This is a genomic window from Aeromonas sp. DNP9 (genome assembly GCF_001728955.1).
Classification (GTDB): domain Bacteria; phylum Pseudomonadota; class Gammaproteobacteria; order Enterobacterales; family Aeromonadaceae; genus Aeromonas; species Aeromonas veronii.
In genome coordinates this window covers 1-112,543 of record NZ_LYSQ01000021.1, presented here as the reverse complement: position 1 = coordinate 112,543, position 112,543 = coordinate 1, and the positions used below count along the sequence as shown (strand labels likewise).

The 112,543-nt window shown below is 58.8% G+C and carries 107 protein-coding genes, 2 tRNA genes, 2 pseudogenes and 1 riboswitch; of the genes and pseudogenes, 65 read left to right on the top strand and 46 right to left on the bottom strand.

What is annotated here, in order from left to right:
• The 3 genes from A9G06_RS15415 to A9G06_RS15405 all read left to right on the top strand — a co-directional run.
• Positions 1 to 2,295, top strand: a 2,295-nt coding sequence (locus A9G06_RS15415) for a VWA domain-containing protein (RefSeq protein WP_139126255.1), incomplete at its 5' end; no start/stop codon positions are given.
• Between the two features lie 86 nt (positions 2,296 to 2,381).
• The gene (locus tag A9G06_RS15410) at positions 2,382 to 2,942 is read left to right on the top strand and encodes a hypothetical protein (RefSeq protein ID WP_069555776.1); all 561 of its coding nucleotides are present in this window, start codon (positions 2,382 to 2,384) and stop codon (positions 2,940 to 2,942) included.
• 55 nt (positions 2,943 to 2,997) lie between these two features.
• Positions 2,998 to 3,714: an SIMPL domain-containing protein gene (locus A9G06_RS15405; RefSeq protein WP_021229694.1), complete on the top strand. Its 717-nt coding sequence runs from the start codon at positions 2,998 to 3,000 to the stop codon at positions 3,712 to 3,714.
• A 136-nt stretch (positions 3,715 to 3,850) separates the two neighbouring features.
• On the opposite strand, the gene ahpF is transcribed toward A9G06_RS15405, so the two are convergent.
• Together ahpF and ahpC are read right to left on the bottom strand one after the other, a co-directional pair.
• Positions 3,851 to 5,431 (bottom strand): alkyl hydroperoxide reductase subunit F, encoded by a 1,581-nt coding sequence (gene ahpF, locus A9G06_RS15400; RefSeq protein ID WP_069555775.1) that lies wholly within the window; start codon positions 5,429 to 5,431, stop codon positions 3,851 to 3,853.
• Between the two features lie 123 nt (positions 5,432 to 5,554).
• Positions 5,555 to 6,121 (bottom strand): alkyl hydroperoxide reductase subunit C, encoded by a 567-nt coding sequence (gene ahpC, locus A9G06_RS15395; protein ID WP_005337335.1) that lies wholly within the window; start codon positions 6,119 to 6,121, stop codon positions 5,555 to 5,557.
• Positions 6,122 to 6,442: 321 nt separating this feature from the next.
• On the opposite strand from ahpC, the gene A9G06_RS22480 reads away from it, so the two are divergent.
• Positions 6,443 to 6,565: a hypothetical protein gene (locus A9G06_RS22480; protein WP_290439008.1), complete on the top strand. Its 123-nt coding sequence runs from the start codon at positions 6,443 to 6,445 to the stop codon at positions 6,563 to 6,565.
• Between the two features lie 248 nt (positions 6,566 to 6,813).
• On the opposite strand, the gene A9G06_RS15390 is transcribed toward A9G06_RS22480, so the two are convergent.
• On the bottom strand, positions 6,814 to 7,260 hold the full coding sequence (locus A9G06_RS15390; RefSeq protein ID WP_005337333.1) for a CBS domain-containing protein: 447 nt from the start codon (positions 7,258 to 7,260) through the stop codon (positions 6,814 to 6,816).
• A gap of 212 nt (positions 7,261 to 7,472) precedes the next feature.
• Between A9G06_RS15390 and queA the strand changes: the two genes are divergently transcribed.
• The 7 genes from queA (at position 7,473) to nlpI (ending at position 14,442) form a co-directional block, all read left to right on the top strand.
• On the top strand, positions 7,473 to 8,525 hold the full coding sequence (queA, locus tag A9G06_RS15385) for a tRNA preQ1(34) S-adenosylmethionine ribosyltransferase-isomerase QueA (protein ID WP_021229691.1): 1,053 nt from the start codon (positions 7,473 to 7,475) through the stop codon (positions 8,523 to 8,525).
• Positions 8,526 to 8,599: 74 nt separating this feature from the next.
• The gene (tgt, locus tag A9G06_RS15380) at positions 8,600 to 9,736 is read left to right on the top strand and encodes a tRNA guanosine(34) transglycosylase Tgt (protein WP_069555774.1); all 1,137 of its coding nucleotides are present in this window, start codon (positions 8,600 to 8,602) and stop codon (positions 9,734 to 9,736) included.
• Between the two features lie 52 nt (positions 9,737 to 9,788).
• Complete coding sequence (gene yajC, locus A9G06_RS15375; RefSeq protein ID WP_005337327.1) at positions 9,789 to 10,124, top strand: preprotein translocase subunit YajC; 336 nt, start codon at positions 9,789 to 9,791, stop codon at positions 10,122 to 10,124.
• Between the two features lie 18 nt (positions 10,125 to 10,142).
• The gene (secD, locus tag A9G06_RS15370; RefSeq protein WP_005337324.1) at positions 10,143 to 11,996 is read left to right on the top strand and encodes a protein translocase subunit SecD; all 1,854 of its coding nucleotides are present in this window, start codon (positions 10,143 to 10,145) and stop codon (positions 11,994 to 11,996) included.
• 10 nt (positions 11,997 to 12,006) lie between these two features.
• Positions 12,007 to 12,954: a protein translocase subunit SecF gene (secF, locus tag A9G06_RS15365; RefSeq protein WP_005337322.1), complete on the top strand. Its 948-nt coding sequence runs from the start codon at positions 12,007 to 12,009 to the stop codon at positions 12,952 to 12,954.
• A gap of 84 nt (positions 12,955 to 13,038) precedes the next feature.
• Positions 13,039 to 13,407 carry a rhodanese-like domain-containing protein gene (locus tag A9G06_RS15360; RefSeq protein ID WP_019446086.1) on the top strand — a complete coding sequence of 123 codons (369 nt, stop codon included), beginning with the start codon at positions 13,039 to 13,041 and terminating at the stop codon, positions 13,405 to 13,407.
• A 90-nt stretch (positions 13,408 to 13,497) separates the two neighbouring features.
• Entirely contained in the window at positions 13,498 to 14,442 is a 945-nt protein-coding gene (nlpI, locus tag A9G06_RS15355) for a lipoprotein NlpI (protein WP_290439007.1), read from the top strand.
• A gap of 65 nt (positions 14,443 to 14,507) precedes the next feature.
• On the opposite strand, the gene A9G06_RS15350 is transcribed toward nlpI, so the two are convergent.
• Positions 14,508 to 15,380: a U32 family peptidase gene (locus A9G06_RS15350; RefSeq protein ID WP_058059534.1), complete on the bottom strand. Its 873-nt coding sequence runs from the start codon at positions 15,378 to 15,380 to the stop codon at positions 14,508 to 14,510.
• An 11-nt stretch (positions 15,381 to 15,391) separates the two neighbouring features.
• Positions 15,392 to 16,387: a peptidase U32 family protein gene (locus tag A9G06_RS15345; RefSeq protein WP_005344835.1), complete on the bottom strand. Its 996-nt coding sequence runs from the start codon at positions 16,385 to 16,387 to the stop codon at positions 15,392 to 15,394.
• Positions 16,388 to 16,576: 189 nt separating this feature from the next.
• Between A9G06_RS15345 and A9G06_RS15340 the strand changes: the two genes are divergently transcribed.
• On the top strand, positions 16,577 to 17,110 hold the full coding sequence (locus A9G06_RS15340) for an SCP2 domain-containing protein (RefSeq protein ID WP_005344837.1): 534 nt from the start codon (positions 16,577 to 16,579) through the stop codon (positions 17,108 to 17,110).
• Here A9G06_RS15340 and A9G06_RS15335 read toward each other — a convergent pair.
• Positions 17,063 to 17,479 carry a hypothetical protein gene (locus A9G06_RS15335; RefSeq protein ID WP_005351023.1) on the bottom strand — a complete coding sequence of 139 codons (417 nt, stop codon included), beginning with the start codon at positions 17,477 to 17,479 and terminating at the stop codon, positions 17,063 to 17,065. The two genes, A9G06_RS15340 and A9G06_RS15335, sit on opposite strands and share 48 nt — an antisense overlap.
• A gap of 187 nt (positions 17,480 to 17,666) precedes the next feature.
• On the opposite strand from A9G06_RS15335, the gene trmJ reads away from it, so the two are divergent.
• The 20 genes from trmJ to A9G06_RS15235 all read left to right on the top strand — a co-directional run bounded on the left by trmJ (position 17,667) and on the right by A9G06_RS15235 (position 36,767).
• Complete coding sequence (trmJ, locus tag A9G06_RS15330) at positions 17,667 to 18,389, top strand: tRNA (cytosine(32)/uridine(32)-2'-O)-methyltransferase TrmJ (RefSeq protein WP_069555772.1); 723 nt, start codon at positions 17,667 to 17,669, stop codon at positions 18,387 to 18,389.
• A 92-nt stretch (positions 18,390 to 18,481) separates the two neighbouring features.
• Positions 18,482 to 18,985 (top strand): Fe-S cluster assembly transcriptional regulator IscR, encoded by a 504-nt coding sequence (gene iscR / locus A9G06_RS15325; protein WP_026035025.1) that lies wholly within the window; start codon positions 18,482 to 18,484, stop codon positions 18,983 to 18,985.
• A 53-nt stretch (positions 18,986 to 19,038) separates the two neighbouring features.
• Positions 19,039 to 20,253, top strand: coding sequence for an IscS subfamily cysteine desulfurase (locus A9G06_RS15320; RefSeq protein ID WP_021229687.1), 1,215 nt, complete (start codon positions 19,039 to 19,041; stop codon positions 20,251 to 20,253).
• 41 nt (positions 20,254 to 20,294) lie between these two features.
• Positions 20,295 to 20,678 (top strand): Fe-S cluster assembly scaffold IscU, encoded by a 384-nt coding sequence (iscU, locus tag A9G06_RS15315; protein ID WP_010675059.1) that lies wholly within the window; start codon positions 20,295 to 20,297, stop codon positions 20,676 to 20,678.
• A 15-nt stretch (positions 20,679 to 20,693) separates the two neighbouring features.
• Positions 20,694 to 21,017 carry an iron-sulfur cluster assembly protein IscA gene (gene iscA / locus A9G06_RS15310; RefSeq protein ID WP_005333812.1) on the top strand — a complete coding sequence of 108 codons (324 nt, stop codon included), beginning with the start codon at positions 20,694 to 20,696 and terminating at the stop codon, positions 21,015 to 21,017.
• A 236-nt stretch (positions 21,018 to 21,253) separates the two neighbouring features.
• Positions 21,254 to 21,772, top strand: coding sequence for a co-chaperone HscB (gene hscB, locus A9G06_RS15305; RefSeq protein ID WP_069555771.1), 519 nt, complete (start codon positions 21,254 to 21,256; stop codon positions 21,770 to 21,772).
• A gap of 28 nt (positions 21,773 to 21,800) precedes the next feature.
• Positions 21,801 to 23,648, top strand: coding sequence for a Fe-S protein assembly chaperone HscA (gene hscA / locus A9G06_RS15300; protein WP_069555770.1), 1,848 nt, complete (start codon positions 21,801 to 21,803; stop codon positions 23,646 to 23,648).
• Position 23,649: 1 nt separating this feature from the next.
• Positions 23,650 to 23,988, top strand: coding sequence for an ISC system 2Fe-2S type ferredoxin (gene fdx, locus A9G06_RS15295; protein WP_005333808.1), 339 nt, complete (start codon positions 23,650 to 23,652; stop codon positions 23,986 to 23,988).
• A gap of 173 nt (positions 23,989 to 24,161) precedes the next feature.
• Positions 24,162 to 25,466, top strand: a complete 1,305-nt coding sequence (pepB, locus tag A9G06_RS15290) for an aminopeptidase PepB (protein ID WP_069555769.1) — start codon at positions 24,162 to 24,164, stop codon at positions 25,464 to 25,466.
• Positions 25,463 to 26,746 (top strand): aminopeptidase PepB, encoded by a 1,284-nt coding sequence (gene pepB, locus A9G06_RS15285; protein WP_005359802.1) that lies wholly within the window; start codon positions 25,463 to 25,465, stop codon positions 26,744 to 26,746. The genes pepB (A9G06_RS15290) and pepB (A9G06_RS15285) overlap by 4 nt, the downstream gene beginning before the upstream one ends.
• A gap of 267 nt (positions 26,747 to 27,013) precedes the next feature.
• The gene (gene ndk / locus A9G06_RS15280; RefSeq protein ID WP_005333805.1) at positions 27,014 to 27,442 is read left to right on the top strand and encodes a nucleoside-diphosphate kinase; all 429 of its coding nucleotides are present in this window, start codon (positions 27,014 to 27,016) and stop codon (positions 27,440 to 27,442) included.
• Positions 27,443 to 27,609: 167 nt separating this feature from the next.
• Positions 27,610 to 28,713, top strand: a complete 1,104-nt coding sequence (locus A9G06_RS15275) for a bifunctional tRNA (adenosine(37)-C2)-methyltransferase TrmG/ribosomal RNA large subunit methyltransferase RlmN (protein WP_005344856.1) — start codon at positions 27,610 to 27,612, stop codon at positions 28,711 to 28,713.
• A gap of 11 nt (positions 28,714 to 28,724) precedes the next feature.
• A complete protein-coding gene (gene tapF, locus A9G06_RS15270) occupies positions 28,725 to 29,516 on the top strand; it encodes a PilW family type IVa pilus biogenesis/stability lipoprotein TapF (protein WP_085943024.1) in 792 nt (263 codons plus the stop codon).
• Positions 29,506 to 30,474, top strand: a complete 969-nt coding sequence (gene rodZ / locus A9G06_RS15265; RefSeq protein WP_058059872.1) for a cytoskeleton protein RodZ — start codon at positions 29,506 to 29,508, stop codon at positions 30,472 to 30,474. The genes tapF and rodZ overlap by 11 nt, the downstream gene beginning before the upstream one ends.
• A gap of 10 nt (positions 30,475 to 30,484) precedes the next feature.
• Positions 30,485 to 31,600 carry a flavodoxin-dependent (E)-4-hydroxy-3-methylbut-2-enyl-diphosphate synthase gene (gene ispG, locus A9G06_RS15260; protein WP_005333801.1) on the top strand — a complete coding sequence of 372 codons (1,116 nt, stop codon included), beginning with the start codon at positions 30,485 to 30,487 and terminating at the stop codon, positions 31,598 to 31,600.
• Between the two features lie 138 nt (positions 31,601 to 31,738).
• Positions 31,739 to 33,016, top strand: a complete 1,278-nt coding sequence (gene hisS / locus A9G06_RS15255) for a histidine--tRNA ligase (RefSeq protein ID WP_005351051.1) — start codon at positions 31,739 to 31,741, stop codon at positions 33,014 to 33,016.
• Between the two features lie 3 nt (positions 33,017 to 33,019).
• On the top strand, positions 33,020 to 33,670 hold the full coding sequence (locus A9G06_RS15250; protein WP_021229680.1) for a tetratricopeptide repeat protein: 651 nt from the start codon (positions 33,020 to 33,022) through the stop codon (positions 33,668 to 33,670).
• A complete protein-coding gene (gene bamB, locus A9G06_RS15245; protein WP_005333796.1) occupies positions 33,663 to 34,847 on the top strand; it encodes an outer membrane protein assembly factor BamB in 1,185 nt (394 codons plus the stop codon). Before A9G06_RS15250 ends, bamB begins: the two co-directional genes overlap by 8 nt.
• Positions 34,848 to 34,921: 74 nt before the next feature.
• Positions 34,922 to 36,418 (top strand): ribosome biogenesis GTPase Der, encoded by a 1,497-nt coding sequence (gene der, locus A9G06_RS15240; RefSeq protein ID WP_005333794.1) that lies wholly within the window; start codon positions 34,922 to 34,924, stop codon positions 36,416 to 36,418.
• 124 nt (positions 36,419 to 36,542) lie between these two features.
• Positions 36,543 to 36,767 carry a zinc ribbon domain-containing protein gene (locus tag A9G06_RS15235; RefSeq protein ID WP_005333789.1) on the top strand — a complete coding sequence of 75 codons (225 nt, stop codon included), beginning with the start codon at positions 36,543 to 36,545 and terminating at the stop codon, positions 36,765 to 36,767.
• A 50-nt stretch (positions 36,768 to 36,817) separates the two neighbouring features.
• On the opposite strand, the gene A9G06_RS21600 is transcribed toward A9G06_RS15235, so the two are convergent.
• Positions 36,818 to 36,964 (bottom strand): hypothetical protein, encoded by a 147-nt coding sequence (locus tag A9G06_RS21600; RefSeq protein WP_227273859.1) that lies wholly within the window; start codon positions 36,962 to 36,964, stop codon positions 36,818 to 36,820.
• A gap of 176 nt (positions 36,965 to 37,140) precedes the next feature.
• Positions 37,141 to 38,625, bottom strand: a complete 1,485-nt coding sequence (gene mltF / locus A9G06_RS15230) for a membrane-bound lytic murein transglycosylase MltF (RefSeq protein ID WP_069555768.1) — start codon at positions 38,623 to 38,625, stop codon at positions 37,141 to 37,143.
• A gap of 150 nt (positions 38,626 to 38,775) precedes the next feature.
• On the opposite strand from mltF, the gene purL reads away from it, so the two are divergent.
• Positions 38,776 to 42,699: a phosphoribosylformylglycinamidine synthase gene (gene purL / locus A9G06_RS15225; RefSeq protein ID WP_069555767.1), complete on the top strand. Its 3,924-nt coding sequence runs from the start codon at positions 38,776 to 38,778 to the stop codon at positions 42,697 to 42,699.
• Positions 42,700 to 42,938: 239 nt separating this feature from the next.
• On the opposite strand, the gene nuoN is transcribed toward purL, so the two are convergent.
• The 29 genes from nuoN to A9G06_RS15080 all read right to left on the bottom strand — a co-directional run bounded on the left by nuoN (position 42,939) and on the right by A9G06_RS15080 (position 75,477).
• Positions 42,939 to 44,402, bottom strand: a complete 1,464-nt coding sequence (gene nuoN, locus A9G06_RS15220) for an NADH-quinone oxidoreductase subunit NuoN (protein WP_069555766.1) — start codon at positions 44,400 to 44,402, stop codon at positions 42,939 to 42,941.
• On the bottom strand, positions 44,399 to 45,943 hold the full coding sequence (nuoM, locus tag A9G06_RS15215; protein ID WP_069555765.1) for an NADH-quinone oxidoreductase subunit M: 1,545 nt from the start codon (positions 45,941 to 45,943) through the stop codon (positions 44,399 to 44,401). Before nuoM ends, nuoN begins: the two co-directional genes overlap by 4 nt.
• 98 nt (positions 45,944 to 46,041) lie before the next feature.
• Entirely contained in the window at positions 46,042 to 47,889 is a 1,848-nt protein-coding gene (gene nuoL / locus A9G06_RS15210) for an NADH-quinone oxidoreductase subunit L (protein ID WP_069555764.1), read from the bottom strand.
• The gene (gene nuoK, locus A9G06_RS15205; protein ID WP_005337247.1) at positions 47,886 to 48,194 is read right to left on the bottom strand and encodes an NADH-quinone oxidoreductase subunit NuoK; all 309 of its coding nucleotides are present in this window, start codon (positions 48,192 to 48,194) and stop codon (positions 47,886 to 47,888) included. The genes nuoL and nuoK overlap by 4 nt, the downstream gene beginning before the upstream one ends.
• Complete coding sequence (gene nuoJ, locus A9G06_RS15200; protein ID WP_069555763.1) at positions 48,191 to 48,730, bottom strand: NADH-quinone oxidoreductase subunit J; 540 nt, start codon at positions 48,728 to 48,730, stop codon at positions 48,191 to 48,193. Before nuoJ ends, nuoK begins: the two co-directional genes overlap by 4 nt.
• 10 nt (positions 48,731 to 48,740) lie before the next feature.
• The gene (nuoI, locus tag A9G06_RS15195; RefSeq protein WP_005337245.1) at positions 48,741 to 49,283 is read right to left on the bottom strand and encodes an NADH-quinone oxidoreductase subunit NuoI; all 543 of its coding nucleotides are present in this window, start codon (positions 49,281 to 49,283) and stop codon (positions 48,741 to 48,743) included.
• Between the two features lie 10 nt (positions 49,284 to 49,293).
• Complete coding sequence (nuoH, locus tag A9G06_RS15190; protein ID WP_005337244.1) at positions 49,294 to 50,262, bottom strand: NADH-quinone oxidoreductase subunit NuoH; 969 nt, start codon at positions 50,260 to 50,262, stop codon at positions 49,294 to 49,296.
• Positions 50,259 to 53,015: an NADH-quinone oxidoreductase subunit NuoG gene (gene nuoG, locus A9G06_RS15185; protein ID WP_069555762.1), complete on the bottom strand. Its 2,757-nt coding sequence runs from the start codon at positions 53,013 to 53,015 to the stop codon at positions 50,259 to 50,261. The genes nuoH and nuoG overlap by 4 nt, the downstream gene beginning before the upstream one ends.
• A gap of 41 nt (positions 53,016 to 53,056) precedes the next feature.
• On the bottom strand, positions 53,057 to 54,442 hold the full coding sequence (nuoF, locus tag A9G06_RS15180) for an NADH-quinone oxidoreductase subunit NuoF (protein WP_069555761.1): 1,386 nt from the start codon (positions 54,440 to 54,442) through the stop codon (positions 53,057 to 53,059).
• Positions 54,439 to 54,981 (bottom strand): NADH-quinone oxidoreductase subunit NuoE, encoded by a 543-nt coding sequence (gene nuoE, locus A9G06_RS15175; RefSeq protein ID WP_005337236.1) that lies wholly within the window; start codon positions 54,979 to 54,981, stop codon positions 54,439 to 54,441. Before nuoE ends, nuoF begins: the two co-directional genes overlap by 4 nt.
• Positions 54,982 to 55,061: 80 nt before the next feature.
• On the bottom strand, positions 55,062 to 56,867 hold the full coding sequence (gene nuoC / locus A9G06_RS15170) for an NADH-quinone oxidoreductase subunit C/D (protein ID WP_069555760.1): 1,806 nt from the start codon (positions 56,865 to 56,867) through the stop codon (positions 55,062 to 55,064).
• Positions 56,868 to 56,869: 2 nt separating this feature from the next.
• A complete protein-coding gene (locus A9G06_RS15165) occupies positions 56,870 to 57,544 on the bottom strand; it encodes an NADH-quinone oxidoreductase subunit B family protein (RefSeq protein ID WP_005344917.1) in 675 nt (224 codons plus the stop codon).
• A gap of 29 nt (positions 57,545 to 57,573) precedes the next feature.
• The gene (locus A9G06_RS15160; protein ID WP_069555759.1) at positions 57,574 to 57,978 is read right to left on the bottom strand and encodes an NADH-quinone oxidoreductase subunit A; all 405 of its coding nucleotides are present in this window, start codon (positions 57,976 to 57,978) and stop codon (positions 57,574 to 57,576) included.
• 378 nt (positions 57,979 to 58,356) lie between these two features.
• Complete coding sequence (locus A9G06_RS15155; RefSeq protein ID WP_021231425.1) at positions 58,357 to 58,926, bottom strand: DUF1566 domain-containing protein; 570 nt, start codon at positions 58,924 to 58,926, stop codon at positions 58,357 to 58,359.
• 13 nt (positions 58,927 to 58,939) lie between these two features.
• Positions 58,940 to 60,379 (bottom strand): DUF1566 domain-containing protein, encoded by a 1,440-nt coding sequence (locus tag A9G06_RS15150; RefSeq protein WP_069555758.1) that lies wholly within the window; start codon positions 60,377 to 60,379, stop codon positions 58,940 to 58,942.
• Positions 60,380 to 60,438: 59 nt separating this feature from the next.
• Positions 60,439 to 62,886: a proprotein convertase P-domain-containing protein gene (locus A9G06_RS15145; RefSeq protein ID WP_083243804.1), complete on the bottom strand. Its 2,448-nt coding sequence runs from the start codon at positions 62,884 to 62,886 to the stop codon at positions 60,439 to 60,441.
• Positions 62,883 to 64,889, bottom strand: a complete 2,007-nt coding sequence (locus A9G06_RS15140; protein WP_069555757.1) for a prolyl oligopeptidase family serine peptidase — start codon at positions 64,887 to 64,889, stop codon at positions 62,883 to 62,885. Before A9G06_RS15140 ends, A9G06_RS15145 begins: the two co-directional genes overlap by 4 nt.
• Positions 64,889 to 67,027: a TonB-dependent hemoglobin/transferrin/lactoferrin family receptor gene (locus A9G06_RS15135; RefSeq protein WP_069555756.1), complete on the bottom strand. Its 2,139-nt coding sequence runs from the start codon at positions 67,025 to 67,027 to the stop codon at positions 64,889 to 64,891. The genes A9G06_RS15140 and A9G06_RS15135 overlap by 1 nt, the downstream gene beginning before the upstream one ends.
• 162 nt (positions 67,028 to 67,189) lie before the next feature.
• Complete coding sequence (locus A9G06_RS15130) at positions 67,190 to 68,065, bottom strand: flagellar motor protein MotB (RefSeq protein WP_101529948.1); 876 nt, start codon at positions 68,063 to 68,065, stop codon at positions 67,190 to 67,192.
• A complete protein-coding gene (locus A9G06_RS15125; protein WP_005351127.1) occupies positions 68,043 to 68,801 on the bottom strand; it encodes a flagellar motor protein in 759 nt (252 codons plus the stop codon). Before A9G06_RS15125 ends, A9G06_RS15130 begins: the two co-directional genes overlap by 23 nt.
• A gap of 386 nt (positions 68,802 to 69,187) precedes the next feature.
• Positions 69,188 to 69,275: transfer RNA gene (locus A9G06_RS15120), tRNA-Ser, on the bottom strand.
• A gap of 145 nt (positions 69,276 to 69,420) precedes the next feature.
• Positions 69,421 to 70,038, bottom strand: a complete 618-nt coding sequence (locus tag A9G06_RS15115; protein ID WP_005337196.1) for a TPM domain-containing protein — start codon at positions 70,036 to 70,038, stop codon at positions 69,421 to 69,423.
• 20 nt (positions 70,039 to 70,058) lie between these two features.
• Complete coding sequence (locus tag A9G06_RS15110; protein WP_069555754.1) at positions 70,059 to 70,784, bottom strand: YgcG family protein; 726 nt, start codon at positions 70,782 to 70,784, stop codon at positions 70,059 to 70,061.
• A complete protein-coding gene (locus A9G06_RS15105) occupies positions 70,781 to 71,371 on the bottom strand; it encodes a LemA family protein (protein WP_069555753.1) in 591 nt (196 codons plus the stop codon). Before A9G06_RS15105 ends, A9G06_RS15110 begins: the two co-directional genes overlap by 4 nt.
• An 85-nt stretch (positions 71,372 to 71,456) precedes the next feature.
• Positions 71,457 to 72,194 (bottom strand): penicillin-insensitive murein endopeptidase, encoded by a 738-nt coding sequence (gene mepA, locus A9G06_RS15100; protein ID WP_069555752.1) that lies wholly within the window; start codon positions 72,192 to 72,194, stop codon positions 71,457 to 71,459.
• The gene (locus tag A9G06_RS15095; protein WP_069555751.1) at positions 72,188 to 73,093 is read right to left on the bottom strand and encodes an amino acid ABC transporter permease; all 906 of its coding nucleotides are present in this window, start codon (positions 73,091 to 73,093) and stop codon (positions 72,188 to 72,190) included. The genes mepA and A9G06_RS15095 overlap by 7 nt, the downstream gene beginning before the upstream one ends.
• Positions 73,093 to 73,914: a transporter substrate-binding domain-containing protein gene (locus A9G06_RS15090; RefSeq protein WP_069555750.1), complete on the bottom strand. Its 822-nt coding sequence runs from the start codon at positions 73,912 to 73,914 to the stop codon at positions 73,093 to 73,095. The genes A9G06_RS15095 and A9G06_RS15090 overlap by 1 nt, the downstream gene beginning before the upstream one ends.
• A 2-nt stretch (positions 73,915 to 73,916) precedes the next feature.
• Complete coding sequence (locus tag A9G06_RS15085) at positions 73,917 to 74,714, bottom strand: amino acid ABC transporter permease (RefSeq protein ID WP_069555749.1); 798 nt, start codon at positions 74,712 to 74,714, stop codon at positions 73,917 to 73,919.
• Positions 74,707 to 75,477, bottom strand: coding sequence for an amino acid ABC transporter ATP-binding protein (locus A9G06_RS15080; protein ID WP_069555748.1), 771 nt, complete (start codon positions 75,475 to 75,477; stop codon positions 74,707 to 74,709). Before A9G06_RS15080 ends, A9G06_RS15085 begins: the two co-directional genes overlap by 8 nt.
• Before the next feature lie 106 nt (positions 75,478 to 75,583).
• Between A9G06_RS15080 and A9G06_RS15075 the strand changes: the two genes are divergently transcribed.
• Entirely contained in the window at positions 75,584 to 76,126 is a 543-nt protein-coding gene (locus A9G06_RS15075; protein WP_058057416.1) for a hypothetical protein, read from the top strand.
• 216 nt (positions 76,127 to 76,342) lie between these two features.
• The gene (locus tag A9G06_RS15070) at positions 76,343 to 76,624 is read left to right on the top strand and encodes an RNA-binding protein (protein WP_005337180.1); all 282 of its coding nucleotides are present in this window, start codon (positions 76,343 to 76,345) and stop codon (positions 76,622 to 76,624) included.
• A 71-nt stretch (positions 76,625 to 76,695) separates the two neighbouring features.
• Here the strand turns inward: A9G06_RS15070 and A9G06_RS15065 are convergent, their stop codons facing one another.
• Positions 76,696 to 77,595, bottom strand: coding sequence for an aldo/keto reductase family oxidoreductase (locus A9G06_RS15065; RefSeq protein ID WP_069555747.1), 900 nt, complete (start codon positions 77,593 to 77,595; stop codon positions 76,696 to 76,698).
• 147 nt (positions 77,596 to 77,742) lie between these two features.
• Between A9G06_RS15065 and A9G06_RS15060 the strand changes: the two genes are divergently transcribed.
• The 3 genes from A9G06_RS15060 to ltaE all read left to right on the top strand — a co-directional run bounded on the left by A9G06_RS15060 (position 77,743) and on the right by ltaE (position 80,071).
• Positions 77,743 to 78,150: a helix-turn-helix transcriptional regulator gene (locus A9G06_RS15060; protein WP_005351138.1), complete on the top strand. Its 408-nt coding sequence runs from the start codon at positions 77,743 to 77,745 to the stop codon at positions 78,148 to 78,150.
• A gap of 87 nt (positions 78,151 to 78,237) precedes the next feature.
• Positions 78,238 to 78,939: an SDR family oxidoreductase gene (locus tag A9G06_RS15055; protein WP_069555746.1), complete on the top strand. Its 702-nt coding sequence runs from the start codon at positions 78,238 to 78,240 to the stop codon at positions 78,937 to 78,939.
• A gap of 112 nt (positions 78,940 to 79,051) precedes the next feature.
• Positions 79,052 to 80,071 (top strand): low-specificity L-threonine aldolase, encoded by a 1,020-nt coding sequence (gene ltaE / locus A9G06_RS15050; protein WP_069555745.1) that lies wholly within the window; start codon positions 79,052 to 79,054, stop codon positions 80,069 to 80,071.
• 89 nt (positions 80,072 to 80,160) lie between these two features.
• Here the strand turns inward: ltaE and A9G06_RS15045 are convergent, their stop codons facing one another.
• From A9G06_RS15045 to A9G06_RS15035, 3 genes are read right to left on the bottom strand one after another with little or no spacing between them, the layout of a single operon-like run.
• On the bottom strand, positions 80,161 to 80,592 hold the full coding sequence (locus tag A9G06_RS15045) for a PAS domain-containing protein (RefSeq protein ID WP_042081919.1): 432 nt from the start codon (positions 80,590 to 80,592) through the stop codon (positions 80,161 to 80,163).
• An 8-nt stretch (positions 80,593 to 80,600) separates the two neighbouring features.
• Positions 80,601 to 81,623: a response regulator gene (locus A9G06_RS15040; RefSeq protein WP_069555744.1), complete on the bottom strand. Its 1,023-nt coding sequence runs from the start codon at positions 81,621 to 81,623 to the stop codon at positions 80,601 to 80,603.
• Positions 81,624 to 81,677: 54 nt separating this feature from the next.
• Complete coding sequence (locus A9G06_RS15035) at positions 81,678 to 82,616, bottom strand: LysR family transcriptional regulator (protein WP_005337171.1); 939 nt, start codon at positions 82,614 to 82,616, stop codon at positions 81,678 to 81,680.
• A gap of 861 nt (positions 82,617 to 83,477) precedes the next feature.
• On the opposite strand from A9G06_RS15035, the gene A9G06_RS15030 reads away from it, so the two are divergent.
• The 5 genes from A9G06_RS15030 to A9G06_RS15010 all read left to right on the top strand — a co-directional run bounded on the left by A9G06_RS15030 (position 83,478) and on the right by A9G06_RS15010 (position 89,440).
• The gene (locus A9G06_RS15030) at positions 83,478 to 85,430 is read left to right on the top strand and encodes an EAL domain-containing protein (protein ID WP_013723827.1); all 1,953 of its coding nucleotides are present in this window, start codon (positions 83,478 to 83,480) and stop codon (positions 85,428 to 85,430) included.
• A 143-nt stretch (positions 85,431 to 85,573) separates the two neighbouring features.
• Complete coding sequence (locus tag A9G06_RS15025; protein ID WP_005346513.1) at positions 85,574 to 87,139, top strand: AbgT family transporter; 1,566 nt, start codon at positions 85,574 to 85,576, stop codon at positions 87,137 to 87,139.
• Positions 87,140 to 87,210: 71 nt separating this feature from the next.
• Positions 87,211 to 87,936 carry an oxygen-insensitive NADPH nitroreductase gene (gene nfsA / locus A9G06_RS15020; protein WP_069555743.1) on the top strand — a complete coding sequence of 242 codons (726 nt, stop codon included), beginning with the start codon at positions 87,211 to 87,213 and terminating at the stop codon, positions 87,934 to 87,936.
• A gap of 191 nt (positions 87,937 to 88,127) precedes the next feature.
• The gene (locus A9G06_RS15015; protein ID WP_005337161.1) at positions 88,128 to 88,892 is read left to right on the top strand and encodes a hypothetical protein; all 765 of its coding nucleotides are present in this window, start codon (positions 88,128 to 88,130) and stop codon (positions 88,890 to 88,892) included.
• Positions 88,886 to 89,440 (top strand): VOC family protein, encoded by a 555-nt coding sequence (locus A9G06_RS15010; RefSeq protein WP_069555742.1) that lies wholly within the window; start codon positions 88,886 to 88,888, stop codon positions 89,438 to 89,440. The genes A9G06_RS15015 and A9G06_RS15010 overlap by 7 nt, the downstream gene beginning before the upstream one ends.
• A 145-nt stretch (positions 89,441 to 89,585) precedes the next feature.
• Here A9G06_RS15010 and A9G06_RS15005 read toward each other — a convergent pair whose 3' ends face one another.
• Positions 89,586 to 90,809, bottom strand: coding sequence for an MFS transporter (locus A9G06_RS15005; protein WP_069555741.1), 1,224 nt, complete (start codon positions 90,807 to 90,809; stop codon positions 89,586 to 89,588).
• A gap of 95 nt (positions 90,810 to 90,904) precedes the next feature.
• Here A9G06_RS15005 and A9G06_RS15000 point away from each other — a divergent pair, with 95 nt between their 5' ends.
• Both A9G06_RS15000 and A9G06_RS14995 read left to right on the top strand, forming a co-directional pair.
• Positions 90,905 to 91,780, top strand: a complete 876-nt coding sequence (locus A9G06_RS15000; RefSeq protein WP_019444700.1) for a LysR substrate-binding domain-containing protein — start codon at positions 90,905 to 90,907, stop codon at positions 91,778 to 91,780.
• A gap of 63 nt (positions 91,781 to 91,843) precedes the next feature.
• Positions 91,844 to 92,800, top strand: a complete 957-nt coding sequence (locus A9G06_RS14995) for a LysR substrate-binding domain-containing protein (protein WP_069555740.1) — start codon at positions 91,844 to 91,846, stop codon at positions 92,798 to 92,800.
• A gap of 81 nt (positions 92,801 to 92,881) precedes the next feature.
• Here the strand turns inward: A9G06_RS14995 and ribA are convergent, their stop codons facing one another.
• Positions 92,882 to 93,475 (bottom strand): GTP cyclohydrolase II, encoded by a 594-nt coding sequence (ribA, locus tag A9G06_RS14990; RefSeq protein ID WP_005351157.1) that lies wholly within the window; start codon positions 93,473 to 93,475, stop codon positions 92,882 to 92,884.
• Between the two features lie 248 nt (positions 93,476 to 93,723).
• Here ribA and cmk point away from each other — a divergent pair, with 248 nt between their 5' ends.
• From cmk to pyrF, 6 genes are all read left to right on the top strand, one after another.
• Positions 93,724 to 94,416 carry a (d)CMP kinase gene (cmk, locus tag A9G06_RS14985; RefSeq protein ID WP_019444698.1) on the top strand — a complete coding sequence of 231 codons (693 nt, stop codon included), beginning with the start codon at positions 93,724 to 93,726 and terminating at the stop codon, positions 94,414 to 94,416.
• 94 nt (positions 94,417 to 94,510) lie between these two features.
• Entirely contained in the window at positions 94,511 to 96,181 is a 1,671-nt protein-coding gene (rpsA, locus tag A9G06_RS14980; protein WP_005337148.1) for a 30S ribosomal protein S1, read from the top strand.
• Between the two features lie 92 nt (positions 96,182 to 96,273).
• Positions 96,274 to 96,558 carry an integration host factor subunit beta gene (ihfB, locus tag A9G06_RS14975; protein WP_005299934.1) on the top strand — a complete coding sequence of 95 codons (285 nt, stop codon included), beginning with the start codon at positions 96,274 to 96,276 and terminating at the stop codon, positions 96,556 to 96,558.
• A 158-nt stretch (positions 96,559 to 96,716) separates the two neighbouring features.
• Positions 96,717 to 97,001: a LapA family protein gene (locus tag A9G06_RS14970; protein WP_005337143.1), complete on the top strand. Its 285-nt coding sequence runs from the start codon at positions 96,717 to 96,719 to the stop codon at positions 96,999 to 97,001.
• 9 nt (positions 97,002 to 97,010) lie between these two features.
• Positions 97,011 to 98,177, top strand: a complete 1,167-nt coding sequence (gene lapB / locus A9G06_RS14965; RefSeq protein WP_005346478.1) for a lipopolysaccharide assembly protein LapB — start codon at positions 97,011 to 97,013, stop codon at positions 98,175 to 98,177.
• Positions 98,178 to 98,195: 18 nt separating this feature from the next.
• Complete coding sequence (pyrF, locus tag A9G06_RS14960) at positions 98,196 to 98,897, top strand: orotidine-5'-phosphate decarboxylase (protein ID WP_069555739.1); 702 nt, start codon at positions 98,196 to 98,198, stop codon at positions 98,895 to 98,897.
• Here pyrF and rrtA read toward each other — a convergent pair.
• Positions 98,872 to 99,465, bottom strand: coding sequence for a rhombosortase (rrtA, locus tag A9G06_RS14955; protein WP_164537041.1), 594 nt, complete (start codon positions 99,463 to 99,465; stop codon positions 98,872 to 98,874). The genes pyrF and rrtA overlap by 26 nt on opposite strands.
• Here rrtA and A9G06_RS14950 point away from each other — a divergent pair.
• From A9G06_RS14950 to A9G06_RS14930, 5 genes are all read left to right on the top strand, one after another.
• Entirely contained in the window at positions 99,464 to 100,087 is a 624-nt protein-coding gene (locus A9G06_RS14950; RefSeq protein WP_069555738.1) for a tRNA-uridine aminocarboxypropyltransferase, read from the top strand. The genes rrtA and A9G06_RS14950 overlap by 2 nt on opposite strands.
• Before the next feature lie 20 nt (positions 100,088 to 100,107).
• Positions 100,108 to 100,815, top strand: coding sequence for a 7-cyano-7-deazaguanine synthase QueC (queC, locus tag A9G06_RS14945; protein ID WP_069555737.1), 708 nt, complete (start codon positions 100,108 to 100,110; stop codon positions 100,813 to 100,815).
• A gap of 61 nt (positions 100,816 to 100,876) precedes the next feature.
• Positions 100,877 to 101,548: a 7-carboxy-7-deazaguanine synthase QueE gene (gene queE, locus A9G06_RS14940; protein ID WP_069555736.1), complete on the top strand. Its 672-nt coding sequence runs from the start codon at positions 100,877 to 100,879 to the stop codon at positions 101,546 to 101,548.
• 1 nt (position 101,549) lies between these two features.
• Positions 101,550 to 101,780, top strand: coding sequence for a DUF3820 family protein (locus A9G06_RS14935; RefSeq protein WP_005337126.1), 231 nt, complete (start codon positions 101,550 to 101,552; stop codon positions 101,778 to 101,780).
• On the top strand, positions 101,777 to 102,352 hold the full coding sequence (locus A9G06_RS14930; protein WP_069555735.1) for a cob(I)yrinic acid a,c-diamide adenosyltransferase: 576 nt from the start codon (positions 101,777 to 101,779) through the stop codon (positions 102,350 to 102,352). Before A9G06_RS14935 ends, A9G06_RS14930 begins: the two co-directional genes overlap by 4 nt.
• Before the next feature lie 69 nt (positions 102,353 to 102,421).
• Here the strand turns inward: A9G06_RS14930 and A9G06_RS14925 are convergent, their stop codons facing one another.
• The gene (locus tag A9G06_RS14925; RefSeq protein ID WP_069555734.1) at positions 102,422 to 102,826 is read right to left on the bottom strand and encodes an H-NS family nucleoid-associated regulatory protein; all 405 of its coding nucleotides are present in this window, start codon (positions 102,824 to 102,826) and stop codon (positions 102,422 to 102,424) included.
• 302 nt (positions 102,827 to 103,128) lie between these two features.
• Positions 103,129 to 103,300, top strand: a riboswitch (Lysine riboswitch).
• An 88-nt stretch (positions 103,301 to 103,388) separates the two neighbouring features.
• Here A9G06_RS14925 and A9G06_RS14920 point away from each other — a divergent pair.
• Together A9G06_RS14920 and A9G06_RS14915 are read left to right on the top strand one after the other, a co-directional pair.
• Positions 103,389 to 104,969, top strand: coding sequence for a Na+/H+ antiporter NhaC family protein (locus tag A9G06_RS14920; protein WP_069555733.1), 1,581 nt, complete (start codon positions 103,389 to 103,391; stop codon positions 104,967 to 104,969).
• A 91-nt stretch (positions 104,970 to 105,060) separates the two neighbouring features.
• Positions 105,061 to 105,642, top strand: a complete 582-nt coding sequence (locus tag A9G06_RS14915; RefSeq protein ID WP_005337121.1) for a thymidine kinase — start codon at positions 105,061 to 105,063, stop codon at positions 105,640 to 105,642.
• 80 nt (positions 105,643 to 105,722) lie between these two features.
• Here A9G06_RS14915 and A9G06_RS14910 read toward each other — a convergent pair whose 3' ends face one another.
• On the bottom strand, positions 105,723 to 107,060 hold the full coding sequence (locus A9G06_RS14910; RefSeq protein ID WP_069555732.1) for a flavohemoglobin expression-modulating QEGLA motif protein: 1,338 nt from the start codon (positions 107,058 to 107,060) through the stop codon (positions 105,723 to 105,725).
• Positions 107,061 to 107,218: 158 nt separating this feature from the next.
• Here A9G06_RS14910 and A9G06_RS14905 point away from each other — a divergent pair, with 158 nt between their 5' ends.
• The 7 genes and pseudogenes from A9G06_RS14905 to A9G06_RS14880 form a co-directional block, all read left to right on the top strand.
• Positions 107,219 to 107,674 carry a YbjN domain-containing protein gene (locus A9G06_RS14905; RefSeq protein ID WP_005337119.1) on the top strand — a complete coding sequence of 152 codons (456 nt, stop codon included), beginning with the start codon at positions 107,219 to 107,221 and terminating at the stop codon, positions 107,672 to 107,674.
• A 134-nt stretch (positions 107,675 to 107,808) separates the two neighbouring features.
• Positions 107,809 to 107,896: transfer RNA gene (locus tag A9G06_RS14900), tRNA-Ser, on the top strand.
• A gap of 414 nt (positions 107,897 to 108,310) precedes the next feature.
• The gene (gene hcp1 / locus A9G06_RS14895) at positions 108,311 to 108,829 is read left to right on the top strand and encodes a type VI secretion system effector Hcp1 (protein ID WP_005332563.1); all 519 of its coding nucleotides are present in this window, start codon (positions 108,311 to 108,313) and stop codon (positions 108,827 to 108,829) included.
• Between the two features lie 197 nt (positions 108,830 to 109,026).
• Positions 109,027 to 109,314 carry a type VI secretion system PAAR protein gene (locus A9G06_RS21595; protein WP_083243803.1) on the top strand — a complete coding sequence of 96 codons (288 nt, stop codon included), beginning with the start codon at positions 109,027 to 109,029 and terminating at the stop codon, positions 109,312 to 109,314.
• Positions 109,315 to 109,325: 11 nt separating this feature from the next.
• Positions 109,326 to 111,254, top strand: a pseudogene (gene tssI / locus A9G06_RS14890) (type VI secretion system tip protein TssI/VgrG); the annotation flags it as partial.
• A 180-nt stretch (positions 111,255 to 111,434) separates the two neighbouring features.
• Positions 111,435 to 112,202, top strand: a complete 768-nt coding sequence (locus A9G06_RS14885) for a cytotoxic necrotizing factor Rho-activating domain-containing protein (protein ID WP_083243802.1) — start codon at positions 111,435 to 111,437, stop codon at positions 112,200 to 112,202.
• Between the two features lie 8 nt (positions 112,203 to 112,210).
• A pseudogene (locus tag A9G06_RS14880) lies at positions 112,211 to 112,543 on the top strand (transposase); the annotation flags it as partial.

Here is a 112,543-nt window from a genome sequence, read left to right as displayed (position 1 = left end):
AGCGGGCTTGCTATCACCTTTAAGGACGATGGTCCGAGTGCTGTAGCTGATACCATTACCAGTGGCACTAATGGCACTGTCAACCTAGTGCTGGTTCTCGATAGCTCAGGCAGTATTGGTAATACCAATATGCAGGTTATTAAGGATGCTGTAACGAATCTGATGAACAGCTATGGCAACTCGCTGGTCAAGGTGATGCTGGTTGATTTTGATAGTTCGGCCACTGTCAAGAGTGTCGGCAGTCAGGTATGGCTGACCAAGGATCAGGTAACTGGTCAGCTGACTAGCATCTCTTCTGGCGGTTCTACTGACTACGATGATGCTTTGCAAGCGGTTCGGGACAATTATGGGACACCGCCTTCCGCTGATAACACCTTTGTATTCTTCATTTCGGATGGAGTGCCCAGTTCGGCTGATGAGGCAATTAACGCCACAGAGCGCAATGACTGGACAAACTTCCTGACGCAAAAAGGCATTGATGGTGCATATGCCGTGGGGATTGGCTCAACCAGCGTACTTGATGCCGACCTGCAAAGTGTCGCGTGGTCACCGAGTGGCGCTCACAACAACAATGTGGTGGTGATCAATACCGCGGGTCAGCTGTCGGGAACACTGACCAACCTGACACAGGTAATTGATGGCAATGTGACAGCCAATGACAGTGCTGGTGCCGACGGTTTTGGTACGCCCAAACTGGTTTCTGTAGAGTACAACGGAACAACCTACACCTTTAATAACAGCAATACCTCTTTCTCTATCGCACTGGGTACCAATAAGGGCACCCTCTACATTGAAAATGATGGTGATTATCGATTCACACCACCATCAGGAGGAGCTGAGGGGGCACCTGTCGAGATCACTTACAAGATCAAGGATGGCGATGGAGATACCAGCAGTGCCAAGTTGACCATTATCAATCCGGTCCTGGTGGTTGGTAGCAATGCCAATGACACAGGTTCCGGAGCCAGCACAGCTATTGACGATCACGTTCGTCCCAACCCTCTTCTTGCTCCGGATGTGGATGGGGCAATAGTGGGTGGAGTTGGGGCAGATGTATTGATCGGTGATGTTGGGGGAGTGACTTCGGGTAGTTACAACCTGACGTTCATGATCGATATGTCGGGAAGTATTAGCGGCACTGAATTCCAGCTCATGAAAGATGCCATCAATAACTTGCTGGCCAAGTTCAGTGGCATATCACAGTTGCAAGTCGAGATTGGTACGTTTGCAGATAATAGCAACGTTGTGGGTACCTATTCCTCGGTTACCGCTGCTCAGCAGGCTGTCAGTAATCTAACTCGCTCAGGGGGGGGGACCAACTATCAGGCTGCGTTGACAACTCTTAATACCATGATGATCGGGGATCCTGTCGCAGATCATAAGTATGTCTACTTCCTTACGGACGGGGAGCCAACTGTTGGAAGCTGGACCAATTCAACCCAGATTGCTAACGGTATGACAGCCCTGAATGTGTTGACGGCTCCTGGGGTGGTGATTAATGCGGTCGGGATCGGGGTGCCATCCGGTGCATCATTTGGCAATAACCTCAATGCGATTGACAACACGCCAGATAACTACCTCGCCGTAGACAGCTTTGATGACCTGTCCAGTGGCTTGGGCTCGCTCTTTACCGCTGTTAGTGTCGGCTCAGACCTGTTGCAGGGCGGTGCAGGCAACGACGTGATTTTTGGTGACAGCATTCATGCAGACAATGTGGATGGTGGCTGGTTCGAGTTTGTGGCAGACAATCCGGGCAAGAGTGGTGGGCAACTGCTCAACGAACTTTACAGCCAGCATGCAGTGTATGGTAAGGAAGGGGCTGTCGGTGGCGATGATACCCTTGAAGGTGGCGACGGTAATGATGTGCTTTATGGCCAAAAAGGGAATGACATCCTGATTGGTGGTAATGGTATCGACATTCTGATTGGTGGAACAGGGTCTGACACCCTGACAGGTGGAGGCGGTAAAGACACCTTTAAGTGGGGGGCGGGTGATATCGGTGGTGTGGATGTCATCAAAGACTTCACCACCGGCACTGGCGGAGATGTACTGGATATCAGCGAGCTGCTCACTGGCGAACATGCCAACTCTGGTTCGCTTGATGCGTACCTCAATTTCAGTAGTGGTGGGCCAGGCACAAACAAATCAACATTGACTATTGATTTGGATGGTACGAATGGAGGAACCACCCACGTCATAAAATTTGACAGTATTGACTTGACGACCCTGGGTAACAGTGACTTGCAGATTATTCAGAAGTTGCTGGATGACGGTAACTTGAAGGTTGATCCGTAACCTTGTCTTGGGGCTGGGCTTGCCTGGCCCCTGTTTTTTCCTCAAGGGGATAGATAAGATAGCGGCAGTAGAGGAGAGGGGTAATCATGCAGTCATTCAACTGGGTCGACATTGATGGCATCCGTTATAGCTGGGATGGGCAGGGGAACATTACCTGCGCAGGCCAGTTTGGCTATCAGGCCTCGATCGCGGGGGATCGGCTGGATGGGATGGAGATTGAGAATGAGGCCGGTGATGTAGCGGGCTCGCTCTATGTTGATTTCGCTACGGCCTCTATCACTTATGTGCCGGTCATGGATACCGAGTCTGCCTATAACATGATTCTGGTTGGCCATTATCAGGGGCAGCAGGAGTATCCTCTGGCCAGTTTTCACTCTCCGTTGTTGCAAGATTTGCTAGGGCCATCTGATACCATCCCTTGGTCTGCGATGGAGGAGGATAGTGGTGGCACCAATATCGGACAGGCGGTGCAAGGACACGTTCTGTCGTGGGACTCGTTCCATTTCGATGATGAGGTGTTGGTCTGTGGCGCGGCTCCTGCGCTGGATATGGCAAACCAGAGCCAGGATCCCGGCAGCATGGTCACCATTAGTCTCGATCTGACCAATCAGATACTGGATCAGCTCCCCCCCTTGCACGATATATGAATCCCGTAGCTGCACGGGCATAATGACCTCAATCTTTCCGATTGAGGTTTTTTCTATGTGGCGTCCCCTTCTTACTCTTTCCGCTCTGGTTGTCAGTGCTCCGCTGCTGGCGATTGAAGTGCCGCAAGCGCCCCATCTGGTGGTGAGCGGTTATGCCGAGCAGAAGACCGAACCCGATATGCTGACCCTCAATGTGGCGGTGAGTGCACTGGATAAGCAGGGCCTCAAGGCCAAGCAGCAGGTCGATACCAAGGTTGCAGCCTTTTTCAGCCAACTGGAAGGGTTGGGGATCAAGCGCAGCGATGTTGAGGCTGGCAACCTGATGGTCTCGCCGGAATATCAGTATGGTGAAAACAAGAAGCCGGTATTGCTGGGATACCGTGCCCAGCGACAATTGGCGGTGAAGCTCTATCAGCTCGACAAGTTGAGCCCCCTGATGGATACCGCACTCAAAGCCGGGCTGGAGTCCGTATCCCAGATTGAGTACGGGTTGAAGTCGCCGCAGGTCATCAAGGAGCAGGCCCGTCTGAATGCAGTTGAGGATGCCAAAACCAAGGCTGAATCTCTGGCCAAGGCGTTCGGGATGAAGCTTGGCAAGGTTTACAGTGTGGAGTACCGCAATGCTTCGCCCATTACCGCCTACAGCCGCAACCTGAAGGTGGTGCAGGCCATGGCGATGGCTGCTCCCGCGCCGGATATGGCGGACAACAGCTATCAACAACAGCAGATCACGGTAAGTGATAATATCGAGGCTGTTTTCTTGCTGGAGTGATACCCGTCGTTGAAGTCCAGTCATGAACAACCCCGCTATTTGCTGCGGGGTTTTTATTGCGCATCGATGCAGATATAAAAAAGCCGACGCTCGTGTTTACTTAATCGAGCGTCGGCTTTTTGTTGCGCTGGTTTTATCAGGCGGTTACAGCATCAGCTTTGGTCGCTTCCGGCGCCGGGTTGCGGATGAGGTAATCAAACGCACCCAGTGCGGCGGTGGCGCCAGCACCCATGGAGATGATGATCTGCTTGAACGGTACCGTGGTGGCATCCCCTGCGGCGTAGACGCCGGGCAGGGAGGTCGCACCCTTGGTATCGATCTCGATCTCGCCAAAGCGGGTCAGGGCAATCTCGCTCCCTTTCAGGAACTCGGTGTTCGGTACCAGGCCGATCTGGACGAAGATACCCGCCACCGCCAGGTGTTTGATCTCACCTGTGGTGCGATCTTCGTAGTCCATACCGACCACCTTGCTGCCATCACCGATCACTTCGGTGGTGCGCGCGCTCATGATGATGTCGATATTGCCCATGGAGCGAGCCTTCTTCTGCAGCACTTCATCGGCACGCAGGGTGTCGGCGAACTCCACCACGGTGACGTGTTCGACGATGCCAGTCAGATCGATCGCTGCCTCGATGCCGGAGTTACCGCCACCGATCACAGCTACTCGCTTGCCCTTGAAGAAGGGACCATCGCAGTGCGGGCAGTAGGCCACGCCCTTGGTGCGGTACTCAAGCTCGCCCGGTACGTTCAGATCACGCCAGCGGGCACCGGTAGCCAGGATCACGGCGCGGCTCTTCAAGGTGGCGCCAGAGGCGAGATCCACGTTCACATACCCATCTTTGCTGATGGCGGCGGCACGCTGCTCGGTGATCACTTCCACGCCGTACTCTTTGACGTGCTGCTCCAGGCTGGCGGCCAGCTTGGGGCCTTCGGTGTAGGGCACTGAGATAAAGTTCTCGATGCCGACGGTGTCCATCACCTGACCACCGAAACGTTCGGCAACGATGGCGGTGCGAATGCCTTTACGAGCGGCATAGATGGCCGCTGCGGCGCCAGCCGGGCCACCGCCCACGACCAGCACATCGTAGGGATCTTTCTCATTCAGCTCGGCGGCCTTGCGCTCGGCGGCACCGGTGTCGAGTTTGGCGACGATCTCTTCGAGCGAGATACGGCCCTGGCTGAACGGTTGGCCGTTCAGGTAGACATTCGGTACCGCCATGATTTGACGCTCGGCAACTTCTTCCTGGAACAGGGCGCCGTCGATCATGGTGTGAGTGATGCCGGGGTTCAGGGTCGCCATCAGGTTGAGAGCCTGTACTACGTCCGGGCAGTTGTGGCAGGAGAGGGAGATATAGGTCTCGAAGTGGAACTCGCCCTTGAGATTGCGGATCTGCTCCTGCACGGCTGCATCGGCCTTGGAGGGGTGGCCGCCGCTTTGCAGCAGGGCGAGCACCAGAGAGGTAAATTCATGACCCATGGGGATGCCGGCAAAGTGAACGCGCGGGGCTTGGCCCTGCGGCGCGACACTCATGGAAGGCTTGCGAACGGCAGTGCCAGAGGTCTGGGTGATCTTGGGGGACATCTCGGCGATCTCGCTGGCCAGTGCCAGCAGCTCTGCAGATTTGTCGCTGTCGTTGCCGGACACGCTGATCTCGATGGGATTGACGATGTACTGCAGATAGGTGTTCAGCTGTTGTTTGAGGTTGGTATCCAACATGGTCGAATTCCTTCTTGTAATGGCGAGTTGGCATTAAATGTGAGTCGGTCTGCTTTCAGGCCTATTTGGCAATGCCGGAAAGCAGACCGGCCCTTATGCGGGCCGGTCTTGGAAGCGGGAGGCTTAGATCTTGCCTACCAAGTCCAGGGACGGGGCCAGAGTGGCTTCGCCTTCTTTCCATTTAGCCGGGCACACTTCACCCGGGTGGGAGGCAACGTACTGGGCCGCTTTAACTTTGCGCAGCAGTTCCAGTGCGTCACGGCCGATGCCGCCAGCGTTGATCTCGACGATCTGGATGATGCCCTGCGGGTCAATTACGAAGGTACCGCGGTCAGCCAGACCAGCTTCTTCGATCATCACGCCGAAGTTGCGGGTGATGGTACCAGTCGGGTCACCAATCATCGGGTACTGGATCTTCTGAATGGTGTCAGAAGTGTCGTGCCATGCTTTGTGAGTGAAGTGGGTATCGGTAGAGACAGAGTAGATCTCGACGCCCAGTTTCTGGAATTCAGCGTAGTTGTCAGCCAGGTCGCCCAGCTCGGTCGGGCAAACGAAGGTGAAGTCAGCCGGGTAGAAGAAGACCACGGACCACTTGCCTTTCAGGTCAGCGTCAGACACCTGAACGAATTTGCCATTGTGGTAGGCGGTAGCATTGAACGGCTTGATTTCAGTGTTGATGTAGGTAGACATGTAATTGCTCCTTGGTGATGTACATATGCCGGTCTGGTGTTGAAGAGTCTTGCCAGACGAGGCGCTTAACTTTCGATGGATTCATCATAGGGGCTTCCGCTAATCGATAAAAGCCGCAATTTTGAATCGCTTAAATCTACTTATTAGATAGCTCACTATGGCTGTACCTAACATGAATATCTCTGGCCTACTGAGATAACTCCTTGTCGTGGTTCAATATCTGTGCGCTACATCGCCTTTTCAAGGCATAAGAAGGGGTGTGCAGATCCACGATGACACGATGAGATAAACGGTGGTGCAAACAGGTGGCGCAGGAGGTTGATGCAGCTGCTTGCAGCGATGGGGGATGTGTTGGCAAGGGGGAGAGCAGAAAACGCGGATAAAAAAATCCCGGCGCTATCGCAACGACAGGGCCGGGTCATCAAACAAGGAATGGCTATATAAACAAATGCTTTACAGCAAAGACTAACTACGGGGTGTGCAAACTTGCAGACATATGAGAGGAAGATAATGGGTGCACAATCCCTCGTCTCCCCCTCGGCAACTATTGCATGAGAGGGATGATAGTGTGACGCAGATCACAAGGCAAGCATTTGGTGTAATTTTTCAATCAAAATGAAAGTGTTTCATCATTTCAGCTTATTTTGACGACTGAAAACGCTTTTATTGTAATTTAATTACATGGCGATCTATCAAAAGTCGGTAGGTGGTTCCTGCTCTTCCATCAATTCCAGCAGGTTGATGGCCACGGAAATAAAGTCCGACTCGGTGACAATGCCGATCAGCTTGCGTCCTTTGAGTACTGGCAGGCAGCCATATCTGTGCCGCTGCAGGTAAAGTGCCGCCTCCTTGATGCCGGCGTGAGGATCTACGCTCGCCACTTGCCGTGTCATGATCTCGTCGAGTTGCACGCTGTCGGTAAATTCTGCTTCCCGCTCCGGGCTGATGAGCAGCAGCTTGGATTCACGGGTGGCCAGGATATCGGTGAGGGTTACCAACCCCAGCAGGTGGTGCTGCTCGTCGACGATGGGAATGTGGCGGATCCGCTCCTGCTGCATCAGGTCCATCGCCTGTTTGACACTGTTTGACGGACCCAGAGTGAAGGGGTGTTCGGTCATGATTTCGGATAGGGTCATCATGGTGGGCCTCCTTGTGTATCTGCTTTCACCCTAGCCCAGCCCCAACTGGCAAAACATGATCAGGGTCAATACAGAACATTAAAGAATCATTAACCGGAGGTGTGTCTCAATATTGCTCGCTACCCCTTGTCTCTCTTGGGTTTTTGGTCTTTTGGGTTGCCTTGGAAGATGGGGATAACTAGACTAGCCGCCGATTCCCCCCGAGGTGAAAGATGCAAGTATCCGATTTTCATTTTGATCTGCCAGACGAGCTGATTGCCCGCTATCCGATGGCAGAGCGTACCGCCAGCCGCCTGTTGCAGCTCGATGGTCAGACTGGCGCCCTGCGCCACGGTCAATTTGTGGATGTGCTGGATCAGCTCAATCCGGGTGACCTGCTGGTATTCAATAACACCCGTGTCATTCCGGCGCGCATGTTTGGCCAGAAGGCCAGCGGCGGCAAGCTGGAGGTACTGGTCGAGCGCATTCTGGACGAGCACAGCGTGCTGGCCCATGTCCGTGCCTCCAAGGCGCCCAAGCCCGGCACCCGGATGATCATGGATGGTGGTGTGGAGGCAGAGATGCGCGCCCGCCACGACGCCCTGTTCGAGATCCACTTCCTCGACCCGCGTCCGGTGCTGGAGATTTTGGAGGCCATCGGCCACATGCCGCTGCCCCCCTATATCGACCGTCCCGACGAGGATGCCGACAAGGAGCGCTACCAGACCGTTTACAATCAAAAGCCGGGCGCCGTTGCCGCGCCGACCGCCGGCCTGCACTTTGATGAGCCGCTGCTTGAGAAAATTCGGGCCAAAGGGGTTGAAACGGCCTTCGTCACCCTGCATGTAGGGGCGGGGACCTTCCAGCCGGTGCGGGTTGAGAAGATTGAAGATCACCACATGCACTCCGAGTATGCGGAAGTGCCGCAAGAGGTGGTAGATGCCATCGCGGCCACCCGTGCCCGTGGTGGTCGGGTGATCGCGGTGGGGACCACATCGGTGCGTTCGCTGGAGAGCGCGGCCAAGGTCACCCTGGCGCAGGGCAAACCGCTAGCGCCCTTCTTTAGTGACACCGATATCTTCATCTTCCCTGGTTACAAGTTCCAGATTGTCGATGCCATGGTCACCAACTTCCATCTGCCGGAGTCGACCCTGATCATGCTGGTCAGCGCCTTTGCCGGTTATGACAACGTGATGGCGGCCTATCAGGCAGCCGTGGCCGGGCAGTACCGTTTCTTCAGCTACGGGGACGCCATGTTCGTCACCCGTCGCCAGGTTGAAGCATAAGCTTCAGCTTATTTACCGGGCCGTGAGCGGCCCTCCTATTGTCAGACTGTTTATCTGACGCAGCCGAGGTAGCAATGAAATTTGAACTGAAAACCACCGACGGCCGTGCCCGTCGCGGTCAACTGGTCTTCGAACGTGGTGTGGTACAAACGCCGGCCTTTATGCCGGTCGGGACTTACGGCACCGTCAAGGGGATGACCCCGGAAGAAGTGCGTGAAACCGGCGCCCAGATCCTGCTGGGTAACACCTTCCACCTCTGGCTGCGTCCGGGTCAGGAAGTGATGCGTGCCCACGGCGATCTGCATGACTTCATGAACTGGCAGGGCCCGATCCTGACCGACTCCGGTGGTTTCCAGGTTTTCAGCCTGGGCCATATTCGCAAGATCACCGAAGCGGGCGTCCACTTCCGTCACCCCATCAATGGCGAGAAGATCTTCCTCGACCCCGAGAAGTCCATGGAGATCCAGTACGATCTGGGCTCCGACATCGTGATGATCTTCGACGAGTGCACCCCGTACCCGGCCACTTATGAAGAAGCGCGCAAGTCCATGGAGATGTCCCTGCGCTGGGGCAAGCGCTCCCGTGAAAAGTTTGATGCGCTGGGCAACAAGAACGCCCTGTTCGGCATCATTCAGGGCTCGGTCTACGAAGATCTGCGTGATGTCTCCCTCAAGGGGCTGCTGGAGATCGGTTTCGACGGTTATGCGGTCGGCGGTCTGGCCGTGGGTGAGCCCAAAGAGGATATGCACCGCATCCTCGAGCACGTCTGTCCGAAAATTCCGGCCGACAAGCCGCGTTACCTGATGGGTGTCGGCAAGCCGGAAGATCTGGTGGAAGGGGTGCGCCGCGGTATCGACATGTTCGACTGCGTCATGCCGACCCGCAACGCCCGCAACGGCCACCTGTTCACCACTGATGGGGTAGTGAAGATCCGCAACGCCCAGCATCGCAACGACACCAGCACCCTGGATGCCGAATGCGATTGCTACACCTGCAAGAACTACAGCCGCAGCTACCTGCACCATCTGGACAAGTGCAACGAGATCCTCGGTGCCCGTCTGAATACGATTCATAACCTGCGTTATTACCAACGCGTGATGCAGGGTTTGCGGGACGCGATCGAGCAGGGTAAATTAGACGACTTTGTAACAGAGTTTTACCGTCGGCAAGGGAAGCCTGTGCCTCCGTTAGCTGAAAATGACGTTAAATAACAACAACATATAATTTTGTTTTTTTAAATCTACATCAATAAGAGGTTGTTAAATGAGCATTATCTCCAAGGCGTATGCAGAAGGCGCAGCACCGGGTGCACAGGGTGGTGGTATGGAAATGATCATCATGCTGGCCGTATTCGGCCTGATCTTCTACTTCATGATCTATCGTCCCCAGGCCAAGCGTGCCAAGGATCACCGCAATCTGATGAGCTCCTTGTCCAAGGGTGATGAAGTGCTCACTTCTGGTGGCCTGGTTGGCAAAATTGCCAAAGTGGCTGCAGACAGCGATTACCTGGTGATCGCCCTGAACGACCAGACTCAAGTCACCATCAAAAAGGACTTCGTCTCTGCCGTTCTGCCCAAGGGTTCTATCCAGTCCCTTTAATCTCCCAAGGAGCACAGCGTGTTGAATCGCTATCCGCTGTGGAAATACCTGATGGTGATCCTGGTGATCGCCATCGGTTTTCTATATGCAGCCCCCAATCTTTACGGCGAAGATCCGGCTTTGCAGGTTTCTGCCAGCCGTGGTGCCGAAGTCAAGCTAGATACTCTTGATCTGGTGAAAGAGACCCTTGAAGCGGCCAAGATCCCGGTCAAACATGCTGCATTCGAGCACGGTTTTATCCTGATCCGTTTCAAGAACACCGAAGACCAGCTGAAGGCGCGCGATATCGTTGCCAACAAGCTGGGCGACAACTTCATTACCGCACTCAACCTGGCACCTTCCACTCCCGCCTGGCTCGAAGCCATCGGTGCGGCGCCTCTGAAGCTGGGTCTTGATCTGCGCGGTGGTGTGCACTTCCTGATGGAAGTGGACATGGCCGAAGCACTGACCAAGCAGCAAGAGCAGATGGTGCAGGATTTCCGCTCCGAGCTGCGCACCCAGAAGATCCGTTACTCCGGCGTACGCCGGGTCGGAGATCAGGTGCAGGTGATCTTCCGTGACGAAGCCGATCAGGAACGCGCCGTTTCTCATCTGCGTCGTCAGAACCCTGATTTGACTTTCACGACCGAGCAGAAAGGGGATGAGTTCATCCTGCTGGCTGGTCTGAGCGAAGCCAAGATCAAGGAAGTGAAGAAGTACGCCCTCGAGCAGAACATCACCATCATCCGTAACCGGGTCAACGAACTGGGCGTGGCCGAGCCGCTGGTACAACAGCAAGGCGCCGAGCGCATTGTCGTTGAACTGCCCGGTATTCAGGATACCGCCCGCGCCAAGGAGATCCTGGGGGCAACCGCGACCCTGGAATTCCACATGGTCGATGAGACTGCCGACATCCAGGCTGCGGCAGACGGCCGTGTCCCGCCCAGCTCCAAGGTCTACAACGATCGCAACGGTCGTCCCGTGGTGCTGCAAAAGCGGGTGATCCTGACCGGTGACCACATCGTGGGTGCCCAGTCCGGTTTCGACGAGTACAGCCGTCCCCAGGTCAACATCAAGCTGGATGGCCAGGGTGGCAACAAGATGGCCAACTTTACCAAGGACAACGTCGGTAAAGGGATGGCGACCGTCTTCATCGAGTACAAGCCGGTCGGTCAACCGGGTCCGGATGGCAAGCGCAAGTTCCGCAAGCAGGAGGAGGTGATCAACGTCGCCACCATCCAGTCGCGTCTTGGCAGCCAGTTCCGTATCACAGGTATCGACAATGCCAACGAAGCCCACAACCTGGCGCTGCTGCTGCGTGCCGGTGCCCTGATCGCCCCGATCCAGATCGTGGAAGAGCGCACCATTGGCCCGAGCCTGGGTCAACAGAACATTGACAGCGGTATGGAAGCCATCGGCTGGGCCATGCTGGTGATCGTGCTGTTCATGGGGATCTACTACCGCGCGTTCGGCTGGGTTGCCAACCTGGCGCTCTGTATGAACCTTGTGTTGATTGTCGGCATCATGTCGATGATCCCTGGTGCCACCATGACCCTGCCGGGTATCGCCGGTATCGTCCTGACGCTGGGTATGGCGGTGGATGCCAACGTACTGATCTACGAGCGTATTCGTGAAGAGATCCGCAACGGTCGCGGTGTTCAGCAAGCCATCCATCTGGGCTTTGATCGGGCATTCTCCACCATCGCCGACTCCAACGTGACCTCGCTGATCACCTGTGTGATCCTGTTCGGAATCGGTACTGGCGCCATCAAGGGCTTTGCCCTGACGCTGGGCATTGGTCTGACCGCCTCCATGTTTACTGCCATCACAGTTTCCCGTGCCATTATCAACCTGGCTTGGGGTGGACGGCGTATCGACAAGCTGCCCATCTGAGGATAGAGAAATGTTTCAGATTCTACATTTTGAAAAACCGATCCCGTTTATGCGCTATGCCAAGCCGGGTGTGGTTTTCTCTTCCGTGCTGATGGTGGTAGCCCTGTTCTTCCTGTTTGATCGGGGGCTGAACTGGGGTCTGGACTTTACCGGTGGTACCACCATCGAGGTGGGGTTCCAGCAGTCGGTGAGCCTGGACAAGATCCACGACGCTCTGGAAGAGCAGAAGATTGAAGGGGCAACCCTGCAACACTTTGGCTCCAGCCGTGACGTGCTGTTCCGCCTGACCCCGAAAGAGGGGGTCAAGGTAGAACAACAGGGTAACGAAGTGCTGGCGGCGGCCAAGCAGCTCGACGAGGGCGCAGTGCTCAAACGCGTCGAGTTCGTCGGCCCTTCCGTGGGTGATGAACTGGCGACAGACGGTGCGCTGGCCATGCTGGCCTCCATCCTCTGTATCCTGGCCTACGTAGCAGTGCGTTTCGAATGGCGTCTGGCGCTGGGGGGCATTCTCTCCCTGGTGCACGACGTGGTGATCACGCTGGGTGTCTTTGCCTACTTCCAGTACGAGTTCGATCTGACCGTACTGGCGGCACTGATGACTCTGGTGGGTTACTCCCTGAACGATACTATCGTGGTGTTCGACCGCTTGCGGGAGAACTTCCGCAAGGTGCGTAAAGGGGATACCGAGTACATTCTGGATCTCTCCATGACCGAGACCCTGAGTCGTACCATCATCACCTCCGGCCTTACCTTTATCGTGGTGCTGGCGCTGCTGCTCAAGGGCGGTGCGCTGATCCACGGTTTTGCCGTGGCCATGGTGATCGGTGTGGCGTTCGGTACCTACTCCTCCATCTATGTGGCGAGTGCGTTTGCCATGTTCCTCGGCGTCAAGCGCGAGCACATGCTGCCAACCCAGGTAGAGAAAGAGGGTGCGGACCAACAGGAAATCCTGCCGTAACAGTGAAGAGCGCCTCATGGCGCTCTTTTCTTATCTCTGCGTGTCGTTTGCTGACGCACATGATTTAAACAACAGGAGTTTGTCATGCATCACAATCCCCGTTTTTTGGCGCTGGTTGACGGGATCCGCTCCCGCATCACCGAAACCGATGTTCACCAGATCAAGCGCTGGCAGGATGAAGGGCGCACGTTTCACCTGATCGACGTACGGGAAGAGAGCGAGTGGGCCAAAGGCCATCTGCCCGGTGCCCGATATCTGGGTCGTGGCGTGATTGAGCGGGATATCGAGACCCAGTTCCCGGATCTCGAGACCGAGCTCTACCTCTATTGTGGTGGTGGTTTTCGCTCCATTCTGGCTGCGGACAACCTGCAACAGATGGGTTATCGCAAGGTGATCAGCGTCGACGGCGGGTTTCGCGGTTGGTGCGATGCTGGATACCCTGTCGAATCCTGATTTATTTGAGGTAGAGGGGCACAGCTACATGACAAAGCGGCTGTTGACCTTTACCATATGCGGGGTCAAGCGTAAGCGTCGGAGTGTTCATTGAACGTCAGGAAAGGGATTGGATACCTCCTCGGTATCCTGTTGTTGCTTCCCATGTGGGGTTGCAGCAGTAGCAGTCAGGTTAACACCCCCAAGGTTCCCAAGCCGCAGCCTGCTTCACTGGTGTTGGCGACCCCCCTGCAGGTCTCCTACCAGAGTGAGCTGGCGCTCGCCCGACTCGGGCAGATGCTCAGTGAAATGGAACTGACCACCGAGCAACGGGCAGAGTTGTTCTATGAGCGTGCCGTGGTGTTTGATCGGGTTGGTCTGCGTTCCCTCGCGCGGCTCGATTTCAACCGTGCCCTGCGGGAGAAACCGGATTTCGCCGAAGCCTACAACTTCATCGGCGTCTATCTGGTACAGCAGCAGAATTACGACGAAGCCTATGATGCCTTCGATTCTGCCCTCGAGCTGGCGCCGGATTATGACTATGCCTATCTCAACCGTGGCATCGCCCTCTATTACGGTAACCGTCCCGAGCTGGCCGCGGCCGATATGAAGCGTTTCTACGAGGCGCAGCCGGAAGACCCCTATCGGGTGATCTGGCTCTATCTGGCTGAGCAGAAACTCGACTCGTCGGCCGCCATGAGCCGGATGCGCGAGCGTCTCAACAAGTACGATGACGACGCCTGGAACTGGGATCTGGTTCGCCTCTATACCGGCGAGATCAACGCTTCCCAGCTGATGGGCAACGTGGTGAAAGGGGTGAAGGATAACCGGGAGCTTGCCGAGCGCCTGTGTGAAACCTACTTCTATCTGGGCAAGTTCGAGTTGGGCAAAGGCAACCGCAAGGAAGCCATCAGCTACTTCAAGCTGGCCTTATCCAACAACGTCTATGACTTTATCGAGCACCGCTATGCGCTGCTGGAGCTGGAGTTGATGGCGCGCAAACCCTTGCCGCCAGGTGCCCAGAGCGCTCGTAACAAGGGGGATCAGCCCTCCTGATCCACTGCCAGATAGTGGTAAAAAAGGCCTCGCGATGAGGCCTTTTTGTTGGGCGAATGGCGGGTTTACTCCACCAGGCTCATACCGGGGATCTGGCGCCAGTAGCCGTTGCAGTCGCTTCCTTGCTGCAAGGGGAGGGGAGCCTGGCCCTGCCGGTTGGCTTTGAAGCGGGCCAGCATCTCCAGCGTCTCCATCCCTTGCGGCGAAAGCCTGACCACATCTACCAGACCTTCCATACCAGCCAGCTCGTTACCCAGGTTGTAGCAGTAACCGGACTGGGTCTGGATCCCGTTGAGATTGAACACCCGTTGCCCCTCGCGGCTGTTGGCCAGTCGTCCGGTGGGGTAGTTGATGCAGGCGAGCTCGCAGTTGTCCTTGGGCTTGTCGAGGGATCGGGCGGTGAAGCAGCGCGCCGAGTATGCGAGCGGCAGATGGCCGTAGGCAAACACCTCGACCTCAAATTGGTCGCGCAGGGTGCCCAGATCCTGATTGAGCTGGATCAGCCAGTCACGGGAGAGCTCCACCGGCATGACCCAGCGTTTCATCCCCTGTTTGAGCAACATGCGCAGCACATCGGCGTTATAGGCGTTGATGGCGGGGCCACAGACGAAGGGGATCCCAGCCTCCCAGGCGAGTTGCACCGTACCGAGATCGTTGGCTTCGACCATCAGATCACCATTGTCGACCAGCCGCTTCACCTCCTTGAGTTCGGAGGGGGCGGAGATAAGGGCGAGGGTCGAGAGCACCACCTGCTTGCCGGAGCTGGCCACCTGACGGGCCAGCGTAATCCAGTCATCGACTTTGAGTTCGCGCCGTTTGCTGCAAACGGTCTCTCCCAGATAGATGATGTCGGCCTGACTGTCGGCGGCGGCATGGTAAAAGGCTTCGGTATCGGCTTTGGGCCAGTAGAAGAGCAGAGGCCCGAGAGAAAATTGCATGGGTGGACTCCTTATTGCCACTGACGATGGTAGGCGCCGAGGGTAGTCTGGCTACCTTCGGAGACGCGGGCGAGCTGGGCATCCCACTCAGCTTTGACCTGATAGGCCTCGGGATTGGCCTGATAGGCATCGATGGCTGCACGCCAGACCCGGGTCACTTGCTCCACATAAGCGGGGCTGCGCTGGCGCCCTTCAATCTTGACCGACTGGATCCCGGTCTTGAAGAGCTCGGGCAGCAGACCCAGGGTATTGAGACTGGTGGGCTCTTCCAGCGCGTGGTAGGTCTGGCCATCCACGTCGAAACGCCCCTTGCAGAGGGTCGGATAACCGGCATTTTCGCCCGGGCCATAGCGGTCGATCAGCACCTCGTTGAGCCGCGACTCGAGACCATTCGGGGTCTCTTCCCAACGGACGAACTTGGCCGGTGAGCAGGCGCCGACGGTGTTGGGACTCTCGCCAGTCATGTAGGAGGAGAGATAGCAGCGCCCCTCGGCCATAATGCAGAGGCTGCCAAAGGCGAACACCTCTAGGCCAACATCGGTCTCGCGGGCCAGTTGCTTGACCTGATGCATGGAGAGCACCCGGGGCAGCACCACCCGTGTGACATTGAATTGCTGCTGATAGAAGCGAATGGCGGCGGCATTGGTGGCGCTGGCCTGCACCGAGACATGGAGTTCCATCTCGGGGTAGTGGCGGCTGGCATATTCCAGCACGGCGAGATCGGCGATGATTAACGCATCGGCGCCGAGGGCCACCCCGCGATCAACCGCCTGTTTCCAACGCGCATCGGCCCCAGGATGGGCAAAGGTATTGATGGCAATATGCAGCTTGCGACCATGTTGATGCACATAATCCACCGCCTTCTCCAGTTTGCTGTCGGTAAAGTTGAGACCGGCAAAGTGGCGGGCATTGGTGTCATCCTTGAAACCGATATAAACGGCATCGGCCCCGTTATCCACGGCGGTTTTCAGTGCCGGCAAACTGCCTGCCGGACAGAGTAATTCCATTGGTACGCTCCGAGAGTGCATATGAAGGGCAAACGAGCCCTGATTGTATGCAGCCATGCACTCCCGCTTTTTGACCTGAGGCAGCTTTGTGTGGCTTTACCCTTCTTGAGGTAACCCTGCACAAGTTTGATTTCCAACAGGATCTTGCCACTCTCCCTGTGTTTGAATGCGCAAAAAAGGGAGTCTATCGTGTTTCAACAACTGCAACGCCGCCTGGTCGAACAGGCTCCGCGCTTCTTGCGCCATCCCCTCAAGCTGGTTCCCTTCAATCTGCAAAAGCAGCTGATGGAGAGTTTGCTGGCCCGGGTTTTCAAAGAGGCTATCGAAGATGGCGATTTCGAGTTTTTGGCAGACAAGTGGCTGAAAGTCGAAGTCTCTGATCTGGAGTTGTGCTGGTTTATCAGTGAGCAGAATGGCCAGCTGGTGGTGGCTCGCGAGTGTGACAAGGCCGATGTCTGCTTCAGCGGTACTGCCAACGACCTGATCCTGATTGCCGGTCGCAAAGAGGATCCGGATTCGCTCTTTTTCCAGCGCAAGCTGAAGATAGAAGGGGATACCGAACTGGGTCTTGAGGTGAAAAACCTGATGGACAGTCTGGATCTCGATGGCTTGCCAAGCCTGATGAAGTATCCCCTGATGGATCTGGCGACGTTTATCGAACGCGCCCGCACCGAGTCAGCGCAGGCTCCGGTGCAGACGGCGCCGGGCGGGATCCCGTCTTAAGTGGACAATCACCCCATGGGCATGGCGACGATAATGGTGCCGTGCCCAGAGGCAGCGACAGGCCCACAGACAGGGCACCAAGGCGATGAGTGCCGCAGGGGCGGGCAGCTGTGACATGGCCAGCCCCGCAGCCAGCCAGATAAAGGGCTGCGCTTCATACAGCCACTCCGGCTGTAGCCAGCGTTTGCTCGGAAAGATAATCAGATCGGTACGCCGGTAGCTGGAGCGCATCATCCAGGTCACCGCTCCGGCGATAAACAGCAAGGCGCCTGCAAACCAGAGCAGGGGCTGTTCACTCAACGTAATAATGGCAATGGCTGCCAGCAGGTAGAGGCTGGGCAATCTCTCATAGATAAAGGGAGGAAGCATGGCGTGGTGTCTCCTGTGCCGTTTATCGGATATCCATCAAGTTTAGTCCCCCCCTCTCACTTCCCTCATGCTGGTTTGTTATACAAACGGGTGGTTTTGTTCTGAAATGGCTCGGCTTTTACGGTGCCAACATCGTGTTCTCTTATGTTACAATTGCGCGCCATTTTTGACTGAAGATTGACTGGGCATGTTGGATCAGATTCGTATCGTTTTGGTAAACACCTCTCATACCGGCAACATGGGGTCTGCGGCACGCGCCATGAAGACCATGGGGTTGACCCAGCTGGTATTGGTTGATCCGCAAGCCTTGCCGGATGACAATGCCTTCGCCCTGGCGGCTGGTGCCAGCGATGTGCTTGCCAATGCCCGTATCGTCCCGGCTCTGGACGACGCGATCGCCGATTGTGGTCTGGTGATTGGCACCAGCGCTCGTTCTCGAACCCTGAGCTGGCCCATGCTCGATCCCCGTGAGGCCGGCGAAAAGTCGGTGGTTGAGGGGATTCAGCACCCGGTCGCGCTGGTGTTTGGCCGTGAACGCACCGGTCTCACCAACGACGAATTGCAAAAGTGCCACTACCACGTGGCCATTCCGGCCAATCCCGATTACAGCTCCCTCAATCTGGCCATGGCGGTGCAGACCCTCTGTTACGAAGTGCGGATGCGCTGGCTGCAGGGGCAGGCCGCCGAGCCTGAAGATGAGATGGCCTATCCGAGTGCCGCCCAGCTGGAAGGGTTCTATCAGCACCTGGAACAAACCCTGATGAAGACCGGTTTTATTGCTGATGATCATCCGGGTCATGTGATGAGCAAGCTGCGTCGCTTGTTCAATCGGGCTCGGCCGGAAGCGGCGGAGCTCAACATTCTGCGCGGGATTCTGACCTCGGTGCAGAAAGCGCGCGTACCGGATTAATCCGACTGATTTACTCAACCATATACTTGACTGATTTGGTCGGGTATGTGACCATGTGCCCCATTAAATTGCTTCGCAAGACGGTAAGGCACATGAGACTGACTTCAAAAGGACGTTACGCTGTAACCGCCATGCTCGACGTGGCGCTGCATGCAGAGCAAGGGCCCGTCCCCCTTGCCGATATTTCCGAGCGCCAGGGCATCTCGTTGTCCTATCTCGAGCAGCTCTTTGCCCGCCTGCGCAAACATGGTCTGGTGAGCAGCGTGCGTGGCCCGGGCGGTGGTTATCGCCTCGGGTTGGCCCCAGGCGAGATTTCGGTTGGTCAGGTGATCACCGCGGTCGATGAGTCGGTCGATGCCACCAAGTGCCTCGGCAAGGGCGGTTGCCACGGCGGTACCCAGTGCCTGACTCACTCCCTGTGGCGCGACCTGAGTGAGCGGATCTCCAGCTTCCTCGGGGATATCACGCTGGCCGAGCTGGTACGCCAGGCCGATGTGCGCCGCATTGCTGGCAAGCAAGATGAACAAATGAAGACCGTGTTGTCCCTGGTTGATCGGGCAGAACACGGCGATGTGAGCTTGAAAGTCCAACTATAAACGTGCTTTCCACAGCGGGACTCTGTATGACCCGGACTGTGACGGAGAAAAACATGAAACTGCCTATTTACCTTGATTATTCGGCAACCTGTCCGGTGGACCCGCGTGTCGCAGAAAAAATGATGCAGTGTCTCACCATGGATGGCCTGTTCGGCAATCCGGCTTCCCGTTCTCACCGCTTTGGCTGGCAAGCCGAAGAGGCGGTGGATCTGGCCCGTAATCAAGTGGCAGATCTGATCGGTGCCGATCCCCGCGAGATCGTCTTCACTTCCGGTGCGACCGAATCCAATAACCTGGCCATCAAGGGTGTTGCCCACTTCTATGCCAGCAAGGGCAAGCACATCATCACCTCCAAGACCGAACACAAAGCGGTGCTCGATACCTGTCGCCAGCTGGAGCGTGAAGGGTTCGAGGTGACCTATCTTGAGCCGATGCCCAACGGCCTGTTCACTATCGAGATGATTGAGAATGCCATGCGTGATGACACCATCCTGGTCAGCATCATGCATGTGAACAACGAAATCGGCGTGGTTCAGAACATTGCCGCCATCGGCGAGTTGTGCCGTTCCCGCAAGATCCTGCTGCACGTGGATGCCGTTCAGAGCGTGGGCAAGATCCCGGTAGATGTAGAAGCACTGAAAGTGGACCTGCTCTCCGTCTCTGCGCACAAGGTGTATGGTCCGAAAGGGATCGGTGCACTGTTTGTTCGCCGCAAACCCCGCGTTCGTCTGGAAGCCCAGATGCACGGTGGCGGCCACGAGCGCGGCATGCGTTCCGGTACTCTGCCGACACACCAGATCGTCGGGATGGGCGAAGCTTTCCGCATCGCCAAAGAAGAGATGGTGAGTGAAGGTGAGCGCATCTTGGCTCTGCGCCAGCGTCTGTGGAATGGCATCAAGGATATTGAAGCCGTCTACATCAATGGCGACCTGGATCAGCGTGTTCCGGGCAACCTCAACGTCAGCTTTGCCTATGTGGAAGGGGAATCCCTCATCATGGCGCTGAAAGATTTGGCGGTCTCTTCCGGTTCGGCCTGTACCTCCGCCAGCCTGGAACCTTCCTATGTGCTGCGCGCACTGGGTCTGAACGACGAGTTGGCACACAGCTCCATCCGTTTCAGCATGGGTCGCTTCACCACCGAGGAAGAGATTGACTACGCAGTCAAGCTTATTCGTGACTCCATCGGTCGTCTGCGCGAGATGTCCCCTCTGTGGGAGATGTACAAAGACGGCGTCGATCTGAACACGGTCGAATGGGCTCATCACTGATCTATCTGGTCAGTGAGCAACAGAATTAGCAGGAGTGAGATATGGCTTACAGTGAAAAAGTAATCGACCACTACGAGAATCCTCGCAACGTCGGTGGTTTCGACAAGAATGATCCCAGCGTTGCAACCGGCATGGTCGGTGCGCCCGCTTGTGGCGACGTGATGAAGCTGCAATTGAAAATCAGCGACGACGGCATCATCGAAGATGCCAAGTTCAAAACCTATGGTTGCGGCTCTGCCATCGCCTCCAGCTCCCTGGTGACCGAGTGGGTCAAGGGCAAGACCCTGGATGAAGCAGCTGGCATCAAGAACACCGATATCGCCGAAGAGCTGGCGCTGCCACCGGTGAAGATCCACTGCTCCATTCTGGCCGAGGACGCCATCAAGGCAGCCATCGCCGATTACAAGCAGAAGAAAGGTCTCTAAGCGCCGGAGAGCAGTATGGCTATTACCATGACAGATGCCGCCGCGGCACGGGTTTCCTCTTTTCTGGCTAACCGGGGCAAGGGCATTGGCCTGCGCCTCGGCGTCAAAACCACCGGCTGCTCCGGTCTGGCCTACGTGCTTGAGTTCGTTGATGAACTGACCGATGAGGATCAGGTGTTCGAGCAGCAGGGCGTCAAGATTATTGTCGATGCCAAGAGCCTGATCCATCTGGATGGCACCGAGCTGGATTTCGTCAAGGAGGGCCTCAACGAGGGCTTCCAGTTCAACAATCCCAACGCCAAAGGCGAGTGTGGTTGCGGCGAAAGTTTCAGTGTCTGAGATGTTTGACGTGAATGATCTTTCGTCTGTTGTTGAACAGGTCAGATATGTTTAGTTCAACAATACCTTCTCATGCGCCAAAGGCGAGTGTGGTTGCGGCGAAAGCTTTAGTGTCTGAGTTGTTTGACGTCAATGATCCTTCGTCTGTGGTTGAGCGGGTTGTCCATGACCCGTTCAACCACATCTCATTTGCCAGGGGCGAGTGAGGTTGTGGCGAACGTTTCCAAGAGGTTTGCATGAATCATTTCGAGCTGTTTGGGCTGGTTGAAGGCTTCGAGCTCGATACCCGTCAGTTGGCTGATACCTACCGCCAGCTGCAAACCCAATTCCATCCTGATCGTTTTGCCATCGCCCCCGAACGGGAGCAGCTGGTTGCGGTGCAACGTGCCGCCCAGATCAACGAAGCATTCACCACCCTCAAGGCGCCGCTGCGCCGTGCCGAGTATCTGCTCTCCCTGCGTGGCACCGATATCCGTGGTGAACAGCAGACTCTGCAAGATACCGCGTTTCTGATGCAGCAGCTGGAGTGGCGCGAGCGTCTGGCCGATCTGAAAGATGACACCGACCCTGAGCGCGCCATCAAGGATTTTCGCAGCGAGATCAGGCATGATCACCAGATGTTGATGCAGCAGCTGACCGAGTCTCTTGCCGCCGGCAAAGATCTCGTTGCCGCTGATTGCGTTCGCAAACTCAAGTTTGTCGACAAGCTCCTTGAAGAGCTGGAACGATTCGAAGACTCGCTTCTCGAGTCTTGATCCTTTAACGCTGGAAGTTTCATTACCCATGGCATTACTGCAAATCGCCGAACCCGGCCAGAGCGCTGTTCCTCATCAGCACAAACGTGCCGTCGGCATCGATCTCGGCACCACCAACTCTCTCGTCGCTGCGGTTCGCAGCGGTCACGCCGATACCCTTTGCGATGAGCAAGGGCGCGACCTGCTCCCGTCAGTGGTGCACTATCAAAGCGATACCATTCGGGTGGGGATTGATGCCAAGCGCGAAGCGGCTCTCGATCCTCACAACACCATCGTCTCGGTCAAACGGATGATGGGCAAGGCGCTGGCCGATATCGATACCCGCCAGCAGCCTTACCAGTTTGTTGCCGCCGACAATGGCATGCCGCAACTGCAAACCCGTCAGGGGCTGGTCAATCCGGTGCAGGTATCGGCCGAAATTCTCAAAAAGCTGGCCGAGCGTGGCGCCCAGACCCTGGGTGGCGATCTCGATGGCGTGGTCATTACCGTGCCCGCCTATTTCGATGATGCCCAGCGTCAGGGGACCAAGGATGCGGCCCGTCTGGCCGGTCTGCACGTACTGCGTCTGCTCAACGAGCCGACCGCGGCCGCGATTGCCTATGGCCTTGACTCCGGTCAGGAAGGGGTGATCGCGGTTTACGATCTGGGGGGCGGCACCTTCGATATCTCCATCCTGCGTCTGCACCGCGGTGTGTTTGAAGTGATGGCGACCGGCGGCGATTCCGCCCTCGGCGGTGATGATTTTGATCACCTGCTGGCGGACTGGCTCAAGGAGCAAGCGGGCCTCTCCGGCGAGCTGGATGCCCATCTGCAGCGCGAGCTGCTGGATGTGGCCGCGGCCGTCAAACACGGTCTGACCGATGCCGAGCAGGTGGCGTGCACCTTTGCGGGCTGGCAGGGTTCAGTGAGCCGTAGCCAGTTTGATGAACTCATCACCCCGCTGGTGAAACGGACCTTGCTGGCTTGTCGCCGCGCCCTGCGCGATGCCGGTCTCGAGCAGGTGGAAGTGCTGGAAGTGGTGATGGTCGGTGGCTCCACCCGGGTGCCGCTGGTGCGTGAACTGGTGGGCGAGTTCTTCCAGCGTACGCCGCTGACCAGCATCGATCCGGACAAGGTGGTCGCCATTGGCGCCGCCATCCAGGCCGATATTCTGGTGGGCAACAAGCCCGATGCCGAGATGCTGCTGCTGGACGTTATCCCCTTGTCGCTGGGTCTGGAGACCATGGGGGGCCTCGCCGAGAAGGTGATCCCGCGCAACACCACCATTCCGGTGGCTCGCGCCCAGGAGTTCACCACCTTCAAGGATGGTCAGACCGCCATGGCCATTCACGTGGTACAGGGTGAACGCGAGTTGGTGGCTGATTGCCGCTCCCTGGCCCGCTTTACCCTGACCGGTATTCCGCCGATGGCAGCCGGCGCCGCCCATATTCGCGTCACCTTCCAGGTGGATGCGGATGGTCTGCTCTCGGTCAGCGCCATGGAGAAATCCTCCGGCGTGCAGGCCGAGATCCAGGTCAAGCCCTCTTACGGGCTGGCGGAGCAGGATATCCTCAACATGCTGAGTGCCTCCATCGAGAACGCCCAGCAGGATATGGATGCCCGCATGCTGGCCGAGCAGCAGGTTGAAGCCGACCGGGTGGTCGAGAGCCTCAATGCGGCGCTGGCCGCCGATGGCGATGCCCTGCTCAATGCTGCCGAGCGTGCCGAGATTGATGCCGCCATCGCCCATCTGCTGACCATGCGCAACAGCGGTGCAACCCATCAAATCAAAGAAGCCATTGAGGCAGCAGATGCTGTCAGTGGCGAGTTTGCAGCCCGCCGGATGGACGCCTCCATCCGCAAGGTGCTGACCGGACAAAACGTCAACAAGGTGTAATATGCCAAAACTGATCATTCTTCCTCATCCCGTACTCTGTCCGGATGGCGCCGCCCTCGAGGGGCAAAGCGGCGAGACCATTCTGGATGTGGCGCTGCGCAACGGTATCGAAATCGAGCATGCCTGCGAGAAATCCTGTGCCTGCACTACCTGCCACTGCGTGGTGCGCGAGGGCTTTGACTCGCTCGAGCCAAGTGACGAGCTGGAAGACGACATGCTGGACAAGGCGTGGGGGCTGGAGCCGGAATCGCGCCTCAGCTGCCAGGCAAAATTGGCGGACGAGGATCTGGTGGTGGAACTGCCCAAGTACACCCTGAACCTTGCCTCTGAACGCCATTAATTACACATGAGTGAATTGCACGTGCAGCATCCTGTGGTGCTTCAGTGATATGGTGGAAGGCCGTGACCCTCGGGGGCACGGCCTTTTTTGTATTCGTTATTCTCTCTTTGCCAATAAGCTCTTTCCCATAAAGAGTGCTTATACATAGTGCCAGTAAAAAGGAAGCAAACACGATGGCTGACATGATGAAGGTAGCGTTATCCACCCAGGCTGCGGCCGCCTATTGGGGCGAGGGCGCCCAGCTCAGTTTCAATGGCGATGAGGCACTGATCCATCTTGGTGCCGCCGGTCAGCAGAAGGATGTTCTGCGCACCGTTCAGCGCGCCGCCCGTCGCCTCGAATCGAGCGGGATCAAGCGGGTGACGCTGGTCGGTGAAGGCTGGGATCTGGAGCGTCGCTACGCGTTCGCCCAGGGTTTCTACGCCGCCAAGGGAGCCCGTGAACTGGATTTTGGCCAGCAGAGCGACGCGGAAGCCCGTGAACTGGATGCGCTGCTCAAGGCGGCTCGCTGGGTACGTGACATCACCAATGGCTGTCCGGAAGAGATCTACCCCATGAGTCTGGCGGAATCGGCCCTGTTGCTCATTCGTGGTCTGGCTGGGGATCAGGTTACTGCCCGCATCACCGCCGGTGAAGCGCTGCGCGAGTCCGGCCATATCGGGATCTGGTCGGTTGGCCGTGGCAGCGAGCGCGAGCCGGTGCTGCTGGAGCTCGACTACAACCCGACCGGTGATCGCAATGCACCCGTGGTGGCGGCGCTGGTGGGCAAGGGGATCACTTTTGATTCCGGTGGCTACTCCATGAAGTCCTCTGACAACATGCTGCCGATGAAGTCCGATATGGGCGGCGCGGCCATGGTGACCGGCGCGCTGGCGCTGGCTATCAGCCGCGGTCTGAACCAGCGGGTGAAGCTCATTCTCTGCTGCGCCGAGAACCTGGTCTCCGGCCACGCCTTCAAGCTGGGCGACATCCTCACTTACAAGAATGGGGTTTCGGTCGAGATCCAGAACACCGATGCGGAAGGTCGTCTGGTGCTGGCCGATGGCCTGATGGCGGCCTCCGACAGCGGTGCGGCTTATATCCTTGACGCAGCCACCCTGACCGGCGCCGCCAAGATGGCGCTGGGGCGTGACTACAATGCGGTGTTTGCCCTCGATGAGACCGAACAGCTGCGTGCGCTGGCCGCCGCCAAGGTGGAAAACGAACAGGCGTGGGCGCTGCCGCTGGAACCCTGGCATGCCAGCCAGCTCACCTCGGCCTTTGCCGATCTGGGCAACGTCGCCTCGGCAGAAGGCACGGCCGGTGCCACCACGGCTGCTGCGTTCCTTTCCCGTTTCGTACGTGATGAGGGCAAGGGTTGGGTGCACCTGGATCTGGCAGCCTCCTATCAGAAATCGGGCAATGATCTCTGGGCGACCGGCGCCAAGGGGCACGGTCTGCGTACCATCGCCCGCTGGCTGCAGGAGGTGACCGCATGAATGTCTGGTTAAGTCGTGAATTTGCACCGGCCGAGTGGGGGGAGGGGGCGCTGCTCTCTCACCGTGCCGACGGCATGGTGATCCATCTGGTGACGGCCAATCCGCTGCTCGATATCCAGCAGGCGGCCCGTCGCCTCTGCCAGCAGGGGATCCAGAAAGTGACCCTAGCTGGTCACTGGGAGCGTGAACAGCAGTGGGCTTTTGCCCAAGGGCTGCAAACCCCCAAGGCGGAGGTGCAACTGCAGTGGGCCATGTCCTCGGAAGAGGACAGAGAGGAGCTGGAAGCGCGTTGGCTCTGCGGCCGCTGGGTGCGTGAGATGACCAATGCCACCCCGGAGCAGTTGGGCCCGCTGGAGCTGGCGGTGGAAGCGGCCTCCTTTATTACCGAGCTGGCGCCGGACAAGGTGAGTCATCGCATTTTGAAAGGCGAAGCGCTGCAACAGGCGGGCTGGGTCGGCCTTTACCAAGTGGGCCGCGGCAGTGCGCGCGAACCGGTATTGCTGGAGCTCGACTTCAACCCGGGGCGTGACCCCAAGGCGCCGGTAGCGGCAGCGCTGGTGGGCAAGGGGATCACCTTTGACTCCGGCGGCTACTCCATGAAGAGCTCCGAGGGGATGCTCACCATGAAGTGCGACATGGGGGGCGCGGCGATTGTCACCGGTGCGCTGGCGCTGGCTATGCTGCGCGGGCTCGACAAGCGGGTGAAGCTGATCCTCTGCTGCGCCGAGAACCTGGTTTCCGGCCACGCCTACAAGCTGGGCGACATCCTCACCTACAAGAACGGCACCACGGTCGAGATTGTGAATACCGATGCCGAGGGGCGGCTGGTGCTGGCCGACGGCCTGCAACTGGCGAGCGAGTCCGGCGCACCGCTGATCATCGATGCCGCGACCCTGACCGGCGCTGCTGTGATGGCGCTGGGTGGGCGCTACAATGCCCTGTTTGGCCTCGATAAAGGGTTGGTAAGTCGGGCCATGACCTATGCCGATGCCGAGCATGAGCCTGCCTGGCCGCTGCCGCTGGAGCCTTGGCACCGCCAGCAGTGCCCCTCCCATTACGCCGACACGGCCAACAGCCGTCCGGTGAAGGGTGGCGGGCCGGGTGGCGCCTCCAACGCGGCGGGTTTCCTCTCCCGTTTCGTTGCCAACGAAGGGATGGGCTGGTTGCATATCGATCTGGCCGCTTGCTTCAGTGACAACGGCGATGCTCTCTGGGCGCCGGGGGCCAATACCCTGGGGATGCGCACCATAGCGCGGGCCTTGCTGGCGGAAGCCAAATAGGCGAGACAAGGCACCTTCGGGTGCCTTTTTCATGCTGTTCGAATTGTGAACAAAAGATGGGGTTTTGGCGGCTTAAGGTAACTATCGTGCGCAAGCGCACATATTTTCCGGCTCAGCTCGGTCAAGATGAGTGTGAATGTTGATTGCAAGGGAGTGATGTTTAATAAAAAGTTGCCTATTTGTGTGTTTTTCCGGTTTTTGTTTACGTATAATCGCCAGCGAACATGGATTCTAACAATAAAACTCTGTAGTTAAGGAAAGATATCAATGGCCATCGAACGTACCTTCTCTATCGTTAAACCGGATGCTGTCAGCAAGAACCTGATCGGTGCCATCTATAGCCGTTTCGAAAGCGCAGGCTTGAAAGTGGTGGCATCCAAAATGCTGCATATGAGCAGTGAACAGGCTGCCGGTTTCTATGCCGAGCATCAGGGCAAGCCTTTTTATGACAATCTGGTCAGCTTCATGACCTCTGGCCCTGTCATGGTGCAGGTGCTGGAAGGGGAAGACGCCATCCGTCGCAATCGCGAGATCATGGGTGCTACCAACCCGAAAGAGGCGCTGGCTGGTACCTTGCGTGCCTGTTATGCCGAGAGCATCGATCGCAACGCAGTGCATGGCTCCGATGCACCGGCATCCGCTGCCCGCGAAATTGCCTACTTCTTCTCTGACAACGAGATCTGCCCGCGCGGCTGATTTTTGTGGATGATGACCCAAGGGAGCCTCGGCTCCCTTTGTTGTTTTCGCCGTTTACGCAATATCCCTCTATTCTCCAGGTGGAAAGCCAGACCCATTATTTGTACAATGCCGCCCCCTGACGTCGTCAGCCAATAATTGATGAAGTGTTTGAACTGAGGCCATTGATGAGCGAAACAAAAATCAACCTGCTGGATCTTGATCGGGATGCCATGCGTGCCTTTTTCGTCGAACTGGGCGAGAAGCCATTCCGGGCAGATCAGGTCATGAAGTGGATCTATCACTTTGGGTGTGATGATTTCGATCAGATGACCAACGTCAACAAGGTGCTCAAAGAGCGCCTCAAGGCGATCGCCGAGATCAAGGCGCCCGAGATCAGCCGCGAGCAGCGCTCTGCCGATGGCACCATCAAGTGGGCCCTGCAGGTGGGTGATCAGGAGGTAGAGACCGTCTACATCCCGGAAGATGACCGCGCGACCCTCTGCGTCTCCTCTCAAGTTGGCTGTGCGCTGGAGTGCAAGTTCTGCTCCACGGCTCAACAAGGCTTCAATCGCAATCTGAAAGTCTCCGAGATCATTGGTCAGGTGTGGCGTGCGGCCCGCGTGGTCGGTGGCAAGCGTCCCATCACCAACGTGGTGATGATGGGGATGGGCGAGCCGCTGCTCAACCTCGCCAACGTGGTGCCCGCCATGCGTCTGATGATGGATGACTACGGCTTTGGCATCTCCAAGCGCCGGGTGACCATCTCCACCTCTGGCGTGGTACCTGCGCTGGACAAGCTGGGTGACCAGATCGACGTGGCGCTGGCTATCTCCCTGCACGCTCCGAACGACAAGTTGCGTTCAGAGATCATGCCGATCAACGACAAGTACAACATCGAGGAGTTCCTCGCAGGTGTCCGTCGTTACCTGGCCAAATCCAATGCCAACGGTGGTCGGGTGACCGTCGAGTATGTGCTGCTCGATCATATCAATGACGATATGCAGCATGCTCACGAGCTGGCCAAGGTGCTCAAGGACACTCCGAGCAAGATCAATCTGATCCCGTTCAACCCCTTCCCGGGCAACCCTTACGGCAAGCCGAGCAACAGCCGTATCGATCGCTTCTCCAAGGTGCTGATGGAGTACGGTTTCACCGTGATTGTCCGCAAGACCCGTGGTGATGACATCGATGCCGCCTGTGGTCAGCTGGTGGGTGACGTGATTGACCGTACCAAGCGAACTATCAAAAATCGGATGCAACAGGATGGGATTTCCGTCAAAATGGTTTAAATGCTAAGCCATTGTATAGACAGGGAATGGATACACGTACATTGATCGTAGTGGCAGCGCTCTGCGCGCTGCCAGGCTGTGTGACCGAGACCACTTACGCTGGCCAGAACTCGACCCAGCGTGAAGTGGGTCCTGACCTCAAGGCGGCTGCCCAAACCCGCCTCGACCTGGGTATCCAGTACCTGCGTCAGGGCAATGCCGAGCAGGCCAAGTTCAATCTTGACCGCGCCCTCCAGTATGACCCCTCCAACCCCCAGATCCAGATCGGTTTTGCCTACTTTTACCAGAAGGTAGGAGATTTCAAGGCAGCCGAGACCCATTACAAGAACGCCCTTGCCATGGATCCGTCCAATGCTGACGCAATGAACAACTATGGTGCCTTCCTCTGTGATCGCGGCAGGTATGCCGAGGCAGATCAGGCGTTCAACCAGGCTGTTATTCAGCCAGGTTACGTAAAAATTGCCGATACCTATGAAAATGCGGCACTTTGTGCGCTGCAAAATCGCAGAAATGATAAAGCAGGCGAGTACTATCGCCTGGCCTTGGGGTATAATCCCCGCAATCCAGGGTTATTGCTGGACTTGGCCGAGCTTTCCATGAAAGATGGCAAGCTGCCTGATGTGCAGTCCTACCTCGCCCGTTTTGCCGATGTGTCAGACGAGAACGAGGAGAGTCTCTGGTTGAGACTTCGGCTGGCACAGGCGATGGACAAGCCGGCATTACTTCACCAATTCGGGACTGAGCTGGTAAGGCAATATCCCACTTCGCAACAAGCCAAGCGTTATTTAGCCAATGACTATTGAACAGCAACACGATTTCCAAGACGACTCCCAGGCAGTAGGCCCAGGCCAATTGCTGCGCAACGCCCGTGAACAGCTTGGCTGGACACGAGAACAGGTTGCGTCTCGCATTCACCTTCGTCTGACCCTGATCGCCGCTATCGAATCGGATACCTACGACAAGCACACGTCCCACACCTTTATTCGGGGTTATTTGCGTACCTATGCCAAGCTGGTCGGGATCCCCGATGAGACCATTCTGGCTGCTTACGACAAGCTGGGTCTGACTCCTCCCGACAATATCGACATGCAGAGCTTCTCCCGTCGCTCCCGCCAGCAAGCCAACGACAGTCGGCTCAAGGTGGTGACCTGGCTGGTGATCCTGGTGTTGATTGCGCTCTCGGTCGCCTGGTGGTGGCAGAGTACTTCCCGTCGCTCCGCCGGTGATGAAGCGCTGGCAGCCACCGAGATGAGTGCAACCAGTTCGACTCCGGCTGAACCTGCTATCACGCCGCCCGATGCGATCAACACCGCCCCGGTGGAAGGCGCTACCATCGCACCGGCCGCCACTGACGTGGCTGCCCCTGCAGTGGTCTCCGATGCGTCTGCTACCCTGGCGCCTGCTTCTGCGGCTGTTGCCCCGACCGATGTCAGTGCGGCTGTTGGCACTGCAACCGATGCTGCAGTATCCGGTGCCAATGGCACTGAATCTGAAGAGGCTGTCGTTGATCCGGCGACTGCGCCGCAACTGAAGATGAGCTTCACCGCCGATTGCTGGCTGGATGTGAAGGATGCCAACGGCAAGACCCTGTTCAGTGGTCTGAAGAAGGCCAACGACGAGCTGGTGCTGGAAGGCGCCGAGCCCCTGAAGTTCATCATTGGCGCGCCCATGGCCGTCAAGCTTGACTACAAGGGGCAGTCGTTTGATATGAGCCGTTACAACAACGGTCGTACAGCCCGCTTCTCACTGCCGCAGGAGTAATCTGTTTCCCATGTCTTCTCACGAATCACCCATCATTCGTCGTAAATCCAGACAGATCATGGTTGGTAATGTACCGGTTGGGGGCGATGCCCCTATTACCGTGCAGACCATGACCAACACCAAGACCACAGATGTCGCCGCCACCATCGAGCAGATCCAGCGGATCGAGCGGGTCGGTGCCGATATCGTCCGTGTCTCCGTGCCCACCATGGAAGCGGCGGAAGCCTTCCGGCTCATCAAACAGCAAACCCGCATTCCCATCGTTGCCGATATCCACTTCGACTATCGCATCGCCCTGAAAGTGGCCGAGTACGGTGCCGATTGCCTGCGTATCAACCCGGGCAACATCGGCAACGAGCAGCGGGTGCGCTCGGTGGTCGATTGCGCGCGCGACCTCAATATCCCGATCCGTATCGGGGTCAATGGCGGGTCGCTGGAGAAAGATATCCAGGAGAAGTACGGCGAGCCGACCCCAGAGGCGCTGGTGGAGTCCGCCATGCGTCACGTGGACTATCTCGATCGTCTCGATTTCCAGGACTTCAAGGTGAGCGTCAAGGCCTCCGATGTGTTTCTGGCAGTCGGTGCCTATCGCCTGCTGGCCAAGCAGATTGAACAGCCGCTGCACCTTGGCATCACCGAAGCGGGCGGTTTCCGTGCTGGTGCGGTGAAGTCTGCCATCGGTCTGGGCATGCTGCTTACCGACGGCATCGGCGATACCCTGCGTATCTCGCTGGCGGCGGATCCGGTGGAGGAGGTAAAGGTCGGTTTCGATATCCTCAAATCTCTGCGTATTCGCTCCCGTGGCATCAACTTTATCGCTTGCCCATCCTGCTCACGGCAGGAGTTCGATGTGATCGCCACCGTCAATGCGCTGGAAGAACGGCTCGAAGACATCATCACCCCGATGGATGTCTCCATCATCGGTTGCGTGGTGAATGGCCCGGGCGAAGCACTGGTCTCCGATCTTGGTCTGGCGGGTGCCGCCAACAAGAGTGCCTTCTATGAAGGGGGCCAGCGGGTCGATCGGCTCGATAACAAGGATCTCATTCCAACTCTGGAGCGCCGCATTCGCGCCCGCGCCGCCATGCTGGATCCCGCTAACCGGATCCCGATGGACAAGGAGTGAGCGAAACAGGGCCACATTGGGTGGCCCTTTTTCCAGGTGACTGATTTTAAATCCCGCATCCGGATTCCCTGATTTTACCTTGGGGGGGAAAATCCCTATAATGCGGCCAAATTTTACCTCTTTTTCTCGAGTATCAACGTGGCAAAACAGATCCAAGCTATTCGCGGTATGAATGATTGCCTGCCGGAGCAGAGCCCGGTATGGCAGAAGGTTGAACAGATCCTGCGCCAGGTCGTTGCCAGCTATGGCTACAGCGAAGTGCGCATGCCGATTGTCGAGCAGACTCATCTGTTCAAGCGCGCTATCGGTGAAGTGACCGACGTGGTCGAAAAAGAGATGTACACCTTTGAAGACCGCAACGGCGACAGCCTGAGCCTGCGTCCGGAAGGGACCGCCAGCTGCGTCCGTGCCGGTATCGAACACGGTCTGCTCTACAACCAGGAACGCCGGATGTGGTACATGGGCCCCATGTTCCGTCACGAGCGTCCCCAGAAGGGCCGTTATCGCCAGTTCCACCAGTTCGGTGTCGAGCTGTTTGGCATCAACGGGCCGGACATCGACGCTGAGCTGATCATGCTGACCCACCGTCTGTGGCGTCTGTTTGGCATCAGCGAGCATGTCACCCTGCAGCTCAACACCCTGGGTCAGAGCGCCGAGCGTGCCGCTTACCGCGATGCGCTGGTGGCCTATCTGGAGCAGTACAAGGAGCAGCTGGACGAAGAGAGCCAGCGCCGCATGTACAGCAACCCGCTGCGGGTGCTCGACTCCAAGGATGAAAAGGTGCAGGCCATTTTGGCGGGTGCCCCGCGTCTGTTCGACCATCTGGGCGAAGAGAGCCTGGCTCACTTCGAGGGGCTCAAGCGCCTGCTCGAGTCTGCCGGTATCAAATACGAAGTGAACGAGCGTCTGGTGCGTGGTCTTGACTACTACAACCTGACCGTGTTCGAGTGGGTCACCAGCAGTCTGGGTGCCCAGGGCACCGTCTGTGCCGGTGGCCGCTACGATGGTCTGGTAGAGCAGCTGGGCGGTCAACCGACCCCGGCCGTGGGCTTTGCCATGGGCATGGAGCGTCTGGTGCTGATGCTGGAGACCCTCGAGCTCAACGCCGATATCCGCCCGGCGGTGGATGTCTATCTGGCGATGGTGGGCGAGGGGACCGAGCAGGCTGGCTTCCAGCTGGCCGAGCGTCTGCGCGATGCCCTGCCGGACCTGCGCCTCATGAGCCACTGCGGTGGTGGCAACTTCAAGAAACAACTCAAACGTGCCGACAAGAGCGGCGCGGCAATCGCCCTGATCCTTGGTGAGACCGAGGTGCAAAACGGGGAGATCACTATCAAATATCTGCGTGGTCAGGCCGAGCAACAGACCGTCAAGGTTGACGCCGCCATTGCCCTGCTGGCAGCCAAAGGAGAGTAAGCTGTGGAAGTCTATACCACCGAAGAACAACAGGTTGAGGTTATCAAGGAGTGGTGGAAAGAGAACGGAACCTCGGTGATTGCCGGGACCGTGATCGGTCTGGTCGGTCTGTTCGGCTGGCGCTATTACAACCAGCACCAGCAAGAGACCATGGAGGCCTCCTCCCACTCTTACAACCAGGTGATTGAGCAGCTGGCCAAGGGCGATGCCGCCGGTTTCGAGCAGGCACAGCAGTTTGTTACCGCCAACAAGGGTGACTCCTACGGTGAACTGGCCGCTTTGCAACTGGCTGCCGCTGCCGTCAAGGCGGGCAAGCTGGATCTGGCTGCCGAGCAGCTGGAGCTGGTGGCGACCACGGGTGACGAGAGCATTCGTCCCATCGCGGCGTTGCGTCTGGCCCGGGTGCTGAATGATCAGGGCAAGGCAGATGAAGCGCTGGCCAAGCTGGCGACCATCCAGAATGAGGCCTTCAAGGCGCAGGTAGCCGAAGCCCGTGGTGATGTGCTGCAAAAGCAGGGCAAGACCGAAGAGGCTCGTGATGCCTATCAGGCGGCGGCGGATGCCGGCGGCCTGCAGGGTAGCGCCGAGCTCAAGCTGAAAATGGACGATCTGGCCCTGCCGGCCGTTGCGACTGGTGAGGCACCGGATGCGTAATCTATTCAAGATGGTGGCGCTGGGGGCTGCGGTCTCCTTCGCTCTGCAGGGTTGCTCCCTGTTCAGTTCCGAAGAGGATCTCAACCCGATGGCGCCGCTGCCCAAGGTTGAATCTGCCTTCACTGCCGACACCGCATGGTCATCTACTGTGGGTGATGGTATCGGTGACTTCTACTCCCAGCTCAAGCCGGTGGTGGAAGAGGATCGCATCTACGCGGCGGCCCGCGACGGCGATGTCAGCGCCTTTGACCGTGCCAGTGGCGATCGCCTCTGGACCGTCGATCTGGCCGACCTGCCGGTCAACGCCGACAAGCGTAGCGCTCGTCTCTCCGGTGGCCTGGTTTCTCGTTACGGCAAGCTGTTCCTCGGCTCCGAGAACGGGGTGGTCTACGCCCTGAACGAAGAGAATGGCGAAGTGCTGTGGCAGACCAATGTGCCCGGTGAAGTGGTGGCAAGCCCCGCGGTGGAAGATGGCCGCGTGGTGGTGTTGACCACCTCCGGTCGCCTGATCGCCCTCGACACTGATGAAGGCAAGATGCAGTGGTCGCTCTCCGAAGAGCAGCCGCCGCTGACCCTGCGCAGTGCCGGTGCACCGGTGATCACCAATGGCGCCGTGATTTACGGTCGTGCCGATGGCAAGGTGGGCATCGCCCTGCTGAGCAATGGCCAGCCTGTGCGCCAGTCCAAGGTGGCTGATCCGCGCGGTGCCACCGAGCTGGACCGCATGGTTGACGTCGATGCCAGCCCGCTGATCGCCGGTGATGAGCTCTACGCCATCGCCTACAACGGTCAGTTGATGGCGCGCAAACTGATGACCGGCGATGAAGTGTGGAAGCGCAAGTATTCCGGCTATCGCGATCTGGCGATGACCGGAAATGCCATCGTGCTGACCGACAGTCGCAGCCACTTGTTTGCCATCGACCGTCGCAACGGTCTGGAGCTGTGGTCCAACACCCAGCTGGAAAATCGTACCGTCACTGCACCTGTCATCTTCGGTGACTATGTGGTGGTGGGTGATGTGGAAGGATACCTGTATTGGCTTGATCGTACCGACGGTACCATCAAGGCTATGCAGCAGCTCGATAGCAGTGGTCTCTACGCCGCCCCGCTGGTGGATGGCGAGACCCTGTATGTGCAGAGCCGTGACGGCAAGCTGTACGCCCTCAAGCGTCCTTGATCGTCCGATAATGTGAATATCCGGCTCCTGGTCTTCGGACCCGGAGCCTTTGTCGTCTTGAGAATGAGGCTTTTATGACTCCTGTAGTAGCCCTGGTGGGCCGCCCCAACGTGGGGAAATCCACCCTGTTTAACCGCTTGACCCGTACACGGGATGCCCTGGTTGCCGATTTTCCCGGTCTGACCCGGGACCGTAAATACGGTCAGGCGAAGTTGGGCGAGCTGGAATTTATCGTGGTCGATACCGGCGGTATCGATGGCACCGAAGAGGGGATCGAGCTGAAGATGGCCGAGCAATCCCTGCTGGCCATCGAAGAAGCGGACGTCGTGCTGTTCATGGTGGATGCCCGTGCCGGTCTGACCGCAGCGGATCAAGCCATCGCCGAGCACCTGCGCAAGGCCCACAAGAAGGTATTTCTGGTGGCCAACAAGACCGACGGTATCGACGGTGATTCCGCGGTCTCCGAGTTTTACGGTCTGGCGCTGGGCGAGGTTTACCAGATCGCGGCCGCCCACGGTCGTGGCGTGCTGAGCCTGCTGGAACTGGCCCTGGCTCCCCATCTGGAGACCCTGGTCGACTCCGCTACTGATGAAGATGCGCAGGATGAGGAAGAGGAGGACTTCGACGAAGAAGCCCTGCTGCGCATGGTGGCTGCCGGTGAACTCGATACCAAAGAGGACACCAAGGAGACCCCGTTCGCCGACCTGCCCATCAAGTTCGCCATCGTTGGTCGTCCCAACGTCGGTAAATCTACCCTGACCAACCGTATGCTGGGTGAAGATCGGGTCATCGTCTATGACATGCCCGGCACCACCCGTGACTCCGTTTACATTCCGATGGAGCGTGACGAGCAGAAGTATGTGGTCATCGACACCGCCGGTGTGCGTCGTCGTGGCAAGGTTCACGAGACGGTGGAGAAGTTCTCCGTTATCAAGACCCTGAAAGCCATCGAAGATGCCAACGTTTGCCTGCTGGTGATCGACGCCCAGGAGACCATCACCGATCAGGACTTGAGCATCCTTGGCTATGTGCTCCACGCCGGTCGCTCCGTGGTGCTGGTGGTGAACAAGTGGGATGGTCTGGATCAGAAGGTGAAAGAGGATGTGAAGAACGAGCTGGATCGTCGCTTGGGCTTCATCGACTTCGCCCGCGTTCACTTCATCTCCGCCCTGCACGGCAGCGGTGTCGGCCATCTGTTTGAATCCATTCAGGAGGCTTACCAGTCCGCCACCCGTCGTACCAGCACGGCCATGCTGACCCGCATCATGCAGATGGCGCAGGAAGATCACCAGCCGCCGATGGTCAATGGTCGCCGCGTCAAGCTCAAGTATGCCCACGCCGGTGGCTACAACCCCCCGCGTATCGTGATCCACGGCAACCAGCTGAACGACTTGCCGGACTCCTACAAGCGGTATCTGATTAACTACTTCCGCAAGTCCCTCAAGATCATGGGCTCGCCGATCCGGGTCGAGTTCCAGGAGTCGGTCAACCCGTTTGAAGGGAAGAAGAACACCATGACCCTGAGTCAGGAACGTCAGCGCAAACGCCTGCTGAAAATGAAGAAGAAATAAGTCCTTGCGGCTGCCCTCACCGGCAGCCGCTTTGTTATCCTCGCCATGTTAAGGTGAGGAATAAGGTGAGGGGGATCTGCCATGGAACAAGACCATGGCAGATCCACTTTTCGAGGAGTTGATTATGGAAGCCCTGCTTTGTCCATCATGCCAGGCTGAACTGGATACCCGCAGCAAGGAGCAAACCTGTGGCCAGTGCCAGGCCCCTGTTCGCGTCACGGCCATCTGCCCCACCTGCCAGCAGGAGCTGGAACGTCTCAAGGCGTGCGGCGCGGTGGATTACTTCTGCAACCACTGCAACTCGCTGATCTCCAAGCGGTCGGTACAGTTCAAGGCGGCGCTGGTGTAAGACGATAATCAGGTGAGAAAGAAGATAAAAAAACCCGGCGAATGCCGGGTTTATGCTGTGTGCTCTGCAATAAGCAGGGTATAGGATCGATTTCTGCGCCACAGGTTGCGCTTGATGTCATTAAGCTTGAGTTTGCGTCTGGGGCTCCAGCTGCACTTCGCTTTTCTGACCAGACTGATTTTTCTACGTTTTTGCATCTTGGTCTCCTCCCAACTCAGGTGGCCATCCCGGCCTTGGGTCATTGATGGAGCCCATCCGAAATTGCTGTTATTTAATCTCTCAACATAATGAAAACAATGCGATTTCGGATAGGCTCCGATGTGAATCGATGGTAACAGAGAAGTTTGTGTGAAAACAGCCGAATAATGGCTGGTTAGCGCATGGTGATCTGATTGACCACTTCGGCGATGGCGGTGGGGCGCTCGGCCAGCTCGGGCTCGCTGTCGTTGTCGAGACTCTCCCGCTGATGTGCCTTCTGCTGCTCGTTGTCGAGCCAGAGCAGACTCTGGTAATACTGGCGCACGTTGTTGACATAGTTGCGCGCCTCGCTGCCACGGGCATAGCCATAACGCACCTTGCGGTGCCAGCGCGCTTGCTGCAGCAGCGGCAGCACCTCTTTCACATCGCTCCAGGCGTCAGGATTCTTGCCGAGCTCTTTGGTCAGGCGGCGGGCGTCCATCATGTGGCCGTAACCTATGTTGTAGGCGGTGAGGGCAAACCACACCTTCTCGTCATCGGGCACCGAATCCGGCACCTTCTCCATCATCTGTTGCAGATAGAGGGAGCCACCCTTGATGCTCTCTTCCGGATGAAGCCGGTCGTTGACTCCCATCGCCTTGGCGGTGGGCTCGGTCAGCATCATCATGCCGCGCACGCCGGTGTAGGAGCGGGCCAGCGGGTCCCAGTGAGACTCCTGATAGCTGATGGCGGCGAGCAGACGCCAGTCGATATTCTTGGCGTGAGTCTGGAACAGCAGCTGGTACTTGGGCAGCAGGCTCTTGGCGCGCTTGAGGAAGGTGCGGGTATCGACAAAGTCGAAGTTCTGCACGTGGCCGAAGTACTTCTCGTCCAGCTTGGCGATGGCACCATCCATAAAGCGCTGACCGAAGAAGTCGATCACGCTGGCATAGAGGCTGTCATCGGGCAGCTTGCTCATGGCCCAGGCAACGGTCTGCTTCTGGGCCAGAGTCAGCCCCTCGGTGAGCTCCGGGTAGTAGCGCTGGGTACGGGCCAGCACGGTATCCTGCACCACCGTGTAGTCAATCTTGCCATCCACCACCTGTTTGAGCAGCTCCTCCACATCGGCGTTGTCGCTGGTGCTCCAGGCTAGTTTCGGATTCTCTTTGCTCATCTCTTTGAGCAGATCTTCCCCGGTGGAGCCGGCGGCCACCACCAGCTTGCCCTTGATATCGTTTAACGAGGCAGGCTTGGGTTTGCCGTTGCGGTAGACCAGTTTGGGGGAGACCTGGTAGAAGCCCGGGCCGAAGCGAAACAGCTCGCGCCGTTCGGGGGTGACCATGATGGCGGCAGCCGCCAGATCGAGTTTGCCCTTTTTCAGCAGGGTGACCAGTTGGTCAGTGGTGTCGACCGGGATGATGGTGAGTTTCACCCCCAACCAGTCGGCATAATTTTGCGCCAGCTCGTAATCGAACCCCTGGGCGAGGTCGTCACGCTGGTAATAGGAGGTGGGACCATAGATGGTGCCAACCCGGATCTCGCCTCGCTGGCGGATCTGCTCCAGCTGGCTGGAGGGGCTATAGAAGTCGCAGCCAACCAGTGTCAGCGTCAACAACAGCCCGATAAACAGTCGAAAAATGCAGCGCAAGTAGGTGAGTACCTTTGTTGAAAAAATCGGCATTTGTCAAAAAAGAGGCACCTTTATACCAGAGAGTGTGCGCAGAGTCACACTGCACGAAGTGAGAAAAACGTTTGTCCGCTGTGAGCCAGATCCCTATAATACGCGCGTCTCAATTCCCCCCCCACTTTAAAACTTGGTGAGAAAGGTCATATGGATATCTTGCGTGGTGCCCCAGCACTGTCTGATTTTCGTGTCCAAAAACTGCTGCAACGCTTCGCACAGATGAGAAACGAGAGTGGAGTAGAGAGCGGAGTAGAGATAGAGGATGTCTATGCCGAGTATGTGCACTTTGCCGAGCTGACAAGCCCCCTCTCTCCCCCCGAGCGAGCGACCTTGGGCCAGCTCTTGCGCTACGGCCCGACTATCCCCGAACACACCCCCAGCGGTCAGCTGTTTCTTGTTACCCCCCGCCCCGGCACTATCTCCCCCTGGTCTTCCAAAGCAACTGACATCGCCCACAACTGCGGCCTGAAACAGGTCAAGCGGCTGGAGCGTGGTATTGCCTATTACCTGACCATCAAGGGGCAGGGTGAGCTGAGTGCCGCCCAGCGCAGCGCCATTGCCGCCGTGCTCCATGATCGGATGATGGAAGTGGTGTTTGCCGAGATGAGCGAAGCTGCCGCCCTGTTTGCTCACCACGAGCCGCGCCCCTTCACCCAGGTGGATGTTCTGGGCGGTGGTCGCGCAGCCCTGGCCGAAGCCAACGTGGCGCTCGGTCTGGCGCTGGCCGACGACGAAATCGACTATCTGGTGGAGAACTTCACCAAGTTGGGTCGCAACCCCAACGACATCGAGCTCTATATGTTCGCCCAGGCGAACTCCGAGCACTGCCGTCACAAGATCTTCAATGCCGACTGGACCATCGATGGCGAACAGCAGCCCAAGTCGCTGTTCAAGATGATCAAGAACACCTTCGAGCAGACGCCGGATCATGTCCTCTCTGCCTATAAAGACAACGCCGCCGTGATGGAAGGGAGCCAGGGGGGCCGCTTCTTCCCGAGCCCGGCCAACGGCGAATACCAGTATCACCAGGAACAGGTCGACATCCTGATGAAGGTGGAGACCCACAACCACCCGACCGCCATCTCCCCGTTCCCGGGGGCAGCCACCGGCTCCGGCGGCGAGATCCGCGACGAGGGAGCCACCGGTCGCGGTGCCAAGCCCAAGGCGGGTCTGGTCGGTTTCTCCGTCTCCAACCTGCGCATTCCCGGCTTCGAGCAGCCCTGGGAGCAGGATTTCGGCAAGCCGAGCCGCATCGTCAGTGCCTTCGACATCATGCAGGAGGGGCCGCTCGGTGGCGCCGCGTTTAACAACGAGTTCGGCCGTCCGGCCATTCTCGGCTACTTCCGTACCTTCGAAGAGGAGGTGCCGAGCCACAATGGCGTCGAGGTGCGTGGCTACCACAAGCCCATCATGCTGGCTGGCGGCATCGGCAACATCCGCACCGAACATGTCCAGAAAGGGGATATCCCGGTCGGCGCGGCGCTGATCGTGCTGGGCGGCCCGGCGATGAACATCGGTCTGGGCGGTGGTGCCGCATCCTCCATGGCCTCCGGCCAGTCAGCCGAAGATCTCGACTTTGCCTCGGTCCAGCGTGACAACCCCGAGATGGAGCGCCGTTGCCAGGAGGTGATCGATCGCTGCTGGCAGCTGGGTGACGACAACCCTATCGTCTTTATCCATGACGTGGGGGCGGGCGGTCTCTCCAACGCCATGCCGGAGCTGGTCAACGACGGGGAGCGCGGTGGTCGTTTCGATCTGCGCGCCATCCAGAGCGACGAGCCGGGCATGAGCCCGCTGGAGATCTGGTGCAACGAATCCCAGGAGCGTTACGTGCTGGCGGTAGCGCAGGACAAGCTGCCGCTGTTCAAGGCCCTGTGTGAGCGCGAGCGCGCACCCTATGCCGTGATCGGCACCGCGACCGAAGAGAAACATCTCACTCTCTCGGATGAGCACTTTGACAACCACCCCATCGACCTGCCGCTGGACGTGCTGCTGGGCAAGACCCCCAAGATGCACCGCGAGGTTGCAAGCCTGCCGGCGCAGGGCAAGCCGCTGGCGCTTGATGGCATCACCCTGGGCGAGGCTGCCGAGCGGGTGTTGCGTCTGCCCACCGTGGCGGAGAAGTCCTTCCTTATCACCATCGGCGATCGCAGCGTAACGGGCCTCGTCAACCGCGATCAGATGGTCGGCCCCTGGCAGATCCCGGTGGCCGATTGCGCCGTCACTGCCGCCACCTACGATAGCTACCACGGCGAAGCCATGTCGATGGGCGAGCGCACTCCGGTGGCGCTGCTCTCCCACGCTGCCTCTGCCCGCATGGCGGTAGCGGAAGCGCTCACCAACCTGGCGCCGGCCCACATCGGGTCGCTGAAGCGGGTCAAGCTCTCCGCCAACTGGATGGCCGCTGCCGGTCACCCTGGTGAAGATGCCGGTCTCTATGAGGCGGTCAAAGCTGTGGGCGAGGAGCTCTGCCCGGCCCTTGGCATCACCATTCCTGTGGGCAAGGACTCCATGTCCATGAAGACCCGCTGGCAGCAGGATGGCAAGGAGCAAAGCGTCACCTCGCCGCTCTCCCTGCTCATCTCCGCCTTTGCCCGGGTCGAAGATGTGCGCAACACCGTCACGCCACAACTGCGTACCGATCTCGGTGAAACCGACCTTATCCTCATCGACCTTGGCAATGGCAAGCAGCGCCTCGGCGCCTCGGCACTGGCGCAGGTCTATCGCCAGTTGGGTGACAAGGCGCCGGATCTCGACAATCCGGTCCAGCTCAAGGGCTTCTTCAACGCCATTCAGGCGCTGGTGGCTGATCGCAAACTGATCGCCTACCACGACCGCTCCGACGGCGGCCTGTTCGTCACCCTGACCGAAATGGCGTTTGCCGGCCACTGCGGCCTCGACATCCAGCTCGATCGCATCGGCGGCGAGCTGCTGCCTGCTCTGTTTAACGAAGAGCTGGGCGCCGTCATTCAGGTGCGTCGTGAAGATAAAGAGGCGGTGATGACCCTGCTGGCCGGTCACGGTCTGGCGGCCTGCTCCCATGTGCTCGGTACCGTGCGCGAAGGGGACCTCATCACCCTGCAGCGGGGCGGTCAGGAGGTCTATCGTGCCAGCCGTACCGCACTTCGCACCATCTGGGGTGAGACCAGCTGGCAGATGCAGCGCCTGCGCGACAACCCCGAGTGCGCCGACAGTGAGCACGCGGCCCGTCAGGACGCCACCGATCCGGGTCTGCATGCCAAGCTGACTTACAACCCGTCCGAGGATGTGGTTGCACCTTACATTGCCCGCGGGGTCTCCCCCCGTCTGGCCGTGCTGCGCGAGCAGGGGGTCAACTCCCATGTAGAGATGGCGGCGGCGTTCGATCGTGCCGGTTTCGCAGCGGTCGATGTCCATATGAGCGATATTCTCTCCGGTCGCATCAAGCTGGAGGAGTTCCAGACCCTGGTGGCCTGTGGCGGCTTCTCCTACGGTGACGTGTTGGGTGCCGGTGAAGGCTGGGCCAAGTCCATCCTGTTCAATGACAACGCCCGCGAGCAGTTCCAGCGCTTCTTCGAGCGTGGCGATACCCTCTCTCTGGGTGTCTGCAACGGTTGCCAGATGATGTCCAACCTGCGGGATCTCATCCCGGGTGCTGATCTCTGGCCACGCTTTGTGCGCAACCGCTCCGAGCGCTTCGAGGCCCGCTTCAGTCTGGTTGAGGTGCAGGAGTCCCCATCGGCCTTCTTCGCCGGCATGGCAGGCTCGGTGATGCCCATTGCCGTCTCCCACGGGGAAGGGCGTGTCGAGGTGCGTGATGCCGCTCACCTGAACGCACTGCAGCAGAGCGGTCTGGTAGGGCTGCGCTTTGTCGACAACCGCGGCAGCGTGACCGAGCAGTACCCGGCCAACCCGAACGGCTCGCCGGATGGTATCACCGCCGTGACCACCACCGACGGCCGCGCCACCATCATGATGCCGCACCCGGAGCGGGTGTTCCGCACAGTGGCCAACTCTTGGCACCCCGACAACTGGGGCGAGGACGGAGCCTGGATGCGGATGTTCCGCAACGCCCGGGTTCGTCTGGGTTAATAGAGAGAGCACCAGCGCATAAAAACAGAAACCGGCCAATTGGCCGGTTTTTTTATGGTTCAACTGAGTGAGTCAGACAGGCGAGATGCCCATTCAACCAATGGCTTCGTCGCCCAGTACGTTGATGAGGGGAGAATCGATTCAAGCCCTGTAAATGGTTTAAGGGGAAGGGTTCGATAAAAAAACCGGCAGCCAAGGCTGCCGATTTTGCGGGTAATGAGGGGTAGCGACGGTAAAGGTTACTGCAATACCACGTGCTGGAAACCCTGTACCAGAGAGATGACCGGCTGGGGATAGAGCCCCAGCAACACCACCAGCGCTGCAGAGAGCAGCACCACCAAACCACCGGAGGAGAGAGCCCAGTCGGCGCTGGCATCGCGCTGCTGCATGCCCGGTTCGCGCAGATAGAGGGTCACCATCACCTTGAGGTAGTAGTAGAGACCCAGTGCGCTGCCGAGCACGATGGCTCCGGAGAGCCACCAGAGCTGCGCCTCGACGGTGACGCCGATGAGGTAGAACTTGCCGATAAAGCCGAGGGTCATCGGGATGCCCGCGAGTGACAACATCATCACCGTCAGTACGGCAGTCAGATAGGGGCGCTTCCAGAACAGACCGCGATAGCTGTGCAGGGAGTCGGCATCCTTGCCGCGATAGGGGCTCGACATCATGCTCACCACCCCAAAGGCACCCAGGCTGGTGAAGAGATACATCAGCAGGTAGACCCCGGCTGCTTCCACCGGCATCTGGCCGAATCGGCTCGCCACGATTACCGCCAGCAGGTAGCCGAAGTGGGAGATGGAGGAGTAACCCAGCATCCGTTTGATGTTGGTTTGCACCAGGGCCAGCAGGTTGCCGACCAGGATGGAGATGACCGCCATGGCTGCCAGCAGCCAGTGGATCATGGGATCGCTTGCCGCCGGTACCGCCAGATAGAAGCGCAGCAGCACGGCAAACACGGCGACCTTGCTGACGGTGGCGAGGAAGGTGGCTACCGGTGCCGGGGCACCTTCGTAGACATCCGGGGTCCAGAGGTGGAAGGGGGCGAGCGACAATTTAAAGGCAAAGCCGACCAGCATTAACCCCAAACCCCCCATCAGCAGCGGGTGGTGAGCCGGGCTCTCGGCCAGGGACTGCCCCAGGGCAGCAAAGCTCAAGCTGCCTGCCTGTGCATAGAGCAGCGCCATGCCAAACAGCAGGAAGGCGGTGGCGGCGGCAGAGAGCACCATGTACTTCACCGCGGCTTCCAGCGAGTGGCGCTCGCGGTAGGCGTAACCCACCAGACCGAACATCGGCAGGGTCAGCATCTCGATCCCGATAAAGAGAGAGGCGAGGTGACGGGAGCAGGCCAGCACCAGACCACCGGCAGTGGCGATCAGCAGCAGCAGGAAGAACTCCTCCCGGTTGTCCGGGTAGGCTTTCAGCCACGATTGACCGAAGGTGCAGGTGGCCAGGGCGCCGATGAGCACCAGTCCGATGTAGAAGACGGCGTAACTGTCCACTTGCAGCAGCGGGGTGACCCCCTGATCCCCTTGCGCCATGACGATGGGCAGCGAGAACAGAGCAAGGTTAAGGCCAACAATGGTCACGGTAAAGGCGGTGGTGACACAGCGGCGCCAGGCGATGGCCAGCATCAGGGCCGCCATGGCCCCGGTGGTCAACAGCAGGGGAAGCAGTGCCAGCAGTTGGGAAGCGGAGAAAGTCATTGCAGGGCTCCAGCAGTCGGCAGCAGATACCAGTGCAGCACGTTGATGAGGCTGCTGCTGGCGGTGTCAATCACGGGTTGGGGATAGAGGCCAAGCAGAACCAGCAGGCCCGCGATCACCATCATCATGGTCAGCTCGCGGCGATCCAGCCCCTTGAGCATGCTCTCATCCTTGGCGGGGCCAAAGCAGGCGCGCTGCAACATGATGAGGGAGTAGACCGAGGCCAGCACCAGACCGAAGGTGGCGACCGCCGTGATGACAGGGGCAACCTGGAAGCTGCCGACCAGGATCAGGAACTCGCCGACAAAGTTGCCGGTGCCCGGCATGCCGAGCGACGCTACCGAGAAGAAGAGCATCACGCCGGGCAGATAGCGCAGGCGTCCCCACAGGCCGCCCATCTGGCGCAGATCCCGGGTGTGCAACCGCTCGTAGAGCTGACCGCAGAGGATAAAGAGGCCGGCAGCCGAGAGACCGTGGGCGATCATCTGCACCACGGCGCCCTGCAGGGCCAGCTCGCTCCCCGAGTAGATGGCGATCATCACAAAACCCATGTGGGAGATGCTGGTGTAGGCTACCAGCCGTTTGATGTCGGTCTGGGCAAAGGCCACGATGGCGCCGTAGACGATGCCGACAAGACCCAGCACCATGGCGTAGGGAGCAAACTCGGCGGATGCTTCGGGGAAGAGCGGCAAGGCAAAGCGCAGCAGACCGTAGGCGGCGGTTTTGAGCAAAATACCGGCGAGATCCACCGAACCTGCGGTCGGCGCCTGACTGTGGGCATCCGGCAGCCAGCCGTGCAGCGGCACCAGTGGCATCTTGACCGCGAAGGCGATAAAGAATCCCAGCATCAGCAGCCACTGAACGCCCTTGCTCATCGGTGTATTGAGCAGCTCCAGATAGTTGAAGGTGAAGACTCCGGTGGCATGCTGGTGGGTCAGCACCAGCCCGATGATGGCTACCAGCATGACAAGGCCGCTCACCTGGGTGTAGATGAAGAACTTGGTTGCGGCGTTGATCCGTGATTTGCCGTCAGTGACCGAATGGCCCCAGAGCGCAATCAGGAAGTACATGGGGACCAGCATCATCTCCCAGAAGAAGAAGAAGAGGAACAGGTCCAGCGCCATAAAGACCCCGAGCACGCCGCCCAGGATCCAGAGCAGGTTGAGGTGGAAGAAGCCGATGCGCTGCACGATCTCTTTCCACGAACAGAGAATGGCTAGCACCCCGATAAAGCAGGTGAGGATCACCATCAAGAGCGACAGGCCATCCACCGCCAGATGCAAAGAGATGCCGAAGCGGGGGATCCACGGCAGGCGCCACTCGGCGGCCCAGGCGGAGGCAGCACCGGAGACGCCCGCGCTGTCGAGACCCGTGGCGGCAAGGGAAAAATCACCACTTAGCCAGATGGCACAGGAGAGCAGCAGGCTGGCGCTCATGGAGAGCAGGGCAACCCAGCGGACAAACTGCCCGCCGAGACGCTCCATCTGCCAGCAGAGCAAGCCGCCGATAAAAGGAATTAGCAAGATCCAGAGTAAGGTCACGGTATCAGCTCTCGTTCAAGTTCATATGAGATTGCGCTCCCTGTTCCATCAGGGAGAGCAAACAGCCTGGCTGTATGATTGTCCGGTTGTTCATCGCGTTACCCCAGTAGCAACAGCGCCAGCACCAGCACGGCGCCGATCCCCATGGAGGCGGCATACCAGCGCAACTTGCCGGTCACGGTCCAGGCCAGCAGCTGGTTGCCACGCAGGGCAAGCCAGGCGGGCAGGCCCATCATCCAGTCCAGCGGGTCGCGGGCCAGCAGCCGGGTCGCCAGCAGATAGGGTTTGACCCACAGCTGGTCGTAGAGCCAGTCAAAGCCCCAGGCGTTGAACCAGAGTGCGCTGAGCAGGCGGCCCGGCGCGCTGTTGGCAATGGAGGTGGCCAGACGGCGCTCACCGAGGAACAGAAACGCGGCCAGCGCGATGCCAGCAATGGCGATGATGCCGGAGGCTACCTCCAGAGCATGGCGACCCTCTTCGATATTGTCCCCCGGGCCAGCGGGTAGTACACCTGCCAGTGGCGGGGTGATCAGCGCGCCTATGCCGGTGGAGAGCACCAGCAATACCAGCAGCGGCAGATGGTGAGCCAGACCGTGGCCCGCATGGGCTTTGGTCTGCTCTTTGCCATGGAAGGCGATAAAGATCAGCCGGAAGGTGTAGAGCGAGGTGAGGAATGCCCCTACCAGACCTGCCCACAGCAGCGCGCGTTGGCCAGAGGCTGCTACTTGCCACAGGATGGCGTCCTTACTGTAGAAACCGGAAGTGACCAGCGGCAACGCCGCCAGCGCCGAGCCCCCCACCAGGAAGCAGGCATAAACCAGCGGCAGGCTCTTGCGCAGCCCCCCCATCTTGAAGATGTTCTGCTCATGGTGGCAGGCAACGATAACGGCACCGGCGGAGAGGAACAGCAGCGCCTTGAAGAAGGCGTGGGTCATCAGGTGGAAGATGGCCCCTTCCCATGCGCCGACACCTAGTGCCAGAAACATGTAGCCAATCTGGCTCATGGTGGAGTAGGCAAGGATCCGCTTGATGTCGGTCTGAACCAGCGCGGCAAAGCCTGCCAGCACTAGCGTGATGGCGCCAACCAGCCCGACCAGATGGAGGATCTCTGGCGCCAGCAGGAACAGGCCGTGGGTACGGGCAATCAGGTAGACACCGGCGGTCACCATGGTGGCGGCGTGGATCAGCGCCGAGACAGGGGTCGGGCCTGCCATCGCATCCGCCAGCCAGGTTTGCAGCGGCAGCTGGGCCGATTTGCCGACCGCACCGCCCAAGAGCATCAGGCAGGCCAGCGACAGGGCAGGTGAGCCATCGGCAAACAGGGTGGGGGCGCGCACCAGCAGCTCGTGGATATTGAGGGTGCCCAGTTCGCGATAGAGGATAAACAGGCCGATGGCGAGGAAGACATCCCCCACCCGGGTCACGACAAATGCCTTGAGGGCCGCTGCGCCGTTGTTGCGATCCTTATAGTAGAAGCCGATCAGCAGGTAGCTGCACAGCCCCACCCCTTCCCAGCCGAGGTAGACAAACAGCAGGTCATCGGCCAGTACCAGAAACAGCATGCTGGCGATAAAGAGGTTGGTGTAGGTGAAGAAGCGGGAGTAACCCTCTTCCCCGCGCATATACCAGGAGGCGAACAGGTGGATAAAGAAGCCCACCCCGGTCACCACCCCCAGCATGGTCAGCGACAGGCCATCCAGTGCCAGCGAGAAGCTCGGGGTAAAGTTGCCCACCGCCATCCATTGCCACAGGCGCTGGACATAGACGCCCCCCTCGGGCGGGTTGCCCAGAAAGTCGATGCCCACCCACAGGGTAGTGAGGGCCGACAGGCCAATGGAGCCTACCCCGATCAGCGCCGAGGTACGCTCACCAAACCGGCCGAGGGAGAAAGCCAGCACCAGCCATCCCAGCAGCGGAAATAGAAAAGTCAGATATAAGAGGCTCATCCGCGCATCTCGCTCACAGTGTCCACGTTCAGGGTGTGGTAACGACGATAGAGCAGCAGTAACAGGGCGAGGCCGATACTGGCCTCCGCTGCCGCCAGAGAAATCACCAGGATATACATGATCTGGCCATCGGCCTGGGCCCAGCGGCTACCCGCCACCACAAACGCCAGTGCCGAGGCATTCATCATTATTTCGATACTCATCAGGATATAGAGCAGGTTGCGGCGGATCAGCAGACCGCACAAGCCGATGCAGAAGAGCACCGCGGCCAGCAGGAGGCCGTGCTCCATAGGGATTCCATTCATTGCTGACCTCCTTCTTGTGCAGAGCGCGGGACGGAGAGCACTTCACCGCTCTTCTCTTCCCGACCCAGGTGATAGGCGGTTACCAGACCCGCCAGCAGCAGGATGGAGGCAAGCTCCACCGCCAGCACATAGGGGCCAAAGAGTTCGACACCCACCTGCTTGGCGGTCACCTCGGTCACTCCGATCAGGCCCCCGGTCACCCCGAGAATGCCGTGGGCCAGAAAGCCCAGCAGGATCAGCGAGAGCAGGGCTGGGCCCCCCCAGGTCATGGGGGTGAGCCACTTTTTCTCCTGTGCCTGGGCACTCCCTAGGTTCAGCATCATCACCACGAACACGAACAGCACCATGATGGCGCCGGCGTAGACGATCACCTGCAGGGCGCCCGCAAAGGCGGCACCCAGGCAGAAGAAGATCATGGCCACGGCGATGAGGGAGATGATGAGATTGAGCAGCGCATGCATGGGATTGCTGGTGCTGATCACCCGCAGCGTGCTGTAAATGGCCACCAGGGCCGAGGCATAAAATGCCAGTTCCATGATTGACTCCTCAGGGCAGCAGGCTCTTGACATCGATGGGCTTGGCTTCGTTTTCGGCATCCCCTTTCGGCTTGCCGTCGATGGCCATCCCGCTCATGCGGTAGAAGTTGTAGTCCGGGTATTTGCCGGGCCCGCTGATCAGCAGATCTTCCTTCTCGTACACCAGATCCTGGCGGCGATACTCACCCATCTCGAAATCCGGTGTCAGCTGGATGGCAGTGGTGGGGCAGGCCTCTTCGCACAGGCCGCAGAAGATGCAGCGAGAGAAGTTGATGCGAAAGAACTCCGGATACCAGCGACCATCTTCCCGCTCGGATTTTTGCAGCGAGATGCAGCCGACCGGGCAGGCAACTGCGCAGAGGTTGCAGGCCACGCAACGCTCGTCCCCGTCGGGGTCACGGGTCAGCACGATGCGACCGCGGTAGCGGGGGGCGGCATAGACAGCCTGTTCCGGATAGTTGAGGGTTTCACGGGGCCGCCAGGCATGGGAGAAGACCATGGCCAGACTGCGTAACTGGGTGCCGACACCCTGAATAATGCTAACAATTTTCATATTGAGTGCCTCACTGCGTACTTATCAGTACAACTGCCGCGGTGACCAGCATATTGATCAGGGTCAGCGGCAAGCAGACTTTCCAGCCAAACGACATCACCTGGTCAAAGCGCGGGCGAGGCAGGGAGGCCCGCAGCAGGATGAAGAACACCATGAAACAGGCGGTCTTCAGGGCAAACCAGATGAAGGGGGGCAGCCAGGGGCCGTGCCAGCCACCGAAGAAGAGGGTCACGATGAGCGAGGAGATCAGCACGATGCCGATATATTCGCCCACGAAGAAGAGACCCCACTTCATCCCCGCATACTCGATGTGATAGCCGTCGGCGAGCTCCTGCTCGGCTTCCGGCTGATCGAACGGGTGACGGTGGGTGACGGCGACACCGGCAAACAGGAAGGTGACAAAACCCAGAATTTGGGGCACCACGTTCCACAAATCTGCCTGTGCCTCGACGATGTCGCGCAGGTTGAAACTGCCGGTCTGGATCACAATCCCCATCAGGGATAGCCCAAGAAACACCTCGTAGGAGAGGGTCTGGGCCGAGGCGCGCAAGCTGCCGAGCAATGAGTATTTGTTGTTGCTCGACCAGCCGGCGAACAGCACCGCATAGACCGCCAGCCCTGCGATGGCCAGGATGTAGAGCAGCCCCACGTTGAGATCCGCCACGCCCCAGGTGGGGGTGATGGGCACCACCGCAAACGCCAGAATAAAGGCAGTGAAGGCGATGATGGGGGCCAGGATAAAGATCCGCCGATCAGCGAACGGCGGGATCCAGTCCTCCTTGAAGAACATCTTGATCATGTCGGCGGCCAGCTGGAGCAGACCAAACGGCCCCACCCGGTTGGGGCCGTAGCGATCCTGCCACAGGGCCAGCAGACGGCGCTCGATGAAGCTCATGAAGGCGCCAGCCCCTACGATCCCCACCAGCACGATCAGTGCCTTGCCCACCTCCAGCAACAGATCGATCAGCGACTCGCTCATGCGATCACCTCCTGCAGGTTAGTGATTGAGGCTTGTTGCAGGGCCGTCGGCAGGCCGTTCACCCCAAGGGGGAGCCCCACCAGACCGGCGCTCAGCTGCTCGCTAAGCCGCAGACGCAGTTGCCAGTGGCTACCGCCCCAGGAGAAGGAGACCTGACTGCCCCCGTGGAGGGCCAGACGCTGCGCATCAAGGGGATTGAGCACCAGCTCGGGTTCGTTCATCCGGGCCTGAATAACCGGGCTGCGGGCCGACAGCTCCTCACCGCCAAACAGCTGGGCATAATTGACCACTTGCAGCGCCTCTGCGGCCTTGAAGGGGGCGGGGATGGTGGTGAACCAGCCGAGCAGCGCCTTGCCTTCTGCCTGCGGGTTTGTTGCTTCCAGCAGACGGCGACCCGGATCGCCGGCACGCAGTTTGCCACCCACTTCATCCTGGAACTTGTTCCAGGCGGAGGGAGAGTTCCAGCCCGGCGCCCAGGCGAACGGTACTTGCGGCAGCGGCTGACGGGCTCCGGCATACCCTTCCATGGAGAAGTTGAAGGGGGAGTCGGGATCTTGCGCTACCCGCGGTTCGCTGACATTCTGATCCGCCAGCATGGAGGTGCGACCACTGTAGCGGTGTGGCTCACGGGCCAGCCGCATGCCACGGATCCGCAAGCCTGCGTTGGGCGCCGCTTCCAGCATGGTAGCGAGCAGCGGATTGCTGGTGGCGCAGTCATGATTGACCTGGTCGAAGTTCTGCCAGCGCAGCGGCTTGCGTTCTATCGCCCCTTGCAGCGCTGCCAGCCAGCGCCACCCTTCACGCACCTGAATATCGGCGTTGTAGAAGGCGGGCGCATAGACCTGGAAGAAGCGCTGGGCGCGCCCTTCCATGTTCACCAGGGTGCCATCGGCCTCGGCAAAACTGGCCGCTGGCAGCACCAGATCTGCCTTGTTGGCGGTCGGGGTCGCCTGATGGTCGATGACCAGCAGGTGCTGCAGCCGTGCCAGCGCAGCATCCACCCGGTTGCGCGGCGCGCGGCGGTAGAGATCGTTCTCCAGAGTGACCAGCGCCAACCCCTCTTCGGCCTCGATACGCGCAAGGGCGGCTTCGAGCGGCTTGTCTGACAAGGTTTGAGCGCCCAGCATGGCCAGACCCAGCGAGTTGGCCTCCTGGCCAACCAGCGCGATGTTGGCTTCCTGTCCACGGCCTTTCAGGGCGCGGGCAATGTTGCTGGCCGCCTCAAGCAGCGCCACATCGCGGGCAGTGGAGCCTGCAATGATGAGCGGCTTCCTGGCGTTGCCGAGTAGCTCGGCCCAGCGAGCCGCTTGTACCTGCTGTTCGGGGCAGAGGTCGCTCACGGCCGGTGCGGCCGGGTCGAGCAGGTTAGCGATGGCAAAGCCAATGCGCGCCTGATCGGCATAGGGGGCGTGCAGCTTGTCGGCCGCCACATCGTCAAGACGGGTGGTGTCGAGGCTGGTAATGAGCAGGGGGTAGCGCTCGTTCTGACCCAGGGTCTGTACGGCGGCGACTTGCCACAGATCGACCTTCATCTTGCGGGCCAGCTCGCGGGCCTTGCCCTTGACGGCTTGGCGCAGCGCCAACGCGATACGGGCTGCGCTCATGGTGACATCTTCGCCGAGCAGCAGAATGGCGTCGGCCTCTTCCATGTCCCGCAGGCTCGGAGTCGGCACGCCGCCCTGTTGCAGGATCTGCAGCATCTTCAGCTGACAGGCCCACTCGGCCTGCTCGACGCCTGCGTAGAAGTTGGCTTCACCCACCAGCTCGCGCAGGGCAAAGTTGCTCTCCAGCGAGGCGCGGGGCGAGCCGATGCCGATGAGGCTGCTAGCGCTGCGCAGGGCATCGGCGGCTCGGTTGAGGGCGCCATCGACTGTGATGGTCAGCTGGTCGTCGCCATCTTTGAGCAGCGGTTGGCGCGGACGGTCCGCCAGATTGACGTAGCCATAGCCAAAGCGGCCACGGTCACAAAGGAAGTAGTGGTTGACGCTGCCGTGGAAGCGGTTTTCGATGCGGCGCAGCTCGCCATAACGCTCGCCCGGACTGATGTTGCAACCCACGGAGCATTGCTGGCAGATGCTGGGTGCAAACTGCATGTCCCACTTGCGGTTGTAACGTTCGGAGTGGGTCTTGTCGGTGAAGACGCCGGTGGGGCAGACCTCCACCAGGTTGCCGGAAAATTCACTCTCCAGGGTGCCATCCTCGACCCGTCCGAAATAGACGTTGTCGTGGGCACCATAGACCCCGAGATCCTCGCCACCGGCATAATCCTTGTAGTAACGGACGCAGCGGTAGCAGGCGATGCAGCGGTTCATCTCGTGACCGATGAAGGGGCCCAGCTCCTGATTCTGGTGGGTGCGTTTGGTGAAACGGTAGCGACGGCTGTTGTGGCCGGTCATCACCGTCATGTCCTGCAGGTGGCAGGCGCCGCCCTCTTCGCACACCGGGCAGTCGTGGGGGTGGTTGGTCATCAGCCACTCCACCACGCTCTTGCGAAATTCTTTAGCCTCTTCATCCTCGATGGCGATGTAGCTGCCATCGGTGGCCGGGGTCATGCAGGACATGACCAGACGACCGCGTTTGTCATCGGCATTCTGATACTGTTTGACCGCACACTGGCGGCAGGCGCCAACGCTACCCAGCGCCGGATGCCAGCAGAAATAGGGGACGTCCAGACCCAGCGACAGACAGGCTTGCAGCAGGTTATCTGCTCCGTCTACCTCGTACTCTTTGCCGTCTACATAAATGGTTGCCATACAACTTCCCTGAAACCTGTTTTGTGAAATCTGTGGTGTCGTTACCAGCGCTCGCCCAGCAGATTGGGCTGGATCCCTTTGACCGGCTTGCGGTTATCACCGCTGCCTTTGATCCCGGCCTCGAATTCGGAGCGGAAATATTTGATGGCGCTGGCCAGCGGCTCGACGGCGCCCGGTGCGTGGGCGCAGAATGTCTTGCCCGGGCCAAGGAAACCGCAGAGTTGCTCCAGGGTCGCCAGATCGCCGGATTGCCCTTCGCCACGTTCCAGTGCCCGCAGCAGCTTGACGCTCCAGGGCAGGCCGTCGCGGCAGGGCGTGCACCAGCCACACGACTCGCGGGCGAAGAACTCCTCCATGTTGCGCAGCAGGGAGACCATGCTGATGGAGTCATCCACCGCCATGGCGAGGCCGGTCCCCATCCGGGTACCTACCTTGCCGATACCGGCGGTATACATCTGGGCATCGAGGTGCTCCGGCAGCAGGAAGCCGGTGCCCGCGCCGCCCGGTTGCCAGGCTTTCAGGCGATAGCCGCTCTTCATCCCGCCGGCGTAATTTTCAAACAGCTCGCGGGCGGTGATGCCAAACGGCAGCTCCCAGACCCCGGGGTTGTTCACCTTGCCGGAGAAGCCCATCAGCTTGGTGCCGTGATCTTCCGAGCCCGGCAGCGCCAGCCCGTGATACCAGGCGACCCCGTTGCCGATAATGGCGGGGACGTTGCAGAGGGTTTCGACGTTGTTGACGCAGGTGGGTTTGCCCCAGACACCTGAGACGGCGGGGAAGGGGGGTTTGGCACGCGGGTTGGCGCGGCGCCCTTCCAGCGAATTGATCAACGCCGTCTCTTCACCACAGATGTAGCGGCCGGCGCCGGTGTGGACGAACAGCTCGAAGTCAAAACCGGATCCCAGAATGTTCTTGCCCAGTAGACCGGCGGCCTTGGCCTCTTCCACCGCACGGCGCAGGTGGATGGCAGCATCTACATACTCGCCGCGCAGGAAGATATAGCCGCGATAGGCTTTGAGCGCCCGGGCACTGATGATCATCCCCTCGATCAGCAGGTGGGGCAGTTGCTCCATCAGCAGGCGATCTTTCCAGGTGTTGGGCTCCATCTCGTCGGCGTTGCAGAGCAGGTAACGGATGTTCATGCTCTCGTCTTTGGGCATCAGCCCCCACTTCACACCAGTGGGGAAGCCCGCGCCGCCACGCCCCTTGAGACCGGCATCCTTGACGGTACTGACAATCTCGTCCGGGCTCATCTGGCCGAGCGCCTTGCGGGCGGCTTCATAGCCCTGTGTGGCCTGATACTCCTCCAGCCACACCGGCTGGCCGTCATCCCGCAGCCGCCAGGTGAGCGGGTGGGTCTCGGAGGCTCGCGGGGTGCGATTGGCGGTGCCAAGAGAGGCGAGGATCTTGTTTTGCGGCAGGCTCATGGGTAAGCCTCCAGCGTTTTCAGCAAGGTCACCGGATCGAGGCCGCCATAGGTGTCGTCATCGATCATGATGGCTGGCCCCTTGTCGCAGTTGCCAAGACAGCAGACCGGCAGCAGGGTGAAGCGGCCATCCGGGGTGGTTTGACCGGGGCCGAGGTTCATCACCTCCTTGAGACCGGCCAGCAGATCTTCATGGCCATTGATGTAGCAGACCATGCTGTCGCAGACGCGGATGATGTGACGGCCTACCGGCTGGCGGAAGATCTGGCTATAGAAGGTGGCAACCCCCTCCACGTCGCTGGCGGGAATGCCGAGCTCGGCCGCGATGGCGTGAATGGCGCCGTCAGGAACCCAGCCTCTGGCCTGTTGCACGATCTTGAGCGCTTCGATGCTGGCGGCGCGGGGATCTTCGTAGTGGTGCTTCTCGTGTTCGATGGCATCGCGTTCAGCCTGGCTCAGAACGAAGTCGTCCTGTTTGCTGCTGCATGCCCCTTGCCCCTGTGGGGTCTGATTATTGTGACACTGACATTGCTGGCTCATGACTTGACCTTTGGTGGCTTGTCCTTTTACTGCTCGTCCGGCGATCCCAATTCCCGGCCATGGCCGGGAGGGCGGATCACTTAACGGTCCACATCCGACATAACAAAATCGATACTGCCCAGATAGACGATGAGGTCCGACACCATGCTGCCCTTGATCACCGAGGGGATCTGCTGCAGGTGAGCAAAGCTCGGGGTGCGGATCCGGGTCCGGTAGCTCATGGTGGAGCCGTCACTGGTCAGGTAGTAACTGTTGACCCCCTTGGTCGCCTCAATCATCTGGAACGACTCGGCAGCGGGCATCACCGGGCCCCAAGACACTTGCAGGAAGTGGTTGATCAGGGTCTCGATGTGCTGCAGGGTGCGCTCTTTGGGCGGCGGGGTGGTGAGGGGGTGATCCGCCTTGAAGGGGCCCTCCGGCATGTTCTTCATGCACTGCTCGATGATCGACATGCTCTGGCGGATCTCCTCGATCCGCACGGTGGCTCTGTCGTAGGCATCGCCATTGCTGCCGACCGGCACTTCAAAGTCGAACTGATCGTAACCGGAGTAGGGACGCCACTTGCGCACGTCAAAGTTGAGGCCGGTGGCTCGCAATCCGGCCCCCGTGGTGCCCCAGGACAACGCCTGCTCGGTGGTGTAGGCAGAGACGCCTATGGTTCGACCGCGCAGAATGCTGTTGCGCATCGCCGCTTTTTCGTAATCCATCAAGCGCTTGGGCAACCAGCTCAGCAGGTTGTCCTGCACCAGCCGTTGCCATCCCTTCGGCAGGTCGTGAGCCACACCGCCGATACGGAACCAGGCCGGGTGCATACGGGCACCGGTGATCGCTTCGATGATGGTGTAGATCTTCTGCCGATCGGTGAAGGTGAAGAAAACCGGGGTCATGGCCCCCACGTCCTGGATATAGGTCCCGAGGAACAAGAGGTGGCTCTGGATGCGGAACAGCTCCGCCATCATTACCCGGATCATGTCGACCCGCTGCGGCACCTTGATGCCGGCCAGCTTCTCGACCGCCAGCACATAGGGGAGGTTGTTCATCACCCCGCCCAGATACTCGACCCGGTCGGTATAGGGGATGTAGCTGTGCCAGGACTGGCGCTCGCCCATCTTCTCGGCACCACGATGGTGGTAGCCGATGTCGGGCACGCAGTTGCGGATCTCCTCGCCATCGAGCTGCAACACCAACCGGAAGGCGCCGTGAGCAGAGGGGTGGTTGGGGCCGAGGTTCAAGAACATGTAGTCCTCATTCTCGTTGCCGCGGGCCAGCCCCCACTCTTCCGGTTTGAACAGCAGGTTCTCCTGCTCCATGTCCTGTTTGGCGGCATCGAGCATGAAGGGATCGAATTCGGTGGCGCGCGCCGGGTAATCCTTGCGCAGCGGGTGACCCTGCCAACTCTTGGGCATCATGATGCGAGTCAGGTGAGGGTGCCCATCAAAGGTGATGCCCAGCAGATCCCACACTTCCCGTTCATACCAGTTGGCATTGGGGAAGTGGTTGGTGATGGTGGGCAGATGCAGGTCACTCTCGGCCAGCGCCACTTTCAACATCACATCGGCGTTACGGTCGATGGAGATGAGGTGATAGAAGACGGTGAAATCGCTCTGGGGCAGGTCGTCGCGATGGCTGCGCAGCCGCTCGTCGGTGGCGCTGAGATCAAACAGCATCACGAACGGGGAGGGTACCTTGCGCAAAAAGCCCATCACATCCTGCAGCAGTTCGCGGGGGAGCCAGACCACCGGCACGCCGGTGCGCGTGGTCTGCACGGTGAAGTGCTCGGCCCCGAAATGAGCAAACAGTTCGCCAATGACTTTGGCATCCTGGTGGTCGCTGGGCTGCCACTGGGCCATGGCGTAATTGCTGGGAAAATCACGAGTCAGTTTCATGGTCAGATCTCATCCGGCGTGCGCAGGTTGGTCACATTGATCCGTTCGCCGCGCTTGCGCTCTTTTTCGGCCTGCATCTGGGGACGGTAGATCCCCTGATCGCCCACCACCCAGGAGAGGGGACGGCGTTCTTTGCCGATGGAGTCCTGCAGCAGCATCAGGGCTTGCAAAAAGGCTTCGGGACGGGGCGGACAACCCGGAATGTAGACGTCGACTGGCAGGAACTTGTCCACCCCCTGAACCACTGAGTAGATGTCATACATGCCCCCGGAGTTGGCACAGGCCCCCATGGAGATCACCCACTTGGGTTCGAGCAGCTGTTCATACAGGCGCTGGATGACCGGTGCCATCTTGATGAAGGGGGTCCCTGCAATCACCATGAAATCGGCCTGACGGGGCGAGGCACGGATAACTTCGGCGCCGAAGCGGGCCACATCGTGGGGGGAGGTGAAGGCGGTACACATCTCTACGTAACAGCAGGAGATGCCGAAGTTGTAAGGCCAGAGGGAGTTTTTGCGGCCCCAGTTGACTGTGTCTTGCAGCACCTCCTCGAGACGGCCCATCATGATGCCGCGCGTCGCTTCTTGCGCCAGTGGGTCATCGACGGTCTGGCGCTGCTCCTGGGGGTAGCGCTCAACGGGTGCATCCGGGTCAATCCGGGTCAGGGTGTACTTCATGGTGCAACCTCAAGGAAAGGGTCTGTGGTTCAATCACTGTTTTTGTTGTTCAGCTGCGGTCTGCGCGGCGACCAGTCCAGTGCGCCGATGCGCCAGAGGTAGATCAGGCCGATAAGCAGCAGTCCGATGAAAATGGTGGCTTCAATAAAGCCGACCCAGCCGCTCTCCCGCACGGAGACAGACCAGGCGAACAGGTAAAGGGCCTCGACGTCGAAGATGACGAAGAACATGGCGACCAGATAGAACTTGGCGGAAAAACGCAGGCGGGCACTGCCGACCGAGTCGACACCAGATTCAAATGGCTTGTTCTTGGTGCGGCCGTAGGCACGACCGCCCAGCAGGGCGGCGAGGCCTATCATTACCAGACAGAGGGTGATGGCACCGATGACATAAATGGCAAAAGCCCAATGTTGAGCAGAAATATCAGCAAACATAGAGGTTTTTCCTAACCAAATTAATCAAGCGACTTAACAATAATGTTACGCATTATGACACTTTCGCACTGATTTACATGTCATTTTTACGGGTTAATTATTAATCGGTTAACCGGTAATTAAATTTTGTTAAGAAGCGCGCTTTTTTGCTGGTTATGGCGGGTGGGAAAGGCCTGAAAAGCGCAGAGAGATGCTCCTCGTCATCACCTGAAAGGGGGATGTCGCGTGCGGAGCAGGATCAGATCGGTATCGCGGGCAAGGGGGCACAGCCGGGAGAAGAGCGTGATGGCGGGTGAGGTAGGGTGGCGGCAAGAGCAATAAAAAGAGAGGCTTTCAAGCCTCTCCCGTCATCGCGTTCCGGTTTCGAGCGTGGGGCGGTCAGGGTTTATTGGCGACCAGCAAGACCTGATCCGGGTAGGCGCCAATGGCGCGAAGACCGATATCTCCCGAGGTGATATCCAGATACGCCCGCTGACCATTGGCGGAGGTTACCGTGCTGCTCATCAGATAGACATAGCCCTCATTGACCTCTTTACCGCCCCCCGCCATGGCGCGCGGGAAAATGGCTTCATTGAGAGAGGGTTTGTAGCAGGCGTGCTCGACCAGGGTCGCCAGCTCCTTGATGTCGGGCAGGCGCCACTGGCTGATACCGCCGAAGTGATAGAGAGCATGGCTGCTGTCACTGCGGATCCGCTCCGCCACTTGCAGCCCCTGCTGCCAGTAGTAAACGGTCGGTTCACCCAGGCAACTGCTGCCACTCCATGTCTGCCCCAGTTTGCAGCGCATCCAGGTGAGGCCGGTGTGTTGATCCGTGACGGTGCCGTTGCCATGGTCAAGAAAACGGGCAGAGGGGGCGGTGCGATCCATGGTGTCATCACAAATGGCAGCACCGTGGGCCAGGGGGGCCAGCAGTGCCAGCATGGCGAACGAAAAGCGATAAAGGCTCATGATATTCCTCGGATTATTGGGGAGTGGCGACCAGTCGTACCTGCATCAGCTCGACATAGGTATCTTGCTGCACCAGCGCGGGATAGGTGGTGCCCGCATCTTCTCCCAGGAGCAGGACTGTGCGTTTGCTGATGGGGCCACCGGAGAAGCGCTGGGCTGTGTTGCTGGTGGCGCTCCAGTAGTAGCCATGGTAGGTGTCATCTTCCGAGGGGGCGATATCCGGGAAGTAACGGGTGTCCACGATGATGCGTTGACCCAGCGGGTCCTTGGCCAGGCTACCGTAGTGCATCAGTGACATCAGCTCACCCATGGTGGGCAGCCGCCACTGGCTGATGCCGCAGCGCTGCTCGCCATTGAGCCACTGCTGATACGCGCGGGTGGTCAGCATGGTGGTCAGCGCCTGTGCCCGGGCGAGGGCCGCCAGATCTCCTTCGGCGGTGAGCTGTTCGATCCTCTTATGAATATGCTGGTAGGCCTCTTGCTGCTCGCCTGCGGTCGCCTTGAATTGCTCATCCTCATAGGCAAAGGGTCTGCTTTTCCAGGCCGGGCTCAAGGGATCATCCGATTTGACCTCCCACACCAGACCGGTATTGAGATCCTTGACGCACTGCCAGCTCGGCGCGTTGTCGGGGAGCACCTGACCGCGATCATCGAGTTTGCGATAGGCAAGCTGGGGACGAGTGCGATTCCAGCTGGCATCTTGTCCCGGATAGTCGGCGGGTTCCTGTTCCAACAGCGGATCGTTGCCATCGCTGAAGGTGGTGACGCCGGTGACGGTCAGCAGGTTGCGTGGCTGCTGCTGTACCAACAGGGTCAGCAGCTCGCGTTGGGTCTCTTCAGCAAACTGGCCGTTGCGCTGCCACTCCTGAGCCAATTGCGCCAGCATCAGGCTGATGGCGCGATAGCTGGTGCTAAGCAACTGGGTCTCCTTGGCGGTGGCAAGGCGTGTGCGGGCCTGTTGCTGCAAGCTGATCGCCACCTGTTGCAGCGCCTGATCAAACTGGCCGAGACCTGCGAGGGCCGCGCGGTCGCTGCCCGGTTGCAGCGGCGCTAGATCGGCCAGCAGCAGCGTCAGTGCGCGATCAGCGGCCACCCCTTCGGCAATGCGGCTCTGCCACAGGGTGCTGAGCAGGGTCGGTTGTAGCCGTTGTGGATCCCCTTTGGCGGCCGGATGTGCCAGCAGCAGTCCTCCGCTCCTCGGTACGAACAGCAGGGGAGAGTTGACGATGTCGGCCGAGCGGCTGACCAGGGCCACAACTCCTTCGCCGCTGACGGCAGGGTCGGCAGGATCACATTGCCAGTTCTGATCCAGATCGGCGCACAGGGTACCGGCAGTCGGCAGGGCGACATCGACCCGGTAGTCCGGGATCGCCAGTGGTGCGTTATCTTCCCCGCCGCCACAGGCGCTGAGCAGGGCTGAGAGGGTTGCAATAACCAGTACGGATGGTTTCACTTCACATTCCTTGATTCGGTCACAGGTTCACGGGGGCGGTAACCCCCGTGGTGCAGGATTCAACGGCGCGGGGTGCTCCGGCGCCAGAGGCGGGGCCAGAGGGCCAGCAACAGCAGCAGGGGGGAAGCCGTGCCGCCCCCCCCTTCATCCTGCTCAAGGGGAATGATGCCGGTGTTGGGCAGGGCTTCATCCTTGTCGCAGCGGGCGCCGACTTGCTGGGCTACCCGCCAGTTGCGCAACTGACCGGTGTCACCGGCGCTGGTGTCGTTGATCTCCAGCAGCCAGCGGCCAGCGAGCGGTTCGCCGTGCAGCTTGTCCAGCGATTCGAACGGTACCAGTTCACGGGGAAACTCCCCCTTAAGCCGGGTATGGCTGGCGTAACCCTTGTTCCACAGGCTGATCCGGGTGCCGTAAGGGGAGGTGAGCCAGATCTCCAGCTGCTCCAGCTTGCTGTGCTCCAGATCGAGGGCGACCACGAATCCGCTGTCGATGCGGGCCTTGCTCTCGGGCAGGGTGAGAGTGAAGCGGGACAGGCCGTGCCGTTCATCGCTCACCGCATCCTTGATCTGGCCACCCTGGCCGATGGCCCGCTGCCAGAGCGGTTCACCGATCGGCAGTTGCAGGTCAAGGCGGGTCTGGCGCTCGGTGGGACTGGGCAGGGTGAGCTGGAACTGCAGCGGCAAGGTGACTGCCTCGCCACAGGTCAGGTTGCTCGCTGCTTCCAGCGGCATGGTCCAGCGGGCGGTGCCATCGGCGTTGAGCTCTCCCTGCCAGTGACCGTCACCCATGAGCCCCTTGGTCGGGAGCAGGCTGGCGTCAGCCACGGTCAGGGGGCGGCCGCTCTGGTTGGTCAATTCTATGGCGAGGCTTTTTTTCTCCCCGGGCAGCAGGTAGCTGTCATCGGCGAGGCGGGCCGCGATGGGAGTGGGCAGCAGGGCGTGGTGGCGGAAGGCCTGCTCCAGCAGCTTGCCATAACTGCGATCCGGATAGAGGCGGTTGGCGGTATCCACGGTGACCCGCGCCAGCTGGGGCATCCGCACCTGCGGGCCGAGGCCGAAGTGGGATTCAATCAGCAGGGTATCGAACTCGTCACGGGCTACCTCGCCATACTGTTCAACGGCCTGGCGCAGCGCGGTGAAGAGCGGAGTGCCCCACAGCTGGTCGCCGTTGCTACCGTTGATAGTGAGGTGAGCCGGATAGAGGAAGCCCGGATGATAGCGCGCCCGCAGATCATCGAGCTGACGGGGCGTCCGGCCGCTGATCCTGGCATCCCAGTTGAAGACCATGAAAGGCTCGAACTGGCGGGCTTCGTGACTGCGCTGGCGCCAGCTGGCGGCCAGATAGTCGCTAAAGCCCTCGCCGATGGCGCCCCAGTCCCCCTCTTCTCCCATGTCGGGCAGGATATGGTGCTGCACCGCATGGCCAAATTCGTGCCAGATCACCATGGGATCTTCCGCATCGGGTACCCCGATCCGGCCAATTTCCAACCGGCGCAGGAAGGGGTCATAGAGAGAGTTGTCCTGCTCCCCTGCATCGGTATCGATGGCCAGGGGGCCGCCCATCAGCGTCGGGTAGCCCAGGGATTCCACATGGCGCTGAGCCAGATCCAGATGGTAGTAGCCATTGATATCGAGGAAGGCGGGCTGCTGGTGATCCAGCTGGAAGCCATCGGCATCAGGGCTGCTAAAGGGGGCAGTTTCCGGCGCCGTGCCATCCACGACCCGGGCGCGTGGGCCACTCAGCTGGTAGGTGTCATCCACCTTTTGTACCGTGAGCGGCACGGTGCGATAGGCCCGGTTGTCCAGCACCAGATCGTGGCGCCACAGCAGGTTGCCATCTTGCAGCTGGGTGCGGGGATCGAGGGCAAAGATGCGGGCCTGCACCGTGGCCGCTTCCCCTGCCAGCGGCACCGCTTCGGCACGGGTGCTGGCCTCTTGCAGCGTGCGTCCCAGCAGGGCGCTGCCATCGCAGGTGACAAACAGCTGCCAGTGGCTGCTCTTGCTGTTGCCCGGCTGGCTTTCCACCGCCAGCAGACGCCAGGCGGGGGTCAGGGTGTCGCCATCCTGCCAGTACCAGGGCTGGGCCTCGTCACTGCTGGCGAATTGCCACACAGCGCCATCCAGCGTGGCGGTATAGGCATCCACCCCGGCGCGGCTTGCCTCATCACATGGCGTCGCCTGTGCCTGCATCAGCCGGGTATTGTGATAAAGGCGCCACGGACGACCCTGCTCATCGAGACTGACGGCGGCCATGAGACCGGCGATCGGTGCGCCATTGAGCTGCTGGCGATAGTGCAGATAGTGGCCCAGCTTGCCTTGACGCTGATAGGCCGGAGCATCACTCAGGGTGACGCCGAGCTGCTGTTCGAGCCAGAGGCGGGGATCGGTCGGGGCGTCCTGTTCGACAAAACGCAGTTCGGCGGCCTGAGTGGCAAAGCCAGCCAGCCCCAGCAAGAGGGCGGGCAACAGGGGTTTCATAGTGGTACTCCCAATCAGTGGCAGGGTCATTGATTGATCCCCGCCAGATGCAACAAGAAGGCAAATTCACGAGCCCGATCGCCACCACCGGCGCGGTGGCCTCCCTCCAGTTTGGTCAGCAGCAGGTAGGGGCCGGAGCCCGTACTGTGCTCCCGCAGGCGAGCCAGCCACTTGACCGGCTCCCAGTAGGGCACCTGGCTGTCGTGCAGGGCGGTAGTGACCAGCAGGGGCGGGTAGGGGGCGCGGTGCAGGTTGTCGTAGGGGCTGATGCGGCGCATCGCCTGATACTCTGCGGGCCTGGCCGGGTTGCCCCACTCCTGATACTCCTGACGGGTCAGGGGGAGGGCGGGATCACTCATGGTGCCGAGCAGATCGACGAAGGGAACCTGCAACACGGCGCCGCTAAAGAGTGTCGGTTGCTGGTTGAGGGCCGCAGCAACCAGTGTGCCACCCGCGCTGCCCCCCATGGCAAACAGGGGCAGGGGAGCAGAGTCGGGCGACCAGTGGCGCAGGGCGTGACCGGCTGCGATAAAGTCGCTGATGCCGTTCTGCTTGTTGATGCCCCGTCCGTCGCGGGTCCACTGCTCCCCCAGCATGCCGCCGCCGCGTACATGGGCGATGGCGTAGACAAAGCCCCGATCCAGCAGGCTCAACAGCTCTTTCTGGTAGTAGGGGCGCATCGGCGTGCCATAGGCGCCATAGCCGTAGAGCAGTACGGCGCGAGGGGCCAGATCCTTGCGCCACACCAGCGAGACAGGCACCCGGGTGCCATCGGCAGAGGTGATCCAGCGCCGCTCGCTCTGATAGGGCAATGCTTTATTGCCTGCGGTGTGCTGGTCGTTGATCCACTGGCCGCTGGTCAAATCCAGCCAGCGCTGGCCGGGGGGCTGACTCAAGCCCTGACTGCGCACCAGAATGCGGTCGCTGGCCGGGTCATGTTCTCCTTGCAGCCAGCCGGTTCCGGCGCCACTGGCCAGCGGCAGGCGCTGGCGTTCATGGCCGTTGCGATCGAGCAGGGCGAGCCAATCCTCCCCCTGCTGGCGAAACTGCACCACCAGATGGCGATCAAACAGTCGCCACTTCTCGGGATCGCCGAGATCCTCCTCTTTGGCGGGCCACAGGCGCTGCCACTCACCGAGCGGCGTGCTGGCTGAATAGAGGGCAAACGCCCCCTCCCGGTTGCTCTTGATCACCCAGCCGGATTGACTGTCCAGATAGTATTCCACCCCGCGCTGGCGGGGTTTGACCTGCTGCGGCTTGCCCGAGTCGAGCAGGTACTGCTCCGAGCTGTCGTGGTTGTTGCCCTGCAACACCAGATGTTGGCCATCCGTGGTGCGATAGAGGCTGAGCAGCCAGGCGGGATCCTGCTCCTCATAGAGAGTCTGCTCCTGGCCATCCTGCCAGCCGCGCAGTTGCCAGGGGCGCAGGGTGTAGCGCTCATTGGCGATGGTGTAGAGGGTGCGACCATCTTCTGACCAGGCGAGATCAGCGCTGCGCTGCGCCAAACTGGCCAGCGCCTTGCCGCTCTGGATATCGAGCAGGGTGACCTGATAGTCGAGATCGCCGCTCCTGTCTTCGGCGATGGCCAGTGTGCGGTTATCCGGGCTCAGGGTCCAGCCGCCCGCGTCGTAATAGCCCTCACCCGCTCTGGCGGGAAGCCGCTGCTGCACCTTGCCCCCGTGGCGTTGCCAGAGTGAGCCATCCGGGCGCAGCTGCCATGCCTGATCGCCGCGGACAAGCCAGTTGTCCGGTACGGGTTCACCCGCCGGATGGCGGGTAAATTCGGAGCGCAGGGTCGCTTCCAGCGGCTGCTGCGCGGCGAGTTGCTGCTCGCTCCAGCGATTTTGCTGCTTGAGCAGGGCGAGTATGGCCGGGTTGCTGCGGCTCTCGTCCCGCAACCAGAAGTAGGGATCCTGGCGTACGGGATTGCCTGAAATCAGGTGCGATTGGGACGGGATCGGCGGTGGCAGGGCCTCTTGCGCCCACGCCAACGGGGCGGCCAACAGGGCCGCCATGATTGCATGATGCTTCATCACATCCCCACGAAACGGTAGCTGAGGCTGGCTGACAGGTAGCGGCCGCTCTGGCTGTAGAGGGAGGTGTCGCTGCCAGCCGGGAGTCCGGCCACATCCTGATAGCGGACGTAGCGGGTATCGAGCAGGTTGCCAATGGTGGCATTGACCTTGAGCGCCTCGGTGATCTGCCAGTCGCCGGTGAGGTCCAGGCTGAACCAGCCGGCGCTGCTCTGGCAGGCACCGTTGTAGCCAGTCTGCGCATTGGCGCACTGGGGCACCTTGGTCATGGCTGCGGCATAGTTGCCACTGAGCTCAACCCCCCAGTCGAGCTGTTGCCAGCGCAGGGTGGTGTTGCCTTCCAGCGGTGTCTGGGTGCGCAGCGGCTCACCGCGGTGATCCTTGCCATCCATCCAGGCCAGATTGGTCGAAAGCTCCCACTCGTCGCTCAGCCAGAGGCTGGCGGCCAGCTCGGCGCCCCAGGTTTCTGCTTTGGCAACGTTGCGATATTGGCGCAGGAAGACACCGTCATCGAGGCGAAAACCGGTCTGGCGCCAGTCGATGAAGTTGTAGTAGCGGTTGTAGAAAACGGCCGGTTTGACGCTCCAGTCGTCGCTTTGGCCATTCACTCCCCACTCCAGACTGTGGCTGGTCTCCTCCTTGAGGTTGGGGTTGGCAATGATCTCGAATGGCGGCATGGCAAAGTAGTGGGGAATGTTGCCGTAAACCTGATCGTAAGCGGGGGCGCGGAAGCCGTTGGCATAGCTGAGCCAGCTGCGCCATGTTTCGTTGAAGCGGTAACTGGCCGCCACACTGGGGGAGATGTGGTCGCTGTGGTTCTCGGCCAGATTACTGTCCGGTGCGCGCAGGCGCTGGCGGTCAAAGCGCAGGGTCGGGGTAAACTGCCAGTTGCCCAGATCGATCACATCGCTCAGCCAGATGCCATCGCGGCGGGTCTCGGCCTTGCTGAAGGGGGCTTTCTGTCCCTGGGTGGTGATGCCATCTTCCAGGGTCAGATTGCTGACCGGTCGCTCGTGGTTGGCCTGCTCCAGCTCCACACCGTAGCTGAAGGTGTGATCCAGCGAGCCGGTGCTCAGCTTGCTCTGCAGCTCCAGCTCACTGCCAAGGCGCAGCTCCTCGAACGTGGAGAGGGTGCGCTGGCTGCGATATCTGGGATAGCCGCTCAGGGCATCGTTGCGCAGCAGCTGGCGCTGGTTGGCTTCGTTGCGTGACTGGTTGCCAAACATGCTCCAGTTGAGGGTATCGACCATGCCCAGATCGTTGGCTTCCCAGCTGAACTTGCCGCCCTGGGTGCGCTGATCGCCATCTTCCTGAAAACCGACCACATCCCAGCTGCCATCGGGTTGGGGCACCGCCTTTGGGCCCATCTGGCGTTTGGCGTGATCCTCGTAGTAGTCCAGCTCCAGCCGCAGAGCGTGATGGGCATTGAGGGGGAGGCGGCTGCTGGTGGAGGCACTCATGCCATCCAAATCAGCCGGAATGCGGTTCTCCTCAAAGTTGGCGGTTTCGTTGCCACGCCAGCCGGAGAGGCGCAACAGATGTTCGTTCTCCAGTGCCCGCACCGCGCCGGTCATGCTGAGCTTCTTCTTGTTGCTGTCGCCACCGTAGAGGGTTTTGGCCGCCAGATAGCTATCTTGCTGTTGCAGATAATCTTCCGGCTGCTTGGTATTCATCACCACGGTGCCGCCGATGGCATCGGAGCCATGCAGAGAGGAGCCGGCCCCCTTGGCCACCTCAATCTGCTTGATGTCATCAAGGTCGAAGTTGAAGCGACCCACCTTGTCATTGATGTTGTCGGCGCCAAAGCCGTCACTGACGCGCACCCCATCCTTGATCAGCAGGATACGGTTGCCACCGATGCCGCGCACGCTGATGTTTTGCGGTCGCCCGGCAGAGCCGGTGACCGAGACACCGGGGATCTTGCGAAACACATGAGTCAGCTCGCTGGCGACCTGACGGTCCAGCTCTTCCTGGGTGATGACGGTGATGGAGCCGGAGACATCGGAGAGTTTCTGTTGTACCCGTTGCCCGGTGACAATGATGGTGTCGTCGCTGCGAGCCTTCTCCACAGGGGGGAGATCGGCCGCGCCAGCGGAGGCACACAGGAGTGCCGGCCATGCCTGAAGCAGTTTGTTCATAATGATAATTGTTTTTATTTAAGCCTGAGGGGCGGCATTATTGCAGAGGCCTGACCACTTGACAATAAATGGCAATCATTATCATTAAGATCTTATGGTGTTGATATTATTGAGTTATTTGTTTTTAAAAAGAGGCTCCCGCGCGAAGCGGGAGCGGGGGGATCAGGGCTTGAGCAGTTGCAGCGACTCTTCTGCGGCCTTTCCTTGGGAGAGGGTGATATCGACCCGGCGGTTCGCTTGGCGATGTTCGGGGGTGTCATTGGCAAAGCGGGGTTGGGTGTCGGCCACACCCTGAGCGATGACTCGTCTGGCATCCAGCTGGGGGTTGGTCAGCATGGTCTGCACGATGGAAGAGGCCCGCAGCACCGAGAGCTCCCAGTTATTGCGATAGAGCTCCACCGGCGCTTGGGAGTTGTCGGTATGACCGGTGACCACTACCTGCCCCGGAATGTTGGCCAGAATGCCGGCGATCTTGTTGACCAGCGGGATGAACTGGGGCTGCAGGAACGCCGAATCGGCGGGAAACAGCGCCTTCTCGCCGATGCGTATCACCAACTGGCTGCCAAGCTGCTCGACCTCCAGATCCTTCGATTCGATCTGGGCCTTTAGCTGCTGCTCCAGTTTCTGCTTGGTCACCTGCACCCACTCCTGCTCCTTGGTCTTGTGGGGCCAAGCTTCGGTGGCGCTCGGTTTTTCCGAGGCACCTATGGTCTCGTTGAAGGGGTCCGATGCCGCCATGGGGGCATCTTTCTCCAGCACAGTCTCCTCTTTCGGGCTGCTCGGCGTAGTTTTTGATTCTGGCTCGAGAATCCCTGTGCCCCCCTGCATCAAAGGTGAGCCGGCAGGCGGGGAGATGAGGCCGATTTTACCCAGCGACTCGATAAAGCCCTGGATAAGCACCCGGGTTTCGGACTGCTTGGCCATGGCAAAGGAGTAGAGCACCACAAACAGGGCGAACAGCAGGGTCATGAAGTCGGCATAGGAGACCAGCCAGCGTTCGTGGTTCTCCGGTGCTTCAGCCTTTTTCTTTTTGGCCACCGTGACCTCCCAGATAAGGTTCGAGGGTAACTTGCAGGCGCGCTTGGGATTCGCCATCAACGATGCAGAGAATGCCGGTCAGGGTCATCTCCTTGTAGTGGCGGATCTGGTGGGCAAACCCTTTGTAGCGGTTGCCGAACGGCAAGAAGATCAGGTTGGCTGCGGATACCCCGTAGATGGTAGCGATAAAGGCCACCGCGATGGCGCCGCCCAGCTTGTCGGGGGCATCTAGCAGACCCATGGCATGGATCAGGCCAAACACCGCGCCGACGATCCCCATGGTCGGGCAGTAGCCGCCCATGGCTTCATAGAATTTGACCGTCTGTTCGAGATCTTCCTGCTCGAACTCGATCTCGTTCTCCAGCACCTCGTGGATTTTGGCCTTCTCGTAGCCATCGACCATCATCTGCACCCCTTTCTTCAGGAAGGGATCCTTGATCTCCTCGATCATCCCTTCCAGCGCCAGCATACCGCTGCGGCGGGCGTTGCCTGCCAGGGTCTCCAGCAACTGGGCCTGTTCCAGCAGGTCGAGTTTGAGGGGAGAGAGCAGCCATTTGAAACGCCTCATGGTGCTGCCGACGACGGAGAAAGGGAACTGGGTCAGCGCAGCACCTATGGTGCCACCTATCACGATAAGAAATGCGGGCAGATCGAGCAGTGCACTGGGATGACCACCCTCGATCATGTTGCCGCCAAGTATGGCGATCAACGCCAGTACCAAGCCAATCAAGCTCATCTTTTACACGTCCCTGCATGTTGATAATGGCTAGTGTAGCTACTTAAGTATCAGTTTTTCAGGATGAAATCCAATCGCTGAGCAATTAATAGGCGCTGGGTAACGTCCATAAAAGAAGGCGTGTTACGGTCATGAGATGGTCTTGCAATCACCAGGTTTCCCCAGTTGTGACAGGAGGGAACGCTTGTCGGGTGGGGCAATCACAAAGCAAGGCAGGGGGCGGGAGCTGAAAATACGAAACGCTGTGATGTTCCATCAGTGCTTTGCAGTCTGGGGTGAGAGCGTGGATGATCCGCCGCTGCGAGGCTCTGGCTCGCTTGTCGGTATAGGTGTTTGCGTTTGCCGGAAAACAAAAAAACCGACCCTGAGGTCGGTTTTTTTAAATTTGGCGGTGAGGGAGGGATTCGAACCCTCGATACGTTGCCGTATACACACTTTCCAGGCGTGCTCCTTCAGCCACTCGGACACCTCACCAAATTTTTGTTCGCTGCGCTGTTACGCTGGAACGGGGCGTAATTTAGGGGAAAGGGCTGTGTGGGTCAACCTCTTTTCCCCTTATTTTTCATAATCTTTTCCGAATGCCTAACCCTTGTGCAGAATGCCGGTTTTTTAAACCGGATCAGGGCTTGTCGAGGATGATCAGACTGTCCGGCAGCTCGTTTTGATCCCGGGTGGCCGGGAAGGCGTCGGTCAGAATGGCGCTAACGCGCTCCACGCACTCCAGAAACCCCTGTTCAATCTCCTTGTTGCGCACGCGCGCCACGAAGTCGTCGATGATCTCCTGCCACTGGCCGTTGTCGATATGCTGGGCGATGCCGTCATCCACCAGTATTTCTACATAGTGTTCGGCGGCAGAGACGAAGATCAGCACCCCAAGCCGGTCGCGGGTGCGGTGCAGCCCCTGCTCGACAAATTGCAGGCGAGCCATCAGGGCCGCCCGGTGTTGGCGAACCTTCTTCGGGATGAGCCGCATCTTGATGGGGGTCCAGTGGAACAGCAGGCTCAGCAGCAGCCAGACCGACCACTGCACCAGCAGGATCTCGTACCAGCCGAGCCAGAAGCCGAGCTGGAACACCAGCAGCGGGGTGAGCATGGCCAGCAGCGCCGCCCAGAGGGTGGGAATGTAGCGATAGCCATCGCTGGCCGGGGCCAGCACGGTGACCAGTTCAGCATCAGTCTCTAGCTCCGCTTCGCGCACCTTGGCCTGAAGCGTGTGGAAGAACTGTTTAGAAATCATGATTTGTCTCTTTACTCCTGTTACCAGCCACCGGAGGCTCCGCCACCGCCAAAACTGCCGCCGCCACCGCTGAATCCGCCGCCAGAGCGACCACCAAAGGAGCCGGCACCCAATCCACCGGCCATGTAGGCCGACCGACGTCGTCCTCCCGGACCACCGCCGCCACCCCCGCGCAGGTTGTGGAGCACGATCATCACAATCACCACCAGAATAAACAGCCAGGGGCCGCCACCGTTGTCACTCTTTGGCTGCTCGACCGGCTGATATTCTCCGGCGAGTGCCTTCATGATGCTCTGGCTGCCCGCCATGATCCCGGCCACCATATCGCCACGCTTGAAGGCGGGCAGAATGCGACCATGAATGATGTTGGCGGCGATGGCGTCGGGCAGGGCGCCTTCCAGCCCGTATCCCACCTCGATCCGCACCTTGCGCTCACCCTGGGCGATCAGCAACAGCACGCCGTTGTTCTTGCCCTTCTGGCCGATCCCCCAGTGGCGACCGAGCTGGTAGCCGTACTCCTCGATAGTCTCCCCATCGAGGCTGTCGACGGAGACCACCACCAGCTGGATACCGCTGCGTTTTTCAAAGGCGGCCAGCTGTTGGGTCAGTTGATGGGCCTGTTTGCGGGACATCAGCGCCTCCTCGTCCACCACCCGTCCGCTCAAGGCCGGAAAATTCGGCGCGGCCTGCAGCGCCGCCATCCAGAGCAGCAGAAAAGGGAGCAGTGCACGCAGCATCATCTTCATTGGAAGCTGACCTTGGGCGCCTCATCGGCACCGGGTTTGGCACTGAAACTGGGTTTGGCTTCCAGATCCGAGTAGAGCAACTTGGACCAGATGACGCCGGGGAAGGTGCGGATCTCGGTATTGAACTGGCGTACTGCCTCGATATAGTCGCGGCGAGCCACCGAGATGCGGTTCTCGGTTCCTTCCAGCTGTGCCTGCAGGGCAAGGAACTGCTGATCCGCTTTCAGCTCGGGGTAGCGCTCTACCACCACCATCAGGCGGGAGAGGGCGCTTGAGAGCTGGTTCTGCGCCGCTTCAAACTCCTTGAGCTGGGCAGGATCGCTCACCTGTACGCTGCCGACCCGGGCACGGGCATCGGTGACCGCCTTTAGGGTCTCCTGCTCATGGCTGGCGTAGCCCTTGACGGTGGCCACCAGATTGGGAATGAGATCAGCACGGCGCTGATACTGGTTCTCAACCTGCCCCCAGCTCGCCTTGACCTGCTCATCCAGGGTCGGAATGTTGTTCATGCCGCAGCCGGTCAGGCCGAGCAGCAGGGGCAGGGTCAACAGGCTCTGCGTGGTTCTGCGCCAGAGTGAGGTGGCCATCTTGTTGTTCTCCTTTGGTATTTCGAGTCGATAGTGCGCCATGGATGGTGTACGACCAAGAGTGCATCACCATACCAGCTTGGGGTCAGTTGCCACAACGCGCAGGTAGCTCAGGTCGCTTGTTGATGCCGGAGACCTTGGGCAACTGGGGCTTGTCTTCGAGCCAGGAGGCCAGCTCTTCCCCGCAGCCATTGCCGGGCGGAATGGGAGCCTGTGGTTCGCAATCGGGGCTGCCTGCCGGGCAGCGCAGCCGTACGTGGAAGTGGCTGAAGTGGCCCACCCAGGGGCGCAGCTTGGCGACCCAAGGTTCGTTACCAGCCTGTTGGCAGACCGCGGATTTGATCACCGGATTGACGAAGATGCGGGCCACCTCGGGTTTGCTGGCCGCAAGCCGCAGCAGGGTGAGCTGCTGGGGGCCAAAGCGGCCCGGTAACATCTTGTAGCTGGGTTCGTCGATCAGCGCCCACTCCTTGGGGGCATCCTGCTCCCATTTGCTGATGGGACGGTTGGCCATGCGAAACCAGATATCGGCATCAAGTCCGGTCTGATGGCTGCGATGGCCGGAGGTAAAGGGGCCGCCACGGGCCATCGCCAGATCAGCGATGTAGAGATCTGGCAGCCCGGCCATGCGGGTCTGGTTGGCCAGCGCTTGCAGATAGTGGATGAGGTCGGGGTGGCCGTAGTAGCGCAGCCGCTTGGTGCGGATCACCTGATAACCCGGCCCTTCGAGGGGCAGGGATACGCCGTTTTTCAGGCAACCGGCGGCATAACCGCCGATGGCTTCCGCTTGCAATACGGTCGCCAGCAACAGGGACGTCAGCATGTGCGTGCTCCTTGTCTTGCTTCGAGTCGGCTCAGCAATACGAACAGACTCAAACATATAAATAAATAGGCCGCGGCCACCAGCAGCCAGATCTCGTAGACCAGTCCGCTGGAGTTGGCCATCTCGGTACCGACGAAGGTGAGCTCCTGCACCGAGATAAGGGAAACGATGGCGGTATCCTTCACCAGCGCAATAAGCTGGCCGGTGAGGGGGGGGAGCATCAGCAGCATGGCCTGCGGCAGGATCACATGGCGCAGCCGCACCCAGGGGGAGAGCCCGAGGCTCTGCGCCGCCTCCCACTGGCCACGGGGGATGGCGGCAAGCCCGGCACGGACGATCTCGGCGACGAAGGCTGCGCTGATCATGCCAACGCAGAGGGTGCCTGAGATGAGGTTTTCCCAGCGGGCAGGTGGGCCAAACAGCGCCTCTTGCCACGGGGAGAGTGATACGGTGCCGAGCCAGCGAGAGAGGCCGCTCGCAGGCAGCAGCTGGTTGGCGATAAAGAAATAGAAGATGAAGATAAAAACCAGCGGCGGCAGATTGCGGATCAGCTGGATAAACAGGGTCGCGGGCATCACCAGCCAGGGGCGGCGGCTGAAGGCGGCTACCCCCAGCGCAGTGCCGAGCAGCAGCGCCAGCACCATGCCGAGCAGGGCGATGCGCAAGGTGGTGAGCAGACCGCTGAAAAAGTAGGGCAACTCGCCGTGAGGGCCAGGGGTGAACAGCAGATCGAAGGCCTCATGCCAGCGCCACTGATAGGCCACCCCGATGTGCAAGCGGCTGGCCAGCCAGAGGCCAGCCAGCAGCAGGATCAGGGCGATCGCCCCATCCAGCCAGTTGATGTTCCGACATGCCCCACGGACGATGCGCCGGATGGTCTCTTTTAGAGCAATCAGCATCAGGGGTTGGCGACCTGCGCTTCCCAGGCCAGCGACTTGAACCAGTAGTCATGGCGCGCCTTGAGCCAGCCATCGGCCTGACGGGCGGCGATCCACTCGTTGAACTGTTCAGCCAGGGCATCATCCCCCTTGCGCAGGGCAAAGCCTTCATCGCCTTGTGCCAACGGCTCGGCAAACGGCATAAAGAGGGCATCCGGGTGGCGCAGCGCCTCTTGCTCGGGTTTCGGGGAAGAGGAGAGGGCGCCGTGGGCGCGGCCGTTCAGCACCTCCTGAAATACCTGTGACTCGTCATCAAACTGGCGCAGGGTGGCCTTGGGGAAGTGTTCTTTTGCCACCTGTACCGGTGAGGCACCACGACGTACCGCCAGGATCACCCCGCGCTGGTTGAAGTCCGCCACGGTTTTCTTCTCTTTGGCCAGGGTGCTGGAGGCGGCCAGCTGCACCCCCGAATGGGAGTAGGCCTGGGTGAAGCGCACGCTCTTCTCCCGCTCGGGGGTGATGGTGAGGCCGCCGATGATGACGTCATATTTTTTCGCCAACAGGGAGGGGATGATGCCATCCCAGGCGGTAGGCACGAACTCTACCTGCCAGCCGTTATCTGTGGCGAGGCGACGGGCCACGTCAATCTCGAAACCGATCAGGGCCCCCTGCTTGTCGCGCATCGCCCAGGGGGCGAAGGTGGACATGCCGACCCGCAGGGTACCGCTCTGCTCGATCTGCGCCTGGGTGTCGGAGGGGGCAGTTTGTGCCAGTGCCGGAGTGAGCAGGCTTGTCAGTAGCAGGGCTGCGCCCGACAGGGTTGTCTTGAATGACAGATTCATGGTTAGCGTCCTTGTTGATCCGGATTCAGGTGACGGGCCAGCGCCCGCGAACAGGCTGACAGCGTCAGGGTTAACAGCAAATAGAGGGCAGCCACGGTAAACCACACCTCAAAGGTCAGAAACGTATCGGCAACCAGAGTACGCCCTTCGTTGGTCAGATCGAAGATGGCGATCACACTCACCAGCGCCGAATGTTTGATAAGGGAGACCAGCTCGTTGGTCAGCGGCGGCAAGGTGATGCGCACCAGCTGGGGCAGGATCACCTTGCGCAGGGTGATGGCACGTGACAAGCCAAGGGACTGGGCTGCCTCCCACTGTCCTTTGGGAATGGCCTGTACACCTGCACGCAGCACTTCGGCGGTGAAGGCCCCCTGATAGAGGGAGAGGCTCAACACGGCGCAGGCAAGGGGGGCCAATCCCAGCATGGGGCCCAGCAAGAAATAGAGAATATAGAGCTGCACCAACTGGGGCGTGGTGCGCACCAGCGCCAGATAGGCGATGGCGAGCCAGGGGCCGAGCCGGGAGGGAAGCAGCCGCAGGCTAACCACGCACACACCAACCGCCATCGTGCCCAACAGACTGAGCAGCGCCACCTGCAAAGTGACCAGCAGGCCGTTTAGCAGGGGGCCGGCATAAAAGGTTCCCTCATCCCACTCGCCGAGAAAGGGCAACACCCGCGGCCACTGCCACTCATAGCCCATCTGGCGAGCGCCGCTATAGAGCGCCCAGCCCAGTAGCGCACAGAGCATCACAGTGCCTGACAACCAGCCGAGCAGGGGGGAGCGATTGAGCCTAGCCATGATAGCTGAGCACCTGTTCGAGGAAGGCCCGGGTACGCGGGTGACGAGGGGCGTTGAACAGCTGGGCGGGCGGGGCCGACTCGATGATTTTCCCTTCGTCCATAAAGAGCACCCGATCCGCCACCTGACGGGCAAAGCCCATCTCGTGAGTGACGCAGATCAGGGTCATCCCCTCGTCAGCCAGCTCGCGGATCACATCGAGCACTTCGCGGATCATCTCGGGGTCGAGGGCGGAGGTGGGCTCGTCAAACAGCATCAGCTCGGGTTGCATGCAGAGGGAGCGGGCGATGGCGACCCGCTGCTGTTGGCCGCCGGAGAGCTGGTGGGGGTACTTGTCGGCCTGTGCCTGAATGCGCACCCGCTCGAGCAGCCCGAGCGCCCGGGCTTTGGCCTCCTGAGGGCGCAACCCCAGGGTATGCACCGGCGCCACCATCAGGTTTTCCAGCACCGTCATATGGGGGAAGAGGTTGAACTGCTGAAACACCATGCCGACCCGACCTTGCAGGCGACGCAAGTAGGCGGGGGTTACCGGCTCGCCAAACAGGAATAGCTGGCCGCCATCGATCCCCTCCAGCCCGTTGATGGTGCGGATCAGGGTCGATTTTCCCGAGCCTGACGGGCCACAGATGACCCACTTCTCTCCCCGTTCAATGGTGAGATCGATGTGATGAAGAGCCTGAAAGTCGCCATAGAATTTGTCGACGCCACAAAAGCGCACACAGGGTTGCGAGCTGGTCAAGAAGCGGGTTCCACTGAGAATCATTTACGCCATGGTATTGATTTTATAGGGGGATGACAAAGAAAACCCCCTTGTCAGCATGCTGATGCCTATTCACAATGGCGCCATTTCGTGATGACAGGAGCTTTTCATGCGTATTACATCCTTGCTTGCCGGTTCGCAGGTGCAGTTGTTGATGCCGCCAGCGGTGCGCTATCGCTGCGTCATTTTTCTGTTGTTGCTGGTGAGTTGGGGCGTGGTGGCGGCCTCTTTGTGGGATGGCTGGGGCGCCATGGCGCTGCTCAACTGGGTGGGCGTGGTCTTTGGTGGCATCACCGGGATCATGGTGTCGCTGCCCCGCAGCTGGCAGCCTTGGCGCCTAGCGGAGCTGGGGTGGGATGAACAGCATATCTATCTGCTCAATGGCAACAAGGATGAGGCGCTGGCGCTGCCCCGCAACCAGCTGGTGGCGCTTGAACGGGAGCGGCGAGTGGGCCACGACGGCCAGTGGCTCGACTTCAGCCTCGATCTGCAACTGAGTGAAGAGGAGCTGGCGGCGGCCATGGCCTTGCTGGATCTCAAGGCGGGGGAGCTGCATCTGGTGAGCCCGTCTGTCTATCGCTTCGGCTTTAAACGGGCCTGGCACGGTCGCCGGATGCTGGCGCAACGGTTGTCAGATCTGCAATCGGCCTGAGTCGACTATTTTCTCGACAATTCCCGGCAAAGCTCAGATACTGCCAGTGACTCGAATTGATCTTGTCTGCACTGTTAACCCAAGAGATCAATCACTTGACGACAGTGTGGAGAAGGCCACGGCATGAAGCCATGGCAGGTCCGGCATAGGGGTTGTGCCCTTACCGTTATGCTGGGAATTGCATAGAGAAGGCACCTTGAATCGAGAGTGGATGGCATGAAGATTTACGTAGGAAATCTGTCGTACCGGATGACGGCCGACGAACTGAAAACCCTGTTCAGCCAGTTTGGACAGGTCGACAAGGTTGATATCATCATCGACCGCGATACCGGCCAGTCAAAGGGGTTTGGTTTTATTGAAATGCCGGTCAATGGTGATGCCGAAAAGGCCATCGCTGGTCTGCATGGCACAGAAGTCGGTGGCCGCACCATCACCGTCAACCAGGCCAAACCGAAGACAGATGCTCCCCGTGGTCGCCCGCAACAGCGCCACCGCTAAGGTGCCTCGGCAATAAAAAAACGGCATGGGTTTCCCCCATGCCGTTTTTGTTTCTGGACGTTTTGCTGTGATCAGGGGACATCGTAACCGAGCGCCGCCTTGCGGATGCGGAACCACTGCTGGCGATTGAGGACGATGGATTCGGCGGCCACGGCGGCAGCAATCCGCTCCCGTTTGCCGGAGCCAATCAATGGCAGCGGCTGGCTTGGCAGCATCATTACCCAGGCGTAGACCACCTGCTCGATAGTCTGGGCGCCCACTTCCTGACGGATCTGCTCCAGTTCGGCACGCAGCGGGGCATAGGCGTCATCGCTGAACAGTCGGCCGCCGCCGAGACATGACCAGGCCATCGGCTTGATGCCAAGCTGCTGGCACTGATCCAGGGTACCATCGAGGGTCCCTTCCTGATGAAGCGGCGAGATCTCCAGCTGGTTGGTGACCAGCGGGAAGGGGAGGCGCGATTGCAGCAGCTCGAACTGACGGGCGGTGAAGTTGGATACCCCGGCGTGCTTGATTTTGCCCGCCTGTTTCAGGGTGATAAAGGCGTCTGCCACTTCATCGGCATTCATCAGGGGATCCGGGCGGTGGATCAGCAGCAGGTCCAGATGGTCGGTGCCGAGCTTGCGCAGCGAGGCCTCGGCGCTGGCGATGATATGGTCCTTGCCGGTGTTGTAGTGGTTGAGAGCATGCTCCGGCTTGGCGGTGAGGGCGATACCGCACTTGGTGACGATCTCCATCCGGCTGCGCAGGGAAGGTTCGAGGCGCAGGGCGTGACCAAAGGCCTCTTCGCACTGGTAGCCACCATAGATATCGGCGTGATCTATGGTGGTGACCCCCAGATCCAGATGATATTTCATCAGATCGAGCAGAGCGGCCGGAGAGAGCTGCCACTCCATCAGGCGCCAGTAACCCATGATGAGGCGAGAGAAGGTGGGGCCTTGCGGATGCAGGGCGACACGGGATACAGACATGGTTGACTCCTTGAAAAACACGATGCGAAAACGATGTGCAACATAGATGACTGCGGGCATCTTGGCCCCATGTGGCTGGCAAAGCAATAATGGGCAGTGGCATGATTCGAACTTTGGTTCTGACTGCAGAGTAGGGGAGAGAGTTGGATGGAAGGATTTGCCGAGCGCTTGCAGAGCCTGATCGGGGAGATGAGCGTGAGCGCCTTTGCCCGCAAGGTGGGGCTCAGTGAAGCGCTGATCCGCAAATATTTGAAGGGAGCCGAGCCTGGCCTGGCGCGGGCCAACCAGATCGCCATGGGGGCCAACTGTTCGCTGGAGTGGCTGGCAACCGGCTGCGGTTATCTCTACCGTCAGGCGGAAGTGGTCGACAGGGAGGCGCTGGCAGCGGCGCAGCTACTGCTGGGCGAGCAGCAACCCGGGGTGGGGCTGCCCGATGAGGAGGCGCTGGTCACCCTGCTCGCCTATTACCAGTTTTTGCGCACCCACAAGAAAGCGGACGGTTTTCTCGACTTGGCGCTGGCGCGGGAGTTTGGTCGCCATCTGGGGGAAGCGTGATGAGGGGCATATTACCCTTTGGTCGTGTCACGGCCGGTTGATTATTCTGATACGCTCTAAGCAAGATAACTCTCCATGGAATGGGCGATGAGCTACTTGATCCTCGGAAGTGGTGCGCTGGGCTCGGCGCTGGCAAGAGAGCTGATGGCAAGGGGGGAGTCCTTCCTGCTTGCCGGGCGCACCTATCCAAAAGGGATCGAGATGGGGGCCTTCTTCCCGCTGCAAGAGGTGGACGCCATCTCGTTCGACGCCCTGTTTACCCTCTACGACACCGATCCGCTTCCCACTGTGGTGATCAACACCATCGGCCTGTTGCACGATGTCAGCTTTATGCCAGAGCGACGGGTCGAAGAGGTGCACCCCAAGTGGCTGTGCGACAGCCTGCTGGCCAATGCCTGGCCAACACTGGCGCTGGCTGCCCGTTTCAGTCGGTTGATGGGCAATGACCATCCGCTGTGGCTCTGTGCCATCTCCGATCTGGCGGGCTCCATTGCCACCAATCAGGAGGGGGGGCGTTACAGCTACCGGATGAGCAAGGCGGCCCTCGACATGGGGGTGAAAACCCTGGCCCTCGAGTGGGCGCAGCGTTTCCCGCAAGCGGGGGTGGTGGCGGTGGCGCCCGGCTTGATGGACTCTCCGATGAACACCCCCTTTCTGAGCGAGTTGCCAGCGGGTCAGTTGCAGGACCCTGCCGAGGTGGCGGTGAAACTGCTCAATCTCATCAAGGGGTTATCGTTGACTCAATCGGGCCAGCTAGTGGATCTCAACGGTCAGCCGCTGCCTTGGTAAATCCCGCCTGCGGGTTCTATGGACGTCTATTGGCTTCACATTCTGCTCATGCGCCCCTTGCCAAGCGAGGGGCGCATGGCTAACGTCACTCTCCTGTTTCAGGAGGGATCTCATGCGCTATATCGATTTACGAAGTGACACCGTCACCCAGCCTACTGACGCCATGCGTCAGGCCATGCTCCACGCCGAAGTCGGTGACGATGTCTATGGTGAAGATCCGGGCGTCAACGCGCTGGAGGCCTTTGGGGCCAGATTGCTGGGCAAACAGGCGGCGCTGTTTGTGCCGTCCGGCACCATGTCCAATCTGCTGGCGGTGATGAGCCACTGTCAGCGCGGTGAGGGGGCCATCCTCGGCAACGCCGCTCACATCTATCGCTATGAAGCGCAGGGGAGTGCCGTGCTTGGCTCTGTGGCCCTGCAACCCTTGCCGATGCAGCGCGACGGCACGCTGGCATTCGATGATATCAAGGCCGCGCTGGCCCCTGATGATGCCCACTTCGTCCAGACTCGTCTGATCTGCCTTGAGAACACCCACAATGGCAAGGTGCTGCCGCTCTCCTATCTGCAAGAGATGGGCGCATTTGTTGCTGAACGTGGCTTGAAGCTTCATCTCGATGGCGCCCGGCTCTTTAACGCCGCCGTGGCCAGCGAGACCCCGGTCGAGGTGATCGCCGCGCCATTTGACAGCATCTCGATCTGCCTCTCAAAAGGGTTGGGGGCACCGGTGGGCTCGCTGCTAGTGGGCAGCCATGACTTCATCACCCGTGCGCGCCGCCTGCGCAAGATGCTGGGGGGCGGCATGCGTCAGGCGGGGATTCTGGCGCAAGCCGGTCTGTTTGCCCTCGAGCAGCATGTGACCCGCCTGGCCGATGATCACCGCCGTGCCAAACGGCTGGCCGAAGGGTTAGCTGCACTGCCGGGCATTGAGCTCGACCTCTCGCTGGTGCAGAGCAACATGGTGTTCCTGCGGCTGCGTGAGGGGGAGTCCGCCCCTCTGCTGGCCTTTATGAAGGAGCGGGGGATCCTCTTCTCCGGTTACGGCGAGCTGCGGCTGGTGACCCATCTGCAGATCAACGATGACGATATTGAAGAGGTGATCGACGCCTTCACCGAGTATCTCGGGGCGCGTTGAGACGGCTGGTGAGGTAGAGGTTATCCCGAGACCTGTTTATACCGAAATAACAGAGGGCGCTGCGGCGCCCTCTGTTATTTGCTGCAAGCTCAAGCCTGCCGCTGGCCGCTCATCAGCATGGCCTCATCGGTGGCATCGTAGATCATCACCGCAATGTGGGTCACCTGACCGCCGAAATCGGCCAGTGGTACCAGGGTCAGGTTCTGGAACATGTGGGGGGCCGAGCCGGTAATGGGGCGATAGTTGGAGAAACGCAGCAGATAGGGCTTCTGCTCCCAGGTGCTGAAGGCGCGGTTATTGAGCTTGAAGACCATGTTGGCCTTGCGCTCGAACCAGGCTTTGTCCACATCGGGGAAGAGCTCGAACAGTACGCCATCGCGCACGTCACTGGCCAGTCGGCCGCTGTGGCTCTCCATAAAGCCGTTCCACACCTGTACCTTGTACTCCTTGTCGAGCACTACCAGGCCTACGTCCAGGTTCTGGACTATGTTCATCAGCCAATGAAATTCACGGATTTCCATAGTCACTCCTAGAGCATGTGCATGATTTTGTTGTTCATGGTGGCGATGGAATCTTCGGTAAACAGCAGCAGCAGATCACACTGCACCGCGTAATCCTGGATCCGGTAGTTGATCTCGATGGCGAGCGTGCGGCGCCAGCGACTCTTGTTGGTGTTGATCAGCTCGTTGATGGGTCTGTGCTGGCCGAGCACCACCGGGTGTCCCTGACTGAAGGGGGTGTCGAGCTGGTTGGCGTAGCCGCGCAGGAAGGCGCCGATCAGCACGTTGGCAGTATCCATCAGCAGCTCCAGTTCGGCGGTGCGGTCCAGCGTCCCCTGATGGTTCATCAGCTTGGCCAAATCTTTGAAGCTGGAGTCATGGAACAGGATCAGCGCTTCACCGGCGATCCCCGCTCCGATAAACCCCTGACAGACGGCGGAGAGGGTATCTGAATCCGCAGCGGCCGAGAGGGCCATATGCAACTCTGATACTTCCAGCACGTTGACGTTGGGGATAGGCAGTACCACGAAGGCGTTGAGCAGACGAGCCAGCAAGTCAGCCGCCTGACCCATGGAGACGTTGGCCAGCTCCTGATAGACATCGCGGATTTCGGGGGTGATCTTGACGCCTGCATCGGCTACCACGCCGTTTGGCTGCAGCTCGGGGGCGCTTGCTTGACCGCTCGGGGCGGCACTCCAGAAATCATGCTTTTTGAGCAGGGCGAGCAGGGTCTCGGGGGCGGCGGGTTTCTTGATGAAATCGAGCGCCCCCAGTCCCATGACCCGTTGATAGGCCTCTGGTTGGATATCCCCGGAGACCACGATCACCTTGTTGCGCAGCCCCTCCCGTTGGAGGGTCTCCAGCACGCCGTAACCGTCCATTTCCGGCATGGTCAGATCGAGGAAGATGAGATCGCCATGACCCATCAGCACCTGTTCGATCCCTTCGAGACCATTGGCTGCGTAGTGCAAATCGACTTTCCAGTCGGCCGGGAGCGCCCGCGCCAGCTGTTTGCGGGCGAACCCGGAGTCATCACATATCAATACATTCATGGCGTTCGGCAGGCTCTGTTGGCAAGGGATGCTATAAGTGTGGCCCGCTAACGGTCAGATGCAATGGGTGAGGCTATCACCTTGTGAAAATTGGTTGTCCCACTGCCGATTGCGATAGCGTGCTGAGTATTTTTCAACAAATTCAACGAACATCTTAACACGCAACGGAGCGAACTGGTGCTGGCAACACAACATGTAGAAGGGACGATTGCCGGTTTGCCAGTCGGTCAGTACTGGCACCAGCTGCTCGTCATGGAGGAAGCTGCTCAGATAGTGCAGCGGGGCGTTGACGATCCCCAGATGACGTCGGGCTGCGCGTACCGCGGCCTGGGTCTGGTTGACGGTCAGTTTGGCGCTGCGTTTGATGCAGACGCTCTGGCCATCCTTGTCGGTCAGCTGCCAGTGCTGGTGAGGCCAGCAGTAGATGAGATCGTGCTCTTCCAGCTGGTTGGGGTGGGAGGGAGTGCCCTTCTTGGTCAAATAGAGTGGTGAGGCAAACAGGCCGTACTCGATATGGCCGAGACAGATCGCATTGGGCAGTGACTGGGGTAGCTCACCGTTGAAGAACACCAGATCCCGATCATTGTCGAACAGGTGCTGGTGATCATTGGTCTGGGTGATATCGAACTGTACCTCGGGATAGTGCAGCCCGAATTCGGCCAGCATATCGATGAGGATGGTGTTGGAGAGCGCGATCGGCGCAGCTATCCGGATAAGCCCGGTGATGTCGGCCTCTTGACCCTGGATCTCGCTGGTGGCCTGCTCGATTTGTGCGAGTGGCGTGCAGAGACGTTCGTAGTATCTGAGGCCATCATCGGTAAGGCGGAGCTTGCGGGTAGAGCGATGTAGCAGGGAGCAACCCAGTTGCTCTTCCAGCTGGGAAATGCGTCGACTGATGGTGCCTGTTGGCATGCCCAGTGCGGCTGCAGCGTGGGAGAATCCTCCCTCTTGCACCACCTTGACGAACAGGTAGAACTCTTCGATGTGCTTCATAAACGCTGTTCTGGGTGTAACAAGGGGGCAACCATAAAAAGAGCGTTCCGGGTTGGCAAGGGTAATTCGGCGTTTAATTGATCTGGATTCGATTTCTGTTGATACCAGTTCTCCATCTGCCCGTCATCTCAGTTTCCCCGAGCTGGTGATTATTCCGGCACGATGCCAAATGGTGCTGCGGCAGAGATGTTTGCCATATTCCCTGATTTGTTCCGCGATAACCGCGGGCGAAGGCCGATATTGCAACCTGATGGAAGGGCGCCGGGGTGCTCTGCGTACTCAGCCGGGGTGGTTTGCCATCCACAGCCAATGTGATGCAGATCATATATTCGGGTTTTGCTCATTGCCTGTTGAAAAATGAATTTGGGGTATATCAATTCCGCCTTAGTGAACTATTTTTGTCCGTTTTGGCGTTTTTTTGACTGTTTATCCATCCGCTTGGTTAATTAATGGAAGCTTTGTGACAGAGAGTGATGACTATTTCCACCATTGATTTAAATGTTAATAACAAATTTATCGCAGCAAGTATGCAATTGCTCTTTCAAGGTCTCGAGTGGATAGCTCTTAGTGCTTGTTTTTACTGGGGAAAAAAGTTAAAAATCGACTATATGATTTGCTTGGATTAACAGGGTCCTTGGCTGAGTCCTTTGTAGTATTGCCGTACAGGCTGCCCTGTTGTTGATATCTGAAATAGTTTTGTCCGCTCTTGGCTATGTGAAAAGGGATAATGGCCGAGAGGTATTTGCACCTTGCATTCTGCAGCTAGCGGTTTGCCAGATCTGTTTTCCGGTTAACCAGTGACCATCCAGCATGAATGACCTTGACCAGATGAATACGCTTGACGAACGGTTACTGAAGACGATGGATGTTCTGCATACCCCGATCTGGGTTTATGACATCGAGCATCACCATATTTTCTGGGCAAACAGCGCCGCGCTCTCCGTGTGGGAGGCGACGTCTCTCGACGAACTCTGCTCCCGCGACTTCTCTGCCGATATGGCAACCGCCATCGATCTGCTGCTACAGCGCTATCTGGGTGATTTTCAGCAGGGGCGCAGTTACAACGAGTGGTGGACCCTCTCCCCAAAGGGGGTCAAGAAGCAGATCTATCTGCGCCTCTCCGGTATTCAACTGGCTGGCCGGCTGATGATGATGACCGAAGCGGTGCTCGACTCCGATACCCTCTATCAGGAGTCCTCGCTGGCAACCGGCGATACCCTTGCCTGCCTGTTCGATAGCCATGGTGTGTTCGAGAGTGGCAACTATCACTTCGAAATGTGTTTCGGCCACCAGATCGCCAAGCTCTCCCAGGTTTTCTCCGGCAATGATGACAGCTTCTACCAGAAGCTCTCCCGTCTCGATGAAGTGGTGACCGAGGGGGAGTGCCGTACCCTCAAGGGGATGCGCTGGTTCCAGTATCAGTTCCGCTATATCCAGCAGGGGGCCCGCATTTTGCTCACCATGCGGGATATTACCGATCGCAAGCTCGAGGAGCTGGAGCATCGCCACCTCGCTTGGCACGACTCCCTGACCGGCCTGCTCAATCGGTATGGCTTGATGAAATCCCTCGAGGCCTATTGCGGGCTGGGGGAGCGTTTCGCGCTGGTGTTCATGGATCTGGACAACTTCAAGCTGGTCAACGACAACTACGGCCACAAGGCGGGAGATCGCCTGCTGGAGCGGGTCGCCGGTCGCCTCAAACAGATTTGCCCGCGGGATGTGGAGTTGGCTCGCCTCGGTGGCGATGAATTCACAGCACTGGTGCCGCTGGGCAATCAGGGGGATCGGGCGCAAGAGGTGGCCGATCAGATGCTCTCCCAGATGACCAAGCCGCTGCAACTGAGCGGGCTGCCGGAGGTGACCATCGGCGGCAGTATCGGTATCGCCATTTATCCCGATGATGCGGATGACGGGGACAACCTCATCACCCGTGCCGACATGGCCATGTATCAGGCAAAGCAGATGGGGCGGCTGCGCTGGCAGCGTTTCACCCCCAGCATGCAGCAGACCCTGCAGCGCAAGCTCAATCTCAAACAGTTTCTGGCCAAGGCCATCGGCCGCCAGGAGTTGAGCCTCTGTTATCAGCCGCAGGTCGATGCCGCCAAACGGCGTCTGATCGGTTACGAGGCGCTGCTGCGCTGGTACAACCCGGTGCTCGGCCATGTGTCGCCGGTGGAGTTTATCCCGCTGGCCGAAGAGATGGGGCTGATCCGCGAGATCGGCAGCTGGGTGCTCTCCACCGCGCTGGCACAGGTCGCCAGCTGGCAGAAGCGCTTCCATCAGCGGGTGCCGGTCTCCGTCAACCTCTCCGGTTTCCAGCTCTCGTCGGCGTTGCCCGGGCAAGTTCGCCAGCAGCTGGAGCTGCACGGGGTGGATGCCTCCCTGTTGACGCTGGAGCTGACCGAAACCGTGCTGATGCTCGATATGAAGGGGTGCCTCGGCATTCTCGACGATTTGAGCGAGCAGGGGATCAAGATTGCCATTGACGATTTCGGTACCGGCTACTCCTCGCTGGCCTATCTCAACCGGTTGCCGATCAACAACATCAAGCTGGATCGCTCCTTCGTGGTCGGTCTCAACTTGCCGGTGATCCGGGCGACTGCGGCCATGGCCACCAATCTGGGGTTGGGGATCATGGCGGAAGGGGTGGAGGAGCCTCACGAGCTGGCCGCCCTGCAGACCCAGGGGTGCCATGTGTTCCAGGGATATCTGTTCAGCAAGCCGCTGACTGTGGCGCAAGTCGAGGCGAGCGGCTTTGTGGTGGAGTGCCAGGTTGGGCGTTATCCACTGCTAGATGCCGTAATGGCAGAGTAACAAGTGTGCGTTAGACCACAACTTGGGATTTTATTCCGTAATATTTAATCAAAATTAATCATTCTTTTGCGATCGGTCATGAGACGGATTGGCTGGAGTTGCTAGCATGCGACCTCGTTTCTAGGGAAAGGAGTATCGCAATAATGAGTCATGCTGCTGTCAATGACCGTCCGGCCAGCCCTCCCAAGGGTTGGCTGAACCGTTTCCTCAATGGCGTCGAGAAAGCCGGGAACAAATTACCCGACCCCGCCATGCTGTTCCTCTACGCCTTGCTGATCGTCTGGGTCGGTTCCTGGGTGTTGTCACAATTCCAGTTTGATCTGGTCAACCCCCGTACCGGGGAAGCGGTAGTGGTCAACAACCTGCTGACCGGTGCCGGTCTGGCCGAGTTTCTCTCCACCATGGTGACCACTTTCACCGGCTTTGCCCCGCTGGGGATCGTGCTGGTGGCCATGCTGGGGGTCGGGGTGGCCGAGCAGTCCGGTTTTATCAATACCGGTCTGAAAAAGTTGCTGAAAGTGACGCCTGCCCGTTTTCTCACCCCCATGCTGATCTTGGTTGCGATCGTCAGCCACACCGCCGCAGATGCGGGTTATGTGCTGGTGATCCCCATCGGTGGCATCATCTTCCACGCTGCCGGACGCCATCCGCTGGCGGGGATCGCCGCTGCCTTTGCCGGTGTTTCCGGCGGTTTTGCCGCCAACTTCCTGCCCTCCGGCGGGGATGCGCTGCTGCAGGGCTTTACCCAGTCCGCCGCTCAGTTGCTCGATCCTGACTACATGGTCAACACCCTGTGCAACATCATCTTTACCGGTGCCTCTTCGTTGCTGATCATCTGCGTCGGCTGGTTCATCACCGAAAAGGTGGTGGAGCCGCGCCTCAAGCATGTGGCGCTCAACGAGGATCTGGAGAGTGCCGACGAGATGGGGCGCTACAGCGCGCAAGAGAGCCGTGCCTTCAACTGGGCCGGGTTTGCCATGCTGGCGGCAATAGTGCTGCTGGCGCTGGCGCTCTCCCCGAGCGATTCACCGCTACGTGCTGCCGATGGCTCCCTGACTACCTTCGCTGCCCCCGTGATGAAGTCCATTGTGCCGCTCATCTTCTTGCTCTTTATCCTGCCCGGGATTGTCTACGGCTTTGTCGCAGGCAGCTTCAAGAGTGGCAAGGATGTGATCGATGCCATGTCGGCCACCATGAACAAGATGGGCTCCTACATGGTGATGGCCTTCTTCTGCGCGCTCTTTATCAAGGCGTTTGGTGACTCCAATCTGGGCACCCTGCTGGCCCTCTCCGGTGCCGAAGTGCTCCATGCGCTGGCGCTGCCCGGTGAGGTGACTATCGTCGGGATGATCCTGCTCACCGCCACCGTCAATCTGGTAGTCGGCTCGGCCTCCGCCAAGTGGGCGCTGATCAGCCCGATCCTGGTACCCATGTTGATGGCGGTGGGGATCTCCCCCGAGCTGACCCAGGCGGCCTATCGGGTCGGGGATTCTGCTTCCAATATCATCACCCCGCTGATGGTCTTCTTCCCGCTGGTGGTGGTCTATTGCCAGCAGTATGTGAAGAGCACCGGGATCGGTACTCTGGTCTCCATGATGCTGCCCTACTCGCTGGCCTTCCTGGTGAGCTGGACGATTTTCCTGCTGCTCTACTGGGCGCTCGGCTTCCCGCTCGGGTTGCAAGCCCCTTACGTCTATCCGGCCCCTTAAGCTGGGTGTGCGAGGGAGCCTTGGGCTCCCTCGTTTTTTTCGCTATGGTGTTACCTCATTTTGGAGGTGCCATGAATCAGACCATCGATCTTATCCTTTCCCATCGCTCCATTCGTCAGTTCACTGCCGAGCCGATCGCCCCGCAGCAGCTGGATGCCATTCTGGCCGCCGCCCAGTCGGCATCGACTTCAAGTTTTCTGCAGGTGACCAGCATCATTCGGGTGACCGGGCCTGAAGCGCGCAAGCAGCTGGCACAGCTGGCGGGCAATCAACCCTATGTTGAACAAGCTGCAGAGTTTCTGGTGTTTTGCGCCGATTATCATCGCCACAGCCAGATAGTGCCCGATGCCCAGACCGGCTATGCGGAGCAGTTGCTGATCGGTGCCATCGACGGTGCCATCATGGGGCAAAATGCCCTGCTGGCGGCGCAGTCTCTGGGGCTGGGCGGGGTTTATATCGGTGGGCTTCGCAACCATCCGGCCGAGGTGAGCGAGCTGCTGGGCTTGCCTGATCGGGTGATCCCGCTGTTTGGCCTCTGCCTCGGTCATCCTGCCCAGCAGCCGGAGCAGAAACCCCGTCTGCCCAGGGGATTGGTGGTGCATCAGGAGCGCTACCAGCACGAGCTGGATCGCGACCTGCTGGCCCGGTACGATCAGCAGATCGCGGACTACTATCAGGCCCGTAGCAGCAACAACAAGCAGCAGACCTGGAGCGGCCAGATCCGCGCCATTCTGGGCAAGGAGTCCCGCCCTTTCATGCTGGGATTCCTGCAATCGCGGGGCTTTAACCTCAAGTAATGGCGCTGATGGGCGATACTATGGGGAGGTGACCGTCATGGTCATCATCCCCTGATCCTGCAATCTCTCCCTGAGACCGGGGGCACAGCTTGGTGACAAATCGTGGGCAAGGGGGGATCTGCAGGCTACCTTAAGTGGGTAAGCTGTTGTAGGATCACGCAATTGGATAGGAACAGGGGTTTGGACATCCTATGATTTTAACTTTGGTATTGCTGTCTATCGGCGCACTCCTGTTTTTGGTTATCGCCTATAACGTGGTGCAGCAATATAAGCAGAAGGCAGAGGCGGACAAGCGTCACGCCGTTGCCAGACACAAGACGGTGGCCGACGAGACCGAAGAGGTGCTGCTGAACGTCAATCTGGTGCCTTTCTCCAAGAACATGGTGTTGCTGTTGCAGCACCGGATCCTCGATGCCTATCGCGCCATCGCCCAGGTGATGCCGAACAATCAGATCAAGCAGCGCATCGTTGATGTGCAGACCCAGATCAAGAATGTGCAGGAGAACTACAGCGTGCAGGATGAGGGTCAGTTCAAGACCCCGGAGTCCGATCGTCAGGCGATCCAGATGCTGCAGCTGGTCAAGAAGATGCGGGCCGTGCTGCGGGTCGAGCACAACAAGGGCAAGATTGACCCTCAGGGGTTTGCCCAGGAAGAGCGCCGCCTCGAGCTGATGCAGCTCAAGATCAACATCTCCAATCTGGTCAAGCGGGCGATGGATGCCCGCATTCAGGGCCAATATGGTACATGTCGCCAGCTCTATACCAAGGGTCTGTCGGCCATGGCGAGCGTGGGCGACAAGGATCCCTATCTGCTGGCCCGTGAAGAAGATATGCGTCAGGGGCTCAAGGAGCTTGAAGAGCTGCAGCAGCAAAACAGCGCGCAGGATCTGCAAAACATCAAGGACAAGGAAGCCGACGAGCTCGATGTCCTGTTTCAACCCAAGAAGAAATGGTAAGCATGTCCCACCCACTCGATTCCACACTGGGGCCAATGGCCCCATTTGTTTCTCAGCTGTTGGCCGAACTGGCCGCCACTGGCGTCACAATTTCCCGGCCAATGGTCGATCACCTCTGTTATCGGGCGGCTACCCTGCAGGAGTACCGCGCGCTATGTGCTGTGCTGGCTGAGGCAGGTACCTTGCTGGTGGAGGGGATGATTGGCGGGCGCCCTATTGCGACTTATCAGTTGCATCAGCCGTTGTTGGCTGATGAGGTACAGGTACCCTGTATCGAGCTGGCTGCACCGAAACCGGGTCGCGTCCATCAGGCGGGGCTGGAACATATCGAGCTGGTGGTCACTTCACTGCAAGATCTGGTAGCGCGCTATCCCGAGCTGCCATTCAAAATCGGCAACATGCAGGATACCCGCAACCCCGATATTGGCCTGATGTTGCCCTCCGGACAGATCAAGTTTCATCTGCGCTCGCTGGCTGAGGTGATCGCCGAAGAGGTGGCGACCGGTGCTGTGGTCGCGGTGCCTGCGGATTATTTCGATCAGGAGTGATCCTGTTCTAAATGCGGTGCGAGCCTGACAGGCTCTTGAATAACGCAGCAAAAGGGGTCACCGGTGTGACCCCTTTTGCTATCTGGCAGTGCAGGGTTGCGAGAGCGCTATCTGCTCGTGGGTGACCCTGTTTGCGCTGAGCCCGTTACCCGTGTCGGTAGGGTTGCTGGGCGGGCAGTGGCGATTGGTTTCGCTGCTTGAGACGGCCGAGCCAGAGGCTCAAGCCCGCCGTCAGGATGAGGACCAGTTCAATTCCCATGACCAGACCGCCCAGCTCGCCTTGCTCCCAGAAGGGGTGCAGGTAAAGTCCCCCCAGACTGGCTCCCAGATAGTAGGCCACCAGATAGAGGGAGGAGGCGAGGGCGCGGTTGTGTTCGACATGATGACCGACCCAGGCACTGGCGCAGGCGTGTGCCAGGAAAAAGCCGAAGCTGGAGATCAGCAAGCCACTCAGGATCCCGAGCAGGCTAGCTTGCAGCAGCCACAGACTGCCGAGGGCCATCAGGGCGATCCCGACCAGCAGCATGCGTTGTGCCCCCCAGCGGTTGGCAAAGCGGCCGCTCAGTGAGGAGGCCACCGTCCCCGAGAGATAGGTGAGAAACAGCATGCCGAGCCACTGGGTGGGCAGGGAGAAAGGGGGCTTGGCCAGCAGGAAGGTGAGATAACTGAACTGGTTCAGAAACACCATAAAGTTGAGTCCCCCGATAAGGTAAGCCCCTACCAGCAAGGGATTGGTCAGGTGCAGCTGCAAGGCGCGAGCAAATTGACCGCGAACGGGGGCGCTTGCCACAAAGCGGGTCTGATGCGGCAGCAGCCAGAATACCAGCGGCAGCAGTGACAGGCTGATCACACCGATCCCCAGAAAGGTATGCTGCCAGTCGCCAAACCAGCCCGCCAACAGACCGCCGACCACCCGACCGGCAATGCCACCGAGGGAGTTGGCGGCAATATAAACCCCCACCGCCGAGAGGAGCGCCCGTTTACTGAACTCTTCCCCCATATAGGCAATCGCAGTGGCTGGTAACCCGGCCAGCAGCGCACCCTGCAGGATACGCAGCAGCAGCAGGGAGCCAAACTGCTCAACCAACGGGATCAACAGTGAGAGCAAGATCGCCAGGGTGAGGGTACCCAGCATGACCTGCCGACGGCCATGGCGATCCGCCAGTCTGGCGCAGATCAGCAGGGAGGCGGCGAGGCCAGCAGTGCATCCTGCCAGGGTCCAGCTGGCCGAGAGGGAGTTGACCGAGAAGACCTCGGCGATCAGGGGTAACAGGGGATGGGTCTGGTAGAGGTTCAGAAACACCAGAAAAGAGCCCAAGCTGAGGGCCAGGGTTGCACGTATCCACTCGCGACTTCCAACTTCAATCATTGCGTATTGTCCTGACTACTTTTGGTCAGGGTAGAGTCCTTGCAGTTATAAATATAATATATTTAAGTTATCCATTTCATAAGATAAATTGATACATGGATCTGAAACAGCTCACCTATCTGCTGGCGGTCAGGGATGCCGGCTCATTTACCAAGGCAGCCAACAGTCTGCATGTGGCACAACCGGCTATCAGCATGGCCATTGCTAAACTAGAGCAGCAGCTCGAATTGCGGCTGTTTGATCGACAGGATCGGGCGGTACGGCTCACCCCGGAGGGAGAGGTGCTCTGTCGCCATGCCGAGCGCTTGTTGTTGCAGATGCATCAGGCCGAGGCCGAGATGGCCGAGCTCAAGGGGCTGGAGCGGGGGGAAGTGCGGATCGGGATCCCCTACATGATGGGCTCCTACTATTTCCCCCCTCGTCTGATGGCCTTCAAGCATCGCTATCCCGGCCTCAAGATCCGGGTCGAAGAGGCCGGCACCCGTGAGCTGCTCAGCCGGATGGTGGATGGCTCCCTCGATCTGGCCATTCTCATCACCAGTGATCTCCCCCCCGCCATTGAGGGGGCACATCTGCTGAGCGAAGAGATGTTGATGGTGGTGGGGGACGATCACCCCTTGCGTGGCGCATCGGCCGTCACCCTCTCGCAGTTTTTCGCTCAGGAGCTGGCGCTGTTTCGCCGTGGCTTTTATCACCGGGAGCATATGGAGGCGCTGGCCCAGAGCCTGGGCGTTGAACCCGATATCGCCTTCGAGAGCAATCTTATCCCTCTGCTCAAGGCGGTGGTGCGGCAAGGCTTTGCGGTGACAACCTTCTTGCGGATGGTGCTGGAAGAGGAGCCGGATCTGAGTGGCGTGCCCTTCGACCCGCCTATCTATCTCGATCTCTGCGTGGCGTGGCGGCGTGGCGATCCGCTCTCCATGGCCAACCGTGCCTTGCGCGATTTTCTACTCAAGGATCGCCCGGCCTGATGGAGGCGGGCCATTGCTGAAAGTTTGTTACTATTAACGGTGGGTTCGCTTGAGGGCTACACCATGAAATTGCAGCAATTGCGCTATATCGTCGAGGTGGCTAACCACAGGCTGAATCTGTCGGCCACCGCCGAGAGCCTCTTTACCTCCCAGCCCGGGATCAGCAAACAGGTGCGGATGCTGGAGGATGAGCTGGGGATCCAGATCTTCGAGCGCAGCGGCAAACACCTGACCCAGATCACCCCCATCGGGCGGGATGTGATCAAAGTGGCCGCCGAGGTGTTGGACAAGGTCGCCACCATCAAAGTGATGGCCAGGCAGCATGTGCATCCGGAGCAGGGAACCCTCATCATTGCGGCTACTCATCTGCAAGCCCGTTATATTCTGCCCGCCATCCTCAAGGTTTTTATGGCCCGCTTTCCCAAAGTTGCCGTAACTGTGATGCAGGGGAGTGCGGCGCAGTGCCGCGCAGCCGTGCATGATGGCGCTGCCGATCTGCTGCTGGCGGATGAACCGGAGGAGGGGAGCGATCTGCTTGTGCTCCCCTCTTTTCAGTGGCAACGGGGCTTGGTGCTGCCAAAGGATCATCCGTTGGCCAAAGCAACATCGCTGACCCCGGCCGAGCTGGTGGAGTTTGCATTGGTGACCGATGGAAGGGCGCTCTCTGCTGCTCATGGCACTTATTGCGCTCATGCCGAGAGCAGGATCGCCTGCTGTGCGAGCGACAGCGATGTGCTCAAGACCTATGTCAGACAAGGAATGGGCATCGGGGTGATGGCAACTTTTGCCTGGGAGCCCCAGCGCGATGGCGATCTGGTGCTCAAAACGGCGCTCTGGCTACCAGGCGGTGTGGCCGCTATCGGGTTGCGCAGAGGGACATTTTTATGCGGCTATCTCTACGATCTGATAGAACGTCTCGCGCCGCAATTGACCCGCGAGCGGGTCGAACAATACTGTGCTGCCCGCACTGGCGAAGAGCTTGAAGCTCTGCTGGCCAATTTGACCGTACCACAGCGATAGCTAGGGTTGATGTGTAGTCGATCCAAGAAAAACGCCTCCGAATAGGAGGCGTTTGACTATCTGGTATTCGTCAATGCAGGCTCATTTTTTGAGCATGTGATCCAGCTTGTTGGCCTTGGTCGACAGATAGAATTCGTTGTGGGGATTGCGCCCTTCCTGCAACGGTACCCGTTCGGCCACCGGAATACCGAAGGATTCCATCGCTTTCATCTTGCGCGGGTTGTTGGTCATCAGTTTGAGAGACTTGACTTCAAGCTGCTTGAGCATGTCGGCGCAGATGGTGTAATCGCGCATGTCGGCGGCAAAACCAAGGGCCACGTTGGCCTCCACGGTATCGGCACCCTGATCCTGCAGGTGATAGGCGCGGATCTTGTTGAGCAAGCCGATGCCACGGCCCTCTTGACGCACATACAGCAACACGCCACGACCGGCTTTGGCGATATTCTCCATGGCCGCCTGCAACTGGAAACCGCAGTCACAACGCAGGCTGAACAGGGCGTCGCCGGTCAGGCACTCTGAGTGGATCCGGCCCAGCACGGGCTCGTCACCGGTAATGTCGCCCATCACCAGTGCGGCGTGGTCTTTGCCTGTGCCGGTTTCCTGAAAACCTACCAGCGTGAAGGTGCCCCAGGGGGTTGGCAATTTGGATTTGGCCACGAGGGTAACGCTGCTCATAGGTTGCTCCTTACTACTAACGGCTCAAAAAAGGGGGCCAGTTTAGCGCGCCTTGTCAGGAACGACCATAAGAACAAGTCCCTGCATTGCTTAATGAAATCTCCAAATGAGATACAAGCACAGCTGTCCGGCGGGGTTTTGGCCCTTTGTGCGGATTGATGACTGCCAGGCTCACCACATTCGGGTATAATCGGCGCCCATTAACCCACCCCTTCGGGATGGGAGCAACACAGTGCAGGAGAGAAGTTATGCCTCAGATGGCCCCCGTAATGACAATTGATGGCCCCAGTGGTGCAGGTAAAGGCACCTTGTGTCAGCTGCTTGCTGAGAAGCTGGGTTGGCACTTGCTGGACTCGGGCGCCATCTATCGGGTGTTGTCCCTGGCCGCCCTGCATCACGATGTAGAGCTGGACAGTGAAGCCTCACTGGTGCCGCTGGCTGCCAATCTGGATGTGCAATTTCAGGTTGAGGGCGATCTGGTCAAGGTGATCCTGGAAGGAGAAGATGTCTCGCGCACCATTCGCACCGAAGAAGTGGGTAATGCTGCCAGTAAAATCGCCGCCTTCCCCCGGGTGCGCGAAGCCTTGCTGCGCCGCCAGCGTGCATTTCGTCAGGCCCCGGGTCTGATTGCCGATGGTCGTGACATGGGGACCGTGGTTTTCCCTGAGGCCGAGGTGAAGATTTTCCTCGACGCCAGTGCCGAAGAACGGGCCCAGCGTCGCTATAAGCAGTTGCAAGATAAGGGCTTTGATGTTAACTTTGAGCGTCTTTTAACCGAGATTCGGGAACGTGACGATCGCGACAGAAATCGCGCTACTGCACCCCTGAAACCGGCAGAAGATGCTCTGGTGGTAGACTCTACCGCCATGACCATAGATGAAGTGCTGGCAACAGTGCTCGCCTATGCAGAGCAACAACTTGGTGATGCCAGCGCAAGCTGACATCCGGTCGTCTGCACCAAGGATGGCGCAGATTATTTAAAACAGCCCCGCTTGTGCCGGATTGCAAGTGGATGTTTCATTTGTGACATAAACAATGATCGAATCTTTTGCTCAACTCTTTGAAGAGTCCCTGAACGCCGTTGAAACCCGTCAAGGTTCCATCGTCAAGGGTACTGTCGTTGCTATCGAGAACGGTTTCGTACTGGTTGACGCCGGTCTGAAATCCGAGTCCGCTATCCCGGCTGAAGAATTCAAGAACGCCATGGGCGAGCTGGAAATCAACGTCGGCGACACCGTTGACGTGGCTCTGGACTCTATCGAAGATGGTTTCGGCGAAACCAAGCTGTCCCGCGAAAAAGCCAAGCGCCACGAAGCCTGGCTGCAGCTTGAGAAGGCTTACGAAGAGCAAGCTACCGTTATCGGTATCATCAACGGCAAGGTCAAGGGTGGTTTCACCGTTGAACTGAACGGCATCCGTGCCTTCCTGCCGGGTTCTCTGGTTGACGTGCGTCCGATCCGTGACACCGCTCACCTGGAAAACAAAGAACTCGAGTTCAAAGTCATCAAGCTGGACCAGAAGCGCAACAACGTTGTTGTTTCCCGTCGTGCCGTGATCGAGACCGAGAACACCTCCGAGCGCGAAAGCCTGCTGGCTAACCTGCAAGAAGGTCAAGAAGTTAAGGGTATCGTCAAGAACCTGACCGACTACGGTGCATTCGTAGATCTGGGCGGTGTTGACGGCCTGCTGCACATCACCGACATGGCGTGGAAGCGCGTTAAGCATCCTTCCGAAATCGTCAACGTTGGCGACGAGATCGCTGTCAAGGTTCTGAAGTTCGACCGCGAGCGTACCCGTGTATCCCTGGGTCTGAAGCAGCTGGGCGAAGATCCCTGGGTTGCTATCGCCAAGCGTTACCCGGAGACCACCCGTCTGTCTGGCCGCGTGACCAACCTGACCGACTACGGCTGCTTCGTTGAAATCGAAGAAGGCGTTGAAGGCCTGGTACACGTATCCGAGATGGATTGGACCAACAAGAACATCCACCCGTCCAAAGTTGTTAACGTTGGCGACGTGGTTGACGTGATGGTTCTGGACATCGACGAAGAGCGTCGTCGTATCTCCCTGGGTCTGAAGCAGTGCAAATCCAACCCGTGGCAGCTGTTTGCCGAAACTCACGCCAAAGGCGACCGTGTTTCCGGCAAGATCAAGTCCATCACTGACTTCGGTATCTTCATCGGTCTGGATGGCGGCATCGACGGCCTGGTTCACCTGTCTGACATCTCCTGGAACAACCAGGGCGAAGAAGCCGTGCGTGAATTCAAGAAAGGCGACGAGATCGAAGCCGTTGTTCTGCAAGTGGATCCGGAGCGTGAGCGCATCTCCCTGGGTGTCAAGCAGATCGAAGAAGACCCGTTCAACAAGTACCTGGCTGACAACAAGAAAGGTGCTATCGTGAAGGGTAAGGTTACCGAGGTTGATGCCAAAGGTGCCGTTATCGAACTGGCTGATGGCGTAGAAGGCTACCTGCGTGCCTCCGACGCTGCTCGTGACCGCGTAGAAGACGCCACTCTGGTGCTGTCTGTTGGTGACGAAGTTGAAGCTAAATTCATGGGCGTTGATCGTAAGAACCGCACCGTAAGCCTGTCTGTCCGTGCTAAGGACGAGGCTGATGAGCGTGTTGCTATCGATAACCTGAACCAGCAAGAAGAAGTTGTGTTCAGCAATGCTATGATGGAAGCGTTCAAAGCCGCCAAGGGTGAGTAATCCTTGATGCAAGAAAAGGGCGGCATTGCGCCGCCCTTTTTTATCCTGGCAAAATGAATATTGCATGTGATCGGGGAAGGAGATTTAACGTTATGACCAAATCAGATCTCATCGAACAACTGGCAGCCAGCCGCATGCATATGCCGGCCAAGGATGTCGAAGCCGCCATCAAGGAGATCCTTGAGCAGATGGCGTCGACCTTGCAAAACGGCGACCGGATTGAAATCCGCGGATTTGGCAGTTTTTCACTGCACTATCGTGCGCCCCGTGTGGGCCGCAACCCCAAGACTGGGGACAAGGTTGAACTGACCGGGAAATATGTCCCGCACTTCAAACCTGGCAAAGAGTTGCGCGAGCGCGTCAACATCATTGAATAATGCAGAAATGGGCATACCTCGGGTATGCCTTTTTTCTTTTTGGCACCGATTCCTGTGCCAATCGTCTTGTTTCTTAAACTCTTTTCCCATTCACTCTAGAGTCTGCCTGCGATTTTAAGGATAATCAGCCTCTCATTAGATACTGACAGGGAGCTCTTATGAAGCGTATTTTGGCCCTCATTCCGCTGGTGCTGGTGTTTGTTCTGACCCTGGCGCTGGGCTCACAAAATGGCCAGCTGGTTCAGTTCAATTACCTGATCGCTCAGGGTGAGTTTTCGCTTGCCATGCTGTTGGGCTTCTTCTTCGCTGGCGGTTTTTTGCTGGGCTGGCTGGTATTCGGCCTGCTGTTCCTGCGCCTGAAAATGCAAAACCGCACCCTCAACCGCACCATGCGTCGTCAATCCCGCGAGTTGGAGCTGGCCCGGTCACCGGGTAAGGAATAATGTTCCTCAATGCTTGAACTGCTTTTCCTGCTGTTGCCCATCGCCGCCGGTTATGGCTGGTACATGGGTCGCAGGAGTGTTCGCCAGGACACCCAAAAACAGAGTAACCAGTTTTCCCGCCAGTATGTGGCGGGCCTCAACTATTTGCTGTCCGATGAATCCGACAAGGCGGTGGATCTCTTTATCCAGCTGCTTGAGGTGGACAGTGAAACCATTGAAACACACCTCTCCCTCGGCAACCTGTTTCGCCAGCGTGGGGAGGTCGATCGTGCCATCAAGATCCACCAGAACCTGGTAACCCGCCAACTGACCCGGGAGCAGCGACAGCTTGCCCTGCAGGAGCTTGCGCGCGACTTTCTTGCTGCCGGTCTGCTCGACCGTGCTGAAGCACTCTGGAATGAGCTGTGTGACGACAGCGACTATGAAGAGACGGCGCTGGCACAGCTGTTGATCATCCATCAGCAGTTGCGGGATTGGGATAAGGCCATCGATGTGGCGGTTCGTCTGCAAAAATTCCAGGGCAAGAAGCTGGCCGACCCCATCTCCCATTTCTATTGCGAACAGGCCGAAATCGCGCTGCGTGAGGGCAATAAAGGGGAGGGGCTGGCCAAGCTCAAACGGGCGCTCAGTATCAATCCGGCATGTGCCCGGGCCAGTTTGCGCCTCGCTGAGCTTGCCATGGCGGAAGGGGAGTATGAGCAGGCCAGCAAGGAGCTGCTGCGGGTGTTCGAGCAGGATATCGACTTTGCCTCCGAGGCGATGCCCAAATTGCTCGAGTGCTATCAGCAGTTGGGGCGCACGCCTGCGTTGATCCCGCTGCTTGAGAAGGCAGTGGAAGATCACGCCGGTGTCAGCGTGACCCTGGCCCTTGCCAAGCTGGTTGAAGAGCGTGATGGCCTGAGCCAGGCCCGTTCACTGGTGCTGCGTCAGCTGCGTCGTCATCCCTCGATGAAAGGTTTTTACCAGTTGGTGGGTTTTCAACTGGCCAGTGCGGAGGAGGGGCCTGCCAAGGAGAGCCTCGAGCTTCTGCAACAGTTGGTCGGCGAGCAGATAAAAATCAAGTCAACCCACAAGTGTCGGCAGTGCGGCTTTGCCACTCACTCGTTGTTCTGGCAGTGCCCGTCTTGTCGCCAGTGGGGTTCCATCAAGCCGATCCGCGGTCTGGACGGTGAATAACAAGCAATAGGATGTGAGATGCAAGATCCCAAAGTACTGGTAGCGCTGGATTATCAGCACGAGGCAGATGCCTTAGCGTTCGTTGAACGTATCTCTCCGGCCCAGTGCCGTCTCAAGGTAGGCAAGGAGATGTTTACCCTGTTTGGCCCGCAGTTTGTACGCCAGCTGGTGGCCAAGGGATTCGATGTCTTTCTGGATCTGAAGTTTCACGATATTCCCAATACCGTTGCCAAAGCCGTGGCAGCCAGTGCCGAGCTCGGTGTCTGGATGGTCAACGTGCATGCCAGTGGTGGTGAGCGGATGATGCGAGCTGCCAAAGAGGCCTTGTTGCCTTATGGCGACAAAGCGCCCCTGCTTATCGGCGTGACCGTGCTGACCAGCATGGAGCAGTCCGACATGCTCCCTCTTGGTCTGGATGTAAGTCCCGCCGAGCAGGTGATCCGGCTGGCTACCCTGACCAAAGCATCCGGTCTGGATGGGGTGGTCTGCTCTGCCAACGAGGCCCATGAGCTGAAAGCCTTGTTGGGCGCCGATTTCAAGCTGGTGACCCCGGGTATTCGCCCGACCGGTTCAGCGGCTGGGGATCAGCGCCGGGTGATGACACCGAAAGCGGCGGTCGAGGCGGGGTCCGATTATCTGGTTATCGGTCGCCCCATTACGCAGGCTGCCGATCCGGCCGCCATGCTGGCCAGCATCAATGCCGAGCTGGTTGGTGCGTAACAGGCTCACTCAGTGATACACGGTGCAGGCCGAGCAACAGGCCTGCACCTGCCCCGATAAGATGAGAGCCGATGTGTACCTTGGCATTGATCAGGGTGGATATCGGGCTCTCTCCTGCGTTGTAGAAGTCCATCGCCAGCTTGAGCCCCATCCCTGCCAACAGTAGCCAGCCCGACGTGCGGCGTCCGTGGCGGATATCCTGCATTGCCCCCCAGACAAACAGACCATGCAGCGAGCCGGATAGTCCCATGTACCACTGGGTCTGCGGGCACCACCACCAGATCCCCAAGCCCACTGCCAGCCAGAGCAGCAACATCAGCAGCGGCAGGCGAGCCCCACCCAGATAGTCGCGAAACAGGCTATAGAGGATGGCGAGGCCGCCCAGATTGAGCAGCAGGTGCCACAGATTGGTATGAGCCAGATTGCCTGTTATGATCCGCCACCCTTCGCCCCCGGCGATCAAGGGCCGATCGAAGGAGAGCTGAAGATTGGGAACGGTAAAGAAGAGTAGCAAGCTGGTGAGAGAGAGCGTGATAACCCAGAGCAATCCAGATTTGTCTGACAACATGAAGCAGTCCAACGACAAGAACAGTCGATACTGTACACGTTGCACCCGTGCCCTCAAAGCCTGCCTGTGCGATTATATTGTGCCGGTTGACAATCACACGCCCCTCTACATCTTGCAGCACCCCAACGAGGTGGCACATCCCAAGGGGACTGCGGCGCTGCTGGCGGCCTCTTTGCAACAGTGCGAGATCCATGTGGGGGAGGACTTTTCCCGCGATGAGTGGCTCAATGTGCTGCTGGCTGACCAATCCCGTCGTTATTATTTGCTCTGGCCGGATGAGGATGCCATTTCGCTGACCGATCTTCGCCAGCAGTGGGAGAGTGAATCCTCTGGCTCCGCATCCGTCGCCTTTATCTTGTTAGACGGCACCTGGCGCAAAGCCTATCGCATGTTGCAGAGCAACCCGGCACTGGCCTGCTTGCCCCGCATCGGCATTGGTGCCATTGCCGGTCAATATGCCATTCGCAAGAAACCCTTTCCCGATGCCCTCTCTACCATAGAGGCGGGTTATCACCTCTTGTCCCGGTGGGAGGGGAGGCCGGAGCACTATGCGCCCTTGCTGACCCTGTTTAACCGGTTGAATACCCAGTGGCAGGACTTTGCCGAAGGCCGCCGCGCGTGACATTTGAAGGAGTTATCAAGATGAAAAAAGCAGTCGTGGTTTTCAGTGGCGGTCAGGACAGCACCACCTGTCTGGTACAGGCATTGGCTCAGTATGATGAAGTGCACGCCATCACCTTCGACTATGGCCAGCGCCATCGGGAAGAGATCGACACCGCGCGTCGTCTGGGCAGTGCTCTGGGGATCGCCGCCCACAAGGTGATGGATGTGACGCTGCTCAATGAGCTGGCGGTCTCTGCCCTGACCCGTGACGACATTCCTGTCAGCTGCGAGCTGCAGGATAATGGCCTGCCCAACACCTTCGTGCCGGGCCGCAATATCCTGTTCCTGACCCTGGCTTCCATCTATGCCTATCAGGTGGGCGCCGAAGCGGTGATCACCGGTGTCTGCGAGACCGATTTCTCCGGCTATCCCGATTGCCGTGACGAGTTCGTCAAGGCCCTCAATCAGGCGGTGTCGCTGGGGCTGGATCGCGGCATCCGCTTTGAAACTCCCTTGATGTGGCTCGACAAGGCCGAGACCTGGGCACTGGCGGATCACTATGGTCACCTCGACACGGTGCGCCAGCATACCCTGACCTGCTACAACGGCATTGCCGGTGACGGCTGTGGCACGTGTCCTGCGTGTGAACTGCGCAGTCGCGGTCTGAACAACTATCTGGCCGACAAGGCGGGCATCATGGCCAGGTTGTTTGAGAAAACCGGGCTGGGCGAGAAAAGCGCAGAGTGAGCCTGCGTCTTGCCGTGGCTTGGGGTATAATCCGCGACTTTTGCAACAAGCCGTGATCGAGATGCACTACCCAATCAACGAGATTTTCCAGACCATCCAGGGGGAGGGCATCTTTACCGGCCTGCCCGCCATCTTTGTTCGCCTGCAGGGTTGCCCGGTGGGCTGCCCCTGGTGCGATACCCGTCATACCTGGGTTGTTGATCCGGCTCGTGAAGTGGGCAAGGCGGCAGTGCTGGATCGCTCCAACGAATCCGATTGCTGGAGCCAACTCAGCACCGCGCAGATTATCAAGAGCTTTGGCGATCTGGGTTATCAGGCGCGCCATGTGGTGATCACCGGTGGCGAGCCCTGCCTCTACGATCTGCACGAACTCTCGTCAGCCCTGCTGGCGGCGGGTTATCAGGTGCAAATTGAAACCAGTGGCACCAGCGAGATCAAGACCCATGAGCAGACCTGGGTGACCGTCTCCCCCAAAATTGGCATGAAAGGGGGGCTGCCTGTGCTGGTCTCGGCGCTGGAGCGGGCCAACGAGATCAAGCATCCGGTGGCCACCGAGCACCATATTGAAGAGCTGGATGCGCTGCTCGCTACCGCTACCCTGCGCCCTGATGTGGTTATTGCCTTGCAGCCGATTAGCCAGAAACCACGGGCTACCCAATTGGCGATGGATACCTGTATCGCGCGTAACTGGCGACTCTCAATCCAGACTCATAAATATCTGGATATCGATTAATATGGATTGGCTATCCGACGAACAGGTGCTGCTGACCCTGACCAATAAGATGCCTTACGGTAAATATCAGGGGCGGCGTATCATCGATATTCCCGAGCCCTATCTGGTGTGGATGGCGCGCAGCGGTTTTCCGGCGGGTAAATTGGGCCAGACGCTGGCGTTGGCTTACGAAATCAAACTCAATGGACTTGAGTCCATGATTATTCCCATTATTAACAGGATGTCGGTATGAGAATATATACGAGGCAGGGCGACAAGGGCATGACCCGGCTGGCCGATGGTATCCAGTTGCCAAAGGATCATTTGCGGGTCGAGACCTACGGTTATATCGATGAGCTCAACTCCCATATTGGCTTGCTGATTTGTGATGTGCCGTTGCAAGAGGTCAGCTTATTGGCTGATTTACAGCTGCTGCAACAAGAGTTGTTTGATCTGGGGGGGGAGTTGGCATTCTCCAGCGACGCCCAGAATGAATCAATTTGGCAAGTTAATGCCGCCTGGACCACTCGCCTTGAACAGCAGATAGATCGTTATAGTGAGCCATTGCCACCGCTGCGCCAATTTATATTGCCGGGTGGTTCCCGTGCCGCGGCGCAAGCGCATGTGGTGCGTACTCTGGTGCGTCATTGCGAGCGCTTGCTGCTGACATTGAGCCGGGAAGAGCGGGTCAATCCCGAGGTGCTGCCCTATCTGAACCGGATGAGTGACTGGTTCTTTACCGTTGCCCGCTATCTCATCTGCGTGGCAGGGGATCGTGAAGTGCTGTGGGTCAAGGCAGCAGATCGCCCGCAATCGGCTATCTGATATGTCACATTTAAGCGGCAATAAAAAACCTCGCCTTGGCGAGGTTTTTTATTAGCAACGAGATTGAGATCAGATAGCAAAGTCTTCCAGTGATTTGCCTGCTGCCACTGCGCTGGCAATGGCCGAAGGCATACGGCCCTGGCCGGTCCAGGTTTTCTCTACGCCATTATCCTGATAGCGATATTTGGCAGGACGTGGCGCCCGCTTGGCTTTTTCTGATTTGCCGGGGTTGGTGGCGACAACGCTCACCAATTCTGCCGGGTCAATACCGGCGGCTTTCAGCATTTCGCTATATTCGTTAATTTTCCGCAGATGCTCTTCACGGGCCTGACGCTCGGCAGCTTCATCCTGCTGACGTTCAGCAACGATAGTAGAGAGTTTTTCCAGTGCCTCTTCCAGTTGTTCCAGAGAAAGCTCGCGGCAGGTCGCACGCAGACTGCGGATATTAAGCAGTACCTTTAAAAATTCATTCATAGGAGTTACCACGTCGAGTCAGAGAAAAATATTATGTTCCAGCTGATTCTTGCTTGGCGATTTAAATAAGTCAAGCCGGGTTAAATATAATATCCGTGGGGAACATCAATACAGATATTTAATATGGCCTGCAATAGGCTTGGAGATTGGATGCCAATGAAACCGCAGTAGGTGAAAATAGCGTCAAAACAGGCGTTGTTGCATCATTTGACTACCATTTTTCGACCTTGATATGTTTATTATGATTATTTAATCAAAAAACTTGCTATAAGCTGCCATCTCGATAAAATGTGCGGCGAATACCTTTAAGTAGAGGCGCGCTGCCTATGAGTATTTGTGCGGAGGGTGATGCCTGTGATGCACAAGGAAAGGAGTCAGCGCCGAAGTGGCCAGGCCATCATACCGGGCTGCTGGTTCTGCATCTAATAGGTGCAGGACTGCCATAGTCATCCACTATGGAGCGCTACCTGAAGGGGCTGAGGAGTATGACCTCCCCATAGGTTTTGTTTCTTTAGATCCTCTCGGTAGATCTCCACCTGTAATCTTTAGGTGCAAAGAGATCATGGACATTAGTCATTTCGCCGACTCCGGTTGGTCCGTTCTTCCCCCCCTGTTGGCTGTCGCGTTGGCGATCCTGACCCGCCGCGTGCTGCTGTCCCTTGGTGTGGGCATCGTCACCGGCAGTTTGCTGCTCAATCAGTTTTCACCCCTCGAATCCCTGCATTACATGTTGAATACCGTGCTCAAGATCTTCTGGGTCGATGGCGCGCTCAATCGTGACAACGTCAACATGATCCTGTTTATGCTGCTGCTGGGTGGCCTCATCAGCCTGATGAGCGTCTCCGGGGCGACCCGTGCCTTTGCCGAGTGGGCCGAGCGTCGTGCCAAGACCCGCAAGGGCGCCAAAGCCCTGACTGGCATGATGGTGTTTGCCTTCTTTATCGATGACTTCTTCCACAGCCTGTCGGTGGGGGCCATCTGCCGTCCGGTGACCGACCGCTTCCAGATCTCCCGTGCCAAACTGGCCTATCTGCTGGACTCCACCGCGGCGCCGGTCTGCGTGCTGATGCCCATCTCCTCTTGGGGCGCCTATATCATCGCCCTGGTGGGCGGCATCATGGCGGCCCACGGTCTGACCGAACAGAGCCCCATCGCGGCATTTGTCGAGATGATCCCGATGAACCTCTACGCCGTCTTCACCCTGATCATGGTGCTGGTGGTGATTGCATTCCAACTCGATATCGGCCCGATGCGTCAACACGAAGCGTGGGCGCTGGAAGGCAAGCTGTGGGATGAATCCAAGGGCCGCCCCATCGGTCTGGATATGGAGAGCCCGGAGGAGAGCAACGGCGGCATGATCGACATGGTACTGCCGATCCTGACCCTGACCGCCGCCACCATCTATTTCATGATTGATTCCGGTGCTGCGGTGCTGAGCGAGAAAGGGCTGCCATTCAGCGTGCTCGGCTCGTTCGAAAATACCAACGTCGGCTCTTCGCTGGTCTACGGTGCCCTGTGCAGTCTGGTCGTCTCCATCGGTCTGGCGATGCGCCTGAAGCTGGGAGCCAAGAACTGGATCAAGGCCGCGCCGCAAGGCGTCATGGCCATGCTGCCAGCCATCAACATCCTGCTGTTTGCCTGGACCATAGGTGCCGTGGTGCGCGACGTGGAGACCGGCAAGTACCTGGCTTCGCTGGCTAACGGCAACCTGCCGATCGAAGTGCTGCCTGCAGTGGTCTTTATCCTCTCCTGTGCCATGGCGTTTGCTACCGGTACCAGCTGGGGTACCTTCGGCATCATGCTGCCGCTGGCCGGTGACATGGCCGCCGCCAGCGACATCAGCCTGATGCTGCCGATGCTAGCTGCGGTACTGGCTGGCTCGGTGTTCGGGGATCACAGCTCACCCATCTCCAGCACCAGCATCCTCTCTGCTACCGGTGCCGGTTGCCATCACATCGATCACGTGATGACCCAGCTGCCCTATGCACTGGCCATCGCCTTCGGTGCGGCCATCGGTTACCTGGCGATGGGCTTGATGCACTCCAGCCTGGCCGGTTTCAGCGTCAGCGCCCTCTGGTTTGTGCTCTTTACCAGCTATCACCTGAAAAAGGCCAAAGCGCGGCCAGAGCTGGCCACCGCGTAACATTTATAGAGCAAGGGGCCCGCGGGCCCCTTGGTTTTGTCAGGGGCTTTGGTTAGCATGCGCCCCATAAATTCAGTTTCGGAACAGTATCATGGCTTCACTGCACTACAAATTTGCCACCATGAATTCAGGCAAATCCACCCAGCTCATTCAGGCGCACTTCAACTATCTGGAGCGGGGCATGCATCCTCTGGCGATGACGCCAGCCATCGATGACCGTTTCGGGGTCGGGGTGATCAGTGCCCGGGTTGGCCTTGAGCTGAAGGTGGACGTGTTCAGCGACAGCTGTGATCTGTTTGAAATGGTGAAAGAGCGCCATGCAAAGAAACATATCGATGTCTTTATCGTGGACGAGGCCCAGTTCCTGACCCGTGAGCAGGTCTACCAGCTGGCCCGCATCGTCGATGAGCAGGATATTCCGGTGATGGCCTATGGCCTCAAGACCGATTTTCGCGGTGAGCTGTTCCCCGGTTCCTACCATCTGCTCTGTCTGGCCGACAAGTTTGAAGAGCTGAAGAGCATCTGCTGGTGTGGCAACAAGGCTCACATGAACTCCCGGGTCAACGAAGCGGGGCAGGTGATGCGTGATGGCGAACAGGTGGAGATCGGTGGCAACGATCGCTATGTGTCACTCTGTCGCAAACACTATCTCGAAGGTCGGGCTTACAAGTAAGTCGGCTGCGATATTTGAATCGTCGAGCAGGGCGCCAATCTGGCGCCCTTTTTATTTTCCCCAACTTGTATCGCTGTGGTTCAGTCGATCTCGATATCCACCGGCGCAATGATGGGGTCGGCCACCGGCAGGCGTTGAAACAGCTGGCGAAAATGGTGCTGTACCCGGCCTATATCGACCAGTGACATGCCGGAGGCAAAACCGAACCAGACATAGAGGCCGGTGAGATCGCGAAACATCGGCGGCAAATAGCGGGGAGCGGCGATCAGCCCCTCCAGATAGTGCTGATAGAGCACCGGAATGTCATCCAGTGTCACCTTGCCGACAAACAGCATCGGCAGGATCTCGGGCACCCCTTCCAGCACGGCGCTGCGGATAAAGTTGACCGTCTCCACATAGCCACGCACGTAGGAGAGATCCTTGGTAAAGCAGGCGCCGCCGCCCACCATGCCGCCACGAAAGACCCGCTGGGTGATCTTGTAGGCGTCGTGCTCGCTGGTGCCCTGCTGCACGAAGTGCTGAAACACCTCGATAAAATCGGCGCCGCGCTCGGCCATGTCGATGGCCATCACCCGATCGGAGATACGCTTGGCCCGATCCGGAAAGGAGCTGAAGGTGAGGGTCTCTATCAGGACGGCCAGCCCCTCCTGACAGGCGGTGATCCGCGGTGAACCGGCGCTCAGCCAGGTGGCATAAGGCTGCTGGCGACCGTTGAGGGTGGTACCGACATGGACCCACCCCTCGTGTACCTCCAGTACCTGCAAGTCCAGCTCGGAGAAACGGGCGTGGGAGTTGAGCTTGATGTAGTCGCCCCCGGCCGCGGCGTCAGAGACAATCCCATCGCTCAGCTTCACCTGCACAGTGCCGTCACTGAAGTAGCTCGACAGCTTGCCCTGCAGTTTGGCGACCGCGGCTTCTCCTTCGAACTCCTTGGGATAGGGACGCACCAGATGGCGGGCGCCGGGCAGGGAGAAGATATCGCACAGGCGGGCGCCCAGCTCCTTGAGAGTCTTGCGATCCCCGCGCAGGTGATCGCTGGCAGAGCCATAAAGCAGCTGGCTGTAACGCTGAAAATCGGGTTGGCCGCGCTGGCGCAGCATCTCGATCACCACCATGTACTGATCGACCGTCTCTTGCAGGATCCGGCCAAGATCGTCCTGTGGCCCCAGTTTTCCGCGGATCCGGTCCCGCAGCTCCTTGAGCTCCAGATACTTGTTGCGCGGATCGAAGCCGAGGGGGAGGGCATCATAGAAGTGCCTGTCGATAGCGGGCAGCTCCCTGCCACCGCTTGCCAGAAAGCGATCCTGCAGATGGCGTGGCCATTTGATGGCATCCAGAATGCGGATGGGTTTTTGCAGGGTGAGCAGCTCATCCGAGAGTGATTTCAGATGAAGGCGATACTTTTCTTGGATTGTCATGGGGCCCCCTGTGGGGCAAGCGTCATCGTGGATTTGGCTGAGTATATGCATAGCGCTTGCCAAAAAGAAGCGAGCCGCAGGGTTATCGGGTTGGCGTGCTTTTTGTTGATAGCAAATTGGTTTAGACTGCGCCCCTTGATCCCAATCTTGTCGTGGAAATGATGAATATCCCCAGCTCCGAAATGATAATGCGTTGGTTGCAACAGGCTCGTATCGAGCACTATGTCTGCGATCAGTGTCACGGTATCCACATTGTCTCTTTGCAGTCGGTCGATGGTATTCAGGAGAGCCGGATCTTCGTGGAAGAGGAAGGTCTGCTGTTCTCCTCCGAGCTGGAAGTGCGCCCCTCCGCAATGCTGCCGCTGGTTGCCGAACTGGGCCGACTCAATATGCAGTACCCCTCCCTCAAGGTGTTCCTCGATATCATCGATGACAACCTGCCGCGGCTGGTGGTCGGCCACACCGTCTTTACCAAGGCAGGACTCAGCGTCGAGCAGTTCCTGCTGTTCGTGCAAAGCACTATCGCCGCTACCCACGAACTGGTTGCCGAATGCGAACGTTCCGGCTTCCTCAACCTGCCGGAAATTCAGGTTGCACCGGAATCTGTGCATTAAGTGTTCGAACGGTTCGCCAGGTGAAAAAAGCCGTTGACGCGGGCGGGGCTTTCCCCTAAATTACGCCCCGTTCCAGCGCAACAGCGTAGCGAACACCGTGTTGGCTGAACACGTTAAACCACAGAGCAAAATTTGGTGAGGTGTCCGAGTGGCTGAAGGAGCACGCCTGGAAAGTGTGTATACGGCAACGTATCGAGGGTTCGAATCCCTCCCTCACCGCCACATTGCAAAGCCCTGATGGAAACATCAGGGCTTTTGTTTTATGTGCGATCTTTGATATGTCATCTGATGTCAGCTGCTCACCATCTTCATCCCTCACGTTATCTGTTGATTGTGTAATCGGTTTCTTGTTGTTATCTCGCCCATTTGCGATGGGCAGTGAGGCTTATGTGGAATGTGTCGGTGATATTCTCTATTTTGTGCAACAAATTGCGCAGTATTTAGTTGTATTCACTTTATTTGCAATATTTAACAGCCAATAATTCCAACTTGCGCAACTATTTGCGTGGGTGGTCGTTTTCGCTTGATGCTTTACCTGTAACGCATTGATTATAAAAGAATAATATTAATGGCATGGTCGCTGCTAAGGCTGGTTGAGTGCTATCTCGTTTAACCAACCTATTTAGGAGCATACACATGCCAACTCCATGTTATATCAGCATCGAAGGTAAAACCCAGGGCAATATCACCGCTGGTGCCTTCACCTCCGATTCCGTCGGCAACATCTTCGTACAAGGCCACGAAGACGAGATGCTGGTACAAGAGTTCCAGCACGTCGTCACCGTCCCGACCGACCCGCAATCCGGTCAGCCTGCCGGTCAGCGTGTCCACAAGCCGTTCAAGTTCACCGTTGCGCTAAACAAAGCCGTACCGCTGATGTACAACTCTCTGGCGTCCGGCGAAATGCTGCCGAAAGTGACCCTGAAGTGGTACCGCACCTCCGTTGAGGGCAAGCAAGAGCACTTCTTCTCTACCGTGCTGACCGATGCCACCATTGTTGACATCGACTGCCAGATGCCCCATTGCCAGGATCCGGCGAAGTCTGACTTCACCCAGCTTATCCAGGTCTCCATGGCTTACCGCAAGATTGATTGGGAACACACTGTTGCCGGTACCTCTGGTGCTGACGACTGGCGTGCGCCTATCGAGGCGTAACAGCTCGTTTTCCTTTCTTTGTTTTAGTTCTCTAGAAGTGCAGTCCACGTGGTCCGTATCCGTAGCACGTAGATGTTTCCCCAGCCTGATTAATCCCGCAGGCTGGGGCTTTTATGTTTTGCCATCCCCCTGTTATGTCGCCGGTGTCTTGCATAGTGAGGGCGGAGTGATGGCAAAGCACACAAGAGGTTTGAATTATGTGTCCCTCCATTGCACTGCTCGGTGATATCGGCACTGACCACGATGGCTTTCCACCGACCCCGGTGACAGCGGCCAGCCCTGATGTCTTTCTCGATGGTAAGCCTGTTGCCCGTCAAGGCGACCTGCTAGCGCCCCACGACAAGCCCAATAACCCGCCGCACCCTCGCAGTATTGCTGGAGGTGTGAGTTCTGTGTTGGTGAACGGCAAGCCTATCGCTGTCACCGGCACAGCTGTGGATTGTGGTGGCGTGGTGATTGGTTCGGGCAGTGGACAGGCAGGATAAGGAACAAGGTCATGGCTCAGAGCACAGGATTACAATTCACCGTCAAGGTTGGCGCACTGGCTGACAGTACCTTTGCGGTGGCGAGCTTCAAGTTGGATGAGGGCCTGAACCGCCCCTTTAACCTTCACCTAGAGGTTGCCAGCCAGCAGCCGGACATCGACTTTGGCGCCGTGCTGGACCAGCCCTGTGAATTGATGGTGTGGTACAACGGCGAGCTGCAACGCCGTGTCTGCGGCGTAGTGAGCGAGTTTGCGCAAGGGGACAGCGGCTTTCGCCGTACCAGTTACAGCATGGAGGTGAAACCCGCCTTGTGGCGACTTGGTTTACGCCAAAACTCCCGCATCTTTCAGGCCCAGAAGCCTGACGAAATCCTCAGCATTCTGCTGCAAGAGCACGGCGTTACCGACTACGCCTTTGCGCTGAAGAATGAACATGCCCAGCGCGAATACTGCGTCCAGTATCGTGAGACCGACCTCGATTTCCTCAACCGCCTCGCAGCCGAAGAGGGCTTGTTCTACTTCCACGAGTTTGAAGCAGGCAAGCACCGTATCGTCTTTGCCGACGATGCGGCGGCATTGACCCAAGGCCCCGAGCTGTTCTTCAACCTCGGTAACCGCTCGCTGGAACAAGGTGCCTATGTGCGCCAGTTCCACTACCGCGAATCGGTGCGCCCCTCGGATGTGGAGCTGAAAGATTACAGCTTCAAGACCCCGGCCTATGGCCTCTCCCACAAAAAGCAAGGGGTAGAGCTCGAGCACCAGCGCGATACTTACCAGCATTTTGACGATCCAGGCCGCTACAAAGAGGACGGCAGCGGCAAGGCGTTTGCTCAGCACCGGCTCGATGCGCTGCGCAATGACGCGGTGGCGGGCAGTGGCAAGTCCAACAGTGCAGCTCTGCTGCCGGGACAGTTCTTCTCGCTCACCGAACACCCCAACACCAGCCTCAACACCGACTGGCAAATCGTCCATATCCGCCACACTGGTGAGCAGCCGCAGGCACTGGAAGAGGAAGGGGGCAGCGGCCAGACCGTCTACCACAACGAATTTGGCGTAGTGAAGGCGAGCACCACCTGGCGTGCCCGCATCGGCAGCCCAGAGGCACCTCACAAGCCGATGGTGGACGGCCCGCAAATCGCGATAGTGGTCGGCCCCGAGGGGGAGGAGATTTACTGCGACGAACATGGCCGGGTGAAACTGCAATTCCCGTGGGACAGGTATGGCAGCTCCAACGACCAGAGCTCCTGCTGGGTGCGGGTGAGTCAGGGCTGGGCCGGCGGTCAATACGGCATGATGGCCATCCCGCGCATTGGCCACGAGGTCATTGTCTCGTTTCTGGAGGGTGACCCCGACCAGCCTATTGTGACCGGTCGCACCTTCCACGCCACCAACCGGCCACCTTATGAGCTGCCTGCCAACAAGACCCGCACCGTGCTGCGCACCGAGACCCACAAGGGCGAGGGCTTCAACGAACTGCGTTTTGAAGACCAGGCGGGGCAGGAAGAGATTTACCTCCACGGTCAGAAAGACCTGAACGTACTTATCCAGAACGATGCTGCCTGGCATATCAAACATGACCAGCACACCGACATCGACAATGAGCGGGTGACCCGCATCAAGGCCAACGACCACCTGACGGTGGAGGGCGAGAAGCGCGACCAGATCAAGGCGTACTATTCGCTTACGGTCGATGCTTCCCTGCACCAAAAACTGGGACAAAGTTGGCTCACCCAGGCCGGGCAGGAAGTCCACATCAAGGCCGGCGCCAAGGTGGTGCTGGAGGCGGGATCTGAAATTACCGTCAAGGTGGGCGGCTGCTTTATCAAGGTGGATGGTGGTGGCGTCACCCTGGTTGGCCCTACTATCAAGATGAATTCGGGGGGCGGTGCTGGTTCAGGGGCAGGATGTGCCGGGCAGACACCAGTTCAACCCAAATCAGTCGCCAAACCTAACGATCCGCGAGACTCACACATCGTTTGACCGGTACCGTTCCAAGCATCTGTTATTCCTATACAGGCTGCTACCAATAATCGCGAGCTGTTGTCTAGTCAGTCTTTATCGCCTGCGATCTTTGCAGGCAGTTCAGTGGTGGTTTAGCCCGGCAACGGTTTTGCGAGTGCAGTGGCACAACCAGAGTCAGAGCGTAAACTGATCAAGCCGAACAAGGATACTCAGCGGCTAGCCAGAGGCTATATCACGCCATTAGCCAAACATGGCCTGCTGGTCGGTGAGCGAACTAGCCCAATTTATCTTGCGTTTGATGCCTGTCGGATTGACATTGAAATGCAGCTGGACGTACCTCGTGCCTACCACATTGATGATGCTAGCTTTAGCGAGAAGATCCTCACTGCGACAGGTGCTGAGGCAACGTCTCTTGAAGGCGGGCAGCAGATTGGTCGCTATTGGGGTAAGAAGTTATTGGGAGAACAGGTCAGTTTGATCAACGAACTCAATGGTACAGCTGGTACGGTTGGCATTCGTATCCCACTTGGTAATCTGGTGGAAGGCCAGCCAGTGGTACTGACCTCGGGGGCATTGAGCGGTTGTACAATGATATACGCCTATGATTCGCAGTTTTTCTACGCCTATCACACGGGCCAGCCTGGCAACATGAATTGGCGCACTGGAATAGATGGGATAGGAACTACTGCTGCTTGCCACCGTCTTTTGACCGAACGTGATCCAAGATTGCTGCGAAGCCACAACGATAGTTTGCTGGATATGTTTGCCTCCTACGATGGAGCTTTCATCACCTACTTTGGTCAACCGGGCACAGTCATGACCCGACGTGTGGCCAAGGTGACGGCTTTTGATTATAACCAGGCCAAGTGTAGTGGTCTAATCATCCCGGACACCATTTTAGGTGGTACAGTCGCCACCATGACCTGAGGTGTTCAATGACAAGATTACGTCGCTCATTTACTGCCGAATTCAAACTCGAAGCTGCATCCCTGGTGCTCGACCAAGGATATTCTGTCCCTGAAGCCAGCCGTTCACTGGATGTCGGTGAAACAGTGCTCCGTCGCTGGGTTCAGCAGCTGCAATCCGAACGAACTGGCACAACCCCAATCAGCAAAGCACTGACTCCAGAGCAGCAGAAAATTCAGGAGCTGGAAGCCCGTATCAACCGGCTCGAACGTGAAAAGGACATTCTAAAAAAGGCTACGGCTCTCTTGATGACGGACGAGTTCACACGTACGCGCTGATAGACCGATTAAGAGAGCAAGCCC

What these genes read in the sequence shown, in the direction of transcription:
- A9G06_RS15410 (WP_069555776.1), top strand. Translation starts at nt 2,382, where the DNA reads ATGCAGTCATTCAACTGGGTCGACATTGATGGCATCCGTTATAGCTGG.
- A9G06_RS15405 (WP_021229694.1), top strand. Translation starts at nt 2,998, where the DNA reads ATGTGGCGTCCCCTTCTTACTCTTTCCGCTCTGGTTGTCAGTGCTCCG.
- ahpF (WP_069555775.1), bottom strand. Translation starts at nt 5,431, where the DNA reads ATGTTGGATACCAACCTCAAACAACAGCTGAACACCTATCTGCAGTAC.
- ahpC (WP_005337335.1), bottom strand. Translation starts at nt 6,121, where the DNA reads ATGTCTACCTACATCAACACTGAAATCAAGCCGTTCAATGCTACCGCC.
- A9G06_RS22480 (WP_290439008.1), top strand. Translation starts at nt 6,443, where the DNA reads ATGCAGCTGCTTGCAGCGATGGGGGATGTGTTGGCAAGGGGGAGAGCA.
- A9G06_RS15390 (WP_005337333.1), bottom strand. Translation starts at nt 7,260, where the DNA reads ATGATGACCCTATCCGAAATCATGACCGAACACCCCTTCACTCTGGGT.
- queA (WP_021229691.1), top strand. Translation starts at nt 7,473, where the DNA reads ATGCAAGTATCCGATTTTCATTTTGATCTGCCAGACGAGCTGATTGCC.
- tgt (WP_069555774.1), top strand. Translation starts at nt 8,600, where the DNA reads ATGAAATTTGAACTGAAAACCACCGACGGCCGTGCCCGTCGCGGTCAA.
- yajC (WP_005337327.1), top strand. Translation starts at nt 9,789, where the DNA reads ATGAGCATTATCTCCAAGGCGTATGCAGAAGGCGCAGCACCGGGTGCA.
- secF (WP_005337322.1), top strand. Translation starts at nt 12,007, where the DNA reads ATGTTTCAGATTCTACATTTTGAAAAACCGATCCCGTTTATGCGCTAT.
- A9G06_RS15360 (WP_019446086.1), top strand. Translation starts at nt 13,039, where the DNA reads ATGCATCACAATCCCCGTTTTTTGGCGCTGGTTGACGGGATCCGCTCC.
- A9G06_RS15350 (WP_058059534.1), bottom strand. Translation starts at nt 15,380, where the DNA reads ATGCAATTTTCTCTCGGGCCTCTGCTCTTCTACTGGCCCAAAGCCGAT.
- A9G06_RS15345 (WP_005344835.1), bottom strand. Translation starts at nt 16,387, where the DNA reads ATGGAATTACTCTGTCCGGCAGGCAGTTTGCCGGCACTGAAAACCGCC.
- A9G06_RS15335 (WP_005351023.1), bottom strand. Translation starts at nt 17,479, where the DNA reads ATGCTTCCTCCCTTTATCTATGAGAGATTGCCCAGCCTCTACCTGCTG.
- trmJ (WP_069555772.1), top strand. Translation starts at nt 17,667, where the DNA reads ATGTTGGATCAGATTCGTATCGTTTTGGTAAACACCTCTCATACCGGC.
- iscR (WP_026035025.1), top strand. Translation starts at nt 18,482, where the DNA reads ATGAGACTGACTTCAAAAGGACGTTACGCTGTAACCGCCATGCTCGAC.
- A9G06_RS15320 (WP_021229687.1), top strand. Translation starts at nt 19,039, where the DNA reads ATGAAACTGCCTATTTACCTTGATTATTCGGCAACCTGTCCGGTGGAC.
- iscU (WP_010675059.1), top strand. Translation starts at nt 20,295, where the DNA reads ATGGCTTACAGTGAAAAAGTAATCGACCACTACGAGAATCCTCGCAAC.
- iscA (WP_005333812.1), top strand. Translation starts at nt 20,694, where the DNA reads ATGGCTATTACCATGACAGATGCCGCCGCGGCACGGGTTTCCTCTTTT.
- hscB (WP_069555771.1), top strand. Translation starts at nt 21,254, where the DNA reads ATGAATCATTTCGAGCTGTTTGGGCTGGTTGAAGGCTTCGAGCTCGAT.
- hscA (WP_069555770.1), top strand. Translation starts at nt 21,801, where the DNA reads ATGGCATTACTGCAAATCGCCGAACCCGGCCAGAGCGCTGTTCCTCAT.
- fdx (WP_005333808.1), top strand. Translation starts at nt 23,650, where the DNA reads ATGCCAAAACTGATCATTCTTCCTCATCCCGTACTCTGTCCGGATGGC.
- pepB (WP_069555769.1), top strand. Translation starts at nt 24,162, where the DNA reads ATGGCTGACATGATGAAGGTAGCGTTATCCACCCAGGCTGCGGCCGCC.
- pepB (WP_005359802.1), top strand. Translation starts at nt 25,463, where the DNA reads ATGAATGTCTGGTTAAGTCGTGAATTTGCACCGGCCGAGTGGGGGGAG.
- ndk (WP_005333805.1), top strand. Translation starts at nt 27,014, where the DNA reads ATGGCCATCGAACGTACCTTCTCTATCGTTAAACCGGATGCTGTCAGC.
- A9G06_RS15275 (WP_005344856.1), top strand. Translation starts at nt 27,610, where the DNA reads ATGAGCGAAACAAAAATCAACCTGCTGGATCTTGATCGGGATGCCATG.
- rodZ (WP_058059872.1), top strand. Translation starts at nt 29,506, where the DNA reads ATGACTATTGAACAGCAACACGATTTCCAAGACGACTCCCAGGCAGTA.
- ispG (WP_005333801.1), top strand. Translation starts at nt 30,485, where the DNA reads ATGTCTTCTCACGAATCACCCATCATTCGTCGTAAATCCAGACAGATC.
- bamB (WP_005333796.1), top strand. Translation starts at nt 33,663, where the DNA reads ATGCGTAATCTATTCAAGATGGTGGCGCTGGGGGCTGCGGTCTCCTTC.
- der (WP_005333794.1), top strand. Translation starts at nt 34,922, where the DNA reads ATGACTCCTGTAGTAGCCCTGGTGGGCCGCCCCAACGTGGGGAAATCC.
- A9G06_RS15235 (WP_005333789.1), top strand. Translation starts at nt 36,543, where the DNA reads ATGGAAGCCCTGCTTTGTCCATCATGCCAGGCTGAACTGGATACCCGC.
- A9G06_RS21600 (WP_227273859.1), bottom strand. Translation starts at nt 36,964, where the DNA reads ATGCAAAAACGTAGAAAAATCAGTCTGGTCAGAAAAGCGAAGTGCAGC.
- mltF (WP_069555768.1), bottom strand. Translation starts at nt 38,625, where the DNA reads ATGCCGATTTTTTCAACAAAGGTACTCACCTACTTGCGCTGCATTTTT.
- purL (WP_069555767.1), top strand. Translation starts at nt 38,776, where the DNA reads ATGGATATCTTGCGTGGTGCCCCAGCACTGTCTGATTTTCGTGTCCAA.
- nuoN (WP_069555766.1), bottom strand. Translation starts at nt 44,402, where the DNA reads ATGACTTTCTCCGCTTCCCAACTGCTGGCACTGCTTCCCCTGCTGTTG.
- nuoL (WP_069555764.1), bottom strand. Translation starts at nt 47,889, where the DNA reads ATGAGCCTCTTATATCTGACTTTTCTATTTCCGCTGCTGGGATGGCTG.
- nuoK (WP_005337247.1), bottom strand. Translation starts at nt 48,194, where the DNA reads ATGAATGGAATCCCTATGGAGCACGGCCTCCTGCTGGCCGCGGTGCTC.
- nuoJ (WP_069555763.1), bottom strand. Translation starts at nt 48,730, where the DNA reads ATGGAACTGGCATTTTATGCCTCGGCCCTGGTGGCCATTTACAGCACG.
- nuoI (WP_005337245.1), bottom strand. Translation starts at nt 49,283, where the DNA reads ATGAAAATTGTTAGCATTATTCAGGGTGTCGGCACCCAGTTACGCAGT.
- nuoH (WP_005337244.1), bottom strand. Translation starts at nt 50,262, where the DNA reads ATGAGCGAGTCGCTGATCGATCTGTTGCTGGAGGTGGGCAAGGCACTG.
- nuoG (WP_069555762.1), bottom strand. Translation starts at nt 53,015, where the DNA reads ATGGCAACCATTTATGTAGACGGCAAAGAGTACGAGGTAGACGGAGCA.
- nuoF (WP_069555761.1), bottom strand. Translation starts at nt 54,442, where the DNA reads ATGAGCCTGCCGCAAAACAAGATCCTCGCCTCTCTTGGCACCGCCAAT.
- nuoE (WP_005337236.1), bottom strand. Translation starts at nt 54,981, where the DNA reads ATGAGCCAGCAATGTCAGTGTCACAATAATCAGACCCCACAGGGGCAA.
- nuoC (WP_069555760.1), bottom strand. Translation starts at nt 56,867, where the DNA reads ATGAAACTGACTCGTGATTTTCCCAGCAATTACGCCATGGCCCAGTGG.
- A9G06_RS15165 (WP_005344917.1), bottom strand. Translation starts at nt 57,544, where the DNA reads ATGAAGTACACCCTGACCCGGATTGACCCGGATGCACCCGTTGAGCGC.
- A9G06_RS15160 (WP_069555759.1), bottom strand. Translation starts at nt 57,978, where the DNA reads ATGTTTGCTGATATTTCTGCTCAACATTGGGCTTTTGCCATTTATGTC.
- A9G06_RS15155 (WP_021231425.1), bottom strand. Translation starts at nt 58,926, where the DNA reads ATGAGCCTTTATCGCTTTTCGTTCGCCATGCTGGCACTGCTGGCCCCC.
- A9G06_RS15145 (WP_083243804.1), bottom strand. Translation starts at nt 62,886, where the DNA reads ATGACCCTGCCACTGATTGGGAGTACCACTATGAAACCCCTGTTGCCC.
- A9G06_RS15140 (WP_069555757.1), bottom strand. Translation starts at nt 64,889, where the DNA reads ATGAAGCATCATGCAATCATGGCGGCCCTGTTGGCCGCCCCGTTGGCG.
- A9G06_RS15135 (WP_069555756.1), bottom strand. Translation starts at nt 67,027, where the DNA reads ATGAACAAACTGCTTCAGGCATGGCCGGCACTCCTGTGTGCCTCCGCT.
- A9G06_RS15125 (WP_005351127.1), bottom strand. Translation starts at nt 68,801, where the DNA reads ATGAGCTTGATTGGCTTGGTACTGGCGTTGATCGCCATACTTGGCGGC.
- A9G06_RS15115 (WP_005337196.1), bottom strand. Translation starts at nt 70,038, where the DNA reads ATGATTTCTAAACAGTTCTTCCACACGCTTCAGGCCAAGGTGCGCGAA.
- A9G06_RS15110 (WP_069555754.1), bottom strand. Translation starts at nt 70,784, where the DNA reads ATGAAGATGATGCTGCGTGCACTGCTCCCTTTTCTGCTGCTCTGGATG.
- A9G06_RS15105 (WP_069555753.1), bottom strand. Translation starts at nt 71,371, where the DNA reads ATGGCCACCTCACTCTGGCGCAGAACCACGCAGAGCCTGTTGACCCTG.
- mepA (WP_069555752.1), bottom strand. Translation starts at nt 72,194, where the DNA reads ATGCTGACGTCCCTGTTGCTGGCGACCGTATTGCAAGCGGAAGCCATC.
- A9G06_RS15095 (WP_069555751.1), bottom strand. Translation starts at nt 73,093, where the DNA reads ATGCTGATTGCTCTAAAAGAGACCATCCGGCGCATCGTCCGTGGGGCA.
- A9G06_RS15090 (WP_069555750.1), bottom strand. Translation starts at nt 73,914, where the DNA reads ATGAATCTGTCATTCAAGACAACCCTGTCGGGCGCAGCCCTGCTACTG.
- A9G06_RS15085 (WP_069555749.1), bottom strand. Translation starts at nt 74,714, where the DNA reads ATGGCTAGGCTCAATCGCTCCCCCCTGCTCGGCTGGTTGTCAGGCACT.
- A9G06_RS15080 (WP_069555748.1), bottom strand. Translation starts at nt 75,477, where the DNA reads ATGATTCTCAGTGGAACCCGCTTCTTGACCAGCTCGCAACCCTGTGTG.
- A9G06_RS15075 (WP_058057416.1), top strand. Translation starts at nt 75,584, where the DNA reads ATGCGTATTACATCCTTGCTTGCCGGTTCGCAGGTGCAGTTGTTGATG.
- A9G06_RS15070 (WP_005337180.1), top strand. Translation starts at nt 76,343, where the DNA reads ATGAAGATTTACGTAGGAAATCTGTCGTACCGGATGACGGCCGACGAA.
- A9G06_RS15065 (WP_069555747.1), bottom strand. Translation starts at nt 77,595, where the DNA reads ATGTCTGTATCCCGTGTCGCCCTGCATCCGCAAGGCCCCACCTTCTCT.
- A9G06_RS15060 (WP_005351138.1), top strand. Translation starts at nt 77,743, where the DNA reads ATGGAAGGATTTGCCGAGCGCTTGCAGAGCCTGATCGGGGAGATGAGC.
- A9G06_RS15055 (WP_069555746.1), top strand. Translation starts at nt 78,238, where the DNA reads ATGAGCTACTTGATCCTCGGAAGTGGTGCGCTGGGCTCGGCGCTGGCA.
- ltaE (WP_069555745.1), top strand. Translation starts at nt 79,052, where the DNA reads ATGCGCTATATCGATTTACGAAGTGACACCGTCACCCAGCCTACTGAC.
- A9G06_RS15045 (WP_042081919.1), bottom strand. Translation starts at nt 80,592, where the DNA reads ATGGAAATCCGTGAATTTCATTGGCTGATGAACATAGTCCAGAACCTG.
- A9G06_RS15040 (WP_069555744.1), bottom strand. Translation starts at nt 81,623, where the DNA reads ATGAATGTATTGATATGTGATGACTCCGGGTTCGCCCGCAAACAGCTG.
- A9G06_RS15035 (WP_005337171.1), bottom strand. Translation starts at nt 82,616, where the DNA reads ATGAAGCACATCGAAGAGTTCTACCTGTTCGTCAAGGTGGTGCAAGAG.
- A9G06_RS15030 (WP_013723827.1), top strand. Translation starts at nt 83,478, where the DNA reads ATGGATGTTCTGCATACCCCGATCTGGGTTTATGACATCGAGCATCAC.
- A9G06_RS15025 (WP_005346513.1), top strand. Translation starts at nt 85,574, where the DNA reads ATGAGTCATGCTGCTGTCAATGACCGTCCGGCCAGCCCTCCCAAGGGT.
- nfsA (WP_069555743.1), top strand. Translation starts at nt 87,211, where the DNA reads ATGAATCAGACCATCGATCTTATCCTTTCCCATCGCTCCATTCGTCAG.
- A9G06_RS15015 (WP_005337161.1), top strand. Translation starts at nt 88,128, where the DNA reads ATGATTTTAACTTTGGTATTGCTGTCTATCGGCGCACTCCTGTTTTTG.
- A9G06_RS15010 (WP_069555742.1), top strand. Translation starts at nt 88,886, where the DNA reads ATGGTAAGCATGTCCCACCCACTCGATTCCACACTGGGGCCAATGGCC.
- A9G06_RS15005 (WP_069555741.1), bottom strand. Translation starts at nt 90,809, where the DNA reads ATGATTGAAGTTGGAAGTCGCGAGTGGATACGTGCAACCCTGGCCCTC.
- A9G06_RS15000 (WP_019444700.1), top strand. Translation starts at nt 90,905, where the DNA reads ATGGATCTGAAACAGCTCACCTATCTGCTGGCGGTCAGGGATGCCGGC.
- A9G06_RS14995 (WP_069555740.1), top strand. Translation starts at nt 91,844, where the DNA reads ATGAAATTGCAGCAATTGCGCTATATCGTCGAGGTGGCTAACCACAGG.
- ribA (WP_005351157.1), bottom strand. Translation starts at nt 93,475, where the DNA reads ATGAGCAGCGTTACCCTCGTGGCCAAATCCAAATTGCCAACCCCCTGG.
- cmk (WP_019444698.1), top strand. Translation starts at nt 93,724, where the DNA reads ATGCCTCAGATGGCCCCCGTAATGACAATTGATGGCCCCAGTGGTGCA.
- rpsA (WP_005337148.1), top strand. Translation starts at nt 94,511, where the DNA reads ATGATCGAATCTTTTGCTCAACTCTTTGAAGAGTCCCTGAACGCCGTT.
- ihfB (WP_005299934.1), top strand. Translation starts at nt 96,274, where the DNA reads ATGACCAAATCAGATCTCATCGAACAACTGGCAGCCAGCCGCATGCAT.
- A9G06_RS14970 (WP_005337143.1), top strand. Translation starts at nt 96,717, where the DNA reads ATGAAGCGTATTTTGGCCCTCATTCCGCTGGTGCTGGTGTTTGTTCTG.
- lapB (WP_005346478.1), top strand. Translation starts at nt 97,011, where the DNA reads ATGCTTGAACTGCTTTTCCTGCTGTTGCCCATCGCCGCCGGTTATGGC.
- pyrF (WP_069555739.1), top strand. Translation starts at nt 98,196, where the DNA reads ATGCAAGATCCCAAAGTACTGGTAGCGCTGGATTATCAGCACGAGGCA.
- A9G06_RS14950 (WP_069555738.1), top strand. Translation starts at nt 99,464, where the DNA reads ATGAAGCAGTCCAACGACAAGAACAGTCGATACTGTACACGTTGCACC.
- rrtA (WP_164537041.1), bottom strand. Translation starts at nt 99,465, where the DNA reads ATGTTGTCAGACAAATCTGGATTGCTCTGGGTTATCACGCTCTCTCTC.
- queC (WP_069555737.1), top strand. Translation starts at nt 100,108, where the DNA reads ATGAAAAAAGCAGTCGTGGTTTTCAGTGGCGGTCAGGACAGCACCACC.
- queE (WP_069555736.1), top strand. Translation starts at nt 100,877, where the DNA reads ATGCACTACCCAATCAACGAGATTTTCCAGACCATCCAGGGGGAGGGC.
- A9G06_RS14935 (WP_005337126.1), top strand. Translation starts at nt 101,550, where the DNA reads ATGGATTGGCTATCCGACGAACAGGTGCTGCTGACCCTGACCAATAAG.
- A9G06_RS14930 (WP_069555735.1), top strand. Translation starts at nt 101,777, where the DNA reads ATGAGAATATATACGAGGCAGGGCGACAAGGGCATGACCCGGCTGGCC.
- A9G06_RS14925 (WP_069555734.1), bottom strand. Translation starts at nt 102,826, where the DNA reads ATGAATGAATTTTTAAAGGTACTGCTTAATATCCGCAGTCTGCGTGCG.
- A9G06_RS14920 (WP_069555733.1), top strand. Translation starts at nt 103,389, where the DNA reads ATGGACATTAGTCATTTCGCCGACTCCGGTTGGTCCGTTCTTCCCCCC.
- A9G06_RS14915 (WP_005337121.1), top strand. Translation starts at nt 105,061, where the DNA reads ATGGCTTCACTGCACTACAAATTTGCCACCATGAATTCAGGCAAATCC.
- A9G06_RS14910 (WP_069555732.1), bottom strand. Translation starts at nt 107,060, where the DNA reads ATGACAATCCAAGAAAAGTATCGCCTTCATCTGAAATCACTCTCGGAT.
- A9G06_RS14905 (WP_005337119.1), top strand. Translation starts at nt 107,219, where the DNA reads ATGATGAATATCCCCAGCTCCGAAATGATAATGCGTTGGTTGCAACAG.
- hcp1 (WP_005332563.1), top strand. Translation starts at nt 108,311, where the DNA reads ATGCCAACTCCATGTTATATCAGCATCGAAGGTAAAACCCAGGGCAAT.
- A9G06_RS21595 (WP_083243803.1), top strand. Translation starts at nt 109,027, where the DNA reads ATGTGTCCCTCCATTGCACTGCTCGGTGATATCGGCACTGACCACGAT.